This is a genomic window from Vibrio sp. 2-1-2a (assembly GCF_032648565.1).
GTDB classification, from domain to species: domain Bacteria; phylum Pseudomonadota; class Gammaproteobacteria; order Enterobacterales; family Vibrionaceae; genus Vibrio; species Vibrio diabolicus.
Genome location: NZ_WBOH01000003.1, coordinates 230,687 through 346,029, shown reverse-complemented (window position 1 = coordinate 346,029; position 115,343 = coordinate 230,687). Strand labels below are relative to the sequence as shown.

The window sequence follows — 115,343 nt, the reverse complement described above, 5'->3', positions numbered from 1 at the left end:
TTATCTTTTGCAAAAGAACTGTTGAGGTCAACAAAATTGTCAATTGATGAAGTGGCAAGTCGATCTGGTTATGTTGATACACAGTTTTTCAGGCAGATATTCAAACGAGAAAATGATTGTTCTCCACTTGAATACCGTAAAAGAAACCAAATTAAAGTTTAATGATAAGCATATCTCATGGCCAGAATTATGATCTATACAACATTATTAATTGAATAGTCATATTTACATTCGTTTTAAATCCATATTATAGTTCGAACGAAAATGGCAAACGTTTGCTATTTTCTTTCGAGTATAAATGAGTTAGTCTTGAATTAATTATTAATAACGGTAACTTATACTTATATATACGTATTCTTATAATTACTTAATTTCTATTAATAATATTGTCGTTCATATAATGTATATAGTTTGTTATGAAATAAAACAATATGAATATTATTAAGTGATTACTTAAAATAAAAGGGGGATTTAGACCTTATAAAGGGGGTGATTAAGACACAATATTATAAATTTACCTTTTTTAAATCAATTATTTTTCAGCGTAAAATAATAATTAAAACATGTGTTTGCAATGTTTTTTGTCTTTTCGGATCAGTGTAAAACTTAGTTAATAAGAAACTAGTTTCTTATACAACTGTTTAATGCTTAGACGTAAAATAAGAGACAGAGTTATAGAGGGGAGCTATTTATTAACTAGCTTCATCTGTAGCTTTATGGATTTATAAAAATTATAACTATCGGAAATTATTGGGTCTTGGTGTTATTAAAATGAAAGCAAATAAACGTACCATCGATGTAAAGTACTTGCGCACTTTTTCACATGTTGCAAGGCATAGAAGTTTTACTGCGGCAGCAGAAAGTCTATATTTAACCCAACCAGCCGTTTCACAACATATTAAAAAACTTGAATGTACTATAGGGGCTGAAGTCTTCGATCGAAAAGATGGATTCAATCTGACTAAACATGGCCAAATATTACTTAGTTATACAGACAGAACAATGTCTTTATATGACCAATTATTTGACGAATTGGCTCAAGTAGATATGTTTGATCGGTATTCTATTGCGATATCTGATTCATTTGCTCCTGAATTGGTAGCGAAGGTAATTAGCTCTTTTAGAGTGTATAACGACGTCGAGTTAGCTATTACAAGTTATAGCGACATGAATTGTGTTGATAAAGATAACCACGATTTAGTCTTCGCTATTGGTGACACCACATCCGTGGAAGGTCGCGTTTTCCCACTAAATAGAGAGCAATACATTTTGGCTTGCGGCTGTGCAGTCAAACCTGAGGAATGCTACCCTGAGCGAATCGTCTTTTGTAATACTTTGACTAGGCGAGATGCTGAGGTATTGCTTGACTCTTCTGGTGTGGATACTTCTAGAGTAAAACATTGGCTTACTACTTCTTCGTCTCGATTGATGATCAATGAACTGCAAGCGGAAAATACTTTTGTTATCTGTCCTAGTTGGACACTGGGCGATTACAAGTGTAGCCAGTATCCGCTATCCAAGTACATTGAGATGTACGTATGGTGTAATGATTCTGCTGCGAAGAAAATCGACCAAGAACGTTTGAGAAGTTTGATTACCGAAACATTCCGACTGACTTCTAAAGGCGTGGTTGGTAGACCACCTACGGGTCGGTTACTAACCAGTTGTGAAGTGATGTAGAAAAACGCCATGCCTATTGAATAAATAGACATGGCGTTTGTTTTAATAATGCTTAAATTAATGACATGTAGAAGAAAAAGAGCCCACTTATACCAATTGGTATTGTGTAAGGGATGCCATTCTCAAAAGGTATTTTTTTACGATAAACAGACATTAACCACATAACCAATATTTGAATCCCACCCAGTAATCCTATAGTTACTATTGCAGCTAACATATATTCATCATTCACTCCTAAGAAAAGTGTGCCAATGAGTTTTACATCTCCGCCTCCTACAATGTTTATCAACCAAAGTATAAAGAAACAAATAAAAACAGAGATACTCACTGTGAGTTGAGCTAGTGGTTCTGGAGTAAACAACAAGCTAAGTAGTGAAGTAATAAAGATAATAAGAAGAAATCGATGTTTCACAATTCTATAACGAATATCGTCATAGAATATGAGTAAGACGTTGACCAGGCAAGTTAGCCACAAAGCAAAATTTATATAATTCATTTTCCTATTTTAAATTTTTCACTTATAAATTCAAATTGTTTTCGATAATAAAAATTTATGTAATGGATTTCATTGATTTTATAACAACATCTTATATGTAAATAAAAAAGCTTAATTGGTGTGATTGTTTCTGTTGATGTAAATTTTATTCGTTCACGAAACGAGTGATTAATTCAAGGGAAATAGAGGTAAACATGCTTTTAAATATCAATAATAAACTTCGTAATATCCGCCATAAATTTAATTCTGACAAACGTGGTGTCACTGCTGTGGAATACGCAATCATCGCTGTAGCAATGTCTTCAATTATTCTATTTGTATTCAAAGATGGCACTTTGAAAACAACGTTAAATGATGCGATGGGCAAAATTTCCACTTCAATGGAAAGTGCTAACTCTGCTGGAGGTTCTGGCTCTGGCAATAAAGCTGACGGTAAACAAGGATAAGTTAACCAGTTATAAATTTAGAGAGGGGAAACCCTCTCTTTTAAGGTTTTTATTCTATGAGTAGAGCATTAGTTTTTGTATTTGTTGCCATCACTATGTTTTTGGCTTTTTTCTACGTCAGCGATTTTTTTGATCAGCCTGAGCCAGTGGCAGTGGTCGAAAATGAAGTGTTTGTAGAGGTCGCATTCGTTAATCGAGCTGTAAACAAAGCTGAGCCGGTTAACACCGATGCAATAGATATTCGTGAGTTTCCCGAGTCGGAAGCAAAACAGCATTCATACGTTCCTTACGCGAGTATCAAGATTGATTCAGGTGCTCTATGGGCGAAAGACGTCAATGAAGGTATGCAATTAACACCAGACTTGGTTTCTAATCCTGGTGAAAAAGATTACATGTATCTTTCACTTAAAAAAGACCAAGTGCCTTACTACTACTTGTCGCAAGGCAGTAGCATTGTAGAAGCGCTACCAATTCAACCTGGCGATCGCGTCAGTTTTGTTGCCACAACCTCATCTCAATCTAATTTATTAGAAAGTGGCTATTCCGATATCGATAGCTTAACGAGCAACGTCATCATTGACGGGGCTTTGGTTTTGCAATCGATGAACGTTTCTGAAGATGATGATTCGTCAAATGAAGAATATGGCTTGATTATCGCGTTGACCGTTAAACAGGTACTTAAGCTTGAAATGGCACAGAAAATTGGAGCCATAACTCTGGTTCCAGCAAAGATGGTTCATAAATACTTATCTGTAAAAAGTAGCGATTTGATTGAGCATCGATTTGGCGTTCGACAGCTGAGAGGGAATTAAGGGTGTTCAATAAAAATATATTATCAGTCACGCTGGGATTGGTTTTGCTTCTCCCGGTTTCCGCGTCAGCTGGGGATCTATTAAGCCTTGATAAAGGTGCAGCGAAGACGATTAATGTAAAACGCAACATTGATACCGTGTTTGTCGCAGATACCCAAATTGCGGATTACAAGGTCATCGCAAACGGGAAATTGGTGATTTACGGTATTGGCCGTGGCGCCACTTCCATTATCGCGTACGACCGAGCAGGAAACGAAATTTACAACGCAGAAGTGGTAGTAAATAAAAGCTTAAGGCTTTTAAAACAAACGCTTATTGCAAGGTATCCCGATGAAGACATTAAGCTGACCAATATTGGTGAGCAGGTTGTCATTGATGGTGTCGTGAGCAGCGAAGAAATCAAAAACAAGGTGTATCGCCACGTAGGTGAAATGCTGAAAAAGAGCAAACAAAGGAACACTTTTGAGCTCACTAATGCAAACGGAGAAGCTGGCGATGCTCTCGACTACACAGCGACTTATGTGTTTGAAGACATCATCAACAACCTGAAAGTTCTCACGACTGATCAAATCAACGTAAAGCTGACGGTTGCAGAAGTTTCAAGTTCATTCTTGACCGAGCTAGGGGTTTCATACGCTGAAACAAACGGTAAGTCCATTGGTGGTGCTGGTCAGTTCGTCAATAAAATTTTAGATTTTACTGCTGAGGATATCGTTGCGGTTATTTCAGCGAGTGGTAATGACAGCATTGGACAAGTGCTTGCCGAACCAAATTTATCAGTGATTTCCGGTGAGTCCGCAAGCTTTCTAGTCGGTGGTGAAATCCCTATTACAGTTCGCGATAACGATGGTATCTCTGTTACTTACAAAGAGTACGGCGTAAAGCTGTCGATGGTTGCTAAAGTAACAGACTCTGAAAATATTCGTTTGTCACTGCTGCCGGAAGTGAGCTCTATTGATAAGACCAATGGTGTGAACTCTGGACTCATCAGTGTGCCTTCTTTGAGGACTCGCAAAGCCCAAACGACCGTGCAATTGAAAGATGGTCAAAGCTTTGTTCTAGCGGGTCTGTTGACATCAGAAGAACAGGAATCATTAGCCAAAATCCCTTACCTGGGTGATATCCCGATTTTGGGTGCACTGTTTAGTAAAACCAATACTGAAAGAAGAAAGACTGAGCTGATTATCGTAGCGACAGTTAACCTCGTCGATCCTGTTAAAGAAACCGATATCAAACTGCCGAAGTTCAAACGAACGAGTGATCTTGAGCGTTTGTTGAAACTTGATCTTTCAAATGTTGATGACGAAGAGCTGGAAAATACGATAAAGGCGGGAGGCTTTAACTAATGAAGGCAAACCTATTGTTGGTGGTTTCTGTATTACTCTCGGGTTGCTCGGTATCGGTAACACCAAACAAAACAACCGTAGACACAATTGTAGAAACCTTTGAGTTTCGAGTCACAAACAAAGAAGTGGCGATGGATAAGTCAGTTAACTTCGTCAATCAAATTAATCTTCAGTATCCAAAGTCGACATTTGCAATCAATTACGACGCCAAAGAAAGTCAGTTTGTTGATGGCTTTGTGAAAGAAATCAAAGCCAAAGGCGTAAACAAGTTGCGTTATACCCTAAACGCAAACAGCGAAAGCAAAGGCGTAAAAATCGTTGCGAAATACCACAAGATGCAAGAGCAAACTTGTGATGCTGTTTCATTCAACACCCTTAAACATCATCCATTTGGGTGCAGCTTGGAATACAACAGACGCTTGAGTATGACGAATCCTGTGGCGGAGTAAAAAATGGATTTAGATAACCTATTCAAAACGACTTCATCAAGCAAAGATAAGAAGAACAACACCATTGATCTGGTTGTTTCAGATGATTTGGCTTTTCTTCAAGCAATCGACGAGCTCTACGCAATCGAAGGTTTCGCTTCACCTTTAAAAGTCGACGATATTGATGACGAAAGTTGGCATAAAACTAACGCTGAAATAAAACATGTCATTCTTGACTTAAGAGCATGTGGCGAGTTGATTTCAGAAGTTGCGGAGATCTCTTCAAGATTAGACGTCAGCATTTCTCTTATTGTAGTGAGTAACATGGACTCAATACTGATGCGAGATAAAGTCTTGTCATTGGGTGCCAACTACATTCTTTGGGACCCTGAACTCGATGGTTTGTTAGGGGCGCTTAAAGAGTCAAGTGCTGCGACATTCTCACCAACAGTTAAGAAGAAGTCTCGCATTGCCAAGCGAGTCTTAATGCTTGGTAGCAAAGGTGGGGTGGGCGTGTCCACGATCAGTGCCTTTCTTTCACACAGTTTGAGTCAACAAGCTAATTTAAAAACCTTGCTTGTTGAGCATGACACCATCGCACTAAACTCAGACATATTTCTAGGCTTAAAAGGGCTAAAAGCGCAGCAAAACAGCATTGATTTGAACCAGTCTGAACTGGATGCCGCGATTGCTGGAAGCTATGTAAAACCCGTTAAAGATAAGCTCAACTTCCTCACATTAGAAAAGAACGTTGCTTGCTTGAGCGATCATGTAGATTCGTTGTTTCGCATCTCTAATGAACTGGTTGATCAATACAACTTTATCATTGATTCCATGCCGCTCAGTGCGATTGATGAGTTGACAGCAGAAGACATCAGTGACCGATACAACCGTATTTTTATTGTTTGTGAACCTTCTGTGGCCTCACTAAGAGCGTACCACTCAATCAAGAAGAAGCTGGGTAAGTCTGAGCATCGAGTGATTTTCTCGATGACGCGCTCTCAGAAGGACTACATGATGCCGCTTCAAGGGGCGAAAGAGAAAATCAAAGCCAAAGACGCGATTGATTTTGCTTATGAAGCCAATCTAGAGAAGCTCATTATTCAACAAGGCATTCAAAATACGGCAAAGCTTAAGTTTGCACCTGCCATTGCCAATATTGTGAATTCGTTGACGGGTAAAAAAGTCAAAGTACAGAAAAAGTTCGCGTGGTTTAAGAAATGAATCACTTGAAAGAAGTTTATATCGAGATCCGGGACGAAATCTTTGACGCTTTAGATGCAGCCTCGTTAGTTGACGTTGAACCGTTAGAGCTTGAGAGCCAACTAAAAGACTCCGTTAATATTCTTATTGAGAAGAAGCAACTTCAAATCAGTAGCTTAAAGCGTTTAGAGCTGGTTAAAGCACTGCTTGACGAGTTGAAAGGTCTTGGACCCCTTCAAGCGTTGGTTGATAACGATGAAATCTCGGACATCATGATCAATGGTCCCTCAGACATCTTTATCGAATTGAACGGTAAGGTAGAAAAATCACCAATTCAGTTTGTTAACGAGAAACAGCTCAACACCATTGCTAAGCGTATTGCCTCAAATGTGGGGCGTCGAATTGATGAATCAAAACCGCTTTGTGATGCTCGTTTGGAAGATGGAAGTCGTGTAAACATTGTTATTCCGCCTCTTGCAATCGATGGGACATCCATTTCGATTCGTAAGTTCAAAGAGCAAAAAATCAAGCTAGAAAACTTGGTTCAGTTTGGCGCGCTATCGGTTGAAATGGCAAAACTGCTTTCGATTGCCAGCCATTGTAAGTGCAACATCCTTATCTCTGGGGGTACGGGTTCAGGTAAAACAACCTTGTTGAACGCATTGTCCGGTTTCATTGGTAGTGGTGAACGTATCGTTACCATTGAAGATGCGGCCGAACTTCAGTTGCAACAACCACACATTGTTCGATTGGAAACTCGTCAAGCAAGCGTTGAAGGGACGGGTGAAATCACTGCGCGAGATTTGGTAATCAACGCTCTGCGTATGCGACCAGATAGAATCATTGTTGGTGAGTGTCGTGGTGGTGAAGCGTTTGAAATGCTTCAAGCAATGAACACTGGTCACGATGGCTCAATGTCTACGCTCCACGCGAACACCCCTCGTGATGCGATTGCTCGTGTGGAGAGTATGGTAATGATGGCGACAGCCAGTCTACCGCTTGAGGCGATTCGTCGAACCATCGTGAGTGCGGTTGACCTGATAGTCCAAGTACGACGACTCCATGATGGAAGTCGTAAGATCTTGTTTATCAGTGAAATTGTTGGTCTCGAAGGTGACAACGTTGTTATGGAAGATATCTTCCGGTTTGAAAACAACGGAATGGGTGATGAAGGCAAAATCTCGGGCGAATTCCGAACGCCAGGTCTTTCTAAGCGCTCTGTAATTTATGAGCGAGCGAAGTTCTTTGGCTTGGATGGGGCGCTGCAGGAGCTGTTCTCATGATGCTGATTGTCATTTTGCTATGGGTTGTAATTGCGTTGTTTCTGTTTATTGGGCATTCGAAAAAACAGAAAGAAATCACATCGATCATTGAGCAATCTAATACGTTCGAGGGCGTTTCTGGCTCTCGAGCGGTTATCGATTCAGAAAGCTTTGATATCAGCTACCGAAAAAAGATTAAGGATAAATTTAAGCAGTTGAAAAAGCTGTTGAGTCCTCATGCAGGAATCAAATTAATTGGCTTTTTTGCGGGCTCTTCATTAGCGGTTTACTTCGTTAACGATTGGTTCTTCATGTTTGAGTATTGGAAAGTGTTGCTTGCTTTGGAGCCAATACTATTTGTGATGTTTATTCTCAAACTTAGTGGCATTCAAGCGCAGCGATTCCAGGATAACTTCCCGGATGCGCTGAACATTCTTTCTGGTGCGCTCTCCTCGGGCCAGAGTATTGTCCATGCGTTCGAATATGTGGGCACTCAGCTTGATAATGAAGTAGGCGAAGAGTTCAAGAAGATGTCAGAGCGCCTACTTATCGGTGAAGACCCAGATGATGTCTTGGCGCGAAGTGCTGCGTCGTTCCCTTATGTTGAGTACTTTTTCTTTGCGGCGACGATTCGAATCAACTTGAGTCGAGGTGGCCAACTAAAAGATGTCATTAACCGCATCAACCGCATCATGTTTGAAGCAAGGGCAATCGAGAAGAAGAAAAATGCACTGACGTCAGAGGCGCGTGCTTCAGCAAAAATTATCGCGGCTCTGCCGGTAATCTTTATCATGATTTTGAAAGTAACCAGCCCTGAAAATTATAACTTCGTGATGTTTGAAGAAGGTGGGAAACCTATCTTTTATTACGTGCTGGTCAGTGAAGCTATCGGATTCTTCTTTATCTATATGATATTAAGAGGAGTGAAGTAATGGTCGACATTAAATTCATCTTTTTAGCATTAGGGTTGTTTGTTTCACTATCTGTCGCGTATTACTCGTTAAAAGTGTTTGATAAAACCAAAGCGAATATTTCGACAAAGAAGATCATTGACTCAACCCAAGAAAAGACGCCTTTTGCGGATAAGTTGGCAGTACAACTTTCGCGCCTGTCTTTTAATAAAGAAGAAACAAAAAACAACTTAGTTAGAGCAGGGATTCATAGTGATTTTATTGCGCAAGCTTATTACCTGCTGAAGGTTATACCACTGTTATTTTGCTTAGCATTTATTGGTTATTCTTACATGCTGGGAGACATGGAGTTTTCATCTGCGTTTATTTCATTCTCGCTTTCGATGCTTGTGTGTTTGATTGCGCCAGATATGTACATTTCATCGAAAGGGAATGCGAACGTTCGTCACGTCAGTAGTCGACTGCCTTTCTTGCTCGACTTGATGAATGTGTGTGTGCATACCGGGATGACGCTCGAAGCGAGCTTGGAATATCTGTCGAACGAGCTAAAAACAGTCGATGAAAACCTGGCTTATGTTGTTAAAAAAACGTCAGAACGAGCCAAAATTGTTGGTTTGGATCGAGCGCTTACTGAGTTCTATGATCTGGTTCCAACCACAGAAGCGCAAAGCTTTGTCATGACTCTTACTCAAAGCTTGAAGTACGGCTCATCAGTAGGTGCGGTATTAGCTTCCCTCGCTTCTGATATTCGAGAAATAAACATGCTCGATTTGGAAGAAAAAATAGGAAAGATGGGGGCAAAAATGTCCATACCAATGATCGCTTTTATCATGGTTCCTATTGTTGTTCTAATCGCAGCGCCAGGGATAATGAGGATGCTAGGATAATGAATGTAAAAAACTATATTTCCCTTTTTATTTTACTGCTTTTAAGTGGTTGTTCAACCATCAATCAGGAATTAGTAACCAAAGAAAAACTACTAACTAATGCTGGACAAACTGAACAACTGATCGAGTTTTATAAAGCAAATTTGGTTGAAGTTCCAAGCTATAAGATAAAACTGATCAATTTATACCTCGATAATAAAGACCAAAAGTCTGCCGAGTTATACATAAATACTCTTGAGAAGAAAGACCTCGAAGATCCAGAGATTATTTACATCTTAGCTAAGTTGGAATATCTAAAACGTAATTATGACGCAAGTGAACGCTATCTAGATGACTATTTAGAAAACGGTGGTCCGAAGGGTAATTATTATCTTTTAAAAGGCAAGATTTTAGCGCGTAAGAAAGATTACAACGGTGCAATCGTCAACTTCAACGACGGCAAGAAAAACGGCGCATCGGACCGAGAAGCGAATAACAATATTGCCGTCGTGATGATGTTGCAAGGTCGTCCGGAACCTGCGATGGAACTGCTCTACAGCTTGTTTGCGGCTAATCCGAACGATGAAAAAGTCCGCTCAAATCTACTATTAGCTTCGACTCGCTCACACCGACCTGACGTAGCACTGGAAGTGTTAAAGCACGACAGCAGCGAACAGGAAGCGCGAGTCAAACTGAAAAAACTCATGCAGAGCGTTAAACCGCTTCTTAAAAAAGTAACGAAAACAGTTCCACCAAAGCAGGTCGCTAAAGTAAAGGAAAAGAAAAATATGGAAATGGAAACGAAATCAGTCGATTTGAAACCAAAGTACGTAGCACGCTCAGTTCTAGATCCAAAAAACTTACGCCCTAAAGCACCTTCAATTTACCGAATTCAAGTTTTGGCAACCTATAAGGTGATTCCTTCGGATTACTTAAACTATCTGAAAGGCAATTATGGAAGTGTGTATTCCTACACGCACGGCTTATGGAAGCGTTACTGCATTGGTGAGTTCAGTGATATCAATGACGCAAAGAAATTTCTTGAAAATATGGATATCAAAGGTGCCTTTGTTGTTGATTACACGAAGAAAAGGTACGTCGAGCTATGATCAAGTTTCAAAAGGGAAGTTTGACGGTTGAGACCGCAATGGGCTTGCCAGTTTTACTAATGGTTCTGTTTACTTGGTTTGACTTGTCGGTTTTAACGTACTCAATGGGCGTCACGGATCATGCATTAACCACAGCAGTGATGAGCAGTAAAAAGCAAGGCAGCTCTCACAGTACTGAAAAAGTCGACTACCAAGACGTAATAAAAACCAAGCTTGAATCAAGTGGTGGTGCACTATGGTCAAAAGTTGTTGATCACTCAACGGTTTCGGCATCGGTTTATTACTTTAAAAACCTAACTGACTTTATCCATTGTAATCGCAGTGGAAAAGCGTTGAGTGAATGCCCAAACATCAAGAAAGGCGACACTGCTGAAAACTCAGTCAACATGCCAATTGCCATATACCAATTGAGCTTCACCTATCAGCCTCTGTTTAACTTTGTTATGCCAAGCATGAACATTAGTCGTGAGATGGTCGCGGTTCAGGAGTACGAGCGCTGCACGTTCAAGTTAGGAGAGGAGATCAGTTGTGGTAACTAAGTCAAAGCAAACCGGTGCTTTTATTGTTGAGCTTGCATTGGTCTTACTCTTTTTTGGCTCCATTATTGCCATGCATATCAACTACACCATCGCCGTTAATAAAAAAGGGCAGTTGGATAGGGTGGTGTATTCGATCGTCAGTGTTATTAGTGAACGCCGACAGTTGTTTGCCAATGAACTTGATATTTGCGGCGCAGGAGGTAAGCAGTGCGAGACACACATGAACAATTCGTTCGATATGGCGAAAGGCATGTTGAAACGCACACTACCAGATTTTGACGAAAATGAGCTGGGGATGCGAGTCTTAGAGCTATCTTTGATTGATAAAGATAAGAAGCTTGTTAGAGCCACCGCCTTAAAGGGCATGACGGCGGGGTGTAATTTTCCGGATCTAGAGGACATTACAGTGGAAAAAGCAACAAAACTATTGCCTTTGACCACGCAGAACCGACGCCTTCCTCTTTATCACGTGTCTCTTTGCTACAAAACGCCGTTTAACATTATCGGTCTTATGAGCGGTGAGCCGATCAAAGTAGTGACCAGTTCCTATTCATTTGCAAGGATTTAATATGAATCGCTTCACTAAGCAAAAAGGGGTTGCTGGGATCATATTTCTTTCGTTTCTCCCTATATTAATCATCACTTTCTCGTTTTCTGTTGGCTATACGCAACGTTTGCTTGCGCACTCAAAAATAGAAGAGGCGGCTGAAGTTGCGAGTCTTGCCTTGATTGCAAGTCCGGGCAAAGACAATCAAGAAGACAAAGACTATGCGCAGAGAATTGTTGACTTATATATTACCGACAATATTAGCGACATTCAGATCAATGTATCGACCAAGAAGTGTGAGTACAAAGACGGTTGTGTTCAGAAAGCCAATGAGTTATCGCCATTTGCAGACTTCACCGTGGTTGCCACCTCTGAGCATGATTCATGGATTTCACATAATGAAATCGGCGTAGAGCCAAAATTCAAAGTGTCTGGCGACTCGATCACCCGGAAATACTTACCTCAACCGGTGGATATCTACTTCATACTGGATACCAGTCAATCGATGAGTAACCTGTGGTATGGGCAAAACAACAAAACTCAGATGCAGGTGGTGAAGGAAACGATCACCAAGGTTGTCGAAGATTTGAAGGACTTCAAAACCGGTGAGAATAAGAAGAGTCGCGTTGCCTTGTTGACTTACAACGCCTACAACGTGAAATACGATAAAAAGGATCGCAGACTAAAATTCTACGACTATGCAAGTGAGTTTTCTCACACAGAAGCATCTTTCCAAAGCATTGTCGATGATATGTTTGACCAGTCTGTGGATGAACAAAACGTGTACCACTCTAGTTATTATAATCAGGCACGAGATATTCCAATAACAGACAACTATCAGGACTTTATCAATATATTGAATTCCAACAAGGTAATGCCCGCAAAAGGGGGCGGTACCGACTCTTGGTTAGGCTTGATTGCAGCAGCGAAAGAAGCGGACAAAGTGAAGAAAGAAGATCGTAACCCGGAACAGGTGTTTATCTTCCTTTCTGATGGTGCAGATACAGACGTACGATTCCCTGACCATCTCCATAGAAATAGTACGTATAGAAACAAATACGATGTAGTCACAAAAAGTTATCGAGACAGTTATGGTTATATTCAGTACCAACAAGTTTACGACAAGTTCTTGAAGTCATTAGTGCGTGAACACAACCTTTGTGAACAGCTCAAGAAAAGAATTTCTAGCAAAGAAAATAAGTTTCAAAGTGAACACGCGAAGTTAGAAGGTGAAAAAACAAAAGTCACTATGGGCGTTATAGGTGTTAACTACAACGTACAAAAAGACGATGGGTTCGGTGATTGTGTTGGCGAGAAAAATATTTATCACGCAAAAAATGGTAAAGATGTCTACAAATATATATTAAATCTGATTAACGAAGAGACAGGACGATTAAAAGATTAAAATGAAAAAATTATTATCAATCGCGATTATTTTTACCTCAAATGTCGCACTCGCTAATTGTATTAATCATGATGAAAACTACGTGAGCTCTAAAATTCTTAAAAGTTCCGAAACCAAAGTCACTCAGGTTGTTGGTAAGTTAGCGGTGACGGTAAATGAAGAACGTTCTATTGTACAGGATAAAAGAGTAGTTAAGGTTGAGGGGGTGAATGCCACCGACAGCTGCACCTTTGATAAGAACTCGATGTCGTTGTTCCTCAACTATGATACTGATAAATACCGTTTAACAGATGCTCACAAACAAGCGATTTCACAATACTTGGAACTGGTTGACGAGGGTACTCATGTTCTTGTTGAAGGGCATACTGATGAGGTCGGTTCTCAAGCTTATAACAAAGGCTTGTCTGCTCGTCGCGCGAATGCCGCAACAACATACCTGAAACAAGGCTTAGGTCTAGGCAACAGGATTGTTGAAAAAGCATTCGGTGAGTCTGCGCCGATTTGTAAGGTAAATGAAAACAAAGTATCTGGCTGTAACCGTCGAGTTGTACTGACTATAGAGTAATGTGCAATCCACTAGTTGCTGTCGTGATTTTAATATTTATGTGCTCAATTTTATGTGGTGTTTAAACGTCTTTGCTGATTTTTAGATGGCGTCGAAATAGGTTGGAAATACTAAAAATTATAAACAAAGCTTAGAGTGGGTAGAGCGATAAATACTAGCGATATATTAAATATGAGCCCTATTCTTGGGCTCAAAGTTTTCTTATTTGAATTGAAGGTAATTTAATGTGGTGAGTATAAATCATACGTTAATATTACATAGATTAATTTTTAGATATAGAACATTGTTTACAATATTTTCGGATTGATAAATGAAGCTTAATTATGTTTTACAAATGCTAATTTTGTTTTTAGGAAACTCTTGTTATTCTTATGGTAAAGTAGAAAATCTAAGAATGAGTGAACAACTGGAGGTATATGTATATAACACACGTATAATTAAGGATACGTCGGATTCTTTAGTCGGGATAGACTTAGATAGAAATAGTATTCGTGATGACGTTGATAAAGCTATCGGTTATCTTTCGGTAAGCGAGGTTGATAAAGAATTTGTTTCTCGCTATGTAAAGTATGCAACAAAAATACTGGAATATAATTTCAAATTAGATAGGCTGGAAAATAAACTAGTTGCGGATGAGCTTTACAAAGAGCATATCTATATTAAAAAATGTTATAAGGAGTCTGGCGTTGATGGCAAGGAACTATATGACTCAATAAATGCTTTAAATGTCTTAATTTTTAATACAGAAACTAGGATAATGGCTTACCTCTACTATGAGAAGTACTTAGATATAAGGCAAACTCACATGGGGGTAAGCTATGATTGTAAAAATAGTAATTTCTATCAAATATGATTATTTTGCCCGGATGCAGCATGAGCAAAGCTTCCATGTTAGCGAAAAAGCTCCGTGGCGTTGTTAAACACAATCGTTTAAATACATTAGATATAGAGATCAGCGTTAGTACTGGTGTTGCTGTGCGCGAAGAGGATGAAACGCTGCAAGAGGTGATCGTGAGAGCAGATGAAGAGTTATATGAAATGAAAAAACAGCGTGTTTGAGGACAACAATACATAACCATGACATAACTGTTTGATAAATTTGACCAAGCAGTACCCTTGGTCTTTTATATTAGTCGAGCAATGCATAATGCTCCTTTGATTGCTGATTAGCATAAGACCCAACTGGTACTGTATCGTGAACAAAGACCTTGATCTAAACCTATTAAAAATACTGGTTCTGTTAGAAAAGCATCGTCAGCTTAAACCCGTAGCGAAAGCCTTGGGCAAGAGTGAGGCGTCGATCAGTAAATATCTTGCTCGCTTACGCATCCAACTTGGTGATGAACTATTCATTCGTCACCCACATCATTTAGAACCCACCAACTTTCTGATGCGTCAGCTACCCAAAATTGCAGATGCATTAGATAACTTAGAAACATGCTTAGTTCGATCAGAATTCAAACCAGAAAAATACAGTAAGGATATAACGGTCTGTTTACCCCAAACGGCTCAGTACTCATTTGGACACTTGTTGGCGATGGATTTAATGACGCTGTTTCCTAAAGCTCATATTACTGTCGCAACCATCACGGAATATACGGTGGACGAAATCCTTTTAGGCAAAGTGGATGCCCAGCTTCATTACTTCAATGATGAATTGCCAAAATCTATCCATCAGAAATTTATTGGCTACGCGCCTGCTGTGGTTGTTGTTCCGGAAGAGCTTGGGATCACCACTCTTGGAGAGGCTGCCAAACTGCCATTTATTATGCTTGAAATTATCGGTTGGAAAGAGAAAGAGCAGCTTGCAAAACGAGCAATGGAGAATCACGGTATGGTGATCAATCGAATTGCAGCGCTAGATAACGTGAGCAGTGTGCTAAAGCTGCTCAAACAAAAAAAGGCGGCGACGGTTTTTCTGGAGTATCAGGCGCCAATCGAAGGATACCGTTTTATTCGTATTCCTGAATCTTATTACCCCAACGGCTGGCCAAAGGTTGTAATTCAGATGAAGCAAAGCCATCGTCACGACGTAATGCACCAGATATTAACCGATGCCATTGCAAAATATATGAAGAACTAACGATCGCATTGAATGTTTTCAGCGCTTGGGATCGTATGCAGTAATTCAATCAATGAATCTGCATGGTATTTTTTCAAAATACGAGTTTTGTAAGTGCTGATGGTTTTAGCGCTGAGCGATAGTTGTTCTGAAATACGTTTATTTGAATAGCCCTGAGCTAAGTAGTGGAACACCATGGCTTCGCGATTGGATAGCGTGACATCACCAGTAGAAGGAGCGTGAGTAGACTTAAACATAGAGTACCCACGTGAGACACTCACAATCGCGTCAGCAATCGCTTCTTTTGTCTCGTTTTTATTCAAGAAACCATGAGCTCCCATCTCGTAAGCCGCTTTAGAAAGGCTGGAATAGTCGCGTGAAGAAATGAAAAGTAATTTACCTTGATAGCCCGTTGCTAAAATATTCTTCGCCAAACGCATACCATCTCGATCACCAAGGACAACGTCTAGAATAATAAAATCAATTTTTGTATTTCGAACTAAGTCCATTACTTCTGCGCTGTCTTTCGACTGAATGACTTCGGCTGTGTTGATTACGCTCTCAACAAGAGAAGTTAGTGCTTCGCTGTAAAGTGGTTGGTCATCAATGATAAGAACATTATTCAAATGGAGCCTCACTACTATCCGAACTGTCATACCGCCCAACGCAATATGATTGTATTAAGAGGGATTGTAGGAAAAACCTTTCTGATGGAAAGGAAAATGACATTTTCTATAATTGAAATTCACTGAGCACAATTGAATAAGATACTGTCGAATACGCCAATACACGAGGGATTTTATATGTGTGGGTATAGTGATAGGCCAACGAAAAACATCAATATTAACCCTAAACTTTTCATCGAAATGGCCGCTAAAAGTGGGAAGGTAAGCTCGCACTAAGTTAACTCATGTTATCCTGTTCAAAAATGAGACATTTTTTCACAGTTTGATATGGAAATGTGCGTTGGCCGTCCTTTTGGTGGTTTACAAACTTTGTTGTAACGACTAAAAAGGATGCTTGGATTTTTAGCCTGAGAATGGCTTCTCATGGCGTTTGCATCAAACTTTTTCTGATGCGTATTTTGGTTGGATAATTGGCTTTATGAGTAACGTAACCAGCACCATTTTGACAGAAAGTGGTACCAATGAGCTTGAAATCATCGAGTTTCATTTAGAAAAAACATTGCCGGATGGCAGCACAAAAACTTGTTATTACGGCATCAACGTTGCGAAAGTACGAGAAGTGATTCGCGTACCAGAGACAACCGATTATCCAAACGCACAACCTCACATGATCGGGGTGTTTTCGTCCAGAGATGTATTGACGCCTTTAGTTGATTTAGCTGGTTGGTTAGGTGTACCAACACGCCAGGACCTAGAGCGTAAGTTTGTTATCGTTACTGATTTCAACAAAATGACCAATGGCTTTCTGATTGATAGTATTTCACGTATTCATCGTATCTCTTGGAATGATGTGGAATCACCAAGTCAGTTTTTGGAAGCGGGCGAACAAGATTGTGTAGTGGCAGTTGTCCGCAAAGAAGGCAACCTGATCATGATTCTCGACTTTGAAAAAATCATCGCGGATATTAACCCAGAGCTGAGTATGGAAAAATACGATGTGAAAGGGGATAAGTCGGTAGATCTAAACCAGAGAATGGTGGGTAAGCGTAATGCTAAAACGATCATGGTGGTGGATGACTCAGCATTTATTCGCTCTTTGATTCAAGATACATTAGCTTCTTCAGGTTACAATGTGATCACTTGTAAAGACGGTGGTGAGGCTCATGAGAAATTAATGAGCTTAATCGAGGTTGCGAAAGAAGAAAACTTGCCAGTTAAAGAGCTGTTAGATGCGGTGGTTACGGACGTAGAAATGCCTCGAATGGATGGTATGCACTTAGTGAAGAGACTACGCGATACTGAAGCGTTTCATGAAATGCCGATCATTATGTTCTCATCATTGATGAGTGAGGATAACCGAGCGAAAGCACTGTCTCTTGGCGCAAATGATACGATTACCAAGCCAGAGATTGGCCGTATGGTGAATATGATGGATAAATACGTGTTTAACTTTGCGTAAACAAACTCGATAAGATTAAAAATAAGGCTGCCGATGGGCAGCCTTATTTTATTGTGAGCATGGAAGAATTTCCAAGGTGTAATTTTCGTTTGGACCCTGCGGTGGCCCATATAAAATCCCACATTGAGTTAAACTGCTATTTTTATCATCTCTTGCTGAAATGACGACTTTAATGTTGTTAGTTTGAACAATTTTCCAGTCACTATCTCCATACTGATTCTCAAGTTCTGAGACTAATATAGCTAAGCTTGTTTCATCTGCATCAGGGTAACCGTACCTAAATGTACAGCTAAGAGAGCCATTCAACTCACAGCCTGAGAAAGGCAAATTTTCAGGGCCTTTACCTGAACCTGCGTCTGTGTGTTTGTTTGATATATATGGATAGTGTTCCAACCCTGCAATCGCCATTTTCCCATAACCGGCACCAAGCGCTGATGCAATCGCGCCCTTCATGCCTTCTAAACGCGCTTCACGCGCATCACTTTGAAGGTTTAAAAAGCGTGGTGCGGCAGTGACAGCAAGAATGCCAAGCACGACAATAACTACGACTAACTCTATTAGAGTAAATCCAGTTTGTTTTCTCATATTATTTTCACAGCAAGTTAAAGGTAGAAAAAGTAACACTGACCGTACACTTGTTGTTGTGTAAATAAGTACGGTAATGACAAAATGATCAATAGTATAAAGCGATGAGTCATAAAGTGCTATACCGATGTAGTGAGAATCGACTACGCCTATATAGAGCGGGAGGAGGGGTCAAAGGTCTAATGCGGCCGTTTTTGAGCAGTCATTAATTCCGTGGAAGAAATGCTGCATGAACAGTCGAGCATGAATTCGCCTAGATATAAGCATACGTGTACATCGGCTGAATGAAAGACGAAAAGAAGTGACGGCAAACCGCACAAATGGATTGTCTTTTTGTTCACTTTGATGAATGCTACGCGAGATTCATATCACAACACACTCGACGCATTCATCGTGCGAATGTGCTTTGGTTTCGTGTTTGGCTTTCAAATATAAGAATAATCTAAATGGAATTCGATTCGATAAACTTGCTTGCGATAGGGCTAATATTTCTTGGCTCTTATGTACAAACCGCAATAGGCTTTGGCTTGGCAATTGTTGCCGCACCTTTACTGATTCTTTGGGCGCCGGAGTATGTGCCTGCACCAATCTGTTTAGTCGCGTTATTTATTTCGTTGATGAATGCGATGAAGCACCGCAGTAGTGTTGAAATCGGCGGTTTAAAAATGGCATTGATTGGGCGTGTGCCCGGATCGGTCGCTGGCGGCTTGCTACTGTTTTTTGTCTCGACTCAAGCCCTTACACTTTGGATTGGTTTTTTGGTGTTATTCGCGGTTGTGGTGAGTGTTTTACCGTTTCGGGTTGAACCCACACCATCGCGTATGACATTAGCAGGATTCTTTTCTGGATTGTTTGGTACCAGTTCGGCGATTGGAGGCCCACCGATGGCGTTGTTGTTGCAACATCAAGAAGCGAATCAGTTACGTGGTAACCTATCGGCATTTTTTGTTTTCAGTTCCATCATTTCGCTCGTTGTTCAAATTCCCGCTGGTTTCTTCACATTACACCATTTGGTGATTACTATTCCGCTATTACCTGCGGCAGCACTTGGGTATTGGCTCGCGATGAAAACCACCCAATCGTTACCAAAAGAAAAAATTCGGTTTGGAGCACTTATGTTGTGTTTTGTGAGTGGGTTTACAGCAGTAGTACAAGCGTTGAACCAGTAATGCCCTCAGCATCTTAAACTCACAGGGATATCGCGTTCCTTTTATTATGCATGGCGCGATTTGTTTGCGCTGACTTATTCGTTTAGATGAGCGATAGTTTTATGAATAACACTCGTTATGGCACTTTTATGGCAGCATTCTCCTTTGTAATTTGGGGGCTGCTACCCATTTATTATCGTTATTTACCGAATGCTTCAATGGATGAGTTGCTGGCATGGCGAATCATCGGCTCAGTTCCGGTCGGTTTTTTAATTGTGCTTGGTATAACCCGTCGAGGACCGAATTGGAAAGAAATCTGGTGTGACAAAAAATCTTTGTGGTACACGTTTGTCGCGAGCAGTTTGATGTGTATTTCATGGAGTGCGTTCACTTGGGCTTTGACTCACCATCGAGTCATTGATGCAAGCTTAGGCTTTTTTATTGGACCGTTGGTGTCAGTGGCGTTAGGCGTGTTTATTCTTGGAGATAAGCTTTCAAAAGGCAAACTCATCGCAATTGTGCTAGCAACAATTGGCGTGATGTATCAAGTGATTCATTATGGCCAGTTGCCTGTTATCGCACTAACGATGGGGTTGTTCTTTGCTTTGTATGGCTTGTACAAGAAGAAGATAACATACGACTGGAGCACCACCTTGTTTGTTGAGGCCCTGCTATTGACTCCAGTTGCCGTGGCGTATTTGTTTTACAAACAATGGACAGTGGGTGAGTTGGCTTCAGGCGTAGATATCACAACATTGCTTTTGTACTTTGGCAGCGCACCGATCACGCTTTTACCACTGATTTTTTATTCTATCGCGATACGTATAACAAACTTATCGACAGTTGGTTTAATGCAATATATTGAACCAAGCTTGCAATTTGTTTTGGCTGTGATGTTTTTCGGTGAACTGTTTGATGAAGTTAAAGCAGTGACTTTTGCCTTTATTTGGGTGGGGCTGTTATTTACAATCTTTGAAAGTATTGTCAAAGGGCATAAGCGTAAAAAGTTGGCCAATCATCCTTTATAGTGCACTATTCTTGAATATTCACGATTCCACTCTCACGCCCTCTATTCGAGGGCGTTTTTAGTTCCATAAAGTATTCTCTTGCTCGTTTTCTTATATTCGAGTCAAATCATAATTTGAGGTTAATTGACGCATTATCATTAGGATACCGCTATATTTATAGCCAAGTGACACGCTATATAATGAAAACCGGATCAAAAAGGACGACATATGATCACAGCTCTATACGCTAGCATTCTTGCAATACTGATTATTTGGTTGGCCGTTCAAGTGATTAAGCAGCGTCGCTTAAATCAGGTTGCTTATGCTGACGGAGGAGTAGAGGCTCTCCAAATCGCTCGTAGTGCACAGAGTAACGCGACAGAATATATCCCCATTACTCTGATTCTAATGGCACTATTAGAATCCAATAGTGCTTACCCAACCTGGATACATCTCACAGGCATTATTTTCGTGATCGGTCGAATTATCCATGCTCGAGGTATATTGAAAGAGGACTTAAAAAGGCGTGTTAGGGGCATGCAGGTGACATTCCTAGTGATACTTTCGCTGGTTGTGTTGAATATGATTTATCTTCCGTACGATAAGTTATGGTAAGTCTTCGTAGCTATATCCCGCCGCCATGGGTACTCGTTCTGATTGGGTTAGTACTGAATATTGGCGCGATCGTTCTTACTAGCTTGGTCCTTGATAGTCTTGGCAAACAGTATTCGCAACTCGCAGAGCAAAAGGCGGAAAACTTGTATTCCATCCAACTCGCGTGGAATAGCGTTGAAACTCTAGAAAGAAAAAGAGAGGCGTTGCTGCTTCACTTGCACATAGGTCAGAGCGCAGCGATACCTTCGGAGATAGAACAGATATTGGAAGGGCACTTATCCTCTTGGACTCATCACGAATCGGATGAAATACAAATAGATAAACTCCCTCAGCTAATGTCAAAGATAAACCAAGCACAAGCTTCGTATAGAGATCGCATTGATGACTATTACATTGAGAATGTAGAGCTCAATGAGGTAATGGCAAAGCAAGATGAAAAGATCGCTTGGTACAAGAATATCGGGCTCTTCTTACAAGTATTCGGACTCGCATTAATCCTCGCACGTGATTTGGCTAGGAAGCCATAGAACAAAAGTTAACGGTAGGGTTTATTGCGAAATGCTAATTATAATTTGCAAATTGCAATTCATTGCGTGAGCAAACAGTGGCTATTGGTGAAGTTTTAATGAAAGTGGTTAAATAACAACCTGTTTTTGTGCGCTACAAAGTTGGCACGTCTCATGCTTTAGTATGAGTGACCCTTTCTAAGCCGAGGGTCACCTAGCCAACTGACGTTGTTAGTGAACCACTTTGTTCACAAATATATACAGCCAATCACGAATCCTTGTGGTTGGCTTTTTTTTATTTAAATGACACAGTTTAGAACTGTGCTTTAATCCAGATCATGCGATGGTCGGAAGACACATCTTTGCCATCACCATACTTACCAATACGCGCATCGTTAAATAGCTTACGACCTTCTTCATAAGAAGCTGACCAGTATACGCCAGAGTCCACCACATTTAGGTTTGCAGAAGGCAAGGCATAATCTACACCCAAGCCAAACGTCGAAGTGATGCGATTTGGATATGGGTGAGTGGAGCTGCGGTCAACAGCGTGTTCGGCTGCCCCAAAGCTTGTCGGATAAAGCTCGCCATTCATCATGGTTTGGTTAACCAATGGATCATTATGCAGTTCTTGCATTACAGAGCTAATACCGTCACCGGCCACGGGATCAAGGTTTTGATCGCCCATCATTACGAATTTAGCCCCGCTCGATAAGCCGCCTTTCTTACCTGCATCGTCGTAGAAATAGTCTTTACCTTGAATGTAGTGATGCCAGAACTCTACTTCGGCTGCGTTTTGCGCTTTGTTTTTACCTGGATCGAATACTGGTGGAGTAGGGTGCGACATCAGTAGATGCACAACTTCCTCGCCATTGCGAGTCGGAATGATAATTGGTGCATCTACGTGGTTTTTAGAAGATAGGCGTACTTGATCCCATTCTTCTGCAGAGTACCACTCATCACCACACTTCATGCCATCTGGAATCTTTTGTGAGCCGTCACAGATAGTAATGGTTGGAATCTTCGCACCTTCCATATCTTTCCATTTAAACGCTTGGAACGTACGCGTATTTGCCGTATCAATCTTGTATTTAGACATTAGGGCAAAGGCGTATTGACCGTGGTACATGCCAAAGCCCCATGCATCGCCCGGCATTTGACCTGCTGTTCCATTGTTGTCGAGGTCAAACTCGCTTAGCAAACCTGTGTTGGTAGAGTAAGACTCCGCGTAAGGATATTCGATAGGTTCAAGGTTCGCTTCACCACCTGCACCATTGATGCTTTGCGCGACAGACAGGTAGTTCTTCTGGAAGCCTTCAAGGGCTGCTTTGTTTTCGCCTGTTCCGTCGTTGTTGTATTCCGCCATCATAAGAACATCAGGGCGATTCTTCTGAATAATCGCAGCAACGTTTCGAATTTGAATGACTTTTTCCGCAGTGGTTTTGTCTTCAGCGGCGATAGAACCGTCTAAATAGGCAGTAACCAATACAGTTTGCTGCGCTGGTTCAATTTGCATTTCACTCACTAAAGCTTCAAAAGTTGCACGGTCAAAAGAGAGGTTGTAAGTCGCTATTTTTACTTCTTTAGGCTGAACATTGACGTATTCAGTGTCGTCATTACATCCAGATAATAGAGCGGCGCCAACAAGGAGAGCGATAGAGGTTTTGATTGTTTTCATGGGTACGTCATACCTTATAATTGATTCTGCTGAATATTAAAGTCATCAGTAATTGTTTTAAGCGATATCAATCACACAAACGTTTTCATATTTACATGTTCAATTAGTTTTTGTGTGATTTGTGCAATAAACGCAACACTTTCAACACCAAAAGGTTATATGCAAATTGTTAAAAAACGGTGTCGCTTTTAATAGATGAAATGGCACTAAAACATAAGCTGTATGATTGTGTGTGCTAAAATCAATGAGCGGGATGATTACGATAAGTTTGACTTTACTTTCGGGTGAGAAACAAACAAATAGAACTGGTCAGTTTGGCTTTGCTATTGATGCAAAATAGGGGGCTAACCGATGGGTTCAGTATCAAACTATCAGAGCAGGCTATTTGTCACGGCAATACTTGCTTCACCACTTTTTTTTTCAACATCTTTATCCGCCGCTCAGTCCGAACGGCTAGAGCAAAACCATGGTCTTGTTGTTGCTTTAGAAAAACGCAACCTTGCAGCCACACAAAATATAGATCGTGTGTTAGGTTTACAAAATGGAAATCGTGTACAAAAGCTGAAAACCAACCAAGGTAAAAACGGCGGTACGCATAGTCGTTATCAGCAGATGTTTAAAGGCGTCCCGATTTGGGGCAAGCAAATTGTCGTACATCGTGATAAACAGGGCCAAATCAAGCATATCAACGGCACTCTCGTAAAGGATATTGCCCGAGATATCAATGATATGGTGCCTAAATTGTCGCTTTCTCAAGTAATGTCTTCAACGCAAAAGCCGTACCGTGAAAACGGATACCAAATAGATAATCAGCGCCAAGGTTTGCGTATTTATGTCGATAAAAGTGACGTGGCGCACTTAGCTTATATTGTCCAGTTTTTTGCTGATAATGAGCATGGTGGTAAGCCTACGCGTCCCACCTTTCTTGTTGATGCTAAAACAGGAAACATTTTGCTGCAATATGAGGGGTTAGCGCACGTAGAAGCGAATGGTCCGGGAGGAAACCAAAAAATTGGTCGTTATCACTATGGTGTGGATTTTGAGTCTCTATTAGTCCAGCAATCTGGTGATACGTGTTTGATGGATATTCCAGGCGTGGTCAAAACCATTAACTTGAATGGTAGGACGTCTGGCAATACACATACGTTCGTTTGTCCAACCAATAGTGTTAAAGAAATTAATGGAGCGTACAGCCCGTTAAATGATGCGCATTACTTTGGCAAAGTGGTATACGACATGTACAAAGATTGGCTGAATACCGCGCCCTTAACGTTTCAGCTTCAAATGCGAGTGCATTACCGCAAACGCTATGAAAACGCCTTTTGGAATGGTTCGAGCATGACTTTTGGCGACGGTGCGAGTTATTTCTATCCTTTAGTGAGTTTAGATGTCTCAGCGCACGAAGTTAGCCATGGATTTACAGAACAAAACTCTGATCTGATTTATTCAGAGCAATCTGGCGGAATCAATGAGGCTTTCTCAGATATGGCAGGTGAGGCGGCTGAATTCTATTCACGTGGTTCTAACGATTGGAAAGTTGGGTACGATATTAGAAAGGCTGCCAATGCGGCGTTGCGCTATATGGATAATCCGCCCCTTGATGGTCGTTCAATTGATCACGCGTCTCAGTATGTGAGTGGCATGGATGTGCATTATTCAAGTGGTGTGTTTAACAAAGCGTTTTATCTATTGGCGGTTGAGTACAATTGGGGAACGCGACAGGCGTTCGAGGTTTTTGCGTACGCTAACCAGAACTACTGGACGCCAAGTGAAACGTTTGACTCTGCAGCTGCGGGTGTATTGGCGGCCGCCCAAAGCTTAAACGTGGCGGCGAATGATGTAGCCGACGCTTTTGCTCAGGTCGGTGTTTCAGTTGATGGCGGAGTCGTCGAGCCACCATCTAGCACGTGTGAGGCTATCGCCCTAAACAATGGTGTTTCCAGCAACATAGACTCTTCATCTACTGGTGAGTGGCATTGTTTTACGATTGATGTGCCTACCAACAGTTCAGACTTTACTGTTACCACATCGGGAGCAAACGGCGATGCGGATCTTTACGTTAAGCTGGGAAGTGAACCAAGTTTAACCAGCTACGATTGTCGCTCATACAGTAGCAACAGTAATGAAGCATGTAGTATTACTTCTCCGAATGAAGGAACGTGGCACATTGGCGTGTACGCTTACAGCAGTTACAGTAACTTGAATGTGGAAGCAAGTTATGTAGGACAAGAAGCGCCACCAACATCTGATGAAGTTACTACACAATCAATCAACAATGGTAAAACGTGGACGGCGATTATTACTGGTTCTGGCTTGATGAATGGCGTGTGGAATGTTATTTCAAATACGCCGTGTGATAACGATAACGAGTGCAGTTTATCCGGTATCGGAAAGAAAACCAGTGAGGTTAGCTTTACGTTGACGGATGGTACCGTATTCATCATCGCTAAGCCCTAGCGATTTTTATGTAAAGAGGCCCTGAAATATCAGGGCCTTATTTTTTTACGTTCAATTTTCTGTATATAATAGCGAGTCACAAAGAAGTGAGGACGACCTCACCGCTCTATCTTTTCTCGGGGACGACCCCATCTCGTTGGGAAATATGACATGGCTTGGGGAATTCTCTTCATTGCTGGCTTATGCGAAGTGGCATGGGCTGTCGGACTAAAATACTCACAAGGTTTTACCAAATTGGCGGCATCTGGCTTTACCGTTACGTTTATGGTGTTGAGCTTTTGGTTACTTGGAATTGCATTAAGGACGCTACCACTCGGTATCGCTTACGGCGTTTGGGTAGGTATAGGAGCGATTGGAACGGCAATCGTCAGTATCTACATATTTAACGAGCCCGCGACGCTAATAAAATTGCTGAGTTTATTGCTTATTGTAGCTGGTATCGCTGGATTAAAATTATCCGCTTAACGTCAGGTTAAACATAAAAAAGAAAGCCAGAGTCGACTCTGGCTTTTTACGTTTTAGTGTTGTCTCGCTTTAGGGCTGAAGGGTTAAGCGCTGCGCTTAACGAATGGCAAGCGCAAATGGTGACCAAATACGTTAATGAGTGCGCCCGCTACAATTAGTGCACCACCGATGTACGTCCAGATGAGCGGGATTTCGCCGAAGAAAATGATGCCTAACAACACAGAAAATACGATCTGAATATACGAGTAAGCAGACGCTTTGCCCGCTTGCTGAGTTTGCATTGCTTTGGTTAATCCCAATTGCCCAACTTGGGTGAATACACCAACCAAAACCAACATGAACGTCAGATACAGGTCGGGCATAACAAAATCATCGCCAATCAGTAAGAGTGAAGCGGGCAGAGCAACTAGAGGGAAATAGAAAATGATCACTGAACTATCTTCAGTTTGGCTAAGTTTTCTAACAATGACATAAGCAATTGAGCTACCAAATGCGCCCAAGATTGCAATCATTACGCTAAACATAGGTAAAGTGCGCTCTGCTTCTTGCCCTGTTTCTGGACTTACCATTATATAGATGCCGAGTAAGCACAAAGCAATACAAAGGAACGTCGATGGTTGAATGCGTTCCTTCAAGAAAAAGACGGCTAGGAGCGCAGTAAATACTGGGTGAATGTATTGGAAGATGGTCGCTTCTGCCAAAGGTAAGGTAGTCACCGAATAATATACGCACATCAATGCCATGGTACCCACTGCGCCACGCGCAAACAGTAATGGCTTATTATTGCCCCATACAGAAATTCGTTTTCGCTTAACATCTAAATAGCTGATAACAAGTGAGACGAGTGCCCTCGCTGCAACAATCTCAAATACAGGGATACCATGAAGACTGACATGCTTTACTGTGGCAGACATTAGCGCGAAACCGAATGCGGAGAGCACCATAAAGCGCACACCAATGGGAACCAGAGTATTGAATGAATTAGACATTTTACTGCTCATTTGTTGCGACAGATCGCACTTTAGCATACTCAGCTCACAAAATGATCCGTGATATTCAAACACATCTGCCGAGAGTGAGAATAAGCAGTAGACTATGGGTTCTCAAGCAACCCTATCTTTCATTCGCGCATGGAGCGCATCTAGGAAATATCTAGCTATTTAAGGAGCATACATGATCCCAGTACAAGCAACGCATACTTCTGGCGTTGTCATTTCTAAAATTGATGGCGTCGATAAAATGCTGTTGCTCAAACGTGTTAAAGGTGATTATTGGTGCCATGTTGCTGGTGGTGTAGAGGCCGGTGAAACCGGATGGCAAACTATTCTCAGAGAACTGAAAGAGGAGACGCAAATTGACGATGTTGAGTTACATACTGCAGACTTTCTAGAACAGTTCTACGAAGCAAAAAATAACCGCATCATGGTTATTCCATGCTTCGTATTACTTTGTCCACCTAACCAATCGGTTGTACTTAACGAAGAACACACAGAGTATTGTTGGTGTACGCTTGAAGAAGCAAAGCGACTAGCGCCGTTTGCAAATCAGCACCACCTTTACGAACATGTGTGGAGGCATTACGTGGATGTGGAGTCGTTGACGCCATTTACGTTGATTGAACAAACAGACTAGACGAGATAACCATCCTTTTAAGCACGTTTGAAATAACGAATATGGAAGTTTGTTCTCAACGCAATGAGGCGGTAGGATTTGTGAGTAGTGTTTACTGAAAAAGGGATAATGTGGATGGATGAGGTCATGTGCCAAAAGGCGTATCAAGGAAATAGCATGCAGGCCAGTTTTTCTGTTTCAGACAGGGTCTCAATTGAGCCTCTTACCACCAAACACGCGACCGTTTTACTGGAAGTGGTGAACACGTATCGAAACAGCCTCTCTGGCTATTTGCCTTGGACGGACTTTGTGACCAACCGCAGAGAAGCGGTGAACTACATCTCTCAGCGCGTGAACAGCAAAGCGTTAGATGCCCACTGGTGCGCTATTTATTTTGATGGGCAGTTTACGGGTGTTATTGGCATTAAAGGTGTGGATTCGCACACACGCGTCACTGAGATTGGCTATTGGCTTGCCAACAATGGGCGAGGACACCGAGTGATCGACCAAGTACTCGCGGTGTTGATTCCTTTTTTGAAGCAGAAAGGGCACGCGCAATTCATTCAATTCCACTGTATGGAAGACAACATTGCCAGCATCAATATTGCTGAGCGTGCTGGTGCTACATTAAAAGAATACATTGATCACGAGTTCGAGACGCTTGACCGCTCTCAACGGCTCGGCATTTATGAGTTGCGTCTGACTTAGCTCCAAATCCACTGATATTTTAATCAGAGTTCGAACTCTAATTTCGCGAGCGCTACAATAGTAACATTGTTGCGCTCGTGTTAATTTGGAGCGTCATCGGTTGAAACTAGGTTAGGAGAAGCATCATGAACGCAATCGCAGAGGTTGAAGTGGACAACTCGTTACAACAAAGCCTTGATCGCTTAAAAGCGGCGTATGCCGCCGAACCGTATCCTAGTTTGGATGAGCGTAAGCAGCGCCTTGTCTTGCTAAAACAAGCTCTGATTGCGAATAAACAAGCATTGGTGGAAGCGCTGAGTGACGATTTTGGCTATCGTTCCGAATTTGATACCGCCATGACCGACGTTTTGCCGACGGTCTCGCACATCAATTACACCATCAAGCAGCTAAAAAAGTGGTGCAAACCAAGTAAGCGTGAATCCGGTCTGTTGCTTGCTCCGTCGAAAGTGACTGTTCAGTATCAGCCACTCGGCGTGGTCGGGATCATTTCGCCGTGGAATTTTCCTGTCATTTTGAGCCTTGCGCCTTTAGTTACTGCTTTGGCCGCAGGTAACCGTGTGATGATGAAGCTCAGCGAATTTACGCCCAAAACCAATAAAGTCATCGTCAATATTTGTCGCGAGTTGTCTGAATATGTCGAAGTATTTGAAGGTGAAGCGGACGTTGCACGATCATTCAGCCAACTGCCATTCGATCATCTTTTGTTTACTGGCTCGACAAATGTTGGTCGAGCTGTGGCAAAAGCAGCGGCTGAAAACCTGACTCCAGTGACGTTAGAACTGGGTGGAAAATCTCCGGTGATCATTGCAGAAGATGCAGACATGAAGAAAACCGTTGATGCGATTTTGTTTGGTAAATGCATCAATGCCGGTCAGATTTGTGTGGCGCCAGATTACGCGTTTGTACCACAAGAACGCGTCGAAGAGTTCATCACGCTGTTCTTAAAACGTTTTGAAAAACTCTATTTGAAATCCAATAAGAATCAAAAGCTGACCCATATTATTAATCAACGACAGTATGATCGTTTGACTGCGCTACTTGAGGACGCCAAAGCTCAGGGCGCAAGCATCCATACTGTTGAAGCGTCACCTCAACAGGAAAGGCTTTTGTATCCTCATTTGATCACAGACGTGTCGACAGATATGCGCATCATGCAAGAGGAAATATTTGGGCCATTTCTACCCATCAAGCCTTACAAAGCGGTAGATGAAGCGATTGACTACATTAATCAGCACCAGCGACCACTTGCGCTGTATGTTATGTCGGACAACAAATCGACCATCAGACATATTGTACGCAACACACACAGTGGCGGCGTCGGCATTAACGACACGGTATTACACGTTGGCGCTGAAGATGCGCCTTTCGGTGGCGTTGGTGAATCAGGCATTGGTCATTATCACGGAGTGGAAGGATTCAGAACCTTTAGCCACGCGAAAACCGTACTCCACACGCCGAAATGGCTACCAAGGACGGGGGCATTAATGCGTCGCAGAGCTATAGCGATAAAAGCGATACAAAAGATTTTTGTTCGATAGTGGTTGGATTGTTAAAACCGCTCAAACGGGCGTTTTTTGCTTCTATGTGTTCTGAATTGCGGATTACCTAAGGTCGGGAAGTTTCCACCACGTGCTGCCAATAGAGAAAGAAAGGCTCTTTTTGAAAGAGCCTTTTTCACGAAATGTCGACAGATTTTTGGAAGTTTAATGCAGAACTTCACTGCTGAATCTTAAGTATTTGCAGTCGTTCATTAGCTCTTTAAATGCCTTTCTATCTAGCTTAATCAGAGTTTCATGATCGCCGGCTTCAAGATAGACATGTTCCAAGTTTGCTAATCTTTCATCACAAACGGTCGACATGTGGTAAGGACTACCAATCGGTGGAATCGCGCCGTGCTCACAATCAGTGAAGAGTCGGTAAACCATACGCTCTTTCACCAAGTGGAAAGTAGCGTTAAATTCATCGTTTAATCTCGACAAACTGATTTTGTTGTTGGCAGGTAAGACTGCCATCATATGATGCCCTTCATGATCCTCAAGAATGACGCCTTTTGCGATATTCATTAAAGGCACACCTGCGGCAACACCACTTTGTAGCGAGCTATGACTGTGGCTGTGATTCACGGTTTGAAAGTGAATGTTATGCTCAGTCAAATATTCATCTAATCGGGTTGCAATCGTCATATAGCCTCCACGTGTATGAGACCCATAAAGAGTATAGGTGAGGCAAGCGACAATCGCGTATTTTACTCTGGTTTCGCTGACGCTCTTTCCGCTCCTGTTCTACGCTTATTGCAAGCCAGCGAGAAAGCGTGGTTAACAATAATAAACAGGGGGCAACATGAGCAAGCCAATCATCGCCGATAATAAGCCGATTAAAGTGAATCTAACCGAAGGGCAAGAATATTACTTTTGCCGATGTGGACGTTCTAAAAATCAACCTTATTGCGATGGGTCGCATTCGGGAACAGGCTTAAAGCCAATGAGCTTTACTGCGGAAAAAGATGAAGAGGCGTATCTCTGCCAGTGCAAGCATACCTCTAATGCCCCATTTTGTGATGGAACACATAAGCGTTTTTCTTCTGAGCAAGTCGGCAAAGAAGGCCCTGAGAAAAAACGAGAGAAAAGTGACAAACCGACTGCGTCCGCTACTCAAGAAGAACCAACCCTAGAGTTTATCCACCAGTTAGCGAGAGAAGGGCTCTCTAAACTCGGTCATCATGGTCCGATGGCTGCAATGGGGGTTCCTAGGCATTTGCTACCACATTGGGATGCTATACAAATCATGGTGGCGCAAATGGCGACACAACCGTTGTTGGAAGACGTTCCCGTATCAACTGAGTTGATTGTGGGGCCAAACGCACGTAAGCCGCTCAAACTTGCTATCCCTTTATTGGTATCGGACATGAGTTTTGGCGCACTTTCGGAAGAGGCGAAAATTGCGCTAGCAAAAGGTGCTGAGTTGGCAGGGACTGGTATTTGTTCCGGTGAAGGGGGGATGTTACCTGAAGAACAAGCTGCAAATTCGCGGTATTTCTATGAGCTTGCCAGTGCTCAGTTTGGCTACGATGAATCCAAGCTTCTTAATGTTCAGGCTTTTCATTTTAAAGGTGGGCAGGGCGCCAAAACAGGCACGGGTGGTCATCTTCCAGCAAATAAAAATGTAGGTAAGATCTCTCAGGTGAGAGGTATCCCCGAAGGCCAACCAGCAATCTCACCGCCAACATTTAAAGATCTTCATACTACTCACGATTTCAGAAAGTTTGCTGACAGAGTCCGTGGCATCACGGGCGGCATTCCAATTGGCTTTAAACTCAGTGCAAACCATATTGAGCAAGACATACAATTTGCGCTCGATGCGGGTGCCGATTACATAATCTTAGATGGTCGCGGTGGTGGCACGGGCGCGGCGCCAACTATGTTCCGTGATCATATTAGCGTGCCAACCATTCCTGCGTTAGCTCGTGCGCGTAAGTACTTAGATGAAAAAGGCGCAAGTGACCGCGTCACATTAATCATCACTGGTGGGTTGCGAGTTCCTATGGATTTTGTCAAAGCGTTGGCACTTGGGGCAGACGGAGTGGCGATAGCAAACAGTGCGATGCAATCGATCGGTTGCGTCGCGGCCCGGATTTGTAACACCAATAATTGCCCTGCGGGGATCGCAACGCAAAATGCCGATTTGAGGCAGCGTCTCGATATCGAAAAATCATCTCAGCAACTGAAAAATTTCTTCGAATCCTCGGTCGAGCTCATGCAAGTTATGGCAAGGGCATGTGGTCACCACGCTCTGAATGAATTTAGTCGCCATGATTTAGCGACCTGGGATCACAACATGGCGAGGCTGTCTGGGATCAAGTATTCAGGTATGGAGTTAAACTGATCTCTATCCATATTTTCTGCATATAGGTACATGTTTGATAACAATTATTTATTAGCCGAGATATGGAAATTTTGACTTGGCGTTAACTAAAAATTCAGTGTATGAACTACGCTGTTTGAGGTGGATATTCGATTTATTGAATAACAAAGAGTGGTTGCCACAACCACGATACGAAGGAGCATTATATGAGCAACACAAACGGCGGTTCGGTAGGTAAATGTCCAGTTATGCATGGTGGGCAAACATCTACAGATAAGTCGGTGATGGATTGGTGGCCGAATGCCTTAAACTTAGACATCCTGCATCAACACGACTCCAAAACCAACCCATTTGGCCAGGACTTTAATTACAAAGAAGAACTGAAAAAGCTAGATGTCGAAGCACTTAAAAAAGACTTAAAAGACTTAATGACTGACAGCCAAGACTGGTGGCCTGCCGACTGGGGACATTACGGCGGTTTAATGATCCGAATGGCATGGCACGCAGCGGGTAGTTATCGTATCGCGGATGGACGTGGCGGCGCTGCGACAGGCAACCAGCGTTTTGCTCCTCTCAACTCTTGGCCAGATAACGCAAACCTCGATAAGGCTCGCCGCCTTTTATGGCCCATCAAGAAAAAATATGGCAACAAATTAAGTTGGGCCGATCTGATTGTCCTTGCCGGTAACATGGCGTATGAATCCATGGGCTTTAAGACCTTTGGTTTTGGCTTTGGGCGAGAAGACATTTGGCATCCCGAAAAAGACACCTACTGGGGTTCCGAGCAAGAATGGTTAGCCACAAGTGATGCTGATAACAGCCGCTATTCTGGTGAGCGAGATTTAGAAAATCCACTTGCCGCAGTAATGATGGGGCTTATCTACGTCAACCCAGAAGGGGTGGACGGGAACCCGGATCCTCTCAAAACAGCACATGACATGCGTGTGACCTTTGCGCGAATGGCAATGAACGATGAAGAAACTGTCGCGCTCACAGCGGGTGGTCATACGGTCGGTAAGTGTCATGGTAATGGTGATGCCGCAAACCTTGGTCCAGAGCCCGAAGCAGCAGACGTTCATGAACAAGGTCTTGGCTGGATTAACCACAAAACACGTGGCATTGGCCGTGACACGGTAACGAGTGGCATTGAAGGTGCTTGGACGACACACCCTACACAATGGGATTACGGATACTTCCACCTACTATTTAAGTACGATTGGGAACTGAAGAAGAGCCCAGCAGGTGCATGGCAGTGGGAGCCAATCGACATTGAAGAAGAAGACAAGCCTGTCGATGTTGAAGACGGCTCTAAGCGCTACAATCCAATCATGACTGACGCCGATATGGCGCTCAAAATGGACCCTGAATATCGCAAGATTGCAGAAAAGTTCCAAAATGACCCAGCGTACTTTGATGACGTTTTTGCTCGTGCCTGGTTTAAGTTGACACACCGTGATCTAGGACCAAAATCATGTTATTTCGGACCTGATGTGCCAAGCGAAGATCTTATTTGGCAAGACCCAACGCCTGCAGGTAAGACAGACTACGATGTCGATTTAGTGAAAACAAAAATCGAAGCAAGTGGCCTATCCATTAGCGAGCTAGTAAGCACGGCTTGGGATAGTGCGCGTACTTACCGTGGCTCTGACCGCCGAGGTGGCGCAAATGGTGCGAGAATTCGTTTGGCTCCGCAAAAAGATTGGCAAGGAAACGAGCCAGAGCGTCTAAGTCGTGTTCTTGCTGTGCTAGAAAAAATAGCAGCAGAAGAGGGCTGTAGTGTTGCTGACGCTATCGTGCTTGCTGGTAACGTAGGTATTGAACTGGCTGCGCGTGCCGCAGGTCATGATGTTTCCGTACCATTCGCGCCAGGCCGAGGTGATGCCACCCAAGAGATGACGGATGTTGAATCGTTCGAAGTTCTTGAGCCTGTTGCTGACGGTTTCCGAAATTGGTTGAAGAAAGACTACGCGGTTAAGCCGGAAGAGTTGTTGCTCGACCGAGCGCAGCTTATGGGTTTGACAGCACCAGAAATGACGGTACTCATCGGTGGTATGCGCGTTCTAGGCAGTAACTACGGTGGTGGAAAAGAGGGCGTATTTACTGACCGAGTAGGCACTTTGTCGAATGATTTCTTCGTGAACTTTACTGACATGGTATATATGTGGAAACCAGTGAGTGCTAATCAATATGAAATCCGTGATCGTAAAACCGACGCTGTGAAGTGGACGGCAACCCGTGTGGATCTTGTCTTTGGCTCAAACTCGATTCTACGTTCGTACGCGGAAGTGTATGCGCAAGATGATAATCAGGAAAAATTCATCCACGATTTCATCGCTGCATGGACGAAAGTCATGAACGCCGACCGTTTTGACTTGTAATAAGTGAAACGATGCAAATCGGTAGATGCGTAAACAAAGTTGATGAATAAGTAAGAGAGGCGGGCGCAAAGCTCGCCTTTTTCTTTACCTGTCTTTTTACTTTGATTGAAATTTGAGCTCATTTGAACCATAATAACTAGACCATATGAACCATAGGAGCTTAGTATGGCAACTGCAGCATTAAAAAGCTTTAAGCCGAAACAATCTCATAAAGCCAATTTCTGGCTTATGTTAGGTATTGAAGATGCTGAAACGGGTCGTATTGATGCGGTTCACAAAGGCTTTGAGCCCAAGGTATACCGGAACATTGTTGATCGAGTAAAGCTTTCTCAAAGTGAATTCCAACATGTGACACTGATTCCTGTTAGTACAATTAAGCGTCGTCTTAAAAATGATGAGCGTTTTAATACTCAAGAGAGTGATGCAATCTATCGATTAGCGATGTTATTGAAACTCGCGACAGAGTTGTTTGACGACGAAGAGCGCGCGTTAAAATGGATGAGAGAGAATGTGTACGGCTTAGGTGGAAAAAGGCCGCTAGACATGGTCTCGACCACGGTGGATTTTGAAATCGTCAAAGATTTGATCGGCCGTTTAGAGCACGGGGTGTTCTCGTAATATGAAGCTCTATCGTCTCACACAAAAGAAATTTGCTGACACGCCATTCAGCCCCGTTGGCGCAAAGTTGTTTGGAGGGCGATGGAACTCAAAAGGAACCGAAGCCCTCTACTTCTCTGAATCGGAATCCCTTTGCTCGTTGGAAGTGTTTGTTCACGTAAATAACGATCCAGCTATCACCAAACTGTACGATTTATATCGTATTGAAATGCCAGAATACCTCATCGCCACCTTAGATGAAGAAGATCTTCCAGTGACGTGGCGAGCAATACCGGCGAGCGAGTCTACACAGTACATTGGTGACCAGTTTCTCAATGATCCTCATCCTGAGTTTGCCGCGCTGCAAGTGCCTTCAACGATTTCACCTCGTGATAAAAACTACGTGGTGAACCCAAATCATCCCAAAATGAAAGAGAGCATCAAGAAAGCCGAAAAGCTCGATTTCGCGTTTGACCCACGCATTTTCAAATAAACGCGCTGGCTTTCTCTCGCTTTAAAATATTCAGCGCTTACCTGAGATAAGCGCTGAAGCATAAAAGTTTATTCTCTTGGTTATTGTCGGTCGTAAGTGAACTGTTGCGCTTCATTCGTACTGTTGTGGTAATGCCCAAGCACTAACTCAGCACCTTTGTAAGATAAATGGCTGTCATCGGTATACATGGCGTTGTTCGCACCAACTTTCATTCGACATACACCATTTCTGCAAATGGCCTCGGTCAAGTCGACAAACTCAACATGCTCAAATTGCTCAAAGTAGTTCACTAACTTTTCCACGTTTTGAGGGTGATGTTGTTTGGGAGAAAAATCGCATGCGGACTCTTTCGTCTCGCCAAACAAACGCGCTTTCCAAAGGCATTCTCCTACCGCAAAAGGTGCAGAAGGCGTTGGGCCGAAAACGACCACTTCTTTCCCTTCCAGTTCATTCAACAATCCAGTTAATGATGTCTCATAATCGGCTTGTGAAAGCTCTTTATTGAAGTTGGAAGAGATAACGACGCGACGAATAGAAGGGGTACGCAAAATGGTATCGACTGCCTGTTTGAAGAACTGTCGGCAAGAAATTGATCCAGCATCTTTGATGATGTCGACATAACCTACTGCACAGGAATCTTGAGTAAGTTGCACCACGCCAGTTGGTGTTACTTCGGACAGACGCTTCACGTACACCATGCTGTGACTATTGCCTAACACAGCGATGGTGGGCTGCGGCGCAGACGAGCACACATCGTTAACGTCAGTGTTGCCGTTGCAATTTAAACCGTAACCGTTATTAACGCGCATGGCTTCGAAAAATGCGCTTCTTTCTGGAAAACCACCGTTTTGATGACCGATAACGCCGAACGTTAGCAAGGGCAACGTCAACAACACAATAACCGCGGACACAGTGCGCATGCTCATGGCTTTTCGGCTGCGGAACGGCTTTTCCACAAAGCGCCAAGTGAAGTAAGACAGTACAAAAAGAGCGGCAATGTAAAGCGAGATATTGACGTCTTGAGTTGCGTCCAGCATGTAGCGGTAAAACACAAATAGCGGAATATGCCACAAGTACAAGCTGTAGCTGATTAAGCCGACGAACACGACCCATTTGAGGCTCAGCAATTTACCGCAGACATTGTCTTTAGAGGCAAACAAAATCACTAACGCGCTACCGATGACCGGCACCAGCAAAGTGATACCCGCGCCATCTTGCGATTTTTCAAACAAAAGTGCAGAGGCCAATATCAAAACGATGCCAATGGTTGCCAGCGTATCGTTGGATTGAACTTGAGCTTTTCTCATTACTAATGCGAGTAATGAACCGGTTGCCAGCTCCCAAGCACGAGAGAAGATCATGTAGAAGGCGAAATCAGGATCGTTGCTCGTATAGACAATAGCCATCAAACTCAGCGCAAATACCGCGATGAAAAAAGTCAGGTAAAACGCGTTTTTGCCACGAGCGAGTAGCATGAGTAGCAAAGGAATGACAATGTAGTATTGTTCTTCAACGCCCAAGCTCCAGGTGTGAAATAGCGGATTGGCTTGATCTTCTAAACCGAAGTAATTGTGGCCTTTTAAATACAGAAGAATGTTGGATGAAGAAAGAATAGAAGACACTGCGAACTGACCAACGTCTTTGTGTGCTTGTGGCAAAAATAGCCACCAAGACATCAAATAGCTGACGGCAATCACCACCAGTAGCAGGGGAAGTATGCGGCGAATGCGTCGCTCATAAAAATCACCGAGGCTAAACTTCTGGTTTTCCAAATCGTTAATCACGATGGTGGTGATCAAATAGCCGCTGATAACAAAAAACACGTCGACGCCAATAAAGCCACCAGCGAACTGCTCAACTCCTGCATGAAATAAAATCACCAACGTGACAGCAATCGCCCTTAATCCGTCTACTTCCGCTCTGTAAGTCATATCGTGTCCCTCCAACATTCCGTTTAACGAAGTAGAGCAAAATATGAACCAGAAATAATGTTGCTTTAAATCAGAGCCTTAAAGTGATTATCAAAATGAAAAGGCTGGGGGAAATAACGAATTCCCAAATTGAATTTCAATATGGAAATCCCAGAAAGAGTGATGTTAAGAAGCGCTAAATCAAAGAACGTAAAGCGCGAGGCTCTTAGACTTCATTGAAAATGATAACGCTAAAGAAACAATGACAGAGAATACAATTCAGGAAAAAATTGCCAGCTTTACTTGTATCGAAGAAGCGTTGGATTACTTCGAAATCGAGTTTGATAGCCGATTTATCGAAAACAACCGAATCGAGTTGGTTAAGAGGTTCAACGGCTACTTAATCCTCACTAAACCGGATGATTGGTTTTCAGGCCGCCGCGCACTGAAAAATTCCTACTGTAAAGTACAACGCAGTTTACTAAGTAAAATGACGCGCTCTGCGTGCCGAGGTTGTACATCTTGTCAAAGACGTTAATTCTTGGTGGCATGCCTAAAAAGAACCCTGCATCTTGGCGTCACAGGGGGAAGAGCAAGGTTCTTTTGGGTTAGCTATTGGTTTGTCGCGAGTTGCGAATCAGCTTTACGCAGATGAATTAACCCGAGTGATACGCAGGGTAGTCCACTAAGCCTTTTTCATCGCCGCCGAACAATGTGGCAGGGTCATGTTCTGCCAGCGGATAGCCATGCTTGATGCGGCTTGGCAAGTCTGGGTTTGCAACAAACGGGCGACCAAAACCGATCATGTTGGCTAAGCCACTTTCAATCGCGTGTCGCGCCTTTTCTGCGTTGTAACGACCGGCATAGATCAGTGTGCCTTTATACGCCTCACGAACTGCGGCTTTAAAGTCGTGGGGAGTGTCTGGCGCGTCGTCCCAATCCACTTCTGCAATGTGAATGTAAACCACATTGAGTTTATCAAGCAGCGCAGCAGCAGCGGTGTAGGTGTCGACTGGTGTGCTATCAACGGTGCCGTTTAACGAAGTGAATGGTGCAAGGCGAACACCAACACGCTCTGCGCCAATGGCTTGCGTCATCGCTTCTACCACTTCACCAAGAAAACGCAGACGGTTTTCAATTGAGCCGCCGTATTCATCGGTGCGGTTGTTCGCTTCAGAATCGATAAATTGGTTAACCAAGTAGCCATTTGCTGCGTGAAGTTCGACACCATCAAACCCAGCTTCTATCGCGTTTAATGCGGCTTGGCGGTATTCTTCAATAACATTCTTGATGTCTTGTTTGGTCATTTCACGTGGCTCAACCACGTCGACAAAGCCAGGTTCGTCTGTGCCATTGTCGATAAATACTTTCACGTTTTCTGCTTTGAGCGCAGAAGAAGAAATAGGTTGCTCGCCGCCGATGTTGTCAGGATGAGTCACACGACCAACGTGCCATAATTGCGCGAAGATAACGCCGCCTTTCTCGTGCACTGCATCAGTTACTTTTTTCCAGCCAGCAATTTGCTCTGGGCTATAAATACCCGGTGTCCACGCGTAGCCTTGACCCGTTGGTGAAATTTGCGTGCCTTCAGCAACAATTAATCCCGCTTCGGTGCGTTGAGCGTAGTAGGTGGCCATCATGTCGTTGGCAACATTACCCGGTTGAGAGGCTCGAGAGCGCGTCATCGGAGGCATAACGATGCGGTTTTTTAATGAGAGAGAGCCAAGTTGAATCGGTTGAAATAATGCATCTGTCATAGGAAACCTCGTTATTGTTCAGTTTGAATCAGTTCGATTGGGTAGCCGTCGGGATCTTTAATGAAGGCGATGTGCGTTTCTCCTCCTTTCATTGGACCGGGTTCGCGAGTGACGTTGCCACCAAGCGCTTTGATTTGTTCGCAAGCTGCGTAAATGTCTTCACACCCAAGCGCCATGTGTCCGAATGCGTTACCTAAGTCGTAACTGCCGGCATCCCAGTTATAAGTTAGCTCGATGGTCGCGCCATCTGGTTGATCAGGGCTACCAACAAACACCAGTGAGTAACGGTATTCTTGGTTTTCAAAACGATCCAAAACGCTCATTCCCAGAACGTTTGTATAAAATTCGATAGATTTGTCTAGGTCAACAACACGGATCATCGTGTGGAGAAACTTCATAAGTCGCCTTTCATAACGTTGCGTAATCACTATGCAAACCATATCGCCACTCTAAATAAACTGGAAATTATCGTTAATTATGAAAATGATTATTTAACGTTATGGATAATGAGGTTGTTGGCCCTACAACGTGCAAACAAAGATTACTCGCCATTTCTTTTTAATAATTGGCATATGCTAATTACTCCTTTTTACAAGCCGAGTACTTAACATGTCCGCAAATAGTCACTTTCATTCCACTCACGAATCTCATTATCAATGTGCGGTTTGTTCTTCCATCGATGCGAATCCGAACTCTTTGGCTGTGAACTACCAGTGTCTAGCCGATGGTTCTGTTGTCGGAGAGTTTCACGTTTTACCTCGTCATCAAGGTTACACAGACCTGTTGCATGGTGGCATTGCGAGTTCGCTGCTCGATGGTGCAATGACACACTGTTTGTTATTTAGAAACATTCAAGCCCTTACAGCGCAGTTGGATGTGCGCTACCATGCACCTATTGAGCTAGATGAGCGCGTCACGATTACTGCACACTGTGAAGGTGAACGCCGCGGTATATATCAACTGGTGGCTCAATTACTGGTCAATAATGAAGTTAGAGTGACGGCAAAAGGGAAGTTTATTCGTCCTAAAGAGGCGTAAATAAAAACTCGTTCTACGGAGAGATAATGAAGAAATTTGATGAGCTGTACGCAATTGCGACGAGAAAATCTCAATATGACCAAACCAACACTTGGTTTAAAGGCGTAGAGACTTATCTGGAGGCCATTGGCAAAGAAGTCGATGAAGTCCGTGAAGAGATTCGTGAGAACCGCCTTTGTCATTTGGAAGACGAGTTAGGCGATGTGTTGTGGAACTATCTTAACGTATTAAAAGTGTTGGAAAGAGAAAAGGGCATAGATCCTGAGAAAGTACTCGAAAGAGCCTGCACTAAATACGAGCAGCGTGTATCTGCGATTGAATCGGGACGCAGTTGGGATGAGGTTAAACAGCAGCAGAAACAAGCCTTGAACGCGGAACATGAAGCCGCGCAGTTAGAGACCATGAAGAGCCAATAACTGCGCGTGATATTATTTAAGATGCGGCGGGATGGGGAAGCCTGATCAATCCTTCGTGCTATTGACGAGCAGCAGGTCACAAGGCGGTTGATCAAGTAACGTGTCTACAGTGCTGCCAGACCAAAATTGGGATGACATGCTTCGTTTACATGCGCCCATAATCAGAATTGCCGCTTGTGATTGCTTAACTGCTTTTGGTAACGCCGTTTCAGGGTTTCCTTCTGGCAGCAGTAGTGGTACTCGTGTTAACTTTTGCGCAGTAATAAAGTCCGTAATGCCTGCTTTTTGATTGCTCAAAATCTCTGCACGATAGCGAGATAGATAAGGCGCAACGTAGCGGCAGTAAACTAACGTCATTTTTCCGCTCAAGGTTTTTTCTAGCTTTGAGCCTCGCGATACGATGGCTCTATCTACGACTGATTTTGCATCTCCGCGATGAAGCGGATCTATCGCGCAAAGCATGTTGGCGTGAGAAGGCCATGAACGCTCACTTAATAGTAATAAATCACAATCGTTTTTTGCTAGCTCGGTGAGTAAGGTTTGAATTTCGTGCTTGTTAAAATGCCCCACGAGCAGTAAATCTGTGTGGTCGACAAGCCGTTTCGCGACTTGAGCAATCCAATGACTCCCTTTGAAATGCTCGTAAGAGAGGGTTGGCGTTTCAACTTCCTCTTCTTCACAAAGTTCGATAACGAAGTCTTTAAATTTTGATGTCCAAGCTTCAAACTCAGCTTGTCTCTTTTCTATATGGTCAGAGTTGAAACTAAGGAAATGCGCGAACGCGTGATCTTCACTTCGGCGGTGATCTTCCACCAATACCACGATGGGTTGAGCCAGCGCTGTCGCAAACTGAATCACTTTACGAAGCACTTTACGACTTGGTAAGGCAGCTTGCTGAGTCAGAAAAAATACTGGTGCCATTGATTACTCCATTATCAAACGAGGCAAATGCGCCTAATGCACACTAAAAGTTTATACCATCCCCTTATGCAAAGACGTTCTGTTTCTGCGAGCAAAATATAAATTCCGCAATTGTGCGCGCCATTGCCTAGAATTTTAACATCAGGATCTCATGCCTTTAGATAATAGACATCGTGTTGACACTAACGTGATGTCCAAGGAAATCGGTGACAATGATGATAGATTCCAGCCAATTACAAATTAATCGCAAAGTGCCTCATTTGCTTGCCGAGATCATTAAAGCGATAGAGTCGACCGAAGACCTCAGTTTTTTGAAAGACTATCAGGAAGCGCAAATCGCGAACATTTTGGAGTCGGTCAACATTGCTTATCGTAAACGCGTGATAGAAGCGGTGCCGCCAGAGAAGTACTGGACGGTATTAAATTTGCTGCGATACGACACCGCCAAGCACATTCATCAATCACTCAACAAAGAGCTGCAACATGAACGCTTAGCGTACATCACGGATTCGGAACTGATCATCTTTGCAGACTTTCTACCGACCGAATTTGTGGATGAGTACCTTATCGACCAAAGTGAAGAGTCGGTCGCGCACATTCAACAAGCATTGTCGTATGAAGACAACAAAGTAGGACGATATGCCGAGCCGTATTTTTTGGTCGCGAATCCTAAAAACAGCGTAGGAGGCATCAAAAACGAGTTGTTAAAACGTGGACAAAGCCCGGTGCGATTGATCATTGTGCGCGATGTCGGAGGCGTTATTGGGACGATAGAACCTCAAACCCTGTTGCTGCATGAGAACCATACCAAACTCACAGACTTGACCGCAGTCACGCCAATTCTGGAAGATATCCAAACGATTCAAAGCGTCAGTAAACAGGTCTCGATTGATGGTGGCGCGCATTGGTTTCCTATCATGGCTGGTGGCAAAATTATGGGCGTTTTGTCGATGGCGACCATCGCGATTACCTTGCGTGAACTCAGCCTACAAGCTGTAGTGGCAGAAAACGTACGAAGCGAAGAAGATTTGTTCACACCATTAACTGTGGCGACAAGGCTAAGAGCACTTTGGTTGGTGATTAATTTGCTGACTGCCTTTGTTGCCTCTGCCATCATTGGTATTTTTGATAATGTGGTCGAGCAAGTCGTTGCGCTTGCGATCTTAATGCCCGTTGTGGCGAGTATGGGCGGCATCGCAGGTAGCCAAACCTTAGCGGTGGCCATTCGGGGTATCGCACTCAACCATTTGCACCAAAGTAACTTGAAGCTATTGGTGAATAAGGAATTAAAAATCGCCACCATTAATGGCTTGATCATGGGATTAGTCATCGCGGGTGTCGTCTACATGGTGTTTGACTCTTGGCCATTGGCGCTTATTATCTGCTGCGCAATTTTTCTCAATAGTCTGGCGGCTGCGGCATCGGGTACGCTGATACCATTCACGTTGAAGAAGTTTAACATTGACCCCGCCGTGGCTGGCTCGGTAGTATTGACGACCGTTACTGATGTCGTCGGTTTCTTTGCATTCTTAGGCTTAGGTGCCATTTTCTTGATATAGAAAGCCAATTGACGCGCTAACCCGCTGAACCAATCTCTCCATTTTCCAACCCAATTTTTTGGGCAAGCTTGGTTCGCTCAAAATTCCTCCGTTTTTCATAAACGCTGAACACGCCGTTTAAGCTTTCATTTCATCAATATTTTTTTCACTGCTCATTTCTATCCCAAAACATTCCACTGCCGATCTCGCTTAACGCTGGCGTGCCAAATGCCAATTTCAAACGCCAGATCATGCCAATTATCTTGGCTGTACCCGCATTACTTCACTCAAACAAAAAAATAAGGAAACAATTTTGAATAAACTCATCGTATTCACTGGTGGTCCCGGTGCAGGAAAAACCTCGGTAATCGAACAACTAAAAACACAAGGCTTTATCTGCTCGCCAGAAACAGGTCGTCACGTAATACAAAGGCAGGTTACGAATCACGGTTCAGCATTACCTTGGAATGACAAACAAGCCTTTCGAGACGAAATGATGAAGGCAGAAGTGAGCAATTACCGAGCTTTCAATGTCCGCCAGGGGGACGTGTTTTTTGATCGCAGTATTGTGGACGTATATGGCTACAGCAAGTTGGAACAATTGCCAATCTCGCATGAGCTCATCACGCATTGCCAGACGCTTCGTTATCATTCTCAAGTGTTCATTTTTCCACCGTGGTCGTCGATATTCAGCAACGATGAAGAGCGAAAGCAAGATTTTTCTGAAGCGGTCGCCACGCATAAACAGATGGTCGATGCATACCACAAGTTCGGTTATCAATTGATCGAAGTGCCCAAAATGTCAGTCGAAGACAGAGTGGCGTTTATTCTCGACTCAGTCATCGAATAAGGCAGACAGATGAACAATGCAAACAAATGCGTAAGGCGATTGTGACAACGACGACAATATGCGTAAAGGGAGTTATTTATACTGGATAAAATTCAATAACTTAATTGAGCATTATGTCTTTTAAATATCTTACCTTATTGCTCGCAACGACGAGCATGAACAGCTTTGCTGATGTGGAGCTGCCTTCGGGGGATGATTGGTTAAACCATGTGACGAATGGCCTAGCCCCATATTGGATGATGGAAAGTGCGCATGGGCAACCTGCGGGGAATTTTCCTACATTTCGTTGTGATAACGGTGTCATTCTCGACCCACAAAAGCCGTGTGAAGAATTAAACAAAGGGTGGATTATCCCGCACTTCGATCGCGAATACACACGCATGAAATCGCGCCAAACTTACGCTTATGGCGTGCTTTTTCATCTTACGGGTGACAAACAAGCATTAGAGCTGGCAAAGAAAGGGGCTTATTACCTGATTGATCATCTACAAGATGAGAAAAACGGCGGCTTTGTGAGCTTTACGCGTAGTGGAAAACCGGGGATGGAGTGGCAACAGCGAACTTCTCAAGACCAAGCTTACGCCTTGGTGGGTTTAGCGATGTACTACTACTTGACGCAAGATCCAAAGGTTGAACAAGCACTTATCGACCAGCAAGCGTTTATATTTAAACAATACCGACGAAGCGATGATCGCGGTCTGGCGTGGGTTTTGAAAGATGGTGATGGAGAAAGTGAGAAGCAGCAAGAGTTAGTCGCTCAACTTGACCAAATCAATGGCTACCTGTTGTTAACGGCGCCACTTTTACCAGAACCAGCGCAAGCCAAGTGGAAACAAGATCTGGAGTGGCTGACGCAAGTGATGCTAGATAACTACCATTCCGTCAAAGAGCAGCGTTTTTATGGCGCGATACACCACAAAGCGGTAATGATGCCAGATGCGAAACACAATGATTTTGGACACACCATCAAAGCGTATTGGATGACGTATCTCACTGGTCAGTTGTTGGGGAAATCCAATTGGACAGAGTTTGGTTTCAAAGGCATGAAACACACGCTTAAACAGGCGCAATACCAGCAAAACTTTGAGCAAGTCAAAGCGTTCTTCTCGCCAGAATGGCAGAGTAAATGGACGCAAGAGAGCATTCCTGCTTGGCAATCAAGACCGCACAAACACTATAGCTCGTCTTGGGAATGGGCAGAACTCGATCAAGCGGCGATGACGGTTTCTCTTGTCGATGATTCGATGAAAGAAACGTTGCAATACACGTTACCCACTTTTATGGACGTGTGGGTGGATCATCAATACGGAGGTGTTGGTCTGAATCCTAAATCAACCAAAGCGTTCCATTGGGGAAATGGTTACCACCAGTTTGAACATGCGTTGGTCGGGTATTTGTACGCGCAACAAATGGCAAAACAGCCCGCTAAGCTTTACTACGCGCGACCAGCCGAGAGTAAAATACCACTTAATCCATATTACTTTAACGCGGATATAAAAGCGCTTTCATCGCAAAGTGATGGAGTCACTACCTCAACGTTCACCAATATTCGACCATAACTTGGTCGATGGTGGTGTGGTGGTTAAAGTCTGCGTGCAAACTAACAAAACCCAATGGTAAACTGCGGGTCTGTTTTACATAGTATTTAAAGGTAATTTGATGAACCCGATTCTTGCGACGTTGAAAGAAAACAATATTAGCGACGAGCAAATCAACGAGCTATTTCAGGCGTTAACTCAAAACCCTCTGGCTGCAATGGCAACTATCAGCCAACTAGGTCTGCCACAAGATCAGCTTCAAGCGTTAATGGCGCAGGTAATGCAAAATCCTGTACTGATTAAAGAAGCAGTGGAAGAGCTGGGCCTAGACTTCTCCAAAGTAGTAGAAGCCAAAGCGAAGCTACAGCAGTAATATCAATAAAGGCTAACCAATTGGTTAGCCTTTATTTTAAATGTTCTTAAATGTAATGGTTACAACACATGTAGATTATAGTTAAAGAATGTTTATTTGTAATGTTCACCAAGTGTTTTTAATAAGCATTTAACGATAAGTTAATTTTTATTGTTTAGGGAATATCTCACAACTAGGACAACTTAGAGCTTTGAAAAGTATGCGTTCTTGTTCATAATGGTGGTTTTGAGAAAATCATTATATACATTTCTATACTAACACATGAGAGAGATACGCTGTTATCAATAAACTATATTAATTACATGTATCCAGCGGACAAACTATTTAACTCTTGTGTCGAACTAAGAAGCAAAATAGACAATGAGAAAATTCCCGTTAGTACCATAAAAGATACTTCTCTTGCGGGACCATTACGTAAGCTTCCAAATGATATTACTGGTGAGAAAAGGTTACAAAAGCTTAAGGAACAGATAGATCGCAACATGGCCGTCAAGTCTAAATATGTTAACAGATCGAATGCACTGGAAAAACAAAGCTGTTATTCCTTCAAGTAATTTTTCGTCTCTAGCTCCAATACAGCCGTCAACTCTAGCTTCTACTGCAATGAAAGCAAATAGTGGAAGGACTATTGCCTTAGGGATGGTTTTACAGAAAGGCAGAGCTATGCTTCTCTTTGATATTATCCGACAAAACGTTAGAGCGCTAGCTAATAGAGTACACAATGCAAATCTAGAATCATCTGGCTGCATTTTGATTGTGAATGTGAAGTATTTGAAAGTCGAGAGGGAATATGGGAAAGCGCCTCAACTATCTCGAGTTTCATTAGCAAGTATAATTTCTCAAGAAGACAAATATAACTTTGATTCGAGTGCCTATGTTCGTGGTCAAATTGCCAATATATGTGAACCTAGTGCTAAAGCTCCGATCAATACAAAGTTTCAAATTGTAAGCGGTCAGTATGACGATTCATACTCGACAGCGGTCTTGTTTATCAAATGTACATGGGAATAACATGAGAATTGTTAACGTTTTATTAGTAGCCCTCTTTGTTACGGCATGTAACGATACTACGTCAAAGTTTGAGGCAACTAAAACGACAGAAAGCCTCCTAGTTAAGAACCGAGAAGCTACAGAGAAGTTGTATAGCGAAGCAAATAAATTTTATGAACAAGGTGATGTGCAAGGAGCAAAGTCTTTATTGATCAAAGCTATCGAAGTAAATGATGTATATAGTAAAGAGCTTTTAGGGATCATCCTTCTAAAAGAGCCAAAAGTCATGGATGTTAAGAGGGGCTTTTCTTTAATCTCAGAGGCTGCTGATGATGGGTTGGCGAGTGCACAATTTTATTTAGGATCATGTTTGTATGATGATGGCTGTAGTTTACCTGAAAACAAGGTGCTTTCGGCCTATTACCTGACTCAAGCGTTAAATAACGGCGAAGGCGGCGCACAAATGTTGCTTGGATTTCTAGATGAAGAAATAGGTGATACTGCGATTGATCAAAAAACATATGCGGTAGAGCTGAATCGCTATATAGAACAACTCAATTAATATTTCAGGCTTCATTGAAGTATAACGGTACTTTTAATGTTTTATAGGGTTTTAATCGAGTCTCAAACGCAGAGAGTGCTATACTTCTCCAAAGTAGTAGAAGCCAAAGCGAAGCTACAGCAGTAATCGAGTTTTCGATAAAAACAAAAGCCGCCAGACCCAAATGGTTCTGGCGGCTTTTTTACATCAGATGAAAGGTACGCGACTCCAACGGGAAAACGAATAGGTTGAGCTTAACTTGGTGCTTGCATAAAAAATTAAGTGCGATTCTAGTCACGTCGCATGAACTCACGGGTGCTATTGGAAATAAATGAATTGTTTCTAATACATAGAACGTATTAACATGGTTGCACTAGGCCCATATGAGTAAATTCATTGAATATACAATTTGAGAGAGAAGGTTTAGTTTTAAAAAATAACAGTTAGTTGGAATCTAGGTTAAATGAAAATAAATATATTTAAAAAGCTACAAGTTGTATTTCTTGTGGTGTCAGCATCTTTAATGGTGGGGTGTTCATCTATAGATGCGCATGCTGGTGGCGGATACGGAAAGCCGTTTTCAGGCACAGCGTTATCAGTCGCACGACAACCTTGCTATTTAAGATCTGATATTACTTCCATCGCGTTATATCCACTTTCATTGATTGACATCCCTTTGTCGTTAGCAACGGACGTTGTGTTTCTTCCTGTTGATTTAGTCATGGTAGCTACACCCACAACGAGTTATGGCGGCGTTGTTTCTCTAGGTTGTCCAAGCGGCAGCATGATCTAAAGTCTGATTTTATTGAAATAAATGGAAGGAAATGAAAGTGGAATCGAAAAATAATTACTCAACAGAAAACAACGCTCCCTCGGTGCTCTTTGTAACGTCGCTTTTGTGTTTGGCATCAGTTTGTTTGGCCATACTGCTATTTATTATTGAGTACATTTCTGGCATGGAAATGAACGGTGTCGGCTTTCTTGGGACGTTAATACCAGCGATGAGTGTAGGATATTATTTTGGCTATAAAACAGGGAATATAATGCCTTCGACAACGAGATGGTATTCAGTGCTGCTTTGGAATCTATCGAGCTTAGTGGTGTTTTCTCTCATCTTAATGTTTTTGGGCATCTCTATATTTGAACTGATAGCGGAACTAGGCTGGTTCAGTATTATTATCGTTGTATTAACGTTAATAACCGTTTGTCTCGGGTACTTTATTTTCAAGAGTGGTGAAAAAATGGCGATTAAGGTTTTGCCAAAAGCGCAAAAGAGTGCGTAACTCACATATAACGAACGCTTAAAGATAGATACGTAAAAAAGACGCCAGCTATATCGTGCTGGCGTTATTGTTTTCTCTTTCTTTGTGCCTCTTTGGTATCTAGCAAAATCGAATGTTTTAGACGAAACGGTCTTTCCACGAAAACTCAACATGTTTATGTCTGCCGAAACGTGTGTATAATTCGCCGGAAATTACGATTTACAGATAACGAAAGGTAAGTATGGCAGTCCTCGAAATTCTCTCCATTCCAGACCCAAGGCTTAAAGTAAAAGCAGAAAAAGTCACTGATGTATCGACAGTACAAACGTTGATCGACGATATGCTAGAAACACTTTACGCAACGGGCAATGGCATCGGTTTAGCTTCAACCCAAGTGGGTAGAAAAGAGGCGGTTGTTGTCATCGATATCTCTGACGAACGCAATGATCCTTTAATCTTGGTCAACCCTGAAGTGGTGAGCGGAGAAAACAAAGCACTTGGTCAAGAAGGGTGCCTATCTGTTCCCGAATACTACGCCGATGTAGAGCGTTACACATCAGTTGTTGTGTCTGCATTGGACCGCGATGGCAACCCGATTACAATCGAGAGCGATGAGTTCTTGGCGATTGTGATGCAGCATGAAATTGATCACCTATCTGGTAACTTGTTCATTGATTACCTTTCACCGTTAAAGCAAAAAATGGCGATGAAAAAAGTGAAGAAGTACGTAAAGGCGCAAGCTAAGTAATATGAGAGGAAGTAACTCACAACCGCGAGTTGCTTCCTTTTAAATCAAGGATAAGTAGAGTGGTTTATCTCGGTTTTTTGGGGACATAACGCTTTACGACCTTCATAAGCCTCTGAAATGAAGAGCAGTCCATATGTGACTCATGAGGGCAGAAGGCAACATGGTTTAGGCTGTCTCGCACCGCTTTCAAACGTGTTATTTGCTCATCAATCTCAAGCGCCTTTTTCGCCAGTAAGTCACGATCAATGTATGGTTTTGAACCTTCTGAGTGATTCAACATTTCCGCCATTTCGTTAAGTGATATTCCAGCGATACGCCCTAAACTAATTAAGTTGAGTTTATTGAGTACCTCTGGCGAATATTGACGTCTCAATCCATTCCTTCCTATCGAGCGAATTAACCCCAACTGTTCGTAGTATCTGAGCGTTGAGGTCGGCAATCCTGATTTTTTAACCACTTCTGCAATATCCATATTATTCCTCATTGACTTCAAGTTGGCTTTAAGTTGTAGCATGCAACTAAGACCTTAACAAATCAAAAACTTGAGGAGCGAAAAATGCTGTTTTTAATAGGATTACAAGCGGCGCTACTAGGGATTGGTCGACTTTGGTAATGGATTTATGGGCTTGGCTACAAAGGAGAGTGTTTGGTATTCCCTCACTAAACTATGCATTGGTTGCGCGCTGGGTTTTATATATGCCCAAAGGAAAGCTTATGCATGCGCCAATTATGGCAACAGACCCGATGTCGGGAGAAAAAGCACTCGGTTGGTTTTTACACTATGCCATTGGTGTTGTTTTCGCTTTGGCTCACATTGCTGCTTTTGGGCATCATTGGTTGGTAGAGCCTAGTCTAGTGCCCGGCTTAGCCACTGGTGTGGTCACGTTGGTGTTCCCATTTTTTGTCATTCAACCTTGTCTAGGATTTGGTTTTGCTGCCAGTAAAACCCCAACACCTTGGAAAGCCCGTTTTCTAAGCACATTGGCGCATTTGGCTTACGGCTTGGGTTTATTCATAGCCGGGTTTGCAATCAAAGTGGCGAGCCAGTATTTTGCATAGGGAATATGAGCATCATGCAAACGAGTCTTTTTTGTTGTTATTTATGATGCTCAACTCTTGGTCGTTTTTGGCGCGTTGCTCATAGTGGGCCGATATGTTTGAGGTCTGTCGTATTTATCCAAGACGTAAAGTCAGCGAACATTTAACATTGCCTTAACGCCAGAATGGCAAGCGGTTTACCAAGAAAAATTAAAATTATCTGGTTTGACATAAAGAATATTAAGGGTTTCAGATGGCTTCAAAAGTGGCAGGGATATCAATACTGAGCTTATTGGCAGCGCCAGTTGCGATGGGAGAAACAGCCAGTGCTTATGATTTATGTTTGCTAGACAAAATCAAGCAAAGCAAAGGTGAGGAAACCATAAAGAGCATTCGCGCGCAGTGTGAGCTCGATGCAGTAACAAGTACAGTGCCCGCTGATCCAGAAATTGAAGAACCTGAGGAGCTTCAGGAAAGCTTGGTCGACAAGCGTTTGGAATCAGAACGAGAAAACGCCTTTGAACCATTTAGTTTGGTGGCGCATCGTGTTAACTACATCTTGCCGTTCACTTACAGTGATCGCGTAAATAAGCGTGCTTATGCGGACACTAAGTACGGAGATGAGTTGCGTAAGGAAGAAGCGGAGTTCCAAATTAGTTTTAAAGTGCCAATGAACTACGACGATTTGTTGTTTGATGGGGATGGTTTGTTCTTTGGTATGACGCTAAAGTCATTTTGGCAGGTGTACACAGGAGCAGCATCGCGTCCATTTCGTGAAACCAATTATCGTCCTGAGCTTTTTTATTATACCCCGACAGACTGGAAGCCACTTGATGGTTCGACTTGGTTAGGTTTTGGTATTGAACATGAGTCGAATGGGCAGAGACAAGAGTTATCGCGCAGTTGGAATCGTGTTTACGCCAACTTAACCTTTGCGAAAGACAATTTTGCGGTTTCTCTTCAACCGTGGTGGCGTATACCTGAGGATGAAAAAACATCTCCGAATGATCCTAAAGGTGATGATAACCCGGATATCGAAGATTACATGGGGCACTTTGAGCTATCGAGTGCGTACAAATGGAATGGTTATGAGTTTACCTTCTTAGGCCGCCAGAACTTCCAAACGCATAAAGGCTTTGCCGAATTAGGGGTGTCATTTCCGATCTGGGGCAAACTTCAGGGATACGCACAGTACTCGACGGGGTATGGTAAGAGCTTGATTGACTATGATCATAATCAGCAGCGTATTGGTGTTGGTATTGCGATCAACGGTGTTCTGTAGTTTTTCGGTAGCCCAATAGAAATAAACGCTGGCAATTGAGATTTCAGTATTTAGAATGCGTGGCTGAAATTGATTTCCAACCTAGAGTGATTTTATGCTTCGTGATTACACCTTCGATTGTCTTGTAACCATGCCTCGTCATGAACTGGAAGAGTTTAGTGCTCGCATGATCAGTAAAATGGTGCCTGAAGACGTGATGAATGAGCTATTTACTTTCGATCAAGAAGAAGTGGATAGCGAAGACCGTATGTTGTCTGCACGTCTTGATGCCATGTTACGCATGACAGCAATCGCTCTGAGTGAAATTCAACAAGCGTTTGATGACTCAGACAATGCGAAGCAAAATAGCGAGCGAATGACGCGACTGGTTCTTTGGCATTTCTATGCGATTTCATTCTATTTGGAAGAGGCGATCACGTTAGAAACACACTGTGCACTAGTGGAAAAGCTACTCGAAAATACACCTTCGGATGTTTTTGATTGGGTAAAAACATTGACGGAACTTCTGCACACTTACGCTGAAATCAACGCGAAAGAAAACCCTCAAGACTAAGGTTTTTGTCGTTAATCCTTCAGTAAACAAGGCGAGCCATCCGGTTCGCCTTGTTTTATTTTTGCATCTGTAAAATCCGCAGTTTTGTACTTTTGACGTACACCACAAGCCTCGCTTTAGGTTCGCTTCTCACTAGCGAATAGGGCGATTCCTTCTTACACTAAAATCAAAGTGTTTGTTTTCGAACACTTTAATGCGTCATTAAGGTGTGTCTTCCAATCCACTTAAATACGGATAATTTATGTCGGAGAACGTTCTGGTTTTTAAATTTGGGCCGATTTTGAAGCGTATATGCCTTCTCTCTCGGCTACATTTTCGTTGCGGGCGTAAATAATGGACCCGTTAACGCAAGGTTTACTTGGCGCTGCTTTGCCACAGTCTGCAAGTAACAAGCGGCACATTGTGGCTGCTGGCGTGTTAGGCGTGGTTTCAGGGATGGCACCGGATTTGGATGTACTTATCCGTTCATCAACTGACCCATTGCTGTTTTTGGAATATCACCGACACTTTACCCATTCATTGTTGTTTATCCCTTTTGGCAGCTTTCTCTGTGCTTTAGTGTTGTATCCGTTGTTAGCAAAAAAGCGAGGACTAAGCTTCCGGCAGAGTTGGTTTTATTGTGCCCTTGGTTATAGCACCCATGCGCTGTTAGATGCTTGCACCAGCTATGGGACTCAGCTTTTTTGGCCGATAAGCAACACACGCTATGCTTGGAACACAATCTCTGTTATCGATCCCGCTTTCTCACTTCCGATTTTGATCCTGCTTTTCTTTGCCGCACTGAAGCGAAATCGAAGCTACGCGCGTGTCGCATTTCTATGGTCTCTGGCTTATCTGACTCTTGGGGTTATTCAACGAGATAGAGCAGAAGCGGCCGGGTGGAAAATCGTCCAAGAGAGACAGCACAGCGCTTTGCAGCTAAAAGCAAAACCAACCTTCGGGAATCTTTTGGTCTGGAAAGTGATTTATGAAACGGAAGATAACTACTATGTGGATGCGGTAAGAGTGGGGCGTTCAATAAAAATCTACCCAGGCGAATCCACACCAAAGCTCAATGTGAAGACTCAATTTCCATGGCTCGATCCGCAATCGCAGCAAGCGAAAGACATCGAACGTTTCCGTTGGTTTTCAAATGGTTTTGTAGCGCAAGACCCGAATAACGAAATGCGAATTGTTGACGTGCGTTACTCCATCGTTCCAAACCAAATTAATGCGCTGTGGGGCATCAATCTATCCCCAAAAGCCAGCGCGGATGAACACGTCGAATACACTGCTCATCGAGGGAGTACAGAGGAAGACCGCCAAACTTTTCTCAATATGCTTACGGACTTTGACTGAGCGTTTACTTGGGTTACATGGGGAGTGATTCAGTGACTATCAAGCCGATTGAAAGTCCTTCACCAGCGTCGGCTTATTAGCAAAGAAGATCTTGCCAAACAGAGACTTGTACTTCCAGCCAAGAGACAACAGTCGTTTTGCTAAGCTTTTGTTTTCAATGATAGCGACCTCAACGCCTTGGTAATGATATGGATGGCTTTTAATGTAGTCGATAAATGCAGTAAGCACACCTTGCCCGCGAACGGAGGGCGCAAAGTTGACTGCAACAATGGAAAAGCGCTGACTGCCAACAGGGCAACGGACAAAGCAGTGTCCAAGCGGATGAGTGATGGTCTCGGAAAACTCAGGAAACGCGCGAGACTCTAGTTCTTGAGAAAGCGCATCGTATTGCTGACATAAATGATAAAAAAGTTGTTTCGCTTCACTGTTCATCTCGGTGCCACTTACTTGTAACTTGGTTTAAAGGCATTGATTTCACGAACATTGTACCCATAGGCAGCAAGATAAAATGCGGTGAACTTTTACAGTGGTGATTTCCTATTTTTGAAACCTAACTTGTTACAAATGAAGCTGATTGGTTTTTATATGGTACGTGGGGATGAGTGTTTCTAGTTGAAGGGAGAGTACGCTGGTTACTGGATTCTTACCTGAGTTCCTGTATTAAAAGGAGAACCACTTGGTTTAATGCCGCTCGTTTAACTACGAGTGGCATCTTTTTATATTTCGTCATCTTGTACAGCGACGAAGGTGCGTGATATAGGATCTTCTATCCTAGCTCTTTATGGTCAAAATTGTCTCTTTAACCACTCAGCACGTTGCTATTAGATTCCTAGTCTCGCCAAGGCTCGCTGGAATGACACAAAAACATCGTTAAGCTGTTGGCATTAAATCACTTGGTCCGTTTTTGCTTATTCTTGAGGGCTTAACTAGGCATTACTCTAAGTGCTTAAATTGCAATGCCACAAGTCGCTGATACAACTCACAGCTTTGCATTAATGATTGGTGGTTACCAACATCGACTAACTCGCCATTGTCGAGCACCGCAATTTTATCCGCATGTTGGATGGTCGAAAGACGATGAGCAATGATCAGCGTTGTGCGTCCTTTCATTAGAGCTTCAAGTGCTTGCTGGACGTGATGTTCACTTTCACTATCAAGGGCGCTAGTAGCTTCGTCTAGCAGTAAGATTTTTGGATCTTTTAGAATCGCGCGAGCAATCGCAATGCGCTGTTTTTGTCCGCCCGACAGCCTAACGCCGCGCTCGCCTAAAAAGCTGTGATAGCCTTCGGGAAGCTTCTCAATAAACTCATGGGCATGGGCTTTTTTGGCGGCTTCGATGACTTGTTCATCTGTGGCTTCTGGATTGCCGTAACGAATATTGTGAAACACATCATGGCTAAACAGCGCTGGCTGTTGTGGTACGAGCGCCATTTGGCGTCGAAGCTCGTTTGGATCGAACTGTCGAATATCTTCGCCACCAAACAACACTTTCCCCTGTTGTGGGTCATAAAAGCGTTGCAGCAGTTCGAATAGTGTTGTTTTACCTGCACCAGAAGGGCCAACCAACGCCAATACTTTGCCTTGTTCTGCGGTTAGATTTAACTCTTTGATAGCTGGTTGATTTGGGCGAGAAGGGTAGTTGAAACTCACCGATTTAAAGTTAACCTCAGCAGGCATGTCGGGACGGATAGGCAAATGGTTGCTTGGCGCTTTGATATCGCTGTCTACTTGAAGGATCTCAATCAGCCGTTCGGTAGCACCTGCGGCCCTTTGCAGTTCACCCATGACTTCGGAAATGGTTGCAGTCGATGAGGCAACCATAATGGCATAAAACACAAATGCGGCTAGGTCACCCGCAGACATTTTTCCGTGAATCACATCGCTGCCGCCAACCCAAAGCATGCCTGCAATCGCGCTGAACACAATCACAATAACGCCAGAGATCAGGATCGCGCGCTGTTTTACTCTCTGTTTGCCTACTTCATAAGCCTTTTCCACTTCGACAGCGAAAGCCGCTCGCTCATGCGACTCTGAGCTAAAACTTTGCACGGTTTTAATATGTTCTATTGCTTCCCCAGCGTAGCTGCCGACATCGGCCATTGAGTCCTGACTTTGGCGAGAGAGAGCACGCACGCGTCGTCCATAAAACAAAATCGGAACGAGAACCAAAGGCACAGAAGCAAGCACAATCAGCGTGAGCTTAACGTTGGTAGCGAATAACATAATGATGGCACCAAAGCACATCAAAGCGCTACGCATCGCCATTGAGAACGATGAACCGATAATGCTTTGCAGCAACGTGGTATCGGTAGTTAGGCGCGACATAATATCGCCGCTACTGTTGGTCTCAAAATAGCTCGGATGCAGCGTAATCACATGGTTAAACACTGAAAGGCGAATATCCGCACTGACGCGCTCACCTACGGAAGAGACAAGGTAAAAGCGAAAGAAGGTCCCAATGGCAATACACAATGTGACACCGACAATAAACTGAATCGCATTGGTAAGCTCTTGCAATGATTGCTGAGCAAAGCCTTGGTCGATAAGAATACGTACTCCATAGCCAACGGATAACGTCAAACTTGCTGTCGCGACAAGGGCAACCAAAGCCGCCGCAACCCGCCATTTATAAGGTGCAATAAAGGTGTTGAGTTTAAGAAGAATGCTGAGATTTTTGTTATTTTTTCTGCTCATGAGTGGCTCACAAAGCGTTTTAGGTAACTGGCATAGTAAGCCAGTTTTGTAGGGGAGACCAGCGAACTGCCGCTTTCGGAGTAGGAAGTTCACTGGGATGCACAATATCTTATGTATATCGAAACTTGCTTAAATGTCTAAGAGTCAAAAATGAACTTTGAGTGAGGAGGGAGTTAAGCACGGCTTTTGGCGAGTAGCAGGTCGACCTTTCCTTTTGCTGTTTTACTAACCGTTTGCATCAACTGAAAACTTGGCTTAAGGATACCTGAGTTTTCTAATCCTTCGACCATTAAGAGCCAAAGCTTGGCCGTCATTTGTGCATCGGCTAGTGCACGGTGGAAAATACCGTCGTTGTCGATATTTTTATAGCGAACAAGTTCACCTAGTTTGTGTGATGGGGCATCTTGAATGAGCCGTCTTGCTACCAGCAAGGAGCAAGCAAACTCACCCGAATAACCAGAGTTAATTCGTTCAAGCTCTGCATCTAAAAATCGTTTATCGAAAGACGCGTTGTGAGCGATAAGGTTCTCGCCAGCTATGAACTCACTAAATGATGCCATTACCTCTTCGCAGCTTGGTGCCGTTCGCAACATGTTATTGGTAATGCCGGTGTAGTTCTCAATGAAGGAGCTCACTCTGAAACCGGGATTCATGAGTTGCTGAAAACTATCAACAACCTCGCCATCGACTAACTTTACCGCACCAATTTCTATTGCGCGATCACCTAAAGTAGGAGAGAGACCTGTGGTTTCAAAGTCGAGTACAACCACAGAGTTTGCTTGAGGCATAAAATTTTCCAGCTGAGTAATATTGCGCAAGAGTATTATCGAAAGTGACAGAAAAAGAAAGGTGAACCAATTGGTATATCTTTGTCGATGTAGATTCCAAAAAATCGACGCTACGTAATCAATATGAGAGTTTTATAACACGTTATTGGCGACACTTCATGTATTCTTAGCCGAAGCGAAGAAGAGGATTTATCAATGTCAAAAAGCTCCAAGCTTCACAATGAAGACAAACTGGTCAAGAAGGCACTAGAGATTGGTGGGAAGATGGCGAAACTACAAGGTTTTGACCTTCCACAGTCACCACAACCTCTGAGAGTAAAAGCGATTTACCTATTCTTGGTCGATGCAAAACAGATAACGCCACTACCGGAAAGTAAGCTAGACGGCGCAAGCATCAAACACCGACTGGCAGTATGGATACACAGTGCATTGCCAGACAACGACCCTCTAAAGTAGAAAACTCAAGAAGTCACATAGGTTATTACTTAACACAGGCCATTAATTAACAAGGCGAGCCAAGTGGTTCGCCTTGTTTGATCTTGGCAAGTGCAAAAAGGTCTCCTCGAGTTTCGGTATCATTGATTTACAAAACAGAATCAAAAGGACTAAAGATAAGTCCCAAGAAGCGCTACAATGCACGCGTTGCGAGAGTGCAACCAAGAATACTCATTTACAGAAGCTTTGAAGTAACCATACATGTCTAAAGATTTCGAATTCACTACAGAATACATACTCGACAAACCTTTCTTTGCCGAGTGTTATGATCAAACTAGCCGGCCAACGAAGTTCCCACAAGCGTACTTAAAAGGGATACTGTTTCTTATCTTTGGTGTGGTCTTATTAGAGTTTGAACTGCTACCTAACGGTTATGTCGGTTGGTTCTTTATCGTATTGAGTGTGATTGAAGCGTGTAGCGTTTACTTCAAAAGAACTTGGTGGCTTTGGCGTCAAACCATAAGCTCAAGCCGTGGCAGCAAAGTAGTATTTCAAGTTAACGCAGATGGTGTGCGCTACAAAAGCGGTAAAGTTGACCGCAGCCTCGCATGGAATGAAATCGACCAACTGGAACAAACTGATTTGGGCTTTATCCTTCACCTTGGTAAACAGCGCCAATACATCAGCAAATCCTGCTTAAACGAAGAAGTGATCGCGTTTATGGTAGAACAGCACGCGGCATCAAAAGCGAGCTAACAAATTCACATCAAGCTGGAATGAGCGATCTGAAAAGTAGGTGATATATGATTGAATATTATAACAAGTACTTGGTCGATTCTGAATCAACTGGGCTTGATGTACAAAGCTAATAAGGTTTAGAGATTTCTCTTTCGGACAAACTGCTTCGGTGTCATGCGCGCAATCTGCTTACACTCTCTAGTCATGTGTGCTTGATCGGAAAAACCTTGCTCCAGCGCCAACTCCGATAAAGTAAGATCGGGTTGAGCTCGGAGTAGTTCTAAAGTGTGCTTCACTCGTTTAATACGTTGGTAATGTTTAGGAGTAATCCCCAACCATTTCTGAAAATTGCGCTCTCTCTGGCGTTGACTGAGCGTCCCTGCAGGCTGGTCAATGATGTGGCCGACGTACTGTGGTTCATATTTCTCAATCAGTGCTTGAACCCAGCGATACAACGTAGAAATCCTTGCAGACGGCGAACGCGCTGTTTGCAGAGACTCAAATGTTGCTAGCGCAGAAGAAGCCAAAGGGTGAACATCTTGAATCCGCAATAGCTGTTCTAGGCGTTTACCAAATAGTTGATAACCAACTGCAGGATGAAAGCGTACGCCAGTCATCACCGCACCTGGCGGTAGGCAGACTTGATGTGCCAGAATGCTCACAGGTAGTAGGACAACCCCCGGCGCATGCCATTCACCATCCATTTGTACTTCATTCTGTAAAATGAATACCACACCTGTACCAGCATCACTGAGTAATTGTTTACGTACGGTTTGCGTCGTATCAGGTTTGACGGATGCTGACCAAATGGCTTGAACATAGCCAGCTAAAGCCCTTTGAGGTTTTAAAATATCAAATTCTAAGTTCAAATGAATCATCCTATTTAACCTCAACTTAAATGAGAAAGTGATACACATGAACTTTTCATCATATTAAGCTGAGGAATAAGCAGTGACTTATAAGTAAAAACTGTCAGATAGAATTATCTAGGCTTATAGTCTCCAACCTTTGGCTTAAATGCCTTAACTATTCGGTTCCAACTATTGATCGCGTTGATCGCAATTGTTAGATTGACCATAGCTTCTTCTCCGAAGGTATTCAAGGTCAGCTGATAGGTATCATCATCTACTGGTAGGCCAGCAGTTAGTAATTCAGCCCAGCCTAGTGCAACGTGTTCTGCATCGCTGTAGAATGGCATATCTTTCCACGCACTAAGCCCCCATATGCGTTCCGGCTTTTCACCTAACTTAAGCGCATCTTTACTATGCATGTCGATACAAAATGCACATTGATTGATTTGCGATATGCGTAACTTAACCAGTTCCCATATGATCATGTTCATGGTTTCTGATTGGCTAAATTGTTCATGGAAGTAAGCTTCCTGAGCGTATAGGATTTCTATTGCCTTTGGCGCCACTTCAATATAGTTGAGTCGTTTTTTCATGGTCATTCTCCTCTGTTTTTCACATAATAAGAAACGCTCTTAGCAAAAGATTGAAGATTTTCGACATGCTCTCAATAAAGTTAGATAAAGGAGTGAACGAAGAAAGCGAAAAAGGATGTCTATTTGATGCTATGCATAAACATTCGTATTGTGTGCCTTACACTTTTGCAAGGCGTTACGTGCTTTCTAGAAAAGTCTCAAATTAGCGTACAATTAGCGTTTTGACACAGCGGAAATCATCATGGCCAAAACTGTTCAGCAGCAAATCGGAAGCATTGCTCTAGTCGTTGAAAATTACGACGATGCTATCGAATTTTATACTCAAAAACTTCAATTCACTCTGGTTGAAGATACCAACCTAGGTGGTGGTAAACGCTGGGTTCAAGTTTCTCCTCCAAACTCCAATGGTACAAACCTACTTTTAGCTCAAGCGAGTACCCCGGAGCAAACGCATGCAGTAGGAAATCAAACAGGTGGTCGTGTTTTCCTGTTTCTGCAAACTAATGATTTTTGGCGTGACTACGAGTTGATGAAGAAAAATGGTGTTGTATTTAATGAAGAGCCTCGTGTGGAAGAATACGGGACAGTGGTGGTGTTCCAAGATCTCTATGGTAATAAATGGGACTTACTGCAACTGAACTGAGAAACTACACAGCACCTGCATAACATAGTGTTCATGAGGAGTATCCAACAAGCTTTTAAGGTTCTGAGATATTAGTGCTAATTCTAAGGTTCTCAGAAGTCACAATATTTCTAAATCACTTTTGTGCAAACAATAACTAGCCATCATTCCTCCACGATGTATCAACAAATGTTAGGACGGCACACCCAAAACAAAAAGGCGAACCAAACGGTTCGCCTTTGTCTATTTAGATGCTGCCAAAAATTAATCTTCGTAGTTATCGATGCTTGGGCACGAGCAGATTAGGTTACGGTCGCCGTATACGTTATCTACGCGGTTTACTGTTGGCCAGTACTTCCAAGATTTGGTCGCTTTAGAAGGGAAGCAGCCAAGCTCGCGAGAGTAAGGACGGTCCCACTCTTCAGCAGAAAGGTCAACTTGCGTGTGTGGCGCATTAACGAGAGGGTTGTTCTCTAGTGGCCATTCACCGTTTTTCACTTTTTCCATTTCTTCGCGGATAGCGATCATCGCATCACAGAAGCGGTCCAGCTCTTCTAGATCTTCCGATTCCGTTGGCTCAACCATTAGCGTGCCCGCTACAGGGAACGACATAGTTGGTGCGTGGAAACCGTAGTCCATTAGACGCTTCGCAATGTCTTCTTCGCTGATGCCTGTTTCTTCTTTCAGTGGACGAATGTCGATAATACATTCGTGCGCTACACGACCATTTTTGCCACGGTAAAGAACAGGGTAGTGTTGGCGAAGTGTTTCCATCACGTAGTTTGCGTTCAGAATTGCTACTTTTGTTGCATCTGTTAGGCCTGCTTCGCCCATCATTGCGATGTAAGCCCAAGAGATCGGTAGGATAGAAGCGCTACCCATATCTGCTGCTGATACTGCAAAATCTTCGCCTTCTACGCCGTCTTCAATATGGCCTGGTAGGAAAGGCGCTAGGTGAGATTTCACTCCGATAGGACCCATACCCGGACCGCCACCACCATGTGGGATACAGAAGGTTTTGTGTAGGTTTAGGTGAGAAACGTCTGAACCGATGAAGCCTGGTGATGTTAGACCAACCTGTGCGTTCATATTAGCGCCGTCTAGGTAAACCTGACCGCCAGCGGCATGAACCATTTCACACACTTCTTTCACTTTCTCTTCGTAAACGCCGTGCGTAGAAGGGTAAGTGATCATAATGCTTGATAGGTTGTCTTTGTGCTTCTCGATTTTCGCTGCTAGGTCGTCGATGTCGATGTTGCCTTCTTCATCACACTTAACAACCACAACTTTCATTGACACCATAGACGCCGTTGCAGGGTTAGTACCGTGTGCAGAGCTTGGGATCAAACATACATTGCGGTGACCTTCGCCACGGCTTTCGTGGTAGCGTTGAATCGCGATAAGACCTGCATACTCACCCGATGCGCCAGAGTTTGGCTGAAGTGAGAACGCGTCGTAGCCTGTGATCTCACAAAGCTTCTCTTTTAGATCTTTCGCTAGTGCTGCATAGCCCGCCGCTTGTTCTGCTGGCGCGAATGGGTGGATAGAACCAAACTCTGGCCAAGTGATTGGGATCATCTCTGCTGCTGCGTTCAGCTTCATCGTACAGCTGCCTAGTGGGATCATGCCGTGCGTTAGCGAGAAGTCTTTGTTCTCTAGCTGTTTCAGGTAACGCATCATTTGCGTTTCGCTATGGTGCGTATTGAATACAGGGTGAGTCAGGTATTCTGTTGTGCGGCGTAGCGCTTCTGGAATTGCCGCAAACTCATTGCCTGCGATTTCCGTCGATAGTGCTGCTACGTCTTCTTTTACACCAAAGACTGCAAATAGTGCTTCTACATCAGCGACCGTGGTTGTTTCGTCACAGCTAATACCTAGCTTGCCAGGTAGTAGACGTAGGTTGATGTCTGCTGAAAGTGCTTTTGCGTAAAGCTCTTCTGTTTTTGAACCTGTGTTGATGGTGATGGTATCGAAGAAGCTGTTATGAGCAAGTTCAAAGCCGCCTTTGGTTAGGCCTGCGGCGATAATCGCAGTCATATGGTGTGTACGGCGAGCAATAGTGCGTAGACCTTCTGCGCCGTGGTAAACCGCGTAAAAAGACGCCATGTTCGCTAGCAATGCTTGAGCGGTACAGATGTTCGATGTCGCTTTTTCGCGGCGGATATGCTGCTCACGAGTTTGCATTGCCATGCGCAGTGCTTGGTTACCGTTAGTATCGATAGAAACACCGATCACACGTCCTGGCATGGTACGCTTGTGTTTGTCACGCGTTGCCATGAATGCCGCATGTGGACCGCCGTAACCCACAGGAACGCCAAAACGTTGTGCAGAACCGATTGCTACGTCTGCGCCCATTTCACCAGCAGGTTTCAATAGGGTAGAAGCAAGCAGGTCAGTCGCAACAGTGACAAGCGTTTTGTTTGCTTGCGCTTTTGCGATGATGTCCGTTAGGTCACGAACTTCACCTGTTGTGCTTGGGTATTGAACTAATGCGCCGAACACGTCTTGCTCTGGTAGGGATTCTAGCGAACCAACCAGAACTTCAAAGCCGATGAATTTTGCACGAGTTTTTACTACTTCTAGCGTTTGTGGGTGAACATCGTCAGCCACAAAGAATACGTTGCTCTTGCTCTTACCTGCGCGCTTACACAGAGTCATTGCTTCTGCTGCCGCTGTTGCTTCGTCTAGCAATGAGGCGTTCGCGATTTCCATACCAGTTAGGTCGATGATCATTTGTTGGAAGTTTAAAAGGGCTTCCAAGCGACCTTGAGAAATTTCAGGTTGGTAAGGTGTGTAAGCGGTATACCAGCCAGGGTTTTCTAGCACGTTACGTAGAATGACGTTTGGAGTAAACGTGTTGTAGTAGCCCTGGCCAATGAATGTACGTTTAATTTGGTTTTGTTTAGCAAACTGCTTCATCGTCACTAGCATGTCTGCTTCGCTTTTCGCTTCTGCCAACGTCATTGGTTGTTCTAGGCGAATTTGTGCAGGCACGGTTTCTTCGATGAGGGCGTCAAGGCTTACCGCGTTGATGGCATCCAACATTTTTTGTTGGTCTGATTTGCTTGGTCCGTTGTGGCGTCCAACGAACTCATTTTGTGTGCTGAGGCTTTGAAGTAATTCAGTCATTGTCCTTTACCTACTCCTTGGCTCGGGTAACGGAAATGGTCGTTAGTGACACATTTAATTATACGTCCGAACCTAGAAAAAAAGCTGCTCTCTAAACAGGCTAGGGAACAGCTTTCGTCACATCCTAATTACTCTTCTTCGATAGAGTTTAGGTATTCTTCCGCGTCTTTTAAGTCATCCAACTCAGATGGGTTTGAAAGCTTCACTTTCACAATCCAACCACCTTCGTACGGTTCTTCGTTGATTAGCTCTGGGCTGTCTTCTAGTTCTTCGTTGATTTCTACGATTTCACCGGTAACAGGAGAGTAGATATCTGACGCTGCTTTTACAGACTCAACCAAAGAGAAGCTTTCACCTGCTTCTACTTCGTCTTCTACGTCTGGTAGGTCAACGAATACTACGTCACCCAACATTTCTTGCGCATGCTCAGAAATACCAAGTGTTACTGTGCCGTCACCGTTGTCACGTACCCACTCGTGGCTATCTGTAAACTTCAGTGTTTTGTCCATTGCTTAATCTCCAAATAACTTGTCAGGAATTATTGTGATTTTAAAAAATCGTTTATTGGTAAAGAGGGAAGCGACTGCAAAGTTCTTTTACTTCTTTGCGAACGCGTTTTTCAACGTCTGCGTCACCTTCTGGGTTGTTCACCAAACCATCCAGTACGTCACCAATCCAATTACCGATGAGTTTGAATTCTTCAGCGCCAAAGCCGCGGCTTGTACCCGCAGGCGTTCCTAAACGGATGCCCGATGTAATCATAGGCTTCTCTGTATCGAATGGGATGCCATTTTTATTACATGTGATCCCAGCACGTTCTAGAGCTTCTTCTGCTTTGTTGCCTTTCAAGCCTTTAGGGCGAAGGTCAACCAGCATTAGGTGCGTGTCTGTGCCACCAGTTACGATGTCGCAACCGCGAGTTTGCAATACTTCCGCTAGGACTTTTGCGTTATTGATCACCGAATCAATATAAGTTTTAAATTCAGGGCCAAGCGCTTCTCCAAATGCAACCGCTTTTGCTGCGATAACGTGCATCAGTGGGCCGCCTTGTAGGCCAGGGAATACGGCGGAGTTGATTTTCTTAATGATGTCTTCGTGGTTAGTAAGAATCATACCGCCGCGAGGGCCACGCAATGTTTTGTGTGTTGTGGTTGTCACAACATGCGCATGTGGCAATGGGCTAGGGTGTGCACCTGTTGCGATAAGGCCAGCAATGTGCGCCATATCGACCATAAGAATTGCGCCAACTTCGTCAGCGATTTCACGGAACTTAGCAAAATCGATAACGCGTGGAATAGCACTGCCACCCGCGATGATCATCTTTGGTTTGTGTTCTACTGCAAGTGCACGAACGTCGTCGTAGTTGATTTCTAGTGTTTCGCGATCAACGCCGTATTGAACTGCGTTAAACCATTTACCAGAAAGGGCTGGGCGTGCACCGTGTGTTAGGTGACCTCCAGCGTCCAAAGACATGCCAAGAATGGTGTCGCCTGGTTGAAGAAGAGCCAGTTTCACCGCGCCATTTGCTTGAGCGCCTGAGTGAGGTTGAACGTTTGCGTATTCGCAATTAAAAAGTTTTTTCGCGCGTTCGATAGCAATGGCTTCCACTGTATCTACGTGCTCACAACCACCGTAGTAACGACGACCTGGATAACCTTCAGCGTATTTGTTTGTTAGGCATGTGCCTTGAGCTTGCATTACCGCTTTAGAAACAATGTTCTCAGAAGCGATAAGTTCGATTTGTTCGTTTTGGCGAGCGGATTCCGCCTGAATTCCAGCAAAGACAGCATCATCTGTCGCAGAGAGGTTGGTAGAGAAAAAGTTTTCCAAGCTGTGGTTAGGGTAACTCTTATTCATGGTAGTTGACCTTCCAAATCTTAAAATGAACCCGCAATAGATGAATTATGATTTGCGGTTGTGGTTCATTTGTCCTCAAAACAGCTGAACTGCATAGCAGAACAGAGTGAACATCCGGCCCTAAATGTGGGCAAAAACTCCGTCGGATTGCGTGTTTCCTTTACCAATCTCTTACGGAAATATGCATCTCTACATCTAACAAGTTGGTAACATAGCGCCTGCGGCGGGAACAATCAACCAAAAATTTCCTATAGGAAACAAGATTTCAAAAATTGTTAACAAGAGCACGGTTTAATTCACTTGGTGGACTTTTATCCACTATGTGCTTCATGCACAATGCTAGTAGGACAAAAATAAGGATATCTATAGAGGGATTTATGGCAGAAAGTATTTACGATGAATACCCATCGATGACGTTAGCGAAAGAGCAAAATGATCAAAATATCGAGCCATTAAAGCTGGGTCAGCGTATCAAGGATATCCGCTCAAAACTTGGTATTACACTAGAAGAAGCCAGTCAGCGAACAGGGCTTGCTCGTTCTACGCTGAGTAAAATAGAAAATGAGCAGATTTCTCCGACATTTCAAGCAATGCAAAAATTGGCGCTTGGCTTACAAATTGATATGCCGCAACTCTTTGAGCCACCTAGAAAAAAGGTTGCGACAGGGCGTAGGGATGTTACCAAGAAGAATGAAGGCAAACCACACCCAACGCAAACTTATGAACATGAGCTGCTTGCTACTCAACTTTCCAATAAGAAAATGATGCCGTTTAAGAGCCAAATTCGTGCTCGCAGTTTTGATGAATATAAAGACTGGGTTCGTCATGATGGTGAAGAATTTCTGCTTATCTTATCTGGTGAGGTCATGTTCTATTCTGAGTTCTACGAACCTGTCGTTCTAAGCGAGGGCGACAGCGTCTATTACGATGCGAACATGGGACATATGTTGACCAGTGTTAGCGAGGAAGATGCGCACATTTTGTGGGTGACAGCCAAATAGTGATAAATAGTTGTAAATTTCCTATAGTGAAAGCAAACGATTGCTGTTGGTGGTCGTTATGATGAAAAGGCGCTTTTTTGATGAGAATACACTCATTAAAGCGCTTTTTTTGTACGATTTGTTGTGATTAAAATGTTAAGAGTCACACTTTTGCAAGTCGATCTACGTCTTGTTCGTGCAAAATAGAATGAGCCATGTTTATTATTGGAAACACATCGAATGCCGATAGCATTCTCGGGTCTATCTAAATGGAGACGAAAATGACTCAAGAACTACTGAAAACACCACTACACGCACTTCACGTTGAAGTTGGTGCCAAAATGGTCCCGTTCGCGGGTTACGATATGCCTGTTCAGTATCCTCTAGGCGTAAAAAAGGAACACTTACACACTCGTGATGCGGCAGGTCTGTTTGATGTTTCTCATATGGGACAACTTCGCCTACTCGGTGACGGTGCAGCTGCGTTCCTAGAAACATTAGTGCCAGTGGATATTGTGGATCTTGAGTCTGGTAAACAGCGTTATGCGTTCTTCACTAATGAAGAGGGCGGCATCATGGACGACTTGATGGTAGCTAATCTAGGCGATCATCTTTTTGTGGTTGTGAACGCGGCATGCAAAGAACAAGACATTGCACACCTACAATCGCATTTGCCATCTGGTGTTGAGTTAGAAATTATCGAAGACCGTGCTCTGCTTGCGATCCAAGGTCCTAAAGCGGCAGCTGTATTGGCGCGTTTTGCCTCAGAAGTTTCTGACATGCTGTTCATGGATATTCGTAAAGTCGATATTTTAGGCGCCGAATGCATTGTTTCTCGTAGCGGCTACACTGGCGAAGATGGTTACGAGATCTCGGTTCCTGCTGACAAGGCAGAAGAACTCGCACGTAAACTGACCGCGGAAGAGGAAGTTGAATGGATTGGCCTTGGTGCTCGTGATTCACTTCGTCTTGAGTGTGGTCTTTGCCTATACGGTCATGACCTAGACACAACAACTACGCCTGTAGAAGCAAGCTTGTTATGGGGCATCCAAAAGGTTCGTCGTATCGGCGGTGAACGTGAAGGTGGTTTCCCAGGTGCGGATATTATTCTTAAGCAGATCGAGACCAAAGATGTGGCGCGCAAGCGTGTCGGTTTGGTCGGCCAAACTAAAGCACCAGTCCGTGAAGGCGCGGAATTGTTTGATGCTGATGGCGTTAAAATTGGCGTTGTCACCAGCGGCACTGCGGGTCCAAATGCAGGTAAGCCTGTCTCAATGGGTTATGTGCGTGCTGATCTTGCTGCGATTGGTACTGAATTGTTCGCTGAAGTACGCGGAAAAATGCTACCAATGACGGTTGAGAAAATGCCGTTTGTACCGCAACGTTACTACCGCGGTTAGGTTACTCATTATTGTCATTCTTCGCGTATTCGCGAGGCAAGAAACAAGCAAAAATGCCGAGCTTTCTAGCTCGGCATTTTTATGTATATCGGCTTTATATATACGCTTGGAAGTTATCGTAGTTTCTGCAGCCTTATCCGACCGCTTTGTCGATTGTACAACACATGTCGATAACGATATCTTCAAGTTTTTCCGGATGAATCATGTCTTCTTTTGCAATCCCAAACTGAGACGCCATGATCGTATTGAACAGCTCCCAATGTTTGATCAGCATTTCTTCGCGATTATCAGCGATGTCAGGCCATGTCTCTTGCATCATCGGAGTAAGACTGATTGCACCATGTGCAAAAATCAACATCTGCCACTTTGATTCCCACTGATCAAATTGGGCGTTAGGGTTTTCACTGTTGTACTGCTCAAAAATTCCGGTAAATATCGCAGCAAACTCATCTTTTGACTTTAAGAAATACTGCAGCAGGGCACCATCATCGCCTTGGCGAATAGCATCAGCGATCATCTGTACTGGGTGAGGATTAACGAGCGCAAATGCCAGCATGCGAACCATGAACAGATAAATTTTTCTATTCGAAGGTGTGTTCTCAGGCATCTCATTGATTAATTCAGCCATATAGCACTGCATGAATTCATCCATCGCGTCGCTAACCGCTTGCCAAATCTTCTCTTTGCTGCCGAAGTGGTGACGGATCAAACTATGTGAAACACCAGCCTTTTCACTGATATTGCGCAGTGAGACACGCTCGTAACCAAGTTCACAAAACATATCTGCTGCCACCTTAAGGATCAGACACTTAGTTTGTTCTGCGGCTTCAGCACTTCTACGCCCCTGCTTTCTTTCATTCATAGTTCGAATTTTCCCGAATATTAATCAACGCGCTTACTTTTACCAGAAACCGGACGCTTTGACTAATTAATTTGCTTTCCACCTGGAAAATATGTTGATCAATTTCAAATTCTGAATATACTGCACGACTGTGTAATATATAAAACCTACGGAGAAAGCGGGTGCGAAAACAATATTTAAAGCGCACTTTAGTTGGTGCTGTGGTGACATTAAGTCTCTCTGGCATGCTAACTGGGTGTAACAAAGCCATTTCCGAGCCGTCTGAACCTTTAATCAAACCTGTAAAATTACTGGCGGTGAAAGATCTAGAAGTTGAAGACTCGCATGCCTTTTTAGCGCGTATTGATGCGACACATCGCGCACAGCTTTCTTTTCAGGTTGGTGGTGAGGTCGATGAATTACTTGTTCGCATGGGCCAAGAGGTAAAAAAAGGTGAAGTGCTTGCAACGTTAGACCCTAAAGATCTTCAGCTTGCGTTAGACGCCTCTCAAGCACAATTCGCGTTAGCAAAAACGCAATGGGAGCGCGCGAAAAACCTTTATGGAAAAAAGCTGATTAGTACAGATGAGTACGACCAGAAAGAAACTCAATATAAAGCGGCATTGGCAAACTACGAACAAGCCAAAACAGATTTGAGTTATACCAAGATTCACGCACCTTTTGATGGCATCGTGTCATACACCTATGTCAACCCGTTTCAAGTGGTCGCAGAGAAGCAAGAGATCCTGAATCTTATCGATAACACGACCTTAGATGTGTCGTTCACACTGCCAGTAAGTTATGCGGAATCTGTATCACTTGAGTCACTGCAAAATTCCGATATGTGGGTGACGATGGATAGCGAGCCAGGAAAACGTATCCCTGGAAAATTTAAAGAAATTTCGACTCAGCCAAATGTCGATACCAACAGTTATGAGGCGATCGTAACCATCACTCGACCAGAAGATCGCAATTTGCTAACAGGTATGACAGGGCAGGTACACATAGCTAAACAACATCTATCGGACGCGATGACGTTGCCTCAATCCGCTTGGGTAAACAAAAAAGAGACGCAAGGCGAAGTGTGGGTAATGGACAGAAACACACAGCAAGTTAATAAAGTCACAGTGTCTCTTGATGCCGCTGGAGGTGTGAAAGCAGGGCTTGATAACAATGATTACGTTGTTGTTGCTGGCGTTGAGCGACTGGTCGAAGGACAAGTCGTGAAAGCTTGGGTTCGTGAGGGAGGCATTTAATGAAACGATCTCTATTTACGATCTCTGCAATTGCGCTTGCAGTTTTAACGGGTTGCAAAAATGAAAACCAAGCTGTCGTCGAGCAGCCGCTTTTTGTGTCGACTATCTCTGTGGATGCGCCGGTACAAAGCCAATATCGAGCTTTTAAAGGAATAGTTGTACCAGCAGAGCAAACACCTATGGCATTCCGCCGCGCGGGAGAAATTCAACACGTGTTGGTGAAAGCGGGCGACGTTGTTAAGCAAGGCCAAATGATCGCAAAGTTGGATGACAGTAAAGAAAAGCAAGCCGTAAATGACGCAGAAGCGCAATATACACTGGCGATTCGTCAGCTCAAACGCGGCGAAGACCTACACGCACGTCAGATGATCTCAAAGGCCGAGCTTGATGAGCTAACGGCTAATAAAGAGTTGGCAGAGGCTAATTTCTATAACGCCACCAATCAATTGAACTACACCCGTTTATTTGCCCCGTTCGCCGGTAAAGTGTCTGACGTTTTTAAAGAGCGTTTTGAACGTGTGGCAGTTGGGGAGCCGGTGTTGAATCTATATCAAAACGATTTGGTGTACGTGCGTATTGAGCTTTCCGACAATGTTCTCGCTATGGTGGACCCAAATTCAGACAACATGAGTTACAAGCCTAGAGCAACCTTCTCCGGCATTAGTGACACATTTGCTTTGGACTATTTAGAGCACACAAGTGAGCCTAACTCCGAAACTCAAACTTACGAAATGTATTTGACGATGCCACAGCCAAAAGCAGAGATTCTACCGGGAACCAGCGTCAGTGTTCTGGTCGATATGGTTAAGGCGGGGATTACCTCCATCGATGGTTACAGTATTCCAGTAACGGCGCTTCAAGCGGGCAGCGAAGAGAATGAGTTCTTTGTATGGAAAAAAGAGGGTGACGTTGTCACTCGGGTGCCTGTGATGATTTCCCAAGTGAATGGCAACGGAGCCATTGTGTCGTCAGGAGTTAAGCAAGGCGACGTTCTGATTAATTCAAACCTACGTAAATTACGTGAAGGTAAACATGTGGATGTTGTGGAGAATAAACAATAATGAACATTGCTGAGTACTCAATAAAAAATAAAGTCATCAGCTGGTTGTTCATTATTATCCTTGCTGTTGGTGGTCTAACGTCGTTTTTGGAGCTTGGGCGACTAGAAGACCCGGCATTTACGATTAAAGATGCCATGATCATTTCAACATACCCTGGCGCGACGTCGAAAGAGGTTGAAGAAGAGCTGACGTACCCTTTAGAAAAAGAGATTCGAAAACTCCCTTATATAGACAAAATTACCTCTACGTCTTCTGATGGTATGTCTCAAATCACGGTCAGTATGGAAATGGACTATGGTCCTGATGAACTGCCGCAAATTTGGGATGAAATGCGCCGTAAAATTAATGACTTGCGACCAACTTTGCCTCAGGGCGTACAATCTTTGCAGATCATTGATGATTTCGGTGACGTTTATGGCGTGATGCTGATGCTCACTGGCGATGACTACGATTATGTCGAGCTAAAACGCTATGCTGATTACCTGACTCGTGAAATCGAGCTGGTTGATGGCGTAGGAAAGGTGGATATCACGGGCGATCAACAAGAAATGCTGTTTGTTGAGATCTCTCTTGACCGCCTTGCGGCATTGAACTTAGACATGAACGTGGTTGCGAGCTTGTTGAACCAACAAAATAATGTGGTTTCAGCAGGGGAAGTGATGGTCAATGGCGAAAGCCTTGTCATTCGTCCAAGTGGTACCTTAAACACCGTAGAAGCGCTAGAAAACTTGATCATTCATGGTCGTGACACTGGGAACCTAATTCGTCTAAAAGATGTAGCAACGATTTCTCGTGGTATCCAAGAGAAGCCAAGCAACGTCGTACTCTTTAACGGTCAAAAAGCAATTAATATCGGTATCTCGTTTGCGTCAGGTGTGAACGTGGTTGAGGTTGGCGAACGTTTGGATGCGGAGCTTGCGAGCCTTGAGTCTATCAAGCCTGCTGGCATCGATATGAACTACTTTTACAACCAAGCCAATGAAGTGGATGAGTCCGTTAAAGCGTTTGTGATTAGCCTAGCAGAGGCTGTGGCGATCGTTATCATCGTTCTGCTGTTTACGATGGGATTACGCAGTGGTGTCATCATTGGCGTCGTGCTGTTATTGACGGTGTTCGGTACCTTCATCTTGATGAACTACAACAATATCGAGCTGCACCGTATTTCTCTTGGCGCGTTAATTATTGCTCTGGGTATGCTGGTTGATAACGCGATTGTGGTCGTGGAAGGCATCTTGGTTGGCCTAAAAAAAGGGCGCACTAAAGTTCAAGCGGCCGTCGATATTGTAAAGCAAACACAGTGGCCTTTGCTTGGCGCAACCATCATTGCGATTACGGCTTTTGCACCTATCGGTTTGTCGCAAGATGCAACGGGTGAGTTCATGGGCTCTCTATTCTGGGTGCTGTGTTTCTCACTATTTTTGAGCTGGATTACCGCTATTACGCTGACGCCATTCCTCGCAGATCTATTGTTGAAAGAAGAGGGCAAGGGCCAAGATACCAACGAAGAAGATCCCTATAAAGGTTGGCTGTTTGTTGTATTTGGCGCATCGCTGAAATTCGCACTGCGATTCCGTTGGCTCACGGTTGCTGGCATGGTCGCGCTATTAGTGGGTGCTGTCTTGGCATTTGGTAATGTAAAACAGCAGTTCTTCCCACCATCGAACACGCCGATGTTTTACGTTGATATGTGGATGCCAGAAGGTACGGACATCCGCGAAACGATCAAAAAAGCCGAAGAAGTGGAAAGCTACATTCGTCAGCAAGACGATATTGACTTTGTTTCTGCTTCAATTGGGCAGGGTTTGCAGCGTTTCGCTCTGACTTACCAGCCAGAGAAAAGCTACGAAGCGTACGCCCAGTTCCAAGTTCGCGCCACTGATCGTGAGAGCATGTTCGGTTTGTTGCACAAGTTAGACGCTAACCTTGCGAAGACGTTTGATGCACCGACATTTCAATTTAAATTGATGGAATTTGGCCCTTCACCAGCGTCTAAGATCGAAGCGCGTATTACTGGTCCCGATCCGCAAGTTTTACGTGATTTAGCAGTGCAAGTTGAAGACATCCTTCATACCGACCCTGGTGCCCGAAACATTCGTCACGATTGGCGAGAGCGTACTAAGGAGCTTGTGCCTGTTTTCAATGAGTCTAAAGCTCGTCGCTTGGGCATTTCGAAAGAAGATCTTTCAAGCACACTGCAAATGGCGTTTGGTGGTAGCACGTTGGGTTACTTACGTGATGGTACACACACGTTGCCAATTATGACGCGCCTTCCTGAAGAAGAACGCGTGGACTTTGAATCACTACAAAACGTGACCATTTGGAGCCCATCACTGCAAACGTATATTCCGGTCGACCAAGTGATTGATGGCGTTAAATTGGATTGGAGCGAGCCGCTAATTCAGCGTCGTGACCGCAAGCGCACGTTAACTGTGCTTGCTGACCACGATGTGTTGAGCGACGACACGGCGGCAAGCTTGTTTGCGCGTGTGCAGCCTAAAGTGATGGCACTGCATATTCCAGAAGGTTACGAAATCACATGGGGTGGTGAGTATGAATCATCGAAAGATGCGCAAGAAGGTCTGTTTGGTTCGTTGCCGATGGGTTACTTGTTGATGTTCATCATTACTATTTTGCTGTTTAACTCAATTAAAAAGCCGTTGGTCATTTGGTTCACCGTGCCGTTGGCGATCATTGGTGTTGCCTTTGGTTTGCTTACCACTAATATGCCGTTCAGCTTTACAGCATTCCTTGGTTTGCTGAGCCTAAGTGGCATGATTTTGAAAAACGGTATTGTGTTGCTTGATCAAATTAACCTTGAGTTGGAATCAGGGAAAGAGCCTTACCTCGCGATTGTCGATAGTGCGATCAGTCGTGTTCGTCCGGTAAGTATGGCTGCTCTGACGACCATCTTGGGGATGATTCCACTCGTCTTCGATGCCTTCTTTGGATCGATGGCAATAACGATTATGGCAGGTCTTGGTTTTGCTACAGTACTGACACTGATTGTAGTGCCAGTGATGTTTGCGATTCTGTTTAGGGTAAAACCGACCACTGCATAGGGACTCCTGGCTATTTGCCAGCTTCCTGCCTAGCCCTGAAGGTTTTTTTCAGGGCTTTTTTGATCTTACCAATGTACACCAACCCATTCATTTACTTGATTCTAATGATTTTCTTACGAATGCAATGCAAATCATGCGTATACTGATGGAACGATACATCAAAGAGCGAGATAACATGAACAAGCGCGTATTACACGGACTCTTCTTCGTCGGTTCTTTCACCTTGGTCGGCTGTACTACGACAGACAGTATGACTACAGAAGAGGCTAAGCAAGCCGTTCCTAAAATCAATAGCGTTAGCACTGAAGTCATCTCCAACTGGATTGATAACAAGGTTTTAGCGCCTGAAGGGCTTTCACTCGAACAAGACAATCTACGTTATATATCGGGTAGCGCCGACTTAAACAGCGATGGCAATGCAGAACACATTGTATTGCTACAAGACCGTTATTTCTGTGGCAGCGGTGGTTGTGCAGCTTATATGTTTGATAACGAGGGGAACGTTATCAATCGAATGTCTATAACTCGCACGCCGATTGTACTTGCAGATAGTTACAGCAATGGCTGGCAAGATTTCATCGTTTGGAGTAATGGCTCATATCGACTCATGAGTTACAACGGTGAATCTTACCCGAGTAACCCTTCTTTGGAGCCAAAGGTGGATCGTGACTCAAACCAGCAGGCGGCAATTGCGAATGTAATGGCGACAGAGCTTTATCAGCAAGATGGCTATGACATTATGCCCGCTGATTCGAAAACTTTGTGGACGCCGGCCAACGTATACCACTTCACCTTTAAACATTACGGTGATCAGCATAGTACTTATAAAGCTACCGTGGATATGAACAGTGGGGAAGTAGACATTGTTGCCGTTCCGGCTGCGGAATAAAAAACACCTCCCTTAACCGGAATTAAAGGGAGGTGCTGAATGCCAAATTCGAGGGTGGCATTGTTAAGCGGTGTAATTCTGTTTATGCCGCGACTTCTTGTTTGGCTTCTGCTTTGCTTTTTAAGAAAGCGTAAGTAAAGCCAGTTACTGCTGTACCAGCTGCGATAGCCACTAAGTACATTAACACTGGTGAAATGGCGTTAGGGATTAACAGTACGAACAGACCGCCGTGTGGTGCCATTAATTTTGCACCGAACAGCATAGATAGGGCACCAGTAAGCGCGCCACCTGCCATACAAGATGGAATCACACGCATTGGATCTTTGGCGGCAAATGGAATTGCGCCTTCAGAGATGAAACACAGGCCCAATACAAAAGATGCTTTACCTGCTTCACGTTCATTTTGTTCAAATTTGTTCTTCGCAATGAAGGTCGCTAAACCCATACCTAGCGCAGGAACCATACCAGCTGCCATGATTGCTGCCATTGGCGCGTAAGTTTGCGAAGCCAATAGACCGACGCCAAATGCGTAAGCGGCTTTGTTTACTGGGCCACCTAGGTCGAAACACATCATCGCACCAAGGATAATACCTAGCAGAACTGCACTGTCAGATCCCATGTTGTTTAGGAAGTCAGTCAGGCCGTTCATGATGCCAGATACTGGACCGCCTACGATGTAGATCATCACAAGGCCAGTGAACAGTGTTGCTACAAATGGAATGATCAGAATTGGTTTAAGCGCTTCCATCGATTGTGGGAGTTTTACTTTGTCCGCAAGGAGCTTCGCTGCATAACCGGCAATGAAGCCAGCTGCGATACCTCCTAGGAAACCAGCACCCGTTGAACTTGCCAGCATACCGCCAACAAGACCAGGAGCCAGACCCGGACGGTCAGCAATTGAGAACGCGATGTAACCCGCAAGAACAGGAATCATCAATGCGAATGCAGAGCCACCACCAATGTTCATCAGCGCTGCTGCTAGCGTGCCTTCTTCTTTAAATGCTTCAATACCAAACACGAACGATAGGGCGATGATCAAACCACCAGCGACAACCACAGGCAGCATGTGCGATACCCCTGTCATCAAGTGTTTGTAAGCGCCTTTCTTCTCGTCTGCTGCCGAAGCAGAATTTGCAGAACCTGAATGTTGGTAAATCGTGGCTTGCTCGAATGCTTTGTCCATCTCTTCGGCTGTTTTCTTCAGAGCTGGGCCTGTTTTCGTGCGGTACATCTTTTTGCCGTTGAAGCGATCAAGTGGCACTTCGATATCTGCAGCAATGATCACTAGATCAGCGTCTGCGATGTCTTGATCTGTCAGTTGGTTTTTCGCACCAACTGAACCACGAGTTTCCACCTTGATTTGATGGCCACGGCGTTTGCCTTCTTCTTCTAGCGCTTCTGCTGCCATAAAGGTATGCGCAACGCCAGTAGGACAAGCGGTGATTGCGACAATTTTCTTCGCTGCTGATGTTGCTTCAGCAGTGCTAGGGGCTGCAAGTGTGGTTGCTTTTTCAAGTAAAGTGGCGTTTTCAACCGCTTGCTGGAGAAACGTAGTTGCGTCTTTTGCTACTTCGCTGATTTCCGCTTGGTAAACCTTTTTCCCTACGAAACGAGACGTATCCACGCTAGTATTTGCCGCAATGATAATGACTTCTGCTTGTTCAACGTCAGCTTCCGTCAGCAGTGTAGGTTCAACCACACTTGATTGACATTCGATTTTTGCATTCCAGGTTAATTTTGCGGCTGCTTGTTCTAGTAACCCTGCCGCAAGGATGCTATTTGCAACACCGCTCGGACAGGCAGTAATAATGGCAATATTCATACGATAACCTTCTGTTCCTTAGTTTTGTTCTAAGTTTGTAATAGGGTAAAGCTCGCTAACTTCAGTTTGCAGCTTGATGTTCTCCAGTTCTTCCTGACTGGTTAGCCCTACGCCGACTTGACTAACTGCCAAAGCAGAAAGTGCAGTAGCGAAGCGCAATAAATCGTTTTTCGGCATCAGTTGCATGTGGCCCCAACACAAGCCAGCAACTAGCGTATCGCCAGCGCCAACGGTGCTTACCACATTCATTCGAGGGGGTTGTGCACGAAGCCATTCGCCTTGGTTTAGCCACATCACACCGTCAGCGCCCATGGAAACCACGATGTTCTCGATGCCTTTGTCACTGAGTGTTTGCGCGGCGGCTTGGCATTGTTCTGGCGTTTCTAGGTGTTCGCCAACAAAATCACCAAGTTCTTCATCGTTAGGCTTAATCAACCATGGGTGAGCCTCAATACCTGATTTCAATGCGGCTTTACTGCTGTCGAACAACACCTTTTTGCCTTGTTGATGCAGTGCTTTTATCCACGCAGCACATTGTTCGGCGGTTACGCCTCCAGGTAAGCTACCCGCAAGCACAAAGTAATCGTGAGTCTCTGCGAGACGGAATAGCGTCTCCTCAAAGCGAGCAATTTCGTCAGCCGTTACTTGAACACCAGGGAAGTTAATGTCACTAACGTTGCCATTAGCCTCAACGATCTTGACGTTGATACGAGTTGCACCTTGTACTTCTACAAACTCGTTCTTGACGCCGATGTCATTGAAAAGCTGATGGAATAGCTCAGGGTTATCTTTACCGAGAAAGCCGGTAACCGTGACATCTGCGCCTAAATCGCTCAACACTTTTGCTACGTTGACACCTTTACCTGCAGCATGGAGATTGCTTTGCTGCACTAGGCTCACGGAACCAACGTTTAGCTCATTTACTGAACCTGTTAAATCTAATGCCGGGTTGAGCGTAATAGTGACAACTTTACTTGTTTTGTTCGTCATATCGGCTCCTTAACCTTCACCAAGGCCAGAAGCGATAGCATTCCCGATAGACTCCAAGGCTTGCGGTGCATCAGGGCCTTCCGCAGTAAATTGAAGTTGATGACCGTGCTTAACGCCAAGCGCAATGACTTTCATTAGGCTCTTCGCGTTTACTGTTTTGCCATCACCGTCTAGGTTGGCAACGCGAATAGTGGATTCAAATTTTTTCGCTTCCGCCACTAACATTGCACCCGGACGAGCATGTAAACCATGAGAGTTTTTGATTTTAAATACAGCGGTATTGCCTTCTTCTGAGGATGCGGCTGTGACTTCTTCACCTTTAAACAAAGCAAGAATCTGTTCTACTGATGCATCTAAAAGCTTGCCGTGCTCATTGTTAAACACGATATTAGAAAGCGTTTTTAGGATAGGCTGGTGAGCATTGTTACATGCCGCAAACGCGACAAGTGCACGCACTTTTTGACCTTCATATTCGCAGTCGTTTGCCGTCGAGACAAATGACACGCCTGTGCGAGTTACATGTTTGTCACTGCCAATTAACCAAAGGCCATTACCTAAGTGAGTTGGTGTTTTGGTAACGAGATCTGCGACGAACTCGTTATCAGCACAGCCCGTGTTTTTCAAAAGACCACCAGCAACAGCACTCATTTGTAGCATATCGCTCGCAGGGAACATAAGTTGAATTAAAGAGGCGTCAAAGTCTGCTTCAAGCTGAACATCACCGTGGAGCAGGGCAATAATCTCGTCTTCATTTTTTGCATTACGTAGGCGTTCTTCTACGCCGTCAGCGCCTAGCACTTTCGTTAGCTGTTTAAGAATGCCAAGGTGCTCATCAGATTTAGCTGCAATGCCGATAGCGACGAACACAGTATTGCCATCACCCCAGTCGACACCTTGTGGGAAGTGATGCACAGCAACACCCGTTGTTTTCACCATTGCACGAGTGTCGGTTGTACCGTGCGGGATGGCAATACCGTTCCCCAAAAACGTAGAGTTTTGGTTTTCACGGTTTAGCATGCCTTCCACGTAACCGTGCTCAACTAGGCCTTTATCAGTCAGGCTATGAGCAATACTTTTTATTGCTTCAAACTTATCTGTCGCTGATTGCGAGAGGGTAATGTCGTTCTTATTTAGCTTAAGCATGGTGCTTCTCCAGCCTTAAGGTATCAATTTAAAAATGTATTCTGTGTGAGAAGTTGAACGCCGCTTCTTCTGAGCGATTATCACTCCTCAAACCTTTTTATCTTTCAAGCTAAATCGATTCAGCTTGTTGGCAAATTTTTTAAAAGACTCAGAAAAACTGTTTTAAAAACTGACGTTAACAAACGAGCCTTTGTCGCTGTCCTATAGCCTAGCTCACAAATTGGTTTGTTGTGTATTCGGGTGATTTACGTCAATTTTTAAGTTTTGCTGAATCCTTTCAGCTTTTATACTGAATCGGTTCAGCTTATAATTCAACTTATCGAAAGATCGTTGATGTATTAATATGATCGCGCGCACAGAATAAGGTTTAGAATATGACACTGGATGAAATAGCCAAATTAGCAGGCGTTTCTAAGACAACTGCAAGCTATGTGATTAACGGAAAAGCGCAGAAATACCGCATCAGCGAGAAGACTCAGAAGAAAGTGATGGCCGTTGTAGAAGAATACAATTATAAGCCAGATCATGCGGCGTCTTCTTTGCGAGCAGGTAATTCACGCTCATTTGGGCTTATCATCCCAGACTTAGAAAACACCAGTTATGCGCGTCTTGCAAAACTGATTGAACAAAACTCGCGTAAAGCAGGGTACCAAATTTTAATTGGCTGCTCTGATGATGATCCTGATACAGAGCAAAAGGTGGCGGAAGCGTTAGTCAGTCGTCGCATTGATGCGTTGTTTGTGGCAAGTGGTATGCCCACTGCAAACGAGTATTATCTTAAGTTGCAAAATTCTGGTACGCCAGTTATCGCGCTAGACCGCCCAATGGATGATGAGCACTTTTGTTGTGTCATCAGCGAAGATTTTGACGCCGCACTTGAACTCACTCAGTCAGTACTGTCCGAGGATATAAAGTCCATTGGCTTAATCGGTGCATTGCAAGACCTTCAAGTTTCAAAAGAGCGTGAGCTCGGTTTTCGATCCGCTTCTCAACAAGGTGGCAAAACGGCAACAGTGGGTTATGGGCAGCACTTCTCCCGAGAAGAAGGTAAGAAAGTCTTAGAGAGATGGCTAGCAGAGAACGAGCTGCCAGATGCCATTGTCACAACGTCATACACACTGTTAGAAGGTGTGTTGGATGTGATGCTCGAAAAGCCAGAACTCATGAGCAAAGTTCGCCTAGCGACGTTTGGTGATAATCGACTGCTGGACTTCTTGCCAGTGAAAATCAACTCTTTACCTCAACAATTTGAGTTGATCGCGGACAGCGCAATGGAGTTAGCACTCAACGCTTCCGCCAAACGTTATAAACCGGGCGTTGAATTGATTCCACGTAAAATTGTAAAACGCCACTAAATAGGTTGCTCAAAGCTTTACTTCAGCCGTCAGCGCCACAAATGCGTGGTCGCTGGCGTTTTTATCTCTGTCATAAATCGGGTTGATCAGATGTTGGTTAGACACCTGATAGTCAACAACCTCGGCAACCGATATATCTGATAAGGTGTCAAACTCTTGAGAGAGCAAGATATAGTCGAGCACATTCCCAGTGGAAAAATGATAATGCGTAGCGGGGCGTTCATCCTTCAGAGCGTCACTTTGTAATGACCATCCATCTTTGAATTGCAATTCAGTGACGCTGTCACCAGTATTAGATACCAATGCGCTATTAACACTGGTTGGAGTGATAGGTTGATTCATATCACCCATTAACACCGTTGGCATTGGCTCCTTTCTATACCTTTTTTGCATCGCGTCTCTTAACATCGCAGCTTCCCAACCTCTTTGCTGGGTGGATAACCAGCGCCCAATAATCGTGCTAGAGGTTTCTGGTTGTTCTGAGTCGGCTGGGCGTTGAGATTTTAAGTGCGTTACGTAAACGGCGATATGGCCGAGTACAGGATGTATCACTTGCGCATAGATAGGTTTGCGACTGAACTCTGGAGCAACATTCACTCCAAAAGGCTCAAGCGTTGCTAAGTCAAATTCTACCGCTTGTACTTTTTCGATTGGAAATCGAGATGCGATTGCCACAACAGGGCTTGAGTAAATGTACTCATCCTCTACATGTGGGGTGTCAACGGTCGCAAAGTAGGGGTAGCCGAAGGTTGAAAAGAATGCGCGAGTTTGCTCAATACTGAACACCTCTTGTAAGCCAATCACGTCAGCTTCGAGTTTTTCAATTTGGCGTTGCGTCCAAGCAAGTTTGTCTTGCCATTGCTCTAACGAGTAGATGTTTTCGAAATCATAGTAGGCATCAGGAGGTGCGACAAAATTAAACAAGTTAGCCGTGACAAAGGTAATTCTGCTTGGTTGAGACAAAGTATTCGCTCTTTTCAACAATAACTTGAAGAGTATATACCTTCAGACTGCGTAATTGCAGCTTCGTTTGAGCCAAGCCTCGATATACAAGCTAACGAGCAGCAAGTTAAATGGGTTAAGAGGTGCTCAAATGCCAAGGCTAATCGGTGATTGAGCATTGGCAGAGGTTTCTATTTTTAAGCATTGCGTTTAAACTTCAGGGCATCAAATAGTAAGAGTAAGTAACATGACCCAAGATTACGACCACGAAGAGTATTTAGAAGGCGAAGAGATTGAGATCGAAGCGATTGGCATCGACGTTGATGCGCATCCGATCGAACTGTACAAGCTTTTTAAAATCGCGAACTTGGTCAGCGGTGGCGGCGAAGCAAAGCATATCATCGAAGAAGGTTACGTCGCGGTGAATGGTGAGCTAGAAACACGTAAGCGCCGCAAGATGTATGATGGTGACTTTTTTGAGTTTAACCAGGAATATTATGTTGTGGTTTGCGATGCGCCAGTAACCGAACCTGAAACGGCAGAGCAAAAAGCGGAAAAGAAAGCGAAGAAAGAAGCGCAATCTGCACGTAAAGAGAAATCTCGCCAAAGCAAGCCTGCTAAAGGCTCTGGACCTAAGTCAACAGGCCGAAAAGCAGCGCATAAAGAGCGTAAAGCACAACAAAACGCGCTGTCGCAATCGGCGAAGAAAGGTAAGAAAGCTGAAAAGCCGCAAGCGACTCGTGATCCGAAGAGCGGACGTAACTCTATTGACTTTTTCTAAGCAAATTAATACCTAACTAAGCAGGTCATCGCCAAGCAAAACCCAAAAAGCGCCGAGTATATATCGGCGCTTTTTGGGTTTTACTGTATTGTAAGGGGGCAGTGTCAATGCACTGTCGTCTCAATGTTTAGGCTATCGGTCCAGTGATGAATGGCGCAAGGCTTACCTAAGTAAAAGCCTTGGTAATAATCCAAATCAAGTTGATACATCGCTTGCAGCTGCACGTCTTCTTCTACCCCTTCTATGATCACTTTTGCTCCCATATGAGCCGCGAGCTCAACGGCGCTATGTATGGAAAAGGTTTCTCCGGCGCAGTAATCAAGTAGATAGGAGCGATCGATTTTTATGATGTCAGGGCAGAGCTGCTGAACACGTGCGATATCAGAATGTTGAGCGCCAAAATCATCGATAGCAAAGATAAAGCCATTCGCTCTCATTAACTGCACGGCTTTGATCAGTAAATCAGTATCACCGCATGACTCTTCGACTACTTCAAACACCACGTCTGATGGGCTCATACCAAGTTCGGAAAGGCGCTTGTAAAGCAGGCCGTTGTCTTTAAAGCCCATGTCTTTGGTTAGGGTGAGTAGGGTTTGAGGCATGACATTGAGAAACAGTTTGATAGGCGTTCCTGCGAAACAGCGTGCAAAATTTCGAATGTGCATTGCTCTGGATAAAAACTCAACACACAATCGAAAGTAGGGATCGAGGCCATTGTTGGCCAGAAATACATCAGGACGAATTAACGAACCATCAATGCCACGAATTCGCAGTAGAGCTTCCATTCCAATAATACGCTGGTGCTTATCAAAAATCGGCTGATAAACACTGTGAAAAGTGAATTGATTGAGAACTACGTAATATTCACCAAGATTATCTTGCTTAATGTATCGCTCGTAGTCCGATTGATTCTTTAACTCCATGAAAAACGCCGAAAATTTAGCATCTTTTCAATGTAACAGGATGCAATTCTGATTTGAAGATTCAAATGTGTCTAATTACATATACGGTTGAGTTAATTTGAAATGGATTCCGATTTTGCTTCAATGTAGCGAAAAATAAGTGACAACCCGAAACAAATCAAAAAGTAAGCAAGGCCGACAATGAGCCAAATTTCAAAGATATACCCTGATGAATTTGCCATTTCGGTACCAACAAACGTCATTTCTTGTATCGAGATCAGTGAAACGATAGAGGTGTCTTTCACTAGAGAGATGGTTTGACCTGCAAGTGCTGGGGTGATGACTTTGAGCACCTGTGGCGCGATAACGAATCGGTACTTCACCCATCGAGACAAGCCCAATGAATCTGCCGCTTCCCACTGTCCTTGGTCGATACTTTGTAAACCTGCACGCACCACTTCTGCAACGTAGGCAGAAGAGAGTAGGCCGATGCATAACACGCCAGAGGCAAGATTTTCCCAAAGGTTATAAGGCCCAAAAAGAAAGCTCTGTAGCGCATTTGGTTCGCCGTTATAGTTTCGTAGAATATCTTCTAAACCGAGTAACGGGATCAACTGGTTAGAAATGAAAAAGTAGAAAATAAAAACAAAAACCAACGGTGGGATGTTTCTTACCAACTGGATAAATGTGTTTGCAGGTGTGCGCAACCAAACGGAGCGAGAGAAGCGTGCTAAGCCTAGCAACGTGCCAAGCACTAACGCGAAGCTGATGCCCCAAATACTGAGCCTTAACGTCGAAATCAAACCTTGGAAGAAGTAGGGCAAACCACCATCGGCTCTGGGCGTAAAAAGTAGTTCAAACGCCTCTTTCCACTGCCACAAATAATGTACACCAACAGTGGAGCGATGGTACAGCCAAACGCCACCAATACCACAGATAATAAGCAGTACCCAATCTAGCGTGTTTAACCGCGATAGAAAGGAACCTGTGTTGGAATTAGTGGGTACTGTGCGAGTGGTGGTTTGTTCGCCCAAAAATTTGACTCCGATAGATGATGAAAAAGTAAAATGGATGATTGGAAAGTATAGGCTCGCGAAGACCACGGGCCATTTAGATTACTGGCCTCGCGCGACTTGATCTTGCCAATCTAATGTCGAGAACCAGTATTCATAACGCTGTTTTAACCATCCATCTTGGGTTCTTTCTTCAATCCATTTATTGAAAAAGGCTTTTTTATCTTCTTCTCCGAGGCGAACCGCAAAGGCTTCGTTACCTTTTGAGAGTCGCTCGGAGAATGGAAGGAATAGTTTGTCGCTGTGTTTCACTGTCTCATGCTCTGGTTTTGGGCTAGAAGCGATGACCGCATGGGCGTTACCATTCAGCACCTCTTGGAACGCTTGAGCGTCATCATCAAATTGCAGAATCTTCGCTTTCGGGAAGGTTTCTCTGGCTACTTGAACGGTGAACGCACCGCGACGAGCCGCTATTTTTACGCGTCGTGAGTCTAAATCGGAGAATTCGCTAAAACCTGAAGCCAGCTCTTTGTTCGCTGCCACTTGAACTCCAGAGTGCGAGTAGGGCTCAGTAAACAACACGCTTTTGGAACGCTCAGGCGTGACCGACATGCCACCGATAATCACGTCGAACTTTTTCGCCAGTAGTGCGGGAATAATGCCATCCCATGCAGTCGGTACAAATTCCACTTTCAAACCTGAATCTTGTGCTAAGCGTTTGGCCACATCAATTTCAAAACCGATTAACTCACCTTGCTTGTTGCGCATTGCCCAAGGTACAAATGTTGACATACCAACGCGCAAAGTGCCTCGTTCTTTGATTTGATCTACATTGGGAGTGGCAACGTCTTCTTTCGCGATTGTAGGCATAGCGATGGCTAGCCCTAATAATGCAGTAATGGTCGCTTTGAATAACTTCATGTTATCTCCTTATAATTTGCGCCAACTGGCTCCGAGTTTGTGTTCTAGCCATGCAGACAAGCCAGAAAGTGATAGAGTGAGAGCAAGATAAATTGCTGCTACGGTAAACCAAATTTCAAACGGCATCGCCGTCTCAGAGACGATGTTGCGTGCCTGTGTTGTTAAATCAAAAATCGCCATCACGCTTACAATGGAAGAGTTTTTGATCAAAGAAACCACTTCATTGGTTAATGGCGGTAATGTGCGCTGTAAAACCTGAGGCAAAATCACGTCTTTGTAGGTGTAAAACGGCGACAGCCCGAGAGTTTGTGCTGCTTCGAATTGCCCTTTAGGAATACTGTTTAAACCTGCACGGAATATTTCTGCAGTGTAAGCACCTTGGAAAAGGGATAAAGCCAAAACGGCGGTGCTGAATCGGTCCAAACCAATCACGGGGCCAAACACGAAGTAGAGCAAATAGATTTGCACCAACAACGGCGTGTTACGTATTACCTCGACATAAGTGGTGCCAATAACATTGCCGACTTTCGAATCGCTAAGCCTTAGTAACGCGGTGACCAACCCCAACACTAAGGTGAAGAATAGACTAATGGCCGAGATGTTAAGCGTGACCAACAGCCCATCGATAAGTTCTGCCGGCCACCATTCGCCATCTTCATAAAAAGCGATGTAATCAGGCACGCGTTCCCATTGCCATTGATAGCCCATAGCATCGGCACCAGAGTCTAACACCCACACAATCGCGATGAAGAGGAGTGTCATTTGTAGTAAAGCTTGAAGCACAGGTTTGATTACGCGAACTATCATCAGTAACTTAAAATTTGGTTCAAAAATGCTTGGGTTCGTGGATGCTGTGGCGTCTCAAATAAGGCGATCGGTGAGTTCATTTCCACTATTTGGCCTTCATCCATAAATACCACGCGGTTCGCTACTTTTTTGGCAAATCCCATTTCGTGCGTGACGCAAATCATCGTCATTCCGCTTTGTGCCAGCTCAACCATGACATCCAACACTTCGTTGATCATTTCCGGGTCAAGCGCCGAAGTCGGTTCGTCAAAAAGGAGTAAGTCCGGTTCCATACATAAGGAACGGGCAATCGCGACGCGCTGCTGCTGACCGCCGGAAAGCTGGATGGGGTATTTGCTCGCTTGTTCTTCAATATTGACGCGCTTGAGGTAATGCCGTGCGCGTTTTTCAGCTTCTTGTTTTGACAATTTGAGTGTGCGAATCGGCGCTAAGGTGAGGTTTTCCAGTACAGTCAAATGAGGAAAAAGGTGGAAGTGCTGGAACACCATGCCGATTTTACCGGGCTTGAGAGATTTTGCGTGAGAAGGCTGGTCGAACACATGAAGCTGGCCTTCTTGAATCGATTCAAGATGGTTGATGCAACGAATGAGCGTTGATTTTCCTGAACCAGAGGGGCCACACACCACGACGATCTCGCCAGAATGCACGGAGAAGTTGATATCTTTTAGAGCGTGGTAATCGCCATACCACTTGTTTACGTTGCTAAATTCAACAACAGGAGTGTTCTCTTTCAAAGGGGCACGCTATAAAGGAAAAATATCCTTCTACAATAGCAAGTTGTGCGCATTATTTCATTAAGAACAAGCTTATATTCAGGTTCTAAAATTAAGAACTTGCTCACTTTAGTGTTTGATAAAGTAATGTTTTAGGAATTAGACACAGAGGCTATTACTAATAATGCAGTTCAACTGAGATACGGATAACGAACAACGATGGCAACAACAGACATCACCATCAATGTTTGTGCGGAATAGTAGGTCACCATGACGACTTGTCGCGAAAATACGGATCGTCCCCCGAAGCGTTCAAAAGCTAAGACGGTACCAGAAACGATGAAGATAAAGCTTCCGAGCACTGCAAATGAGGACGATTGTGTTTTTCCACTCAAATAATACTCGATAGCAGCCCAACACATGGTCATCAATACCAATATGTAGCTGGCAACTGGGAGCTTTTCTTGACCAAGGTCCGGTCGAAACAACCAATAGAAACATACACCGAGTCCAAATAAAGCAATAGGGAGCCAAGGCGTAAAATGCCAAGCGGACATGATGGTAAAACCGTAGCTATAGGAAAGATGGGCAGAGCAGAAGAGCACTAATCCGGTAATAAACTTATCTCTAGGGAGCATTAATAGTAGATCACCAAGCAACGAGAGCGATAAGCCAACCAAAATCCAATGCGTGTATGGCATATGATAGGCAGGAGACTGGATTAAAATCCCTAACATACAGAGCACTGGTAATGGTTTGGATACGTAGAAGACCCACTTAGGACCTTTACGGATACTGATGATATGTATGAATGCTAATACGACAACAACTAGCCACATAAAATGGATTCTCGAACAGACAAGCTAATGTAGTGAATAACTACAACAAATAAAAGGTCCATTAAATGAGTAAGTTAGACCTTTGAATTCAATTTTATTTTTGTTTGTGTAAAGCTAGACAGTTGTCTCTTTACTGACCTACACGATCAATGAGTTTGTAGGGATTAATCGTTATTTTGAGGAGTTCCCGAATTTGAACGTGATGAAGCTTACAAAATAGCATAAAAAAACGGTATTGTGTCCGTTAAGTCACAATACCGTTAAACCCTAGAAAGGGCAGTGAACTGTTTTTGCTGTTAGGCAACAGCGAGTTCTAAAATTTCACGACTACGTTCAAGAGTAATCGCTTGGTTTTCACCGAGAACGGTCATTCCGTGTTTGTTGAGTTGTTCGATGATGGCATCGATCGCTTGTTCACGACTTTCACCATAGTTTTCTAGCTTAGTTGCGACATCAAGTTGATGATAAAACGCTTCGATCGCTTCGATGGTACGTTCAGCAAGATCGTCTCCAGCTTCAAGTCCAAATACGTTGCGACCCATTTGCTCTAGCTTAGGACGTTTAAATTGCATTTGGTTGCGAAGTAGCGATGGTTGGACGATTGCAAGAGAACGTGCATGATCGACGCCCCATAGAGCCGTTAATTCATGGCCGATCATATGTGTCGCCCAGTCTTGTGGAACGCCACTACCAATTAACCCGTTCAATGCTTGGTTAGCAGACCACATTAAGTTTGCGCGCCACATATCGTCGTCTCGCTCGGCAAACTGTTCTCCGAGTGTTTTTAAGGTTTTCAGTAGTGTTTCTGCATAGCCATCTTGAACCATTGCGCCAGTAGGAAGCGTCAAGTATTGCTCACATACATGCACCCATGCGTCAACAATGCCGTTGATAAGCTGGCGTTCTGGAAGTGTTTTCATTACATCCGGGTCTAACACAGCAAATTTAGGCTGTACTGCTGGAGACATGAACGGAAGTTTGTCTTGAGTTTCTTTTTTAGTGATAACTGCGCCCATGTTTGACTCTGAGCCTGTTGCTGGCAATGTCAAAATTGCAGCTAGAGGCGTCGCTTCAGTGACTTGGTGTTTACCAATCATGATATCCCAGCCATCACCGTCATACTTAGATGCTGCTGCTACGTATTTAGAGCCATCAATGACTGAACCACCACCTACAGCAAGAATAAAGTCAACACCATGTTCTTTTACCATTGCGACCGCTTTATCGAGCGTTTCTTTGGTTGGGTTGGGTTCAACACCAGAAAACTCTAGCCATTCATGTCCCTCTAGTGCTTCTGAGACTTGGTCGTACACGCCATTTTTTTTAATTGAGCCACCGCCGTATACCACTAAAACTTTTTGGTCGGATGGGATAGCTTCTTTGATTGCAGCGATTTGTTTTTGACCAAAGAAAATCTTTGTTGGGTTTACATAAGAAAAGTTCATTATTAGCCCTCTTGCTTCCAGTAAAGGAGATTGAATACGTGCATATTAGTCCTGATTAACGTTCGTTAACAGGTCGATTTCTGCAAATAATTTGCCTATTTCTACAAAATTAATGCTCTTGAACTAGAAAGTTAAAGTTGAGAGGAAGTATAGTGCTCACAATAATAATAGAGACCAAACTCGTTGGTCATTGATGGAGCGCTCTAATGCACACTCTCGCAGATATCATGCAGCAATATGTTGGAAAGCAGGGACTGCATGACTTAGAAGGTATGAAGAAAACCGCAATAGATGGCGTATGGTTTTATCGCAGTAGCAAAGGAAATCATCGACAGCCGTTTGTCTATCAGTCTGGCATTATTGTTTTAGGTCAAGGACATAAGAACATTCATATTGGTGATACACCTGTCCAATATGGGCCCGATGATTACCTTGTCGTAGGAGTTCCCATGCCCCTGGAGTGCGAAGCGTTTGCGACAAACAATGAGCCTTTACTTGGCATCTCGATAGATATTTCGCCAACGCTTCTTCATAAGCTCGTTAAAAAACTTGAGGCTGAGAAATTCAGTAATAAGTGTCTGGATGCTACCCGTTGCGGCCTTAAATCGGTACGCATGAGCGAAGGTATGCTGGATGCATGCAAGCGACTAATGAGCGCGTTGTGTAATGAGCTTGATGTTGTCATGCTCGGTGATCTACTTCTTGAGGAAATTGTTTATCGCACTTTGGTAAGCAAAAAAGGGTATGTTTTATTTGACTTAGCACACCAAGAAGGCTCTTACGCTAGAGTGGCCAAAGCACTGAATCGTGTTCATCAAGCGTACCATGAACAGTTGAGCGTACAAACATTGGCAGAAGAAGCCAATATGAGTGTGTCTGCTTTCCATCAAGCTTTTCGCAATGTCACGCTTGAATCTCCGTTGCAATACATTAAGAAAGTTCGACTTAATAAAGCGCGCGAGTTAATCCAGTTGGAGGGGCGACGTGTTAATGATGCCGCGAGACTGGTCGGGTACACGAGCCCATCACAGTTTAGTCGCGAGTACAAGCGACATTTTAATGAAACGCCAAGGTCAACAAAGGCTTAGTGATCTTTATTTCAAAATAACGACTTTTTTTGCCTTTTTTATTAATTTGCGAGTGACATATTTATTTGATTTATAAAATTAGTTACTGGTGCCAAATAATAGGTATGTTGTTGCAAGCATTTAGTGGATTGTTGCGAGGCGGTGTGGAAAACTCGTAAATAGATAGTGTGAAATCACCAACTTGTACTTAAGTTATTTTACGTCGAAATAAAAGTATAAGTGCGCTTTGTTTAGCGCATTTAGTATTGTTTTAACAATAACTTAAGGAAGAGCGATTATGCACCTTAAAAACGGCAACGCAGTGAAAAGCGTGTTCACACTAAGCACTCTCACCGCTTCTTGTCTTATGGCCTTCAATAGCTACGCAGCGGTTGACTGTGCCCCTCTAGAAACTTGGCAATCATCAAAAGTTTATAACGGTGGTGACCAAGTTCAACATGAAGGTAATGCTTACAAAGCACGTTACTGGACGCAAAACAGTAACCCAGCGCAATCTGGTGAGTGGGGCGAGTGGGAAACACTTGGCGCATGTGATGGCACTGGACCGGTTGATCCACCTCAGAATGAAGTCCCGACTGTTACTCTGACATCGCCTTCTGCGTCGGCTTCTGTGACTGCGGGGGATGTTGTTAACCTAGCTGCAGATGCAGTAGATACCGATGGAACCGTTAGCAAAGTAGAATTCTTTGTTGATGGCGTATTAGTTGGTCAGGCAACGTCTGCGCCTTATGCTGCGTCATGGACAGCGACTGAAGGCCAGCACGAATTCTCTACTAAGGCGTATGATGATGCAGGTGCAGTGAGCACAGCAAGTGCTGTGACGTTAACTGTGGCACCAGCACAACCTGGTAACGAAGCGCCGACAGTGGATGTTGCGCTTTCTGCGACTTCTATTGACTTGGGTGGCTCCGTCACACTGACTGCGAATGCCGCAGATGCGGATGGCACCGTTGCTAAAGTTGATTTCTATGTGGCGGGCGTCCTTGCTGGCACCGCAACAACTGCACCATACACGCTTGATGTAATGCCTTCACAAGCTGGTTCGCTAAGTGTTTATGCGAGAGCAACCGATGATGCCGGAGCAACTGCAGATTCTGCACTTGCGACGTTAACGGTAAACGGTGGCGCGGTGACATCTAACTGTCGCCCTGATGGCTTGTATCAAACAACGGGTGTAGACGTCCCTTACTGTTCTATTTATGACGAAGAAGGTCGCGAGAAAATGGGCGCCGATCACCCACGTCGTGTGATTGGTTACTTTACTAGCTGGCGCGCAGGTGAGGACCCTCAATCTACTTACCTTGTTAAAGATATTCCTTGGGAGCAACTTACTCACATTAACTACGCGTTTGTGAGCATTGGTTCTGATGGTAAAGTAAACGTTGGTGACGTTAATGACCCTAACAACCCTGCTACGGGTAAAACTTGGCCTGGCGTTGAGGTAGATCCTGCTCTTGGCTTTAAAGGTCACTTTGGTGCGCTCGCGACTTACAAGCAAAAACATGATGTTAAAACGTTAATCTCTATCGGTGGTTGGGCTGAAACGGGCGGTCACTTCGATACGAACGGCAATCGTGTAGCTGATGGTGGCTTCTACACCATGACGACGAATGCGGACGGTTCTATTAACCATGCAGGCATCGAGAAGTTCGCAACTTCAGCCGTTGAAATGATGCGTCAGTACAAGTTCGATGGTCTGGATATCGACTATGAATACCCGACATCAATGGCTGGTGCTGGTAACCCTTACGACAAAGACTTCATGGAACCACGTCGTCAGTATCTATGGGCGTCTTACCAAGAGCTGATGAAAGTATTGCGTGAGAAACTTGATGCGGCATCCGCGCAAGATGGCATTCATTATATGCTGACTATCGCAGCACCATCTTCAGGTTACCTACTGCGTGGTATGGAAACCTTCGATGTAACTAAGTACCTAGACTACGTAAACATCATGTCTTACGACTTGCATGGGGCTTGGAATGATCACGTTGGTCACAACGCAGCATTATTCGATACAGGTAAAGACTCGGAGCTAGCCCAGTGGAACGTATACGGCACTGCTGCATACGGTGGTATCGGTTACTTGAACACAGACTGGGCTTACCACTATTTCCGTGGTTCTATGCCAGCAGGTCGTATCAACATCGGTGTTCCTTACTACACCCGTGGTTGGCAAGGTGTTACTGGTGGTGAAAATGGTCTGTGGGGCCGAGCAGCACTGCCAAACCAAGCTGAGTGTCAACCAGGTACCGGTGAAGGTGAGAAGAACAACTGTGGTCACGGTGCTATTGGTATCGACAACATGTGGCACGATACAGACCCTAAAGGCAACGAAATGGGCGCTGGCTCTAACCCAATGTGGCATGCGAAGAACCTAGAAAATGGTATCTGGGGCTCTTACGCAGCCGCTTACGGTCTTGATCCAGTTAACGATCCTTCGGATAAGTTTGTTGGTACATATACACGTCATTACGATAGCGTTGCTGTAGCGCCTTGGTTGTGGAACGCAGAGAAGAGCGTGTTCCTATCTACGGAAGATAAAGCTTCTATCGAAGTGAAAGCTGATTACGTTATCGATAAAGAAATCGGCGGTATTATGTTCTGGGAACTGGCAGGCGACTACAACTGTTACGTACTGGATGCAAATGGTAATCGTACGGCAGTAGATGCAACTGAACAAGCTTGTGCAGCTGGTAATGGTGAGTACCACATGGGTAACACTATGACCAAAGCTATCTACGACAAGTTTAAGTCTGCAACACCTTACGGTAATAAAGTCGCGACGGGTCCGACACCAACAGAAGCGGTAGACATTACAGTCAGCGTTGGCGGCTTTAAGGTTGGCGACCAAAACTACCCAATTAATCCGAAGATCACGTTTACGAACAACACTGGTCAAGCGATCCCTGGTGGTACTGAATTCCAGTTTGATATCCCAGTATCAGCTCCTGATAATGCGAAAGATCAATCTGGTGGCGGTTTGAAAGTCATTGCTTCTGGACATACTCGTGCAAACAACATCGGTGGCTTAGATGGCGTAATGCACCGCGTATCGTTCTCTCTACCTGCTTGGAAAGATTTACCAGCGGGCGGTACTTACGAGCTTGATATGGTTTACTACCTACCAATCTCTGGTCCGGCTAACTACTCAGTGATTTCTGGTGGTAAAGAGTTTGCGTTCAAGTTTGAACAGCCAGAACTGCCAATTGGTGACCTAAATGCAGGCTCGGGTGATGGTGGTACTACTGAACCAGGTACGTGTGATACGGCTGGTTTAGTGACATACCCAGCTCTACCACAAACGGATTGGGCTGGTAACCCAAGCCACGCTAACCAAGGCGATAAGATCATCCACAACGGTGTGGTTTACCAAGCGAACTGGTGGACAGCGGCTGAGCCGGGCACAGATGGTAGCTGGTCAACGGTATGTAACATCTAATCGTTTTTGATTAACTGTTATAGCCTAACGTTAATAGGCATTTAAACAAAAGCGCATGATGATGATCGTGCGCTTTTTTGTTGCGATGGTTTGTCGTTTAATCGAATTGATAACTTTCGGGTATGACGACAATACCTTTGTCTGAGATTTTAAATCGCTTCGCATCTTCTAGTTTGTTTATGCCAATTTGAGTATGTGGCGGAATACGAACATGTTTATCCACAATACAGTTGACCAACTGACTTCCTTCACCGACCTCTACGTCATCAAAAATGATGGAATCGACTACCGTGGCACTGTCTTGAATGCGTACGTTAGAGGAAATAATGGAATGCTGTACTGAGCCTCCAGAATTGATGACACCGGTAGCAATGATGGAGTTAATAAAAATACCTTCATTACCCGTGGCTGACGATACGGTACGAGCTGGTGGAAACTGCGGCTCGTAAGTACGAATCGCCCAATTGGATTGATATAGGTTCATTGGTGGTACTGGCTCTAGCAGATCCATATTCGCTTCATAGAAGGAATCAATGGTACCCACGTCGCGCCAGTAGCAATCCTTATCAACGCGCCCTTTACTGCCACAAAATTGATAAGCATAAACGGATTCCGTATCAATCAGCTTAGGTATGATGTCTTTTCCGAAGTCATGGCTTGATGAATCGAGTTTTGAGTCGTCTTCGAGTGCTTCTTTTAAAACATCCATGTCAAAGATATAAATCCCCATGGAAACGAGGCTTCTGGTTTTACTTCCTGGAAGGGTAGGTGGGCATTCTGGTTTTTCTATAAATGAAGTAACTAGCCCGTTTTCTGCGGTGCCCATTACCCCGAATGCTGAAGCATCCTCTACGGGAACATCCATACAGGCAACGGTGAGCTTAGCACCTTTCTCTTTATGCTCTTCAAGCATCGCGGCGTAGTCCATTCGATAGATATGATCGCCGGATAACACAACCACATACTTCGCGTTATTGCGCGATAGTAACCACATGTTGTGATAAATCGCATCAGCGGTTCCTTCATACCATGCACCACCTTTGCGCATTTGAGGTGGAACCGCAGTAATGTACTCGCCAAGCTCTGGATTGAATATTGACCAACCATCTCGCAAGTGTTTTTGAAGTGAATGAGATTTGTATTGGGTCAAAACAAGGATTTTACGTAAACCTGAGTGTAAACAGTTGGTTAGTGTGAAATCTATAATTCTATACTTTCCGCCAAAAGGTACTGCTGGCTTGGTTCTATCATCGGTGAGTGGGCTGAGCCTAGACCCCATCCCCCCAGCTAAAATTACGGCGAGTGCGTCTTCCATATTATTCCCTTTCCCTTTTTTGCATGCATCAAAACGGTGCTAACCAGGAGGAAGTGGTGTACAGCGCAGAGGTTTTGAAAGTGCATGTGCTGATGTGTTTACTACTGCAAACTTTAGTACAAGATTCGAGCCATAGAATATCTCTTTAAAAATCAAAAGGGTTAAAAGTTCATCGCAAGGTAATTGCACCACATTAGTGAAGTGCTAAGTAGGCCGTGCATCAAATTGGCGCAAGATTATAGGGAAGGGGAGAAAATAAGTATGGATTTACAATGTAAAGTGAGGATAAAACAGTAAGATAAAGATAATCAAGCACGCCTCTTCATCTGTTCAAAGTGAGTGGATATAGAAGTAAACCACTCACTCTTTAAACGTGCTTCCTTTATAGTCAACTATACGTTGACGTTACACTAAGAGAGACCGACGATATTTCCTTCATCATCAAGGTCTAAATTCATAAATGCAGGTTTATCAGGCAAACCTGGCATCGTCATCACCGTGCCTGATAACGCATACACAAACCCAGCGCCAGCGCACAGACGTAACTCGCGGATAGGGACTGTAAAACCTGTCGGCGCGCCTTTGACAGCGGAATCTGTTGTTATCGATAGTGGGGTTTTCGCTATGCAAACCGCTAAGTTGTTAAAACCTAGATTTTCAAAATGGTTGAGCTGTTCAGTAGCAAGGGAACTCATTTCTATATTGGCGGCACCATAGCCAGCTTCACACACAGCCATAAGTTTTTCGTGTAACGATTGTTCTTTATTGTATAAAGGACGAAACTCTGTAGGCTGGGTACAAGCGTCAATAACATGTTGAGCTAACTGAGTTGTGCCTTGCCCGCCTTGCGCAAAAGCGGTGCTGATAGCGACTTTAACTTCCGGATTAAATTGCTGAACCAGCTCTTTAAGTATTTTAAGCTCTTTCTCACAATCTTGCGGGAACTGGTTAATAGCGACAACAGCTGGAATGCCATATTTATGAACGTTATTAATGTGCCATTTTAAGTTTTCAAATCCCGCTTCCAATGCTGCTTGGTCTGGATTAAAAATGGAATCTGGAATGGCCATACCTGGTCGTAAATCATAGTGTCCAGAATTTGCTTTGAGGCCGCGTAATGTCGCTACTATCACTACACAATCTGGCGCCTTGCTGGCGGCGGCAGCTTTAATGTTACACGCTTTCTCAAATCCCATGTCCGAACCAAACCCCGCCTCTGTTACAGTGTAACTTGATAGTTTTAGCGCGATATCGTCGGCAATAATAGATGAATTTCCATGGGCGATGTTTGCAAACGGGCCTGCGTGAATCAACGTAGGAACACCTTCCAGAGTTTGCATCAGTGTCGGTGCAATGGCCTCTTTTAATGTCACTGCCATTGCTCCTGCAACTTGCAGATCCTCAGTGGTTACCGGGTTTCCGTTCAAATCGTACGCTACGACAATTTTCCCAATACGCTGACGTAAATCTTTCAAATCTTTAGCCAGTGCAATGATAGCCATTAACTCAGACGCGGCAGAAATATCGAACCCTTCGTCGCGTTCGTATCCATTGATGATTTTTCCTGGCTCATTTAACCCAATTTTGACGTTACGTAGTGCACGATCATTATGGTCCATTACTCGTTTCCAAGTAATGCTTGCCGTATCGATTTTAAGTGCCTTTAATCCAGTACGTGCTTCAAAGGCATCATAGCCTTCACGCTGTTCATGATACAAGCGAGCATCAAGCGCGGCTGAAGCTAGATTATGCGCTGCCGTCACCGCATGGATATCACCAGTAAGGTGTAAGTTCAGTTCTTCCATTGGAGCAACTTGGGAATAACCACCGCCAGCAGCTCCGCCTTTAATACCGAATACAGGCCCCATAGAAGGTTGTCTAATACATGCGATAACGGATTGTCTAAGCTTAGCTAAACCTTGTGCCAGTCCGACAGTTGTAACGGTTTTTCCTTCGCCAAGTGGGGTAGGAGTGATCGCAGTAACAAGCACAAGCTTACCGTTATCATTCTCTTTGAGCCGCTCCAAACATTTTGGATGGACTTTGGCTTTGCGCTTCCCGTGAGTGTCATATTCTTCGGGTAGTAACCCTACTTTTTCCGCAATAACATCAATAGAAGAAAGTGGTGTGTTTCGGCAAATTTCAATATCTGACTGCATGGATAATCCCTAAAGTGACTCGCAGGTAGTGTTGAAAAACAATCTGAGTTGGAGCAAGTATTATTGTTGGGCAAACGTTTGCCTGGTGATGGTACTGTTTCGATTCGGTATGTAAAGAGTTTACTGCTCTATACCGTGCTACATACTAACAAAATCTACTAATTACTGCGCCAGATCAAAACAAAAAGGCCACCAAATGGTGACCTTGATGTATTTTTAGCTTTAAAGCTGTGATCTTAACGATCCCAGTAAGTTTCTTCTAAGCTATCTTCTCGTTCAGGAAGTGCTCGCGATAGGCGAGGAGAGTGTTGCGTCAACACTTCATAGCTTACTCGGTTTGCATATTTACAGATCTGAGAAAGTGATGAGTAAGTCAAACAGCGTACTTCGTGCTTTTCTGAGTTAGGCACTTCTTTTTGATGGAAAGAGTTTGCAGCCATATCATGCAGTAAAGCAGAAAGCGCCGCATCACCTGCGCCGTTGGTGTTCTTAATCTCTAGTGGACCACCTAGGTAAGGACCAATGTAAGAGTATACCTTCATTGGCTTCTCACAATCTCCTTTACGCATCGCACGACTAAATTCGTATTGGTTAAAGGCTTCAATTGAACCTTCAAGAATGTCGTGTGTGGTTTCTCGTTTTACTTTTTCGTCAGTGTAACCTGCCATGTATAGGCCATTTGGCCCAGCAGTACATAGAACAAGATCGACCCACTCAAGTGCTTTATCAGCAGCCGCTAGCGGTTCTGTCTCGCCTGTTAATGCGGCGCCTTCTTCTTCATTCATTGCAACAACAGATATGTTCTCGCGAATGTACTCTTGCCACCACTGCGCGTTACCTTCGATAACGTACTTTGTGCCTAAAGTCAGTACAACAGGGACATCGTGCTTCTTGGCAAAGTCGATCGCTTTTTGTACTGCTCTCGGCATTGGATCCTCTTCTTTACCGCGCATTAGGTAAGAAGAAACAACCAGAGCTGATGCTTTCTCAAAGATCTCTTCAGGAATGCTTTCCGGAAGTAGTTGGTTCATGTGACCTTCATTGATAGCAAATGTGCGTTCGCCATCTTGAGAAATCAGGGTATAACAACGACCAATAGGACCATCTACCGTTTGTAGGTGGTTGAGGTTCATGCGTGAAGACGTGCGGCAAAGGTAACGGTAAGCAAAAGAACCAACTTGAATGTTCTTGGACATCACACCGAGCAAAACGGATTTGCTATCCGCCAATACTGAGTAATTGTGGAGCGTGTTGCCAATCGTGTCACCTGGGTATTGGTGTGTGATCAGGCCTTGCTCAACCAGTTCTTCGTAAAGTGCATCTGCTTTGCTTTCTTCAAGAACGAGTGAATGTCCTTTACTTAGGTTGTATTTTTCTAAAAACGCATCATCTACACGCGCTTCGATATCTACGATGGTTTGACCGACACCAACAATAGTTGGGCGATATAGCTTAGGCGCTTGTCGGATTTGGTTTACTAATGGATCTCGAGCGTGAGTTGGGAAGTAGTGTTTAGATTTACGCTGACCAGGAAACTTCATGCTTGTTCTTGAGTGAGAAAAAAAAGAGGCGGGATTGTATCACAAAAAAATGAAAATCGTGGCGTTTTATTACAAAGAAGTTTGCCCGCTGAAAAAATCAGCGAGCTGGAGAAATTGCGACCAAGATAGCCTAAATTACTGATGCTTATAGTACTGCAATTGGTCGCTTTTCAGATTGTTGATCGGTTATTCTCTTTAACAACGAGCTTGGAGCTATCCAAATTTAGCCGCGTTACTTTTTCACTTCAGTTGGCTCAACGTAAGCCTTGGTACCCCAAAGTGGAACTGTCGATAGGCTGTGCTTAAAGCTACCGTCTGTCTCTTTTGTTGTGTAAGACAGGTAGAGTAAGGTTTGGTTGTCTGCATCATAAATTCGGCGAACCTTCATGGTTTTGAAGAAAATACTTTTTGACTTCTTAAATACAATTTCGCCAGACTTACTTTTATCTATTTTTGCAATCATTTCCGGCGTAATTTCGCCAGTCTGACGACAGGATATTGAGCTGTCACTTGGATCCGCTAAGCTAAAATCTGCTTCGATAGAAGCTATATGACACGTTACCCCCGTGACTACCTCGTCTTTTAATTCACCTACTTTGATGTCTTTCAAAGTAAACCAACCGAGTCCTACATCAGCAACATCGTTATCTGAACAACCAACCAGCGTAGTAGCAAGCAATGCACTTAACAGCATCTTTTTCATTATTTTTGTCCTTAACTAGGAAAGATATTGATGAAATCTATCAGAGGTTTGCAACTAAAACAAAATTTAGCCAAGGAAAGGTCTACGTACGCTAGGTTTGTTGTAGGCTTCATGCTAATGTACTGCTCTAAACGAAATGATGAGTTAGAGTGACCATACTTTCTCCCAATATGACTTTATATCGCTTGTCGCTCTGTCTAAGCTTCACTCTATGTGAGAATGAAACACTCTGCACATTTCGTTTTGCAACTAAGGTATCAAAATGAATGAACAACAGTTAGCCAGTATCGAGCGTAAAAATACATGGCTGTATGATCTGGTTGAAGTTGAATTTCCAACACCAGAGAGTCTGAAAGGGCGTGATGTCTATTTCAAAGCACTAGAACAAGCAACCTATCAAGTGGTCGACAAAGACACGCTACTTGAGAGTAATTCTGAATTTAGCTCTGACGATATTTTTCTGGTCGATTTTCACCGACTTACTATCATGTTTTCTGTCCTGCAGTCTCAGCGTTGGGATCAACAGTACGATAAAGATATGATTGTGGAATATCTCACTCAGATAATTCTAACGCCAGATTTTGAATTATATGTTGGTTTTAAATCTGGAGCTCCAATTGGTGCCGCTATTATTAGCCACCTTGAAGGAAACACGCTTATCTCTGATGTCGCGGTTTCTGAATCAAAATACAAGAGTTCGTTTGTGGCGGATCTTGCTAAAAGACTAAGTACCGAACACAAGCTTTTAGATTCGGTGATTATTGAAAGCCAATTTGCGCACTCAAATGCATAAAAAGCAAAGCAAGATGACGATAGGTGATCTTGCTTAGAAAAACTGTAATTGCTCCCCTCTATTTCCATGAAATGCCAAGCTCGTCGTTTCAACAATCCCAAACTTAAATAAGATTAAGCCAACATTTTTAAAATCAGCTAGGGCATTAGCCTTTAAGATGTCTGGAGATGGCTATGGCAATTACCAATATTAAGTGCGTGATATTTGATTGTGATGGTACGTTGGTCGATAGTGAACGATTGTGTTGCCAAGCTCTCGTCAATGTATTTAACCTGCATGGCGCAGAATTAACGATGGAAGAGTGCGTTTCTCATTTTAAAGGAGGAAAGCTCGCTGACATCCTTTTAGATACTAAAGAGCTGAAAGATATCAAAGTCCCTATTGATGTCTTAGAGCCGCAATACCGTGAAGAAGTCCAGTCTCTTTTTGTTCGCCACTTACAGCCGATGGATGGCGCAAAGCGATTAATTCAGTTTTTAGATTCGCATAATATCGAATATTGTGTCGCGTCCAATGGGCCGAAAGATAAAATAGAATACGCATTGGAGTTAACAGGATTGCTCGATTCTTTCCAGGGGAAAGTGTTCTCTGCATTCGATGCGAATAGTTGGAAGCCTGAACCTGACTTAATTATGTACAGTGCAATGAGCATGGGCTTTTTACCGAGCGACTGCCTTTATATTGATGACACACCTAAAGGCGTAGAAGCGGGATTAAATGCTGGCATTAAAACCGTACAGCTATTTAATGGTGAGGCAATCAATCGTGTTGATGATGAACGCGTAATTCGCATTCAACATTTAGATGAATTAAAAGAGCAGCTATTTAGCTGCTCTGTTTAATCTCTTAATGGCACACCGTACTTAAGCTATGGATATGTTTAAGTTTGGACTGTAGGTAAGGGGTTTGATGTAGGCATTGGATGGATGAGAAGCTTTTTGTATGAAATCCGCAAGCAGCGCATGTGAATTTCTCTCCATCCGATGAAATGAGATATTCATCCCCCTGGCAGAGAGGGCAACTTAGGTTTTCGATGTCTTTTGTATCTTTGTAATTATTCATATTGTTTTCCAGCAGCAAATTGGAATTGGCAGGATTAAGCATAGCGGAACGCTTTGTTTATGAACATTATTTCATCAGGTACAGCGAGAACTTGAGATTCACTTCAAATATCCACTTGTGTGTAGTAGAAAATATCGACGATAACGGCTGAAAACGGTTTAAAGAAAAGGGCACCTGAGGAGCCCTTGTTGATCATAAATGCTGCAAAGTTATGCTGTGCGGTAGCGTTGTAATACCTCACCAAGAGACACTGACGCCTGAGTGAGATTAGCTACCCCTACGGTAGATTGCTCTGCAACTTCTCTGATTGTGCTCGACTGGCTGCGAATTTCTGAAAGCTCAGATGCAATATCGTTGGCGACTGCGCTTTGTTCTTCTGCTGAGGTGGAAATTTGGATACTCATGTCCATCAATGAGCGTGCGGATTCAGCAATAGACGTCACATCATGACCAATTTCATCAATAAGCTGGCTACTGGTTTGCGCTTGTTGAACGGTTCGATCAGTGATTGAAGCAATGTTCTGGCTCTCGGTTTGTAGTTTCTCAATCATGGCTTGAATTTCTACTGTTGCCTGTTGAGTTCGGCTTGCCAATGTACGCACTTCATCAGCAACCACAGCAAATCCACGACCTTGCTCCCCGGCGCGTGCCGCTTCAATTGCCGCATTCAGAGCCAATAGGTTGGTTTGTTCTGAAATGGCATTGATCGTTGTGATAACGTCATTAATCTGCGTCGTGTTTTCATTTAAATTGGTTACTGATGTGGAAGCCTGTTCAATATAGCTGGATAACGTCTCAATTTCTCCAATCACATTTTGCACGCGATTTCTGCTTAGCTCGATCTTTTGAGCATCCTGATCGGATTGCATCGTCGCTTGTTGGGAAATGCTGGATACTTCTTTTGCAGAGGCTGTCATTTCTTCCATTGCTGTCGCGACGGAATCGAGTGTTTGATATTGATGAGATATCTGCGTTTCGCTCAACTGCATATCTTTTTCGAATGCAGAAGATGTCTCACTCAATGTAGCCGCATTATTTTTCACACTGTTAACCAGTTCACTTAAGGTGTCCATAGATTTATCTAACGCGCAACCAATGGTGCCAAACTCGTCTCGGCCAGGATGAAAACCAAGGCGAGAGGTTAAATCACCTTCACCAATTTTTTCGGTTGTCGTATATAAAACCCACAGGGCGCCTCCTATAAAGGTCGCAACCCAGTAAGAGAAAAGGGCAAAAGGAACAACCCATAAAAAGCTGAGTAACAGAGAGGTTAAGGCTGACGACTTTGCAGATTCGTATTGCGCGGATACGTTTTGAGTCAACTTAATCACTTCGCCAGAATGCAACTTTGCATAAGCGGTGACAGAGCCATCAACAAAAGAGCTCTCGCTTACGCGACTTGATTTCGATACGCCGTCAATTTGTGGAACATGACCTGGTTGAGCGTCAACAATACCAGAAAGTTTCGCTTCGCTAGCAGAAATCGCTTGTTGTTTAAATTGTTGTATTTCATTGAAGTAGCGGCTTCCAGCCACAGAAGTGAGGGCTACTAAAAACAGCAGGAATATAACCCACATTTTGTCGTTGATAGACATCTTGATAAACAGCCTGTCTATCGTTCTAAACTCAACTTCTCTCATTTAAAGCTCCATTAGAGATAAAAGATATTGACCAAATCTATTGCTATATCGAAACAAAATATGCGAAGTTAATCAGCAAAATATGTAACGAAAACTAAATTTAGTTTAAGAAATGAGATCTAAGGACGCCTATAACGGTATGTTATATCTTTAAATTGACATAAATATTGATAAAGAGCTATTTCTCTGTAGTGCTAAGTAGATATGAAATCTGGTTGCAAACGTTTACTTTTGATTCTGCTCATAGGTTTTTAAATCTTTACTTCTCGCTGTCATGAATGTGTCATATAAAGACTATAAAAAGGAGTTGTTGACGTGGATATGGCAAGGCCAAGCCGTCAGCAAGTACAAGCAAGAGAGCTTAAAATAAAGGAGGTCACAATGAGCGACCAATACCAAAACGATGAGAGCCTAGAGCTGCTAGATGCGCTTGAAATTGGCATTATCTTGTCGGAATACGTTGGCTCAGACAACGAAGCCGAATAGCGGAACACTCTCATCTCGTCGTAATTGACGTTATACTAAGTTCATGTCACACCAAGCCTTAAAGGCCAAAACTGGCGTCGGATGAACTTTCTAGCCCACCTGCATATCGCAGACCACTGTAACAGCCATTTATTGGGAAACTTGCTTGGAGACTTCGTAAAAGGAGATCCAAGCAAGCTGTATGAACGTGATATCTCTAACGGCATCAAATTACATAGATTTGTTGACCGCATTACTGATCACCATCCTATTGTTAACGAATGCAAACCTCACTTCAAAGGTACTGCGCGGCGCTTTGCCCCTATCGCTCTCGATATGTTCTGGGACCATTGTCTCGCAAAACACTGGAACGACTTTTATGCCGTATCTCTCGAACACTTTGTCGATTCGGCATACGAGCGAGTAAACCGTGACGTTAATGAACATTTGCCGCCGCGTTTTTTGGTGCTCCACAGCCGGATGTGGCACGGTCGATGGCTTCAGTCATACCAAGACCTGGATAATATCGAATTTGCACTACATCGAATGTCGCAAAGAAGCCCGAGAATGGCTGACCTTACTACAACATTTAAAGTGATTGAGAGTGATTACACAGAATTGGAAGAGAAGTTCTCGACACTCTATCGAGACGTTTTACGCCAGTCGTATGATTTTCAGCAACAGCTTATTGATTCAGCCCAATGAGATAGAAAAGTAGTATGGCTATTGGGGCTCTGGTAAACTCTGCGCTCCAAAAATAATGAGGTTACACATGTCTGTTAATTTTGCTGACTTAGGCATTGAACAAAAGCTAATCGAAACGCTAAGCAATCTAAATATCGTGACGCCAACACCAGTGCAAGAAAAGTCTATTCCACATGTCCTTGAAGGAAAGAACTTACTTGCTGCTGCACAAACTGGTACGGGGAAAACAGCTGCGTTTGGTTTACCTATTATACAAACCGTTCAGCAAAAGAAACTCAACGGTACGCCTCAAGCATTGGTTTTGGTTCCAACACGCGAGCTTGCGCAGCAGGTATTTGATAATTTGAATCAGTACTCTGCACAAACCGAACTTCGCATTGTGTGTGTTTATGGTGGTACAAGCATTGGCGTACAAAAGAGGAAGTTAGAAGAGGGCGCTGATATTTTGATTGCAACACCAGGCCGCCTTTTGGATCATCTGTTTAATGGCAACGTAAACATCTCCAAAACCAGTATGCTCGTTCTAGACGAAGCCGACCGTATGTTAGATATGGGATTCTGGCCTGACTTGCAACGCATCTTCCGACGTTTACCCGCAGAAAAACAGATCCTGTTGTTCTCTGCGACATTTGAAAAGCGAATCAAGACTATTGCGTACAAACTCATGGAATCGCCGGTTGAAGTTGAAGTGTCACCAGCAAACACGACGGCTGAAACGGTAAAACAGATGGTTTATCCGGTAGACAAAAAGCGTAAACGTGAATTATTGGCGTACTTGATTGGCTCGCGCAATTGGCAGCAAGTGCTTGTATTTACAAAAACTAAGCAAGGTAGCGATGAGCTAGCAAAAGAGCTTAAGTTAGATGGCATAAAAGCGGTTTCAATTAACGGGGATAAGTCACAGGGTGCGCGTCAAAGAGCGTTGGATGAGTTCAAGCAAGGTAAGGTGCGTGCGTTGATTGCGACAGATGTAGCAGCACGAGGACTGGATATTCAAGAGTTAGAGCAAGTGGTGAACTTTGATATGCCATTTAAAGCCGAAGATTATGTCCACCGTATAGGCCGTACTGGCCGTGCAGGAAAGTCGGGGTTAGCTGTGTCTCTAATGAGTCGAGATGAAGAATATTTATTGCATGCTATCGAGAATTTGCTTGATCAACGCCTACCGCAAGAATGGTTGGCAGGCTTCGAGCCAAGTCTTATAGAAGAAGTCGAGCCTGAGAAAAATGGTAGTGGGCGCCGTCGAAGCCGTTCATCAGAGAAGCGTAAGCTAAAAGCAAAATTAGCGATTCATAAGAACCGTGGTAAATCACGTAACTCTCGCTAAACCGCACAAACTTTTGTTCTTACATAGTCAGGCTGTTTTTGCCTCTTCATAAACGTCTAACGTTTGCGGGATAGCGAGTAGGTATCCTTGATACATATCGAAACCGAGTTTTTTCATTAAGTTAAGTTGATGCTCGGTTTCAATTCCTTCGATAACGGTTTTAGAGCGCAACGTTCTTGCTAGTGATAATGCATCGACTAGAGCTTTCCAGTCACCATTTTCGTATCTCAGCATTAACGAGCGATCCATCTTTATTATGTCTGGACGAACGCCTTTCACTCGTTCAATTGTTGAGGCATTGACGCCATAATCGTCGATCGCCAATTTAAACTCGCCTTGGCTTAATTCACGAGCTGCTTGCGACAACGAGGACTCGTCTTCTACGTTCAACTCAAGCAACTCCATGACGATTTGTTCATTTACTAAATGAGATTGATAAATGGTTTGTTTTAGCAGCCTATTGTACGTGATGTCTCTGGCTAGTATTTTTGCTGCTTCTGGTAATACATTAAGAAACAGTTGTTTATTGTGAAAGTGAGATTGGGCAAAGTTTTTGATATGAATTAGGCGACTTAAGCGTTCGACATTGAGTAGGTCTTGAGCGGCAATGGTTTTTGATTGGAAAAACTGATCTGGCCTGATCATGGTGCCATTAGCATTGGTAATTCTTACTAGTGCCTCAAGGCCAACGATAGAAATATCTTTTTTATATATAGGTTGAAAGACACTTCGAAGAGTGAGCTTTGCGTATTTCGCAATATATTGCCCGTCGGCTTGTTTGCGGATGCAACTAAGGAGTTGCGAGGTGCTCATCATTGTTACAACAACCTAAATCAATGCTTCTACATCAGCGCTATCGTGCTAATTTTTTATTTCATTGGCAGTGAATCTAAGTGGGCTCATGAACTCAAGCAAGAACGATGGTAAGAGATGATTAGATTTGTCGAGTGATATCAAACAAATTGATGAAATGACTGACAATCTTCCTATTGCAATTTGATGTTACCATTGTAGTACTGCATACAGTTGTAAGTATTTTCTGACCAACTGTTGTTTGTTCGAGCGACGTAAAGGATGACCAAACTTAATGTAACAAGGACTGATGCCAAATCGAGTGTCTAACGATTGCGTGAGCTGCGATTCGCTGGTGTACAGCGTGATGCCTTGCTCCGTGTATTCGTTGATCTGATCGGGCAGTTCACCCATCCACCAATGAAGCAACTCTCGGCTCGTTTTGCTGCGACTGATCCAATGATCACAAACTAAAAAGAGTAGATCATTCGGTTGCAGCGCATAACCATATTCGCTTTGCCATTCCGTAATTGATGAGAGTAAGTTCTCTCGACAAGATTTTCCCGCACTGACCATATGGTGGCTCAGGACCCAAACCGTACCTATTTCGGATGAAATACGATAGTGATGAGGCAGATCCGGCGTATTTAAAACTTCAATTGGTTTTACCACGCTGTTGTATCCGAAGTGACGGAAAGTGTGTTCCATTCGTCTTGAAAACGCGAGACCAAGATGATGCTCACTCATGCCTTGGTTATGTACCGCAGGGTAATGCTTTTCACACAGCTTAAGACAGTCGTCTTGAAAATCATTAACACTTTGAATCACTAGGTCGAGTAGCAAAGAATATCCCTTAATAATTAACAAAACGAACTGCAAAAGGTTAGCATAGTCTTTTGAGAATAGACTAATTTACTTCGGCAACTTCTTGATCTAAACACCAAATTTCTCACAAATGATCGCGCCTACTCTTTAAGAGAGCAAGACGATAGAAGCACACATAGAACAAAATTCTGAAAAAGGGCAAAGATGATAAAGTTAGAACGTGCGCAAAAAGAAACGCTGGCAACTGCCATTCAAGATTATATGCAGGACGAACTAGATGTTGAGATTGGCCAGTTCGATAGTGAATTTCTTATTGATTTCATTACAGAAAAACTAGGGCCAATTTATTACAACAAGGGGGTGGAAGATGCAAAATCTCTGGTTGAACGTAGAATGTTAGAAGTGTCCGAAGAGCTGTATGAGATAGAACAAGAAGTTAAGCTGTAAGTTTCAGTTTTATAAACGATTTAAAGTTCCTTCAAAAAATTCGAACAACTTGATAGATACGGTGCCATTGGCTGGATGTAAATGATGGTAAATAATCTGTTTCATATAACGTAAATAGGTTAATGTAGTGTTTCTTGCTCAACATTAACTTAGGAATATATCTAGGAACTTGAGATGGATACACTGGTAAAGAATTACAACCTTACTGCACGCGTGATGCACTGGTTATCTGCGCTGTGCATTATTGGTCTATTTGCAGTGGGTTTGTGGATGGTCGACCTTAGCTATTACAGCGAATGGTATCGAACTGCGCCACATTACCATCGCTCTGTCGGTATTTTACTCGCTATTTTAACTTTGGCACGCATTGTATGGAAACATGTTACGGCGTCACCAAAGGTAGAAGGCAAACCTTACGAAGTGCTTGCTGCTAAAGTGGCGCATGGTGCTATGTACCTACTATTGGTCACCATCTTTGTTTCAGGTTACCTCATTTCAACGTCTGATGGACGCGGTATCGAAGTGTTTAATTGGTTTACCGTGCCAGGAGCGGGAGAGTTATTCCCAGGACAATCAGACATAGCGGGTGAAATTCACTTCTACGCAGCTTGGGCCGTCATCCTGATAGCAGGTTTGCACGCTATTGCTGCGCTAAAACACCACTTTATCGATAAAGACAACACATTAAGAAAAATGTTAGGAGCTTCAAAATGAAAAAGTCACTCTTCGCTACAGGATTAGCTATCGCTATGGCACTACCATTTGGTGCGCAAGCTGCAGATTATGTCATCGATACCAAAGGTGCTCACGCTTCAATTAACTTTAAAGTTAGTCACTTGGGTTACAGCTTCATCAAAGGTCGTTTCAATACATTTTCTGGTGACTTTTCTTTTGATGAGAACAACATTGCTGATTCAAAAGTGAATGTTGTTGTTGATACAACTAGCTTAGACTCCAACCACGCTGAACGTGACAAGCACATTCGTAGTGGTGACTTCATTGATGCTGGCAAATACAGCGAAGCGACCTTTAAAAGCACAAAAGTGGTTGATAAAGGCAATGGCAAGCTAGATGTAACTGGTGATCTAACGCTACACGGTGTTACTAAGCCTATTACTATCGAAGCCGAATTTGTTGGCGCAGGTAGTGACCCATGGGGTGGTGAGCGCGCTGGCTTCGTTGGTAACACTCGCCTTGAGCTTGCTGACTTTGATATCCCAGTAATGGGTGCTTCAAGCTATGTTGATATGGAACTTCATATCGAAGGCGTTAAGAAGTAACGAACTTCTTTTAGATACAGTAAAAGCGCTCTTCAACGAAAGAGCGCTTTTTTATTACCTCAATCACAATCGACAACCTTGGCAAGCCAGTTAGTGCCAGCGATTGAAAGCCAACAGACGTTGCAAGCGTTTAATGAATTACGCTGTTTCTAACTCGTTTTTTTCTACTAGGTTTAAACGCTCACCAAAAATCGGGCGTAGTGCTTTTAATACTTCAGTACGAGTAACAACACCGACCATCTGGCCATTTTCAAGTACAGGAAGTACTTGTGGCTTGCTCACTTTGATGCTTTTTGCGCGTTCTTCTAAAGATAAAGACGTCATGCGAGTGGCGATGCCCATGCTGCTCGTTGGGTACAACTGCTCTTTATCGATACATAGGAACTCGACAACATCAACGAGACGATCACCAGCATCAATTGCGACCACATCGCGGCTCATGATGTCGACGACTTTTTGGTCTTTCACCGGAATGTAGTCCTCACACCATAGCTCTACCATCACATCGTGAGCAGAGAAGAAGCCAACCAATCGATTTTGTACGTCTACAACAGGTGCGCTAGTTACGTTGTTATCAAGTAGCACATCCAGTGCGATTGCTATCGGTGTTTCTGCACTGATGGTAACTGGTTTTGGGTTCATAATGTCTTTAACAAAAGATGCGTTTTTCATGGTGAAATCCTTAACTGACGAGAGTGTTGTAGTCGTTGTGATAGAAGAGATATTCGCTGCTTTTAGTTCTGGTCGGCGAAAAATACACCAGTTTGCAAGACCAACTAAAACCGCTCCGCCGACGATATTGCCAAGCGTGACAGGAATTAAGTTAGCGGTAATAAAGTGCCCAATATTTAAGTCTGCGTACTGTGAAGCGGGCACACCGACGGAGGCCCAAAAAGACTCAGGTGCAAAGTTCGCGATAACAATGCCAAGTGGAACCATAAACATGTTCGCGACACAGTGTTCAAAGCCACTGCTGACAAACATGGCCACAGGCATGATTGTCATTGCTGCTTTTGTCATTGCATTTGCAGAGCTAAACGTTAACCAAATCGCGAGGCAAACCAATAGGTTACAAAGGATACCGAGCGCAAACGCCTGAATGAGAGTGTGATGAAGCTTGTGCTGCGCGATGTTAAGCGCATTTAACCCCCATTGACCGCTATCCATTTGATAAAGACCAGCTGCAGTAACTAGCGCAAGTAGGAACATCGCACCAATGAAGTTGCCAACGTAAACCTTGCCCCAAATAGAAAGCATTTTTCCGAACGAGATTTGCTTATTGGCCCATGAGATACTGGAAAGAACTGAGCTGGTAAATAGTTCACCACCGCAGATCACGATGAGGATCAAGCCCATACTAAATGCTAATCCGCCAGCAAGACGGCTTAAGCCCCAACCAGCGCCAGCGCTGCCAGTCGTCACCGTGATGTAAAACAAGAACGCCAATCCAATGAACGCGCCCGCCATGATGGCAAGACTCAGTGTCATACTGCTGGTTTTGTTTGCTTTACTTAACGCAAATTTTTCCGCTTCAGCCATCATTTCTTTTGGAGAAAAGTACTGGTGATTTTGAGAGCTGGTCACCGCCATATTGACTCCTTAATTTGTAATCGCATAAAAATTCCTTGGTTATTAACTCAAAAATGAAATTGTTGTTTTTATTTAGAAGCCTCAATGACTTCAGTCTCAAAGTCATTGAGGCTTGCGGTGTTCCCGAACCGCACAGTCAGAATAAGGAGAAGGGTTTGGTAGGTAAAATTGATAATATTTAGAAACCTCATCAAATTAATTGATAACTTTATGCGGCTAGGTAAAATGAACTCTATTGCTTATTGGGGCATGTTTTTAACGATTGTGAGGGTATGAAAAATACTCACCAATAATGGAGGACACTTTGCGCTACTCACTTAAGCAATTAGCGGTTTTTGACGCAGTTGCAGATACCGGCAGTGTAAGCCAGGCCGCAGAGAAACTGGCTTTGACACAATCAGCGACAAGTATGTCGCTTGCGCAATTAGAAAAAATGCTTGGCAGGCCTTTATTTGAAAGGCAGGGCAAGCAAATGGCGTTAACCCATTGGGGTATGTGGTTACGACCAAAAGCAAAACGCTTATTACAAGACGCACTGCAGATTGAAATGGGCTTTTATGAGCAACATTTGTTAAGCGGTGAGATTCGCATGGGCGCGAGTCAAACTCCGGCAGAGCATCTGGTTCCAGACCTTATCAGTATCATTGATAATGACTTTCCAGAAATGCGTATTTCCCTTGGTGTGCAGAGTACAAAAGGGGTTATTGATGGCGTATTAGATTATAAATATGACTTAGGGATCATCGAGGGGCGTTGTGACGATAACCGTTTGCACCAAGAAGTCTGGTGCCGAGACCATCTTACTGTTGTCGCTGCTTCTCATCATCCTTTTGCTCGCAATCAATCTGTAAGCCTCGCGCAGTTAGAACAAGCGAAGTGGGTGTTGAGAGAGCATGGCTCTGGCACACGAAAAACATTTGATAGCTCTATTCATCATCTAATTGAAGATTTGGATGTGTGGCGAGAGTACGAGCACGTTCCGGTGTTACGCAGCTTAGTTGCTAACGGCCAGTACCTTACTTGTTTACCGTATTTAGATGTAGAGCGATATATAGAAGCGGGTCATCTTGTTGCGTTAAATGTGCCCGAGCTAAAAATGGAAAGGACACTGTCATTTATATGGCGAGCTGATATGGCAGAAAACCCACTAGTCGACTGCATTAAACGAGAAGGTCTGCGAATGATGAAAGGTAAGCCTTCGGTATTGTAAGTTACCACTCAAATAAGCTCTAGAAGTACAGCAATGCCACTCGCTTAATTGGGAGTGGCATATTTCTATGTACAGTATACTGAACTTCGAAGAATAAACGTGATTCAGGAGCTTTTATGCACTCACTTGGTGAACCATGACTCTGCACGCCGATATTAGCTTCCAGTCTCGTTAAAGCTTGCTGGAGTGACCTATTGGAGCTATCCAACACACATCCTTTTTACCGAGTATTAGAAATACTCATTCCCTAAATCTGTTGATTTATCGGTTGCGTCAAACTTTTAGTGCAAGTCATGAAATTGTTATAATCTTATTGTGATCATTATCACCGATAAACAAGGCTGATGTATCTAACATGTGTCCTTGATTTCAATGTATGAAGGCAGTTATTGAGCCATATTGGTACGATAATAGCCAAGCAGGTACGACTACCATGACGACACTTTTAGCTATCTCTATCACTACTGGAATTTTATCTGGCGTATGGGGTTGGATCGCCATTTCTTTAGGTTTGCTTTCTTGGGCTGGTTTTTTAGGTTGCACGAGCTACTTTGCTGCGCCAACTAGCGGATTGAAAGGACTTGGTATCAGCTTAATCACTAATATGACGGGTGTATTCTGGGCAATGGTAATTATCCACGGTTCAACTTACGTTGGTTTGGAAATTATCGGTTATGTGATTACCGCTATTGTGGCATTTTTCATGTGTATTCAAGCGAAACAGGCTTGGCTCGCGTACATTCCAGGCACTTTTATTGGTTCCTGCGCAACATTTGCCGCTGATGGAAACTGGCAACTTGTCATTCCATCTTTGCTGCTAGGTGGTGTGTTTGGTTATCTAATGAAAGCGACTGGACTTTGGTTGCATACGAAATCAAGCACTACTTCTTCTACGCTTGCTGAGCAAGCACAGTAGTGAACCCCCGATCTTATTTGTATCCACTGTGTATTGAGTTTTATCCCTATCAATACCTTTAATCAAAATTAATGATGTTTGATACAAGCACACCAATTTGGTGTGCTTTTTTTGTATTACAAGGCAAGGTGTGAGTGTGAAATATTCTAACTCATGTATTGCCGTTTGCCATGGTGACAACGCGCTTAAGTGTCCAACGCAGAAGTACAGGAATGCACTCCATACCTCTCTCTTCACAGTGGGAGACAATGGCCAAAGCTAAGTCCGGTTTTGCATGCTTTTTCAAAACACGGTTTACTACTTTTTTAGCTGGGATAGGGTGATCATGAGGAACTTTGATGATGTCCTTAAAGAAAAGTTCAAACCCATGATTATATAGAAAATGTTCGATATCTCGATCAGGTAACTCTGTAAGTCTATGCCTTTCCTGATCATGATCGAGTTGCGCTCTCACGGCATGCGCGTACTTTTTACCTGCCGGGTCACCATCGGTAACAACATGCCAGTCGATACCGAACTCTTTTGCTACTTTGATCAGTGACTTCAGTCCTGACTGTGCAAATTCAACGATTTGAACTCCTTCCGCCGCTAAGTCATATCCACATTGACGAGCCAGTTCATGAAATAACCAAACTTCAGTTTCGCCCTCTACGAGTAACCAACACCGTGCAAACAACGCCCCTGAGCGATGAAAACGAATGTGGAAACCAATTCGGCGTAACTCATCTCTACCAAACTTGGCAGAGTTTAAGCTCTTGGCAATGGTTCGGTCTGACAAGCGAATCAAACGTCGGATTGAATAAAGTGGAACCGAGCCAAGTAACGTACCGCTGTTGGTAGTTAAAATCTTTTGCATTGGCAACAACTGCAATAATGACCACGCTCTAGCGAGATGAGTCGGATGTAGTCGGCCTTCCGGGTCTTCGATGATCAGTATCGGTCTTGCGCAGCGTCTTAAATCGGTAGGGCCTTTTGCTTGAAGGTAAGCATTGAGAAGCCCCATTAAAAGCAAGCGGCTTTGTTTGTCATTTGTTTCCTTAAGGAATTGACTTAATCCTTTATCAGAGGAAGGGCTCGTATAAAAAAGACCATCACGAGGTTTTCGTGGGTTACCTTTGCTGACGCTGCGGAACGCAAAATAGTGTTCGACAAGTGTTTGCATTGAATCGAGACTACTGCGAATCTCACCCTTGTTTACGTGCCCAGGCATCGCCAATAGCCGTCGACAGGTGTTATTGATTCGTTTTTCAATCCGAGCATTTTTGCTGTCGCCGTTGACGTGGTTTAGATCTGGGAAGCGTCGGGAGTCTCGTAGGCGGATAACAGGGTGAAGAGTCATCAACTCTACGGCGAGTTTCTCAGAGTGGTGCAGTTTCTTCGGCTTACCGTTATGATCCAAAAACGCGTATTCAGTTTTAATATCATACTCGTCGCGAGACGCACTAATTCGATAGTAAATGACCTGCTCACCATCTTCGTTTGTGCACCATGCAGGTTTTATCCGTCGATAACGCCCAGCTTTTACTTCGTTCTTGTCTTGTGCTTTAAAGCAAACAATGATCTGCAAGTGTTGGGTTTGTGGATGAGAAATTGAGTAATCAACGTGAAAATCTTTTAGTTCGAATTGATATAATGAGCCATTAGCAGGTAGCGCGATAGAAAGGGCATCGAGCAATGATGATTTGCCCCACGTGTTCTCACCGATGAGCGTAGTGAGTTCGTCAAAAGAGAGTGAAAGGCGTTTGATGCCTCTAAACCCGGAGATTTCGATGCGTTCTAGTCTCATCTCAATCCTCCTTGCAATTATTTGAATTATAGAGAGTTATTTTGCTACTCCTAAGCATATATTAATTCGAAATATTGGAGTTAAGCTCAGTTCACAAAATTACGAGAGCCCCTTAATGAATAGAGACCGCAACAAGCGACGCTTGCTTTCAAAAGTAGTGTAGATAGCATCGTGATCACTTAAACATGAAATCAAAAAATCACAGTTTCATAAAATTCATGATTCTGTCATGATTCACTTCTTATTATTATAAGGAATGAAAAGAGAGAAGATGAATAACAATCATAAGCCAGTGAGAATCAAACTGGCACACATCAATGACACACATTCCTACTTTGAGCCAACGTCATTACAGTTAAAGCTTAAGATCAACAATGAACTCACGCTAGAGCCATACGTGAGTGCTGGCGGGTTTTCTCGCATCGCAACCCGAGTAGAGCAGCTACGAGAGGACGCTCAGCGTCAAGGGCATGGGATGTTATTTCTCCATGCTGGTGACTGTTTCCAAGGCACACTTTATTTTTCATTATTTAAAGGTAAAGCCAACGCCGATTTGTTGAATGCGTTAAAGATTGATGCGATGGCGTTAGGCAACCATGAACTGGATATGGGTAATGAACCTGTTGCCTTATTCTGTCAACGCACTCAGTTTCCATTGCTTGCTGGTAACTGGGATCTATCAAATGAATCGCTTCAAAAGCCTCACCGAGTCAGCGATAGCAACAATGTGTATAGCTATCAAACGGAGACACAAAGCGCACAATACATCGTCAAAGAGTTTCATGGTGAGCAGGTTGCGATTTTCGGATTATCCATTGATAAAATGAGCGATATCGCGAACCCAGATGTAGATACGCCATTTAAGTCTGCAATTGAAACCGCTAAGGCGACCGTAAAACAAATTCACTCCTCTGGTATTAAAAATATCATCCTTCTGAGCCACTTAGGTTATGAAGGTGATTTAGAGTTGGCTGAACAAGTTGAGGGGATTGGTATAATTGTTGGTGGACATAGCCACCGACTGCAAGGCGATTTCTCATCAATAGGTTTAGGGCAAGATGACCCTTATGGTGTCAAAGTAAAAGATACCTACGTTGTGCAAGCGGGCTTTCATGCTTTGACCATGGGGCACTGCGTCATTGAATTTGATGAAAACGGCAAAGCAACCATGCTGAGTGGTCAAAATGAACTGTTACTTGGCCGACGTATTTTTTGGGACTCGACACTAAATCAACAGCTTGACCAAGGCGTATTCGAAACCGCGTGTGACTTTATCCATGGCCAACCTAATGTGGTGGTCTGTAAGAAACACCCGGAGACTCAATCGATCCTAAGTGATAAATACATCCCTCGGGTAAGACAGTTACAGTCACAAGTCATTGCTAGTATTGACACCAAAAAGCGTCATGTGCGAATCCCAGATGAGT

Annotated in this window: 109 protein-coding genes and 2 pseudogenes (2 of these 111 running past the window's edge); 71 read left to right on the top strand and 40 right to left on the bottom strand. The window is 43.7% G+C overall.

Translation table 11 applies throughout. The features are described from left to right. Both F7Y48_RS09985 and F7Y48_RS09980 read left to right on the top strand, forming a co-directional pair. On the top strand, positions 1 to 162 hold the end of the coding sequence (locus tag F7Y48_RS09985) for a GlxA family transcriptional regulator (RefSeq protein WP_253658115.1). Its footprint begins 819 nt before the window's first position; the window shows 162 of its 981 coding nt (coding positions 820-981); its start codon lies off the left edge, out of view; its stop codon occupies positions 160 to 162. 609 nt (positions 163 to 771) lie between these two features. After that, entirely contained in the window at positions 772 to 1,680 is a 909-nt protein-coding gene (locus tag F7Y48_RS09980; protein ID WP_124007822.1) for a LysR family transcriptional regulator, read from the top strand. Positions 1,681 to 1,732: 52 nt separating this feature from the next. On the opposite strand, the gene F7Y48_RS09975 is transcribed toward F7Y48_RS09980, so the two are convergent. Continuing rightward, complete coding sequence (locus F7Y48_RS09975; protein ID WP_124007823.1) at positions 1,733 to 2,176, bottom strand: prepilin peptidase; 444 nt, start codon at positions 2,174 to 2,176, stop codon at positions 1,733 to 1,735. A gap of 194 nt (positions 2,177 to 2,370) precedes the next feature. On the opposite strand from F7Y48_RS09975, the gene F7Y48_RS09970 reads away from it, so the two are divergent. The 16 genes and pseudogenes from F7Y48_RS09970 (at position 2,371) to F7Y48_RS09895 (ending at position 15,698) form a co-directional block, all read left to right on the top strand. Beyond that, a complete protein-coding gene (locus F7Y48_RS09970) occupies positions 2,371 to 2,622 on the top strand; it encodes a Flp family type IVb pilin (RefSeq protein ID WP_046876019.1) in 252 nt (83 codons plus the stop codon). Between the two features lie 56 nt (positions 2,623 to 2,678). Further along, entirely contained in the window at positions 2,679 to 3,434 is a 756-nt protein-coding gene (locus F7Y48_RS09965; protein ID WP_124007824.1) for a pilus assembly protein CpaB, read from the top strand. Positions 3,435 to 3,436: 2 nt separating this feature from the next. Beyond that, positions 3,437 to 4,780 carry a type II and III secretion system protein family protein gene (locus F7Y48_RS09960; RefSeq protein WP_124007825.1) on the top strand — a complete coding sequence of 448 codons (1,344 nt, stop codon included), beginning with the start codon at positions 3,437 to 3,439 and terminating at the stop codon, positions 4,778 to 4,780. Further along, a complete protein-coding gene (locus F7Y48_RS09955) occupies positions 4,780 to 5,229 on the top strand; it encodes a hypothetical protein (RefSeq protein ID WP_005445974.1) in 450 nt (149 codons plus the stop codon). The genes F7Y48_RS09960 and F7Y48_RS09955 overlap by 1 nt, the downstream gene beginning before the upstream one ends. Before the next feature lie 3 nt (positions 5,230 to 5,232). After that, the gene (locus tag F7Y48_RS09950) at positions 5,233 to 6,432 is read left to right on the top strand and encodes a CpaE family protein (protein ID WP_005445972.1); all 1,200 of its coding nucleotides are present in this window, start codon (positions 5,233 to 5,235) and stop codon (positions 6,430 to 6,432) included. Continuing rightward, positions 6,429 to 7,694: a CpaF family protein gene (locus tag F7Y48_RS09945; RefSeq protein WP_005445970.1), complete on the top strand. Its 1,266-nt coding sequence runs from the start codon at positions 6,429 to 6,431 to the stop codon at positions 7,692 to 7,694. Before F7Y48_RS09950 ends, F7Y48_RS09945 begins: the two co-directional genes overlap by 4 nt. Then, positions 7,691 to 8,605 carry a type II secretion system F family protein gene (locus F7Y48_RS09940; RefSeq protein ID WP_258505597.1) on the top strand — a complete coding sequence of 305 codons (915 nt, stop codon included), beginning with the start codon at positions 7,691 to 7,693 and terminating at the stop codon, positions 8,603 to 8,605. Before F7Y48_RS09945 ends, F7Y48_RS09940 begins: the two co-directional genes overlap by 4 nt. Then, positions 8,605 to 9,471, top strand: coding sequence for a type II secretion system F family protein (locus tag F7Y48_RS09935; protein WP_258505564.1), 867 nt, complete (start codon positions 8,605 to 8,607; stop codon positions 9,469 to 9,471). Before F7Y48_RS09940 ends, F7Y48_RS09935 begins: the two co-directional genes overlap by 1 nt. Next, positions 9,471 to 10,559: a tetratricopeptide repeat protein gene (locus F7Y48_RS09930; RefSeq protein WP_258505562.1), complete on the top strand. Its 1,089-nt coding sequence runs from the start codon at positions 9,471 to 9,473 to the stop codon at positions 10,557 to 10,559. The genes F7Y48_RS09935 and F7Y48_RS09930 overlap by 1 nt, the downstream gene beginning before the upstream one ends. Continuing rightward, positions 10,556 to 11,098 (top strand): TadE family protein, encoded by a 543-nt coding sequence (locus F7Y48_RS09925; protein WP_005445962.1) that lies wholly within the window; start codon positions 10,556 to 10,558, stop codon positions 11,096 to 11,098. The genes F7Y48_RS09930 and F7Y48_RS09925 overlap by 4 nt, the downstream gene beginning before the upstream one ends. Continuing rightward, complete coding sequence (gene tadF / locus F7Y48_RS09920; RefSeq protein WP_258505558.1) at positions 11,088 to 11,666, top strand: tight adherence pilus pseudopilin TadF; 579 nt, start codon at positions 11,088 to 11,090, stop codon at positions 11,664 to 11,666. The genes F7Y48_RS09925 and tadF overlap by 11 nt, the downstream gene beginning before the upstream one ends. Position 11,667: 1 nt before the next feature. Further along, the gene (locus F7Y48_RS09915; RefSeq protein WP_258505514.1) at positions 11,668 to 13,050 is read left to right on the top strand and encodes a TadE/TadG family type IV pilus assembly protein; all 1,383 of its coding nucleotides are present in this window, start codon (positions 11,668 to 11,670) and stop codon (positions 13,048 to 13,050) included. A gap of 1 nt (position 13,051) precedes the next feature. Continuing rightward, positions 13,052 to 13,615 (top strand): OmpA family protein, encoded by a 564-nt coding sequence (locus F7Y48_RS09910; protein WP_258505503.1) that lies wholly within the window; start codon positions 13,052 to 13,054, stop codon positions 13,613 to 13,615. 310 nt (positions 13,616 to 13,925) lie between these two features. After that, a complete protein-coding gene (locus tag F7Y48_RS09905; RefSeq protein ID WP_316683735.1) occupies positions 13,926 to 14,468 on the top strand; it encodes a chromosome segregation ATPase in 543 nt (180 codons plus the stop codon). Positions 14,469 to 14,470: 2 nt separating this feature from the next. Next, positions 14,471 to 14,674: pseudogene (locus F7Y48_RS09900) on the top strand (diguanylate cyclase domain-containing protein); the annotation flags it as partial. Positions 14,675 to 14,810: 136 nt separating this feature from the next. Next, positions 14,811 to 15,698, top strand: a complete 888-nt coding sequence (locus tag F7Y48_RS09895) for a LysR family transcriptional regulator (RefSeq protein WP_316683734.1) — start codon at positions 14,811 to 14,813, stop codon at positions 15,696 to 15,698. Here the strand turns inward: F7Y48_RS09895 and F7Y48_RS09890 are convergent. Further along, entirely contained in the window at positions 15,695 to 16,303 is a 609-nt protein-coding gene (locus tag F7Y48_RS09890; protein WP_005395257.1) for a response regulator transcription factor, read from the bottom strand. The two genes, F7Y48_RS09895 and F7Y48_RS09890, sit on opposite strands and share 4 nt — an antisense overlap. 478 nt (positions 16,304 to 16,781) lie before the next feature. Here F7Y48_RS09890 and F7Y48_RS09885 point away from each other — a divergent pair, with 478 nt between their 5' ends. After that, a complete protein-coding gene (locus F7Y48_RS09885; RefSeq protein ID WP_025998672.1) occupies positions 16,782 to 17,762 on the top strand; it encodes a chemotaxis protein in 981 nt (326 codons plus the stop codon). Positions 17,763 to 17,810: 48 nt separating this feature from the next. On the opposite strand, the gene F7Y48_RS09880 is transcribed toward F7Y48_RS09885, so the two are convergent. Further along, entirely contained in the window at positions 17,811 to 18,347 is a 537-nt protein-coding gene (locus tag F7Y48_RS09880; protein WP_176319368.1) for a prepilin-type N-terminal cleavage/methylation domain-containing protein, read from the bottom strand. 446 nt (positions 18,348 to 18,793) lie between these two features. Here F7Y48_RS09880 and F7Y48_RS09875 point away from each other — a divergent pair, with 446 nt between their 5' ends. From F7Y48_RS09875 to F7Y48_RS09860, 4 genes are all read left to right on the top strand, one after another. Next, on the top strand, positions 18,794 to 19,516 hold the full coding sequence (locus F7Y48_RS09875; RefSeq protein ID WP_054867404.1) for a sulfite exporter TauE/SafE family protein: 723 nt from the start codon (positions 18,794 to 18,796) through the stop codon (positions 19,514 to 19,516). A gap of 101 nt (positions 19,517 to 19,617) precedes the next feature. Continuing rightward, complete coding sequence (rarD, locus tag F7Y48_RS09870; protein ID WP_005395245.1) at positions 19,618 to 20,523, top strand: EamA family transporter RarD; 906 nt, start codon at positions 19,618 to 19,620, stop codon at positions 20,521 to 20,523. 207 nt (positions 20,524 to 20,730) lie between these two features. After that, on the top strand, positions 20,731 to 21,117 hold the full coding sequence (locus F7Y48_RS09865; protein ID WP_005395243.1) for an MAPEG family protein: 387 nt from the start codon (positions 20,731 to 20,733) through the stop codon (positions 21,115 to 21,117). Continuing rightward, positions 21,111 to 21,644: a hypothetical protein gene (locus tag F7Y48_RS09860; protein ID WP_005395242.1), complete on the top strand. Its 534-nt coding sequence runs from the start codon at positions 21,111 to 21,113 to the stop codon at positions 21,642 to 21,644. The genes F7Y48_RS09865 and F7Y48_RS09860 overlap by 7 nt, the downstream gene beginning before the upstream one ends. A 292-nt stretch (positions 21,645 to 21,936) precedes the next feature. Here the strand turns inward: F7Y48_RS09860 and F7Y48_RS09855 are convergent, their stop codons facing one another. Next, the gene (locus tag F7Y48_RS09855; RefSeq protein ID WP_316683733.1) at positions 21,937 to 23,301 is read right to left on the bottom strand and encodes an endonuclease/exonuclease/phosphatase family protein; all 1,365 of its coding nucleotides are present in this window, start codon (positions 23,299 to 23,301) and stop codon (positions 21,937 to 21,939) included. Positions 23,302 to 23,652: 351 nt separating this feature from the next. Between F7Y48_RS09855 and F7Y48_RS09850 the strand changes: the two genes are divergently transcribed. Together F7Y48_RS09850 and F7Y48_RS09845 are read left to right on the top strand one after the other, a co-directional pair. Continuing rightward, a complete protein-coding gene (locus F7Y48_RS09850) occupies positions 23,653 to 25,758 on the top strand; it encodes a M4 family metallopeptidase (protein ID WP_316683732.1) in 2,106 nt (701 codons plus the stop codon). Between the two features lie 150 nt (positions 25,759 to 25,908). After that, positions 25,909 to 26,223, top strand: a complete 315-nt coding sequence (locus F7Y48_RS09845) for a DMT family transporter (protein ID WP_005395239.1) — start codon at positions 25,909 to 25,911, stop codon at positions 26,221 to 26,223. 83 nt (positions 26,224 to 26,306) lie between these two features. Here the strand turns inward: F7Y48_RS09845 and F7Y48_RS09840 are convergent, their stop codons facing one another. After that, on the bottom strand, positions 26,307 to 27,212 hold the full coding sequence (locus F7Y48_RS09840; RefSeq protein WP_005395238.1) for a DMT family transporter: 906 nt from the start codon (positions 27,210 to 27,212) through the stop codon (positions 26,307 to 26,309). Positions 27,213 to 27,396: 184 nt separating this feature from the next. Between F7Y48_RS09840 and F7Y48_RS09835 the strand changes: the two genes are divergently transcribed. The 3 genes from F7Y48_RS09835 (at position 27,397) to F7Y48_RS09825 (ending at position 30,080) form a co-directional block, all read left to right on the top strand. Beyond that, positions 27,397 to 27,855, top strand: coding sequence for an NUDIX hydrolase (locus F7Y48_RS09835; protein WP_301613437.1), 459 nt, complete (start codon positions 27,397 to 27,399; stop codon positions 27,853 to 27,855). Positions 27,856 to 27,969: 114 nt separating this feature from the next. Then, positions 27,970 to 28,542: a GNAT family N-acetyltransferase gene (locus F7Y48_RS09830; protein ID WP_049873552.1), complete on the top strand. Its 573-nt coding sequence runs from the start codon at positions 27,970 to 27,972 to the stop codon at positions 28,540 to 28,542. 125 nt (positions 28,543 to 28,667) lie between these two features. Continuing rightward, on the top strand, positions 28,668 to 30,080 hold the full coding sequence (locus tag F7Y48_RS09825) for a coniferyl aldehyde dehydrogenase (protein WP_316683731.1): 1,413 nt from the start codon (positions 28,668 to 28,670) through the stop codon (positions 30,078 to 30,080). A 165-nt stretch (positions 30,081 to 30,245) separates the two neighbouring features. Here the strand turns inward: F7Y48_RS09825 and F7Y48_RS09820 are convergent, their stop codons facing one another. Continuing rightward, on the bottom strand, positions 30,246 to 30,725 hold the full coding sequence (locus tag F7Y48_RS09820) for an aminoacyl-tRNA deacylase (RefSeq protein ID WP_006742302.1): 480 nt from the start codon (positions 30,723 to 30,725) through the stop codon (positions 30,246 to 30,248). 157 nt (positions 30,726 to 30,882) lie between these two features. Between F7Y48_RS09820 and F7Y48_RS09815 the strand changes: the two genes are divergently transcribed. The 4 genes from F7Y48_RS09815 to F7Y48_RS09800 all read left to right on the top strand — a co-directional run bounded on the left by F7Y48_RS09815 (position 30,883) and on the right by F7Y48_RS09800 (position 35,871). Next, positions 30,883 to 32,424, top strand: coding sequence for a glutamate synthase-related protein (locus tag F7Y48_RS09815; protein WP_167427445.1), 1,542 nt, complete (start codon positions 30,883 to 30,885; stop codon positions 32,422 to 32,424). 185 nt (positions 32,425 to 32,609) lie between these two features. Next, the gene (katG, locus tag F7Y48_RS09810; protein ID WP_316683730.1) at positions 32,610 to 34,781 is read left to right on the top strand and encodes a catalase/peroxidase HPI; all 2,172 of its coding nucleotides are present in this window, start codon (positions 32,610 to 32,612) and stop codon (positions 34,779 to 34,781) included. A gap of 165 nt (positions 34,782 to 34,946) precedes the next feature. Further along, positions 34,947 to 35,399 (top strand): antitoxin Xre/MbcA/ParS toxin-binding domain-containing protein, encoded by a 453-nt coding sequence (locus F7Y48_RS09805; RefSeq protein ID WP_006742299.1) that lies wholly within the window; start codon positions 34,947 to 34,949, stop codon positions 35,397 to 35,399. A gap of 1 nt (position 35,400) precedes the next feature. Beyond that, positions 35,401 to 35,871, top strand: a complete 471-nt coding sequence (locus F7Y48_RS09800) for an RES family NAD+ phosphorylase (RefSeq protein ID WP_316683729.1) — start codon at positions 35,401 to 35,403, stop codon at positions 35,869 to 35,871. Between the two features lie 80 nt (positions 35,872 to 35,951). On the opposite strand, the gene F7Y48_RS09795 is transcribed toward F7Y48_RS09800, so the two are convergent. After that, entirely contained in the window at positions 35,952 to 37,802 is a 1,851-nt protein-coding gene (locus F7Y48_RS09795; RefSeq protein WP_316683728.1) for an acyltransferase family protein, read from the bottom strand. Between the two features lie 241 nt (positions 37,803 to 38,043). On the opposite strand from F7Y48_RS09795, the gene F7Y48_RS09790 reads away from it, so the two are divergent. Continuing rightward, complete coding sequence (locus tag F7Y48_RS09790; protein WP_316683727.1) at positions 38,044 to 38,319, top strand: nitrogenase-stabilizing/protective protein NifW; 276 nt, start codon at positions 38,044 to 38,046, stop codon at positions 38,317 to 38,319. A 118-nt stretch (positions 38,320 to 38,437) separates the two neighbouring features. On the opposite strand, the gene F7Y48_RS09785 is transcribed toward F7Y48_RS09790, so the two are convergent. Continuing rightward, positions 38,438 to 39,538, bottom strand: coding sequence for an alkene reductase (locus F7Y48_RS09785; RefSeq protein WP_316683726.1), 1,101 nt, complete (start codon positions 39,536 to 39,538; stop codon positions 38,438 to 38,440). Positions 39,539 to 39,549: 11 nt separating this feature from the next. Continuing rightward, the gene (gene gloA, locus F7Y48_RS09780) at positions 39,550 to 39,936 is read right to left on the bottom strand and encodes a lactoylglutathione lyase (protein WP_109169914.1); all 387 of its coding nucleotides are present in this window, start codon (positions 39,934 to 39,936) and stop codon (positions 39,550 to 39,552) included. A 211-nt stretch (positions 39,937 to 40,147) separates the two neighbouring features. On the opposite strand from gloA, the gene F7Y48_RS09775 reads away from it, so the two are divergent. Beyond that, entirely contained in the window at positions 40,148 to 40,576 is a 429-nt protein-coding gene (locus F7Y48_RS09775; protein WP_048624985.1) for a PaaI family thioesterase, read from the top strand. A gap of 26 nt (positions 40,577 to 40,602) precedes the next feature. Beyond that, positions 40,603 to 40,992, top strand: a complete 390-nt coding sequence (locus tag F7Y48_RS09770; RefSeq protein ID WP_048624986.1) for a MazG nucleotide pyrophosphohydrolase domain-containing protein — start codon at positions 40,603 to 40,605, stop codon at positions 40,990 to 40,992. Positions 40,993 to 41,037: 45 nt separating this feature from the next. Here the strand turns inward: F7Y48_RS09770 and F7Y48_RS09765 are convergent, their stop codons facing one another. Beyond that, positions 41,038 to 41,913, bottom strand: a complete 876-nt coding sequence (locus F7Y48_RS09765; RefSeq protein ID WP_025536385.1) for a universal stress protein — start codon at positions 41,911 to 41,913, stop codon at positions 41,038 to 41,040. Between the two features lie 212 nt (positions 41,914 to 42,125). On the opposite strand from F7Y48_RS09765, the gene F7Y48_RS09760 reads away from it, so the two are divergent. The 9 genes from F7Y48_RS09760 (at position 42,126) to def (ending at position 49,753) form a co-directional block, all read left to right on the top strand. Next, positions 42,126 to 43,472: a magnesium transporter gene (locus F7Y48_RS09760; RefSeq protein WP_167427452.1), complete on the top strand. Its 1,347-nt coding sequence runs from the start codon at positions 42,126 to 42,128 to the stop codon at positions 43,470 to 43,472. A gap of 292 nt (positions 43,473 to 43,764) precedes the next feature. After that, entirely contained in the window at positions 43,765 to 44,301 is a 537-nt protein-coding gene (locus F7Y48_RS09755; RefSeq protein WP_025536841.1) for an AAA family ATPase, read from the top strand. Positions 44,302 to 44,414: 113 nt separating this feature from the next. Further along, positions 44,415 to 45,860, top strand: coding sequence for an AGE family epimerase/isomerase (locus F7Y48_RS09750; protein ID WP_256965147.1), 1,446 nt, complete (start codon positions 44,415 to 44,417; stop codon positions 45,858 to 45,860). Positions 45,861 to 45,960: 100 nt separating this feature from the next. Beyond that, positions 45,961 to 46,212, top strand: a complete 252-nt coding sequence (locus tag F7Y48_RS09745; protein ID WP_256965148.1) for a DUF2999 domain-containing protein — start codon at positions 45,961 to 45,963, stop codon at positions 46,210 to 46,212. Positions 46,213 to 46,713: 501 nt separating this feature from the next. Continuing rightward, positions 46,714 to 47,223 (top strand): hypothetical protein, encoded by a 510-nt coding sequence (locus F7Y48_RS09740; RefSeq protein WP_316683725.1) that lies wholly within the window; start codon positions 46,714 to 46,716, stop codon positions 47,221 to 47,223. A gap of 1 nt (position 47,224) precedes the next feature. Further along, on the top strand, positions 47,225 to 47,764 hold the full coding sequence (locus F7Y48_RS09735; RefSeq protein WP_256954155.1) for a tetratricopeptide repeat protein: 540 nt from the start codon (positions 47,225 to 47,227) through the stop codon (positions 47,762 to 47,764). A gap of 442 nt (positions 47,765 to 48,206) precedes the next feature. Further along, positions 48,207 to 48,536 carry a YceK/YidQ family lipoprotein gene (locus tag F7Y48_RS09730; protein ID WP_080253353.1) on the top strand — a complete coding sequence of 110 codons (330 nt, stop codon included), beginning with the start codon at positions 48,207 to 48,209 and terminating at the stop codon, positions 48,534 to 48,536. A gap of 31 nt (positions 48,537 to 48,567) precedes the next feature. Further along, on the top strand, positions 48,568 to 49,026 hold the full coding sequence (locus F7Y48_RS09725) for an ABZJ_00895 family protein (protein ID WP_258658038.1): 459 nt from the start codon (positions 48,568 to 48,570) through the stop codon (positions 49,024 to 49,026). A gap of 220 nt (positions 49,027 to 49,246) precedes the next feature. Then, complete coding sequence (gene def, locus F7Y48_RS09720; RefSeq protein ID WP_020842054.1) at positions 49,247 to 49,753, top strand: peptide deformylase; 507 nt, start codon at positions 49,247 to 49,249, stop codon at positions 49,751 to 49,753. Between the two features lie 64 nt (positions 49,754 to 49,817). Here the strand turns inward: def and F7Y48_RS09715 are convergent, their stop codons facing one another. Further along, on the bottom strand, positions 49,818 to 50,225 hold the full coding sequence (locus tag F7Y48_RS09715; RefSeq protein ID WP_316683724.1) for a helix-turn-helix domain-containing protein: 408 nt from the start codon (positions 50,223 to 50,225) through the stop codon (positions 49,818 to 49,820). An 84-nt stretch (positions 50,226 to 50,309) separates the two neighbouring features. Here F7Y48_RS09715 and F7Y48_RS09710 point away from each other — a divergent pair. The 4 genes and pseudogenes from F7Y48_RS09710 (at position 50,310) to F7Y48_RS09695 (ending at position 53,964) form a co-directional block, all read left to right on the top strand. Next, positions 50,310 to 50,812 (top strand): annotated as a pseudogene (locus F7Y48_RS09710) (DUF2938 domain-containing protein). Positions 50,813 to 51,044: 232 nt separating this feature from the next. Next, a complete protein-coding gene (locus tag F7Y48_RS09705) occupies positions 51,045 to 52,073 on the top strand; it encodes a phospholipase A (protein ID WP_006742284.1) in 1,029 nt (342 codons plus the stop codon). Positions 52,074 to 52,167: 94 nt separating this feature from the next. After that, entirely contained in the window at positions 52,168 to 52,626 is a 459-nt protein-coding gene (locus F7Y48_RS09700; protein WP_316683723.1) for an exoribonuclease R, read from the top strand. A gap of 333 nt (positions 52,627 to 52,959) precedes the next feature. Further along, positions 52,960 to 53,964, top strand: a complete 1,005-nt coding sequence (locus tag F7Y48_RS09695) for a metal-dependent hydrolase (protein WP_316683722.1) — start codon at positions 52,960 to 52,962, stop codon at positions 53,962 to 53,964. A gap of 39 nt (positions 53,965 to 54,003) precedes the next feature. On the opposite strand, the gene F7Y48_RS09690 is transcribed toward F7Y48_RS09695, so the two are convergent. From F7Y48_RS09690 to F7Y48_RS09680, 3 genes are all read right to left on the bottom strand, one after another. Then, the gene (locus tag F7Y48_RS09690; RefSeq protein ID WP_316683721.1) at positions 54,004 to 54,396 is read right to left on the bottom strand and encodes a hypothetical protein; all 393 of its coding nucleotides are present in this window, start codon (positions 54,394 to 54,396) and stop codon (positions 54,004 to 54,006) included. 501 nt (positions 54,397 to 54,897) lie between these two features. Then, a complete protein-coding gene (locus F7Y48_RS09685; RefSeq protein ID WP_316683720.1) occupies positions 54,898 to 56,658 on the bottom strand; it encodes an ABC transporter ATP-binding protein/permease in 1,761 nt (586 codons plus the stop codon). Between the two features lie 173 nt (positions 56,659 to 56,831). Then, positions 56,832 to 57,446 (bottom strand): PolC-type DNA polymerase III, encoded by a 615-nt coding sequence (locus tag F7Y48_RS09680; protein ID WP_258505265.1) that lies wholly within the window; start codon positions 57,444 to 57,446, stop codon positions 56,832 to 56,834. Between the two features lie 195 nt (positions 57,447 to 57,641). Here F7Y48_RS09680 and F7Y48_RS09675 point away from each other — a divergent pair, with 195 nt between their 5' ends. Beyond that, complete coding sequence (locus F7Y48_RS09675; protein ID WP_005376453.1) at positions 57,642 to 57,902, top strand: DUF5062 family protein; 261 nt, start codon at positions 57,642 to 57,644, stop codon at positions 57,900 to 57,902. Between the two features lie 240 nt (positions 57,903 to 58,142). Next, positions 58,143 to 58,637, top strand: coding sequence for a YcxB family protein (locus tag F7Y48_RS09670; protein WP_258505264.1), 495 nt, complete (start codon positions 58,143 to 58,145; stop codon positions 58,635 to 58,637). Positions 58,638 to 58,756: 119 nt separating this feature from the next. Here F7Y48_RS09670 and F7Y48_RS09665 read toward each other — a convergent pair whose 3' ends face one another. After that, positions 58,757 to 59,497 carry a helix-turn-helix domain-containing protein gene (locus F7Y48_RS09665; RefSeq protein WP_258505263.1) on the bottom strand — a complete coding sequence of 247 codons (741 nt, stop codon included), beginning with the start codon at positions 59,495 to 59,497 and terminating at the stop codon, positions 58,757 to 58,759. Positions 59,498 to 59,601: 104 nt separating this feature from the next. Beyond that, the gene (locus F7Y48_RS09660) at positions 59,602 to 60,063 is read right to left on the bottom strand and encodes a carboxymuconolactone decarboxylase family protein (protein ID WP_046876053.1); all 462 of its coding nucleotides are present in this window, start codon (positions 60,061 to 60,063) and stop codon (positions 59,602 to 59,604) included. Positions 60,064 to 60,304: 241 nt separating this feature from the next. On the opposite strand from F7Y48_RS09660, the gene F7Y48_RS09655 reads away from it, so the two are divergent. After that, positions 60,305 to 60,706: a VOC family protein gene (locus F7Y48_RS09655; RefSeq protein ID WP_258505262.1), complete on the top strand. Its 402-nt coding sequence runs from the start codon at positions 60,305 to 60,307 to the stop codon at positions 60,704 to 60,706. A 243-nt stretch (positions 60,707 to 60,949) separates the two neighbouring features. Here the strand turns inward: F7Y48_RS09655 and gcvP are convergent, their stop codons facing one another. The 3 genes from gcvP to F7Y48_RS09640 all read right to left on the bottom strand — a co-directional run bounded on the left by gcvP (position 60,950) and on the right by F7Y48_RS09640 (position 65,671). Then, positions 60,950 to 63,814, bottom strand: coding sequence for an aminomethyl-transferring glycine dehydrogenase (gcvP, locus tag F7Y48_RS09650; RefSeq protein ID WP_316683701.1), 2,865 nt, complete (start codon positions 63,812 to 63,814; stop codon positions 60,950 to 60,952). Positions 63,815 to 63,942: 128 nt separating this feature from the next. Then, complete coding sequence (gene gcvH / locus F7Y48_RS09645) at positions 63,943 to 64,323, bottom strand: glycine cleavage system protein GcvH (RefSeq protein ID WP_046876056.1); 381 nt, start codon at positions 64,321 to 64,323, stop codon at positions 63,943 to 63,945. Between the two features lie 52 nt (positions 64,324 to 64,375). Next, positions 64,376 to 65,671 carry a serine hydroxymethyltransferase gene (locus F7Y48_RS09640; RefSeq protein WP_005395177.1) on the bottom strand — a complete coding sequence of 432 codons (1,296 nt, stop codon included), beginning with the start codon at positions 65,669 to 65,671 and terminating at the stop codon, positions 64,376 to 64,378. A 377-nt stretch (positions 65,672 to 66,048) separates the two neighbouring features. Here F7Y48_RS09640 and F7Y48_RS09635 point away from each other — a divergent pair, with 377 nt between their 5' ends. Next, positions 66,049 to 66,672 (top strand): helix-turn-helix domain-containing protein, encoded by a 624-nt coding sequence (locus F7Y48_RS09635; RefSeq protein ID WP_005395176.1) that lies wholly within the window; start codon positions 66,049 to 66,051, stop codon positions 66,670 to 66,672. Between the two features lie 260 nt (positions 66,673 to 66,932). After that, a complete protein-coding gene (gcvT, locus tag F7Y48_RS09630; protein WP_225461077.1) occupies positions 66,933 to 68,051 on the top strand; it encodes a glycine cleavage system aminomethyltransferase GcvT in 1,119 nt (372 codons plus the stop codon). Between the two features lie 133 nt (positions 68,052 to 68,184). Here gcvT and vdeR read toward each other — a convergent pair whose 3' ends face one another. Further along, positions 68,185 to 68,913 (bottom strand): efflux transporter transcriptional repressor VdeR, encoded by a 729-nt coding sequence (vdeR, locus tag F7Y48_RS09625; RefSeq protein ID WP_316683699.1) that lies wholly within the window; start codon positions 68,911 to 68,913, stop codon positions 68,185 to 68,187. A 161-nt stretch (positions 68,914 to 69,074) separates the two neighbouring features. Here vdeR and F7Y48_RS09620 point away from each other — a divergent pair, with 161 nt between their 5' ends. From F7Y48_RS09620 to F7Y48_RS09605, 4 genes are all read left to right on the top strand, one after another. Continuing rightward, on the top strand, positions 69,075 to 70,148 hold the full coding sequence (locus F7Y48_RS09620; RefSeq protein WP_104970664.1) for an efflux RND transporter periplasmic adaptor subunit: 1,074 nt from the start codon (positions 69,075 to 69,077) through the stop codon (positions 70,146 to 70,148). Beyond that, positions 70,148 to 71,209 carry an efflux RND transporter periplasmic adaptor subunit gene (locus tag F7Y48_RS09615; protein ID WP_048625001.1) on the top strand — a complete coding sequence of 354 codons (1,062 nt, stop codon included), beginning with the start codon at positions 70,148 to 70,150 and terminating at the stop codon, positions 71,207 to 71,209. The genes F7Y48_RS09620 and F7Y48_RS09615 overlap by 1 nt, the downstream gene beginning before the upstream one ends. Next, positions 71,209 to 74,268, top strand: a complete 3,060-nt coding sequence (locus F7Y48_RS09610; protein ID WP_316683698.1) for an efflux RND transporter permease subunit — start codon at positions 71,209 to 71,211, stop codon at positions 74,266 to 74,268. The genes F7Y48_RS09615 and F7Y48_RS09610 overlap by 1 nt, the downstream gene beginning before the upstream one ends. Positions 74,269 to 74,443: 175 nt before the next feature. Then, complete coding sequence (locus F7Y48_RS09605; RefSeq protein WP_182036414.1) at positions 74,444 to 75,157, top strand: hypothetical protein; 714 nt, start codon at positions 74,444 to 74,446, stop codon at positions 75,155 to 75,157. An 82-nt stretch (positions 75,158 to 75,239) separates the two neighbouring features. Here the strand turns inward: F7Y48_RS09605 and fruA are convergent, their stop codons facing one another. From fruA to fruB, 3 genes are read right to left on the bottom strand one after another with little or no spacing between them, the layout of a single operon-like run. Next, positions 75,240 to 76,979, bottom strand: coding sequence for a PTS fructose transporter subunit IIBC (fruA, locus tag F7Y48_RS09600; protein WP_248379816.1), 1,740 nt, complete (start codon positions 76,977 to 76,979; stop codon positions 75,240 to 75,242). An 18-nt stretch (positions 76,980 to 76,997) separates the two neighbouring features. Continuing rightward, positions 76,998 to 77,969 carry a 1-phosphofructokinase gene (gene pfkB, locus F7Y48_RS09595; RefSeq protein ID WP_316683696.1) on the bottom strand — a complete coding sequence of 324 codons (972 nt, stop codon included), beginning with the start codon at positions 77,967 to 77,969 and terminating at the stop codon, positions 76,998 to 77,000. Positions 77,970 to 77,978: 9 nt separating this feature from the next. Beyond that, positions 77,979 to 79,112, bottom strand: a complete 1,134-nt coding sequence (gene fruB / locus F7Y48_RS09590; protein WP_182036323.1) for a fused PTS fructose transporter subunit IIA/HPr protein — start codon at positions 79,110 to 79,112, stop codon at positions 77,979 to 77,981. A 374-nt stretch (positions 79,113 to 79,486) separates the two neighbouring features. On the opposite strand from fruB, the gene cra reads away from it, so the two are divergent. Continuing rightward, positions 79,487 to 80,467 (top strand): catabolite repressor/activator, encoded by a 981-nt coding sequence (gene cra / locus F7Y48_RS09585; protein WP_006742265.1) that lies wholly within the window; start codon positions 79,487 to 79,489, stop codon positions 80,465 to 80,467. 9 nt (positions 80,468 to 80,476) lie between these two features. Here cra and F7Y48_RS09580 read toward each other — a convergent pair whose 3' ends face one another. After that, entirely contained in the window at positions 80,477 to 81,430 is a 954-nt protein-coding gene (locus F7Y48_RS09580; RefSeq protein ID WP_316683693.1) for an endonuclease/exonuclease/phosphatase family protein, read from the bottom strand. 226 nt (positions 81,431 to 81,656) lie between these two features. On the opposite strand from F7Y48_RS09580, the gene F7Y48_RS09575 reads away from it, so the two are divergent. Beyond that, the gene (locus tag F7Y48_RS09575; protein ID WP_054867581.1) at positions 81,657 to 82,190 is read left to right on the top strand and encodes an RNA-binding S4 domain-containing protein; all 534 of its coding nucleotides are present in this window, start codon (positions 81,657 to 81,659) and stop codon (positions 82,188 to 82,190) included. 104 nt (positions 82,191 to 82,294) lie between these two features. Here the strand turns inward: F7Y48_RS09575 and F7Y48_RS09570 are convergent, their stop codons facing one another. The 7 genes from F7Y48_RS09570 to F7Y48_RS09540 form a co-directional block, all read right to left on the bottom strand. After that, complete coding sequence (locus F7Y48_RS09570; protein WP_046876068.1) at positions 82,295 to 83,113, bottom strand: EAL domain-containing protein; 819 nt, start codon at positions 83,111 to 83,113, stop codon at positions 82,295 to 82,297. A gap of 92 nt (positions 83,114 to 83,205) precedes the next feature. Beyond that, entirely contained in the window at positions 83,206 to 84,126 is a 921-nt protein-coding gene (locus F7Y48_RS09565; protein WP_182036321.1) for an amino acid ABC transporter permease, read from the bottom strand. A gap of 81 nt (positions 84,127 to 84,207) precedes the next feature. Beyond that, entirely contained in the window at positions 84,208 to 85,026 is an 819-nt protein-coding gene (locus F7Y48_RS09560) for a transporter substrate-binding domain-containing protein (RefSeq protein ID WP_182036320.1), read from the bottom strand. A 9-nt stretch (positions 85,027 to 85,035) separates the two neighbouring features. Beyond that, positions 85,036 to 85,833: an amino acid ABC transporter permease gene (locus tag F7Y48_RS09555; RefSeq protein WP_005376396.1), complete on the bottom strand. Its 798-nt coding sequence runs from the start codon at positions 85,831 to 85,833 to the stop codon at positions 85,036 to 85,038. Beyond that, positions 85,833 to 86,567: an amino acid ABC transporter ATP-binding protein gene (locus tag F7Y48_RS09550; protein ID WP_020835258.1), complete on the bottom strand. Its 735-nt coding sequence runs from the start codon at positions 86,565 to 86,567 to the stop codon at positions 85,833 to 85,835. Before F7Y48_RS09550 ends, F7Y48_RS09555 begins: the two co-directional genes overlap by 1 nt. A gap of 170 nt (positions 86,568 to 86,737) precedes the next feature. Continuing rightward, complete coding sequence (locus tag F7Y48_RS09545) at positions 86,738 to 87,385, bottom strand: lysoplasmalogenase (protein ID WP_104972557.1); 648 nt, start codon at positions 87,383 to 87,385, stop codon at positions 86,738 to 86,740. Between the two features lie 296 nt (positions 87,386 to 87,681). Beyond that, positions 87,682 to 88,830, bottom strand: a complete 1,149-nt coding sequence (locus F7Y48_RS09540; RefSeq protein WP_006742257.1) for an iron-containing alcohol dehydrogenase — start codon at positions 88,828 to 88,830, stop codon at positions 87,682 to 87,684. Between the two features lie 206 nt (positions 88,831 to 89,036). On the opposite strand from F7Y48_RS09540, the gene F7Y48_RS09535 reads away from it, so the two are divergent. Both F7Y48_RS09535 and F7Y48_RS09530 read left to right on the top strand, forming a co-directional pair. After that, positions 89,037 to 89,918 carry an AraC family transcriptional regulator gene (locus F7Y48_RS09535; protein WP_316683680.1) on the top strand — a complete coding sequence of 294 codons (882 nt, stop codon included), beginning with the start codon at positions 89,037 to 89,039 and terminating at the stop codon, positions 89,916 to 89,918. 277 nt (positions 89,919 to 90,195) lie between these two features. Then, complete coding sequence (locus F7Y48_RS09530; RefSeq protein WP_316683679.1) at positions 90,196 to 93,360, top strand: chitinase C-terminal domain-containing protein; 3,165 nt, start codon at positions 90,196 to 90,198, stop codon at positions 93,358 to 93,360. 97 nt (positions 93,361 to 93,457) lie between these two features. On the opposite strand, the gene glgC is transcribed toward F7Y48_RS09530, so the two are convergent. The 4 genes from glgC to F7Y48_RS09510 form a co-directional block, all read right to left on the bottom strand. Next, positions 93,458 to 94,675 (bottom strand): glucose-1-phosphate adenylyltransferase, encoded by a 1,218-nt coding sequence (gene glgC / locus F7Y48_RS09525; protein ID WP_316683678.1) that lies wholly within the window; start codon positions 94,673 to 94,675, stop codon positions 93,458 to 93,460. Between the two features lie 410 nt (positions 94,676 to 95,085). Continuing rightward, positions 95,086 to 96,834 carry a formate--tetrahydrofolate ligase gene (locus F7Y48_RS09520; RefSeq protein WP_316683677.1) on the bottom strand — a complete coding sequence of 583 codons (1,749 nt, stop codon included), beginning with the start codon at positions 96,832 to 96,834 and terminating at the stop codon, positions 95,086 to 95,088. A gap of 236 nt (positions 96,835 to 97,070) precedes the next feature. After that, on the bottom strand, positions 97,071 to 98,375 hold the full coding sequence (locus F7Y48_RS09515; RefSeq protein WP_006742251.1) for an inosine/guanosine kinase: 1,305 nt from the start codon (positions 98,373 to 98,375) through the stop codon (positions 97,071 to 97,073). Between the two features lie 232 nt (positions 98,376 to 98,607). After that, entirely contained in the window at positions 98,608 to 99,078 is a 471-nt protein-coding gene (locus tag F7Y48_RS09510) for a CreA family protein (protein WP_005397614.1), read from the bottom strand. 262 nt (positions 99,079 to 99,340) lie between these two features. On the opposite strand from F7Y48_RS09510, the gene F7Y48_RS09505 reads away from it, so the two are divergent. Together F7Y48_RS09505 and F7Y48_RS09500 are read left to right on the top strand one after the other, a co-directional pair. Next, entirely contained in the window at positions 99,341 to 99,871 is a 531-nt protein-coding gene (locus F7Y48_RS09505) for a flavodoxin (RefSeq protein WP_114323715.1), read from the top strand. A 173-nt stretch (positions 99,872 to 100,044) separates the two neighbouring features. Continuing rightward, positions 100,045 to 100,713, top strand: coding sequence for an HAD-IA family hydrolase (locus F7Y48_RS09500; RefSeq protein ID WP_182018557.1), 669 nt, complete (start codon positions 100,045 to 100,047; stop codon positions 100,711 to 100,713). Positions 100,714 to 101,142: 429 nt separating this feature from the next. Here F7Y48_RS09500 and F7Y48_RS09495 read toward each other — a convergent pair whose 3' ends face one another. After that, positions 101,143 to 102,573: a methyl-accepting chemotaxis protein gene (locus F7Y48_RS09495; RefSeq protein ID WP_085343687.1), complete on the bottom strand. Its 1,431-nt coding sequence runs from the start codon at positions 102,571 to 102,573 to the stop codon at positions 101,143 to 101,145. Positions 102,574 to 103,140: 567 nt separating this feature from the next. On the opposite strand from F7Y48_RS09495, the gene F7Y48_RS09490 reads away from it, so the two are divergent. Both F7Y48_RS09490 and F7Y48_RS09485 read left to right on the top strand, forming a co-directional pair. Continuing rightward, entirely contained in the window at positions 103,141 to 103,743 is a 603-nt protein-coding gene (locus F7Y48_RS09490; RefSeq protein WP_109169947.1) for an ACP phosphodiesterase, read from the top strand. Between the two features lie 67 nt (positions 103,744 to 103,810). Next, on the top strand, positions 103,811 to 105,070 hold the full coding sequence (locus tag F7Y48_RS09485; protein ID WP_085343685.1) for a DEAD/DEAH box helicase: 1,260 nt from the start codon (positions 103,811 to 103,813) through the stop codon (positions 105,068 to 105,070). A 27-nt stretch (positions 105,071 to 105,097) separates the two neighbouring features. Here the strand turns inward: F7Y48_RS09485 and F7Y48_RS09480 are convergent, their stop codons facing one another. Both F7Y48_RS09480 and F7Y48_RS09475 read right to left on the bottom strand, forming a co-directional pair. Then, entirely contained in the window at positions 105,098 to 105,886 is a 789-nt protein-coding gene (locus tag F7Y48_RS09480) for an EAL domain-containing protein (RefSeq protein ID WP_109169948.1), read from the bottom strand. Positions 105,887 to 106,072: 186 nt separating this feature from the next. After that, positions 106,073 to 106,705 carry a hypothetical protein gene (locus F7Y48_RS09475; protein ID WP_005395531.1) on the bottom strand — a complete coding sequence of 211 codons (633 nt, stop codon included), beginning with the start codon at positions 106,703 to 106,705 and terminating at the stop codon, positions 106,073 to 106,075. Between the two features lie 186 nt (positions 106,706 to 106,891). Here F7Y48_RS09475 and F7Y48_RS09470 point away from each other — a divergent pair, with 186 nt between their 5' ends. From F7Y48_RS09470 to F7Y48_RS09460, 3 genes are all read left to right on the top strand, one after another. After that, entirely contained in the window at positions 106,892 to 107,134 is a 243-nt protein-coding gene (locus F7Y48_RS09470) for a DUF2164 domain-containing protein (RefSeq protein WP_005395529.1), read from the top strand. 174 nt (positions 107,135 to 107,308) lie between these two features. Further along, positions 107,309 to 107,848, top strand: coding sequence for a cytochrome b (locus tag F7Y48_RS09465; protein ID WP_258505229.1), 540 nt, complete (start codon positions 107,309 to 107,311; stop codon positions 107,846 to 107,848). Then, a complete protein-coding gene (locus F7Y48_RS09460; RefSeq protein WP_005395526.1) occupies positions 107,845 to 108,414 on the top strand; it encodes a YceI family protein in 570 nt (189 codons plus the stop codon). The genes F7Y48_RS09465 and F7Y48_RS09460 overlap by 4 nt, the downstream gene beginning before the upstream one ends. 138 nt (positions 108,415 to 108,552) lie before the next feature. On the opposite strand, the gene focA is transcribed toward F7Y48_RS09460, so the two are convergent. Continuing rightward, complete coding sequence (gene focA / locus F7Y48_RS09455; RefSeq protein WP_012842317.1) at positions 108,553 to 110,004, bottom strand: formate transporter FocA; 1,452 nt, start codon at positions 110,002 to 110,004, stop codon at positions 108,553 to 108,555. Between the two features lie 304 nt (positions 110,005 to 110,308). On the opposite strand from focA, the gene F7Y48_RS09450 reads away from it, so the two are divergent. Next, a complete protein-coding gene (locus F7Y48_RS09450) occupies positions 110,309 to 111,214 on the top strand; it encodes a LysR substrate-binding domain-containing protein (protein ID WP_005395522.1) in 906 nt (301 codons plus the stop codon). A 433-nt stretch (positions 111,215 to 111,647) separates the two neighbouring features. Next, positions 111,648 to 112,130: a DUF1097 domain-containing protein gene (locus F7Y48_RS09445; RefSeq protein WP_005395520.1), complete on the top strand. Its 483-nt coding sequence runs from the start codon at positions 111,648 to 111,650 to the stop codon at positions 112,128 to 112,130. Positions 112,131 to 112,281: 151 nt separating this feature from the next. Here F7Y48_RS09445 and F7Y48_RS09440 read toward each other — a convergent pair whose 3' ends face one another. Next, positions 112,282 to 113,916, bottom strand: coding sequence for an ATP-dependent endonuclease (locus F7Y48_RS09440; protein ID WP_012842315.1), 1,635 nt, complete (start codon positions 113,914 to 113,916; stop codon positions 112,282 to 112,284). A 271-nt stretch (positions 113,917 to 114,187) separates the two neighbouring features. Between F7Y48_RS09440 and F7Y48_RS09435 the strand changes: the two genes are divergently transcribed. Beyond that, positions 114,188 to 115,343 carry the 5' portion of a bifunctional UDP-sugar hydrolase/5'-nucleotidase gene (locus F7Y48_RS09435; protein ID WP_316683676.1) on the top strand. It continues 581 nt past the right edge of the window, so the window shows 1,156 of its 1,737 coding nt (coding positions 1-1,156); its start codon is at positions 114,188 to 114,190; its stop codon lies beyond the right edge, outside the window.

Bases quoted from the DNA above. Each gene is read 5' to 3' on its own strand.
- F7Y48_RS09825 (WP_316683731.1), top strand. From the start codon at position 28,668: ATGAACGCAATCGCAGAGGTTGAAGTGGACAACTCGTTACAACAAAGC.
- focA (WP_012842317.1), bottom strand. From the start codon at position 110,004: ATGGCGGTGACCAGCTCTCAAAATCACCAGTACTTTTCTCCAAAAGAA.
- F7Y48_RS09955 (WP_005445974.1), top strand. From the start codon at position 4,780: ATGAAGGCAAACCTATTGTTGGTGGTTTCTGTATTACTCTCGGGTTGC.
- F7Y48_RS09515 (WP_006742251.1), bottom strand. From the start codon at position 98,375: ATGAAGTTTCCTGGTCAGCGTAAATCTAAACACTACTTCCCAACTCAC.
- F7Y48_RS09795 (WP_316683728.1), bottom strand. From the start codon at position 37,802: ATGACTTACAGAGCGGAAGTAGACGGATTAAGGGCGATTGCTGTCACG.
- F7Y48_RS09545 (WP_104972557.1), bottom strand. From the start codon at position 87,385: ATGTGGCTAGTTGTTGTCGTATTAGCATTCATACATATCATCAGTATC.
- pfkB (WP_316683696.1), bottom strand. From the start codon at position 77,969: ATGACGAACAAAACAAGTAAAGTTGTCACTATTACGCTCAACCCGGCA.
- F7Y48_RS09655 (WP_258505262.1), top strand. From the start codon at position 60,305: ATGGCCAAAACTGTTCAGCAGCAAATCGGAAGCATTGCTCTAGTCGTT.
- F7Y48_RS09970 (WP_046876019.1), top strand. From the start codon at position 2,371: ATGCTTTTAAATATCAATAATAAACTTCGTAATATCCGCCATAAATTT.
- F7Y48_RS09770 (WP_048624986.1), top strand. From the start codon at position 40,603: ATGAAGAAATTTGATGAGCTGTACGCAATTGCGACGAGAAAATCTCAA.
- F7Y48_RS09480 (WP_109169948.1), bottom strand. From the start codon at position 105,886: ATGATGAGCACCTCGCAACTCCTTAGTTGCATCCGCAAACAAGCCGAC.
- katG (WP_316683730.1), top strand. From the start codon at position 32,610: ATGAGCAACACAAACGGCGGTTCGGTAGGTAAATGTCCAGTTATGCAT.
- F7Y48_RS09640 (WP_005395177.1), bottom strand. From the start codon at position 65,671: ATGAATAAGAGTTACCCTAACCACAGCTTGGAAAACTTTTTCTCTACC.
- F7Y48_RS09965 (WP_124007824.1), top strand. From the start codon at position 2,679: ATGAGTAGAGCATTAGTTTTTGTATTTGTTGCCATCACTATGTTTTTG.
- F7Y48_RS09980 (WP_124007822.1), top strand. From the start codon at position 772: ATGAAAGCAAATAAACGTACCATCGATGTAAAGTACTTGCGCACTTTT.
- glgC (WP_316683678.1), bottom strand. From the start codon at position 94,675: ATGGAAGACGCACTCGCCGTAATTTTAGCTGGGGGGATGGGGTCTAGG.
- F7Y48_RS09540 (WP_006742257.1), bottom strand. From the start codon at position 88,830: ATGAACTTTTCTTATGTAAACCCAACAAAGATTTTCTTTGGTCAAAAA.
- F7Y48_RS09570 (WP_046876068.1), bottom strand. From the start codon at position 83,113: ATGGAGTTAAAGAATCAATCGGACTACGAGCGATACATTAAGCAAGAT.
- F7Y48_RS09490 (WP_109169947.1), top strand. From the start codon at position 103,141: ATGAACTTTCTAGCCCACCTGCATATCGCAGACCACTGTAACAGCCAT.
- F7Y48_RS09685 (WP_316683720.1), bottom strand. From the start codon at position 56,658: ATGAGCAGAAAAAATAACAAAAATCTCAGCATTCTTCTTAAACTCAAC.
- F7Y48_RS09800 (WP_316683729.1), top strand. From the start codon at position 35,401: ATGAAGCTCTATCGTCTCACACAAAAGAAATTTGCTGACACGCCATTC.
- F7Y48_RS09485 (WP_085343685.1), top strand. From the start codon at position 103,811: ATGTCTGTTAATTTTGCTGACTTAGGCATTGAACAAAAGCTAATCGAA.
- fruA (WP_248379816.1), bottom strand. From the start codon at position 76,979: ATGAATATTGCCATTATTACTGCCTGTCCGAGCGGTGTTGCAAATAGC.
- F7Y48_RS09510 (WP_005397614.1), bottom strand. From the start codon at position 99,078: ATGAAAAAGATGCTGTTAAGTGCATTGCTTGCTACTACGCTGGTTGGT.
- F7Y48_RS09495 (WP_085343687.1), bottom strand. From the start codon at position 102,573: ATGAGAGAAGTTGAGTTTAGAACGATAGACAGGCTGTTTATCAAGATG.
- F7Y48_RS09610 (WP_316683698.1), top strand. From the start codon at position 71,209: ATGAACATTGCTGAGTACTCAATAAAAAATAAAGTCATCAGCTGGTTG.
- F7Y48_RS09605 (WP_182036414.1), top strand. From the start codon at position 74,444: ATGAACAAGCGCGTATTACACGGACTCTTCTTCGTCGGTTCTTTCACC.
- F7Y48_RS09675 (WP_005376453.1), top strand. From the start codon at position 57,642: ATGTCAAAAAGCTCCAAGCTTCACAATGAAGACAAACTGGTCAAGAAG.
- F7Y48_RS09445 (WP_005395520.1), top strand. From the start codon at position 111,648: ATGACGACACTTTTAGCTATCTCTATCACTACTGGAATTTTATCTGGC.
- F7Y48_RS09925 (WP_005445962.1), top strand. From the start codon at position 10,556: ATGATCAAGTTTCAAAAGGGAAGTTTGACGGTTGAGACCGCAATGGGC.
- gcvP (WP_316683701.1), bottom strand. From the start codon at position 63,814: ATGACTGAATTACTTCAAAGCCTCAGCACACAAAATGAGTTCGTTGGA.
- F7Y48_RS09660 (WP_046876053.1), bottom strand. From the start codon at position 60,063: ATGAAAAAACGACTCAACTATATTGAAGTGGCGCCAAAGGCAATAGAA.
- F7Y48_RS09860 (WP_005395242.1), top strand. From the start codon at position 21,111: ATGGTAAGTCTTCGTAGCTATATCCCGCCGCCATGGGTACTCGTTCTG.
- F7Y48_RS09560 (WP_182036320.1), bottom strand. From the start codon at position 85,026: ATGAAGTTATTCAAAGCGACCATTACTGCATTATTAGGGCTAGCCATC.
- F7Y48_RS09705 (WP_006742284.1), top strand. From the start codon at position 51,045: ATGGCTTCAAAAGTGGCAGGGATATCAATACTGAGCTTATTGGCAGCG.
- F7Y48_RS09735 (WP_256954155.1), top strand. From the start codon at position 47,225: ATGAGAATTGTTAACGTTTTATTAGTAGCCCTCTTTGTTACGGCATGT.
- F7Y48_RS09760 (WP_167427452.1), top strand. From the start codon at position 42,126: ATGATGATAGATTCCAGCCAATTACAAATTAATCGCAAAGTGCCTCAT.
- F7Y48_RS09745 (WP_256965148.1), top strand. From the start codon at position 45,961: ATGAACCCGATTCTTGCGACGTTGAAAGAAAACAATATTAGCGACGAG.
- gcvT (WP_225461077.1), top strand. From the start codon at position 66,933: ATGACTCAAGAACTACTGAAAACACCACTACACGCACTTCACGTTGAA.
- F7Y48_RS09940 (WP_258505597.1), top strand. From the start codon at position 7,691: ATGATGCTGATTGTCATTTTGCTATGGGTTGTAATTGCGTTGTTTCTG.
- F7Y48_RS09665 (WP_258505263.1), bottom strand. From the start codon at position 59,497: ATGATTCATTTGAACTTAGAATTTGATATTTTAAAACCTCAAAGGGCT.
- F7Y48_RS09975 (WP_124007823.1), bottom strand. From the start codon at position 2,176: ATGAATTATATAAATTTTGCTTTGTGGCTAACTTGCCTGGTCAACGTC.
- F7Y48_RS09790 (WP_316683727.1), top strand. From the start codon at position 38,044: ATGACAGAGAATACAATTCAGGAAAAAATTGCCAGCTTTACTTGTATC.
- F7Y48_RS09555 (WP_005376396.1), bottom strand. From the start codon at position 85,833: ATGATAGTTCGCGTAATCAAACCTGTGCTTCAAGCTTTACTACAAATG.
- F7Y48_RS09855 (WP_316683733.1), bottom strand. From the start codon at position 23,301: ATGAAAACAATCAAAACCTCTATCGCTCTCCTTGTTGGCGCCGCTCTA.
- F7Y48_RS09535 (WP_316683680.1), top strand. From the start codon at position 89,037: ATGCACACTCTCGCAGATATCATGCAGCAATATGTTGGAAAGCAGGGA.
- F7Y48_RS09910 (WP_258505503.1), top strand. From the start codon at position 13,052: ATGAAAAAATTATTATCAATCGCGATTATTTTTACCTCAAATGTCGCA.
- F7Y48_RS09885 (WP_025998672.1), top strand. From the start codon at position 16,782: ATGAGTAACGTAACCAGCACCATTTTGACAGAAAGTGGTACCAATGAG.
- vdeR (WP_316683699.1), bottom strand. From the start codon at position 68,913: ATGAATGAAAGAAAGCAGGGGCGTAGAAGTGCTGAAGCCGCAGAACAA.
- F7Y48_RS09950 (WP_005445972.1), top strand. From the start codon at position 5,233: ATGGATTTAGATAACCTATTCAAAACGACTTCATCAAGCAAAGATAAG.
- F7Y48_RS09775 (WP_048624985.1), top strand. From the start codon at position 40,148: ATGTCCGCAAATAGTCACTTTCATTCCACTCACGAATCTCATTATCAA.
- F7Y48_RS09845 (WP_005395239.1), top strand. From the start codon at position 25,909: ATGGCTTGGGGAATTCTCTTCATTGCTGGCTTATGCGAAGTGGCATGG.
- F7Y48_RS09700 (WP_316683723.1), top strand. From the start codon at position 52,168: ATGCTTCGTGATTACACCTTCGATTGTCTTGTAACCATGCCTCGTCAT.
- F7Y48_RS09945 (WP_005445970.1), top strand. From the start codon at position 6,429: ATGAATCACTTGAAAGAAGTTTATATCGAGATCCGGGACGAAATCTTT.
- F7Y48_RS09865 (WP_005395243.1), top strand. From the start codon at position 20,731: ATGATCACAGCTCTATACGCTAGCATTCTTGCAATACTGATTATTTGG.
- F7Y48_RS09680 (WP_258505265.1), bottom strand. From the start codon at position 57,446: ATGCCTCAAGCAAACTCTGTGGTTGTACTCGACTTTGAAACCACAGGT.
- cra (WP_006742265.1), top strand. From the start codon at position 79,487: ATGACACTGGATGAAATAGCCAAATTAGCAGGCGTTTCTAAGACAACT.
- F7Y48_RS09615 (WP_048625001.1), top strand. From the start codon at position 70,148: ATGAAACGATCTCTATTTACGATCTCTGCAATTGCGCTTGCAGTTTTA.
- F7Y48_RS09815 (WP_167427445.1), top strand. From the start codon at position 30,883: ATGAGCAAGCCAATCATCGCCGATAATAAGCCGATTAAAGTGAATCTA.
- F7Y48_RS09440 (WP_012842315.1), bottom strand. From the start codon at position 113,916: ATGAGACTAGAACGCATCGAAATCTCCGGGTTTAGAGGCATCAAACGC.
- F7Y48_RS09730 (WP_080253353.1), top strand. From the start codon at position 48,207: ATGAAAATAAATATATTTAAAAAGCTACAAGTTGTATTTCTTGTGGTG.
- F7Y48_RS09505 (WP_114323715.1), top strand. From the start codon at position 99,341: ATGAATGAACAACAGTTAGCCAGTATCGAGCGTAAAAATACATGGCTG.
- rarD (WP_005395245.1), top strand. From the start codon at position 19,618: ATGAATAACACTCGTTATGGCACTTTTATGGCAGCATTCTCCTTTGTA.
- F7Y48_RS09785 (WP_316683726.1), bottom strand. From the start codon at position 39,538: ATGACAGATGCATTATTTCAACCGATTCAACTTGGCTCTCTCTCATTA.
- F7Y48_RS09930 (WP_258505562.1), top strand. From the start codon at position 9,471: ATGAATGTAAAAAACTATATTTCCCTTTTTATTTTACTGCTTTTAAGT.
- F7Y48_RS09575 (WP_054867581.1), top strand. From the start codon at position 81,657: ATGACCCAAGATTACGACCACGAAGAGTATTTAGAAGGCGAAGAGATT.
- gloA (WP_109169914.1), bottom strand. From the start codon at position 39,936: ATGAAGTTTCTCCACACGATGATCCGTGTTGTTGACCTAGACAAATCT.
- F7Y48_RS09635 (WP_005395176.1), top strand. From the start codon at position 66,049: ATGGCAGAAAGTATTTACGATGAATACCCATCGATGACGTTAGCGAAA.
- F7Y48_RS09830 (WP_049873552.1), top strand. From the start codon at position 27,970: ATGGATGAGGTCATGTGCCAAAAGGCGTATCAAGGAAATAGCATGCAG.
- F7Y48_RS09850 (WP_316683732.1), top strand. From the start codon at position 23,653: ATGGGTTCAGTATCAAACTATCAGAGCAGGCTATTTGTCACGGCAATA.
- F7Y48_RS09520 (WP_316683677.1), bottom strand. From the start codon at position 96,834: ATGCAGTCAGATATTGAAATTTGCCGAAACACACCACTTTCTTCTATT.
- F7Y48_RS09470 (WP_005395529.1), top strand. From the start codon at position 106,892: ATGATAAAGTTAGAACGTGCGCAAAAAGAAACGCTGGCAACTGCCATT.
- F7Y48_RS09465 (WP_258505229.1), top strand. From the start codon at position 107,309: ATGGATACACTGGTAAAGAATTACAACCTTACTGCACGCGTGATGCAC.
- F7Y48_RS09690 (WP_316683721.1), bottom strand. From the start codon at position 54,396: ATGAACAGTGAAGCGAAACAACTTTTTTATCATTTATGTCAGCAATAC.
- gcvH (WP_046876056.1), bottom strand. From the start codon at position 64,323: ATGGACAAAACACTGAAGTTTACAGATAGCCACGAGTGGGTACGTGAC.
- F7Y48_RS09500 (WP_182018557.1), top strand. From the start codon at position 100,045: ATGGCAATTACCAATATTAAGTGCGTGATATTTGATTGTGATGGTACG.
- F7Y48_RS09805 (WP_006742299.1), top strand. From the start codon at position 34,947: ATGGCAACTGCAGCATTAAAAAGCTTTAAGCCGAAACAATCTCATAAA.
- F7Y48_RS09530 (WP_316683679.1), top strand. From the start codon at position 90,196: ATGCACCTTAAAAACGGCAACGCAGTGAAAAGCGTGTTCACACTAAGC.
- F7Y48_RS09880 (WP_176319368.1), bottom strand. From the start codon at position 18,347: ATGAGAAAACAAACTGGATTTACTCTAATAGAGTTAGTCGTAGTTATT.
- F7Y48_RS09750 (WP_256965147.1), top strand. From the start codon at position 44,415: ATGTCTTTTAAATATCTTACCTTATTGCTCGCAACGACGAGCATGAAC.
- F7Y48_RS09740 (WP_316683725.1), top strand. From the start codon at position 46,714: ATGTTAACAGATCGAATGCACTGGAAAAACAAAGCTGTTATTCCTTCA.
- F7Y48_RS09695 (WP_316683722.1), top strand. From the start codon at position 52,960: ATGGACCCGTTAACGCAAGGTTTACTTGGCGCTGCTTTGCCACAGTCT.
- F7Y48_RS09725 (WP_258658038.1), top strand. From the start codon at position 48,568: ATGAAAGTGGAATCGAAAAATAATTACTCAACAGAAAACAACGCTCCC.
- def (WP_020842054.1), top strand. From the start codon at position 49,247: ATGGCAGTCCTCGAAATTCTCTCCATTCCAGACCCAAGGCTTAAAGTA.
- F7Y48_RS09715 (WP_316683724.1), bottom strand. From the start codon at position 50,225: ATGGATATTGCAGAAGTGGTTAAAAAATCAGGATTGCCGACCTCAACG.
- F7Y48_RS09935 (WP_258505564.1), top strand. From the start codon at position 8,605: ATGGTCGACATTAAATTCATCTTTTTAGCATTAGGGTTGTTTGTTTCA.
- F7Y48_RS09670 (WP_258505264.1), top strand. From the start codon at position 58,143: ATGTCTAAAGATTTCGAATTCACTACAGAATACATACTCGACAAACCT.
- F7Y48_RS09765 (WP_025536385.1), bottom strand. From the start codon at position 41,913: ATGGCACCAGTATTTTTTCTGACTCAGCAAGCTGCCTTACCAAGTCGT.
- F7Y48_RS09835 (WP_301613437.1), top strand. From the start codon at position 27,397: ATGATCCCAGTACAAGCAACGCATACTTCTGGCGTTGTCATTTCTAAA.
- F7Y48_RS09460 (WP_005395526.1), top strand. From the start codon at position 107,845: ATGAAAAAGTCACTCTTCGCTACAGGATTAGCTATCGCTATGGCACTA.
- F7Y48_RS09840 (WP_005395238.1), bottom strand. From the start codon at position 27,212: ATGTCTAATTCATTCAATACTCTGGTTCCCATTGGTGTGCGCTTTATG.
- fruB (WP_182036323.1), bottom strand. From the start codon at position 79,112: ATGCTTAAGCTAAATAAGAACGACATTACCCTCTCGCAATCAGCGACA.
- F7Y48_RS09820 (WP_006742302.1), bottom strand. From the start codon at position 30,725: ATGACGATTGCAACCCGATTAGATGAATATTTGACTGAGCATAACATT.
- F7Y48_RS09915 (WP_258505514.1), top strand. From the start codon at position 11,668: ATGAATCGCTTCACTAAGCAAAAAGGGGTTGCTGGGATCATATTTCTT.
- F7Y48_RS09875 (WP_054867404.1), top strand. From the start codon at position 18,794: ATGGAATTCGATTCGATAAACTTGCTTGCGATAGGGCTAATATTTCTT.
- F7Y48_RS09905 (WP_316683735.1), top strand. From the start codon at position 13,926: ATGAAGCTTAATTATGTTTTACAAATGCTAATTTTGTTTTTAGGAAAC.